Annotated in this window: 105 protein-coding genes and 1 tRNA gene (2 of these 106 cut by a window edge); 73 read left to right on the top strand and 33 right to left on the bottom strand. The window is 70.2% G+C overall.

Annotated features, from left to right (window positions below):
- Both OG780_RS14200 and OG780_RS14195 read left to right on the top strand, forming a co-directional pair.
- A protein-coding gene (locus tag OG780_RS14200) for a helix-turn-helix domain-containing protein (protein WP_328448187.1) crosses the window boundary here: on the top strand, positions 1-956 show its 3' portion. 280 nt of this gene lie to the left of the window's left edge; only the last 956 of its 1,236 coding nucleotides appear in the window; the start codon falls outside the window, past its left edge; the stop codon is at positions 954-956.
- Complete coding sequence (locus tag OG780_RS14195; RefSeq protein WP_328448185.1) at positions 953-1,516, top strand: flavoprotein; 564 nt, start codon at positions 953-955, stop codon at positions 1,514-1,516. Before OG780_RS14200 ends, OG780_RS14195 begins: the two co-directional genes overlap by 4 nt.
- 217 nt (positions 1,517-1,733) lie before the next feature.
- On the opposite strand, the gene OG780_RS14190 is transcribed toward OG780_RS14195, so the two are convergent.
- The gene (locus OG780_RS14190) at positions 1,734-2,129 is read right to left on the bottom strand and encodes a winged helix-turn-helix domain-containing protein (RefSeq protein WP_328448183.1); all 396 of its coding nucleotides are present in this window, start codon (positions 2,127-2,129) and stop codon (positions 1,734-1,736) included.
- A gap of 161 nt (positions 2,130-2,290) precedes the next feature.
- Here OG780_RS14190 and OG780_RS14185 point away from each other — a divergent pair, with 161 nt between their 5' ends.
- The 14 genes from OG780_RS14185 to OG780_RS14120 all read left to right on the top strand — a co-directional run bounded on the left by OG780_RS14185 (position 2,291) and on the right by OG780_RS14120 (position 13,491).
- Positions 2,291-2,581, top strand: a complete 291-nt coding sequence (locus OG780_RS14185; RefSeq protein ID WP_328448181.1) for a hypothetical protein — start codon at positions 2,291-2,293, stop codon at positions 2,579-2,581.
- Positions 2,578-2,724 carry a hypothetical protein gene (locus OG780_RS14180; RefSeq protein ID WP_328448179.1) on the top strand — a complete coding sequence of 49 codons (147 nt, stop codon included), beginning with the start codon at positions 2,578-2,580 and terminating at the stop codon, positions 2,722-2,724. The genes OG780_RS14185 and OG780_RS14180 overlap by 4 nt, the downstream gene beginning before the upstream one ends.
- Entirely contained in the window at positions 2,721-3,701 is a 981-nt protein-coding gene (locus OG780_RS14175; RefSeq protein ID WP_328448177.1) for a DUF2637 domain-containing protein, read from the top strand. Before OG780_RS14180 ends, OG780_RS14175 begins: the two co-directional genes overlap by 4 nt.
- A complete protein-coding gene (locus OG780_RS14170) occupies positions 3,698-4,348 on the top strand; it encodes a GGDEF domain-containing protein (RefSeq protein WP_328448175.1) in 651 nt (216 codons plus the stop codon). Before OG780_RS14175 ends, OG780_RS14170 begins: the two co-directional genes overlap by 4 nt.
- Positions 4,348-4,734: an RRQRL motif-containing zinc-binding protein gene (locus OG780_RS14165; RefSeq protein ID WP_328448173.1), complete on the top strand. Its 387-nt coding sequence runs from the start codon at positions 4,348-4,350 to the stop codon at positions 4,732-4,734. The genes OG780_RS14170 and OG780_RS14165 overlap by 1 nt, the downstream gene beginning before the upstream one ends.
- Before the next feature lie 80 nt (positions 4,735-4,814).
- A complete protein-coding gene (locus OG780_RS14160; protein ID WP_328448171.1) occupies positions 4,815-7,055 on the top strand; it encodes a cell division protein FtsK in 2,241 nt (746 codons plus the stop codon).
- Positions 7,056-7,195: 140 nt separating this feature from the next.
- Positions 7,196-7,447, top strand: a complete 252-nt coding sequence (locus OG780_RS14155) for a hypothetical protein (protein ID WP_328448170.1) — start codon at positions 7,196-7,198, stop codon at positions 7,445-7,447.
- 164 nt (positions 7,448-7,611) lie between these two features.
- Entirely contained in the window at positions 7,612-7,800 is a 189-nt protein-coding gene (locus OG780_RS14150; RefSeq protein WP_328448168.1) for a hypothetical protein, read from the top strand.
- 13 nt (positions 7,801-7,813) lie between these two features.
- On the top strand, positions 7,814-8,428 hold the full coding sequence (locus OG780_RS14145) for a hypothetical protein (protein ID WP_328448166.1): 615 nt from the start codon (positions 7,814-7,816) through the stop codon (positions 8,426-8,428).
- Positions 8,425-9,699, top strand: coding sequence for a DNA cytosine methyltransferase (locus OG780_RS14140; protein WP_328448164.1), 1,275 nt, complete (start codon positions 8,425-8,427; stop codon positions 9,697-9,699). The genes OG780_RS14145 and OG780_RS14140 overlap by 4 nt, the downstream gene beginning before the upstream one ends.
- An 87-nt stretch (positions 9,700-9,786) precedes the next feature.
- Positions 9,787-10,686, top strand: coding sequence for a bifunctional DNA primase/polymerase (locus OG780_RS14135; RefSeq protein WP_328448161.1), 900 nt, complete (start codon positions 9,787-9,789; stop codon positions 10,684-10,686).
- Positions 10,683-11,840 (top strand): AAA family ATPase, encoded by a 1,158-nt coding sequence (locus OG780_RS14130; protein ID WP_328448159.1) that lies wholly within the window; start codon positions 10,683-10,685, stop codon positions 11,838-11,840. Before OG780_RS14135 ends, OG780_RS14130 begins: the two co-directional genes overlap by 4 nt.
- Positions 11,837-12,031, top strand: a complete 195-nt coding sequence (locus tag OG780_RS14125) for a helix-turn-helix transcriptional regulator (RefSeq protein WP_328448157.1) — start codon at positions 11,837-11,839, stop codon at positions 12,029-12,031. The genes OG780_RS14130 and OG780_RS14125 overlap by 4 nt, the downstream gene beginning before the upstream one ends.
- The gene (locus tag OG780_RS14120) at positions 12,028-13,491 is read left to right on the top strand and encodes a tyrosine-type recombinase/integrase (protein WP_328448155.1); all 1,464 of its coding nucleotides are present in this window, start codon (positions 12,028-12,030) and stop codon (positions 13,489-13,491) included. The genes OG780_RS14125 and OG780_RS14120 overlap by 4 nt, the downstream gene beginning before the upstream one ends.
- A gap of 152 nt (positions 13,492-13,643) precedes the next feature.
- On the opposite strand, the gene OG780_RS14115 is transcribed toward OG780_RS14120, so the two are convergent.
- The 3 genes from OG780_RS14115 to OG780_RS14105 form a co-directional block, all read right to left on the bottom strand.
- Positions 13,644-14,075, bottom strand: coding sequence for a hypothetical protein (locus tag OG780_RS14115; RefSeq protein WP_328448153.1), 432 nt, complete (start codon positions 14,073-14,075; stop codon positions 13,644-13,646).
- Positions 14,076-14,762: 687 nt separating this feature from the next.
- Positions 14,763-15,104, bottom strand: coding sequence for a hypothetical protein (locus OG780_RS14110; RefSeq protein WP_328448151.1), 342 nt, complete (start codon positions 15,102-15,104; stop codon positions 14,763-14,765).
- Between the two features lie 717 nt (positions 15,105-15,821).
- A tRNA-Arg gene (locus tag OG780_RS14105) sits at positions 15,822-15,893 on the bottom strand.
- A 176-nt stretch (positions 15,894-16,069) separates the two neighbouring features.
- On the opposite strand from OG780_RS14105, the gene OG780_RS14100 reads away from it, so the two are divergent.
- The 27 genes from OG780_RS14100 to OG780_RS13970 all read left to right on the top strand — a co-directional run bounded on the left by OG780_RS14100 (position 16,070) and on the right by OG780_RS13970 (position 45,277).
- A complete protein-coding gene (locus tag OG780_RS14100; RefSeq protein ID WP_326785504.1) occupies positions 16,070-16,558 on the top strand; it encodes a response regulator in 489 nt (162 codons plus the stop codon).
- 608 nt (positions 16,559-17,166) lie between these two features.
- Positions 17,167-18,378 (top strand): ArgS-related anticodon-binding protein NrtL, encoded by a 1,212-nt coding sequence (nrtL, locus tag OG780_RS14095; protein WP_328448148.1) that lies wholly within the window; start codon positions 17,167-17,169, stop codon positions 18,376-18,378.
- A 42-nt stretch (positions 18,379-18,420) separates the two neighbouring features.
- Positions 18,421-19,812 (top strand): diaminopimelate decarboxylase, encoded by a 1,392-nt coding sequence (gene lysA, locus OG780_RS14090; protein WP_328448146.1) that lies wholly within the window; start codon positions 18,421-18,423, stop codon positions 19,810-19,812.
- 248 nt (positions 19,813-20,060) lie between these two features.
- Positions 20,061-21,353 carry a homoserine dehydrogenase gene (locus tag OG780_RS14085; protein WP_328448144.1) on the top strand — a complete coding sequence of 431 codons (1,293 nt, stop codon included), beginning with the start codon at positions 20,061-20,063 and terminating at the stop codon, positions 21,351-21,353.
- Between the two features lie 6 nt (positions 21,354-21,359).
- Positions 21,360-22,418, top strand: coding sequence for a threonine synthase (thrC, locus tag OG780_RS14080; RefSeq protein ID WP_326785500.1), 1,059 nt, complete (start codon positions 21,360-21,362; stop codon positions 22,416-22,418).
- Positions 22,419-23,042: 624 nt separating this feature from the next.
- Positions 23,043-23,972, top strand: a complete 930-nt coding sequence (gene thrB, locus OG780_RS14075) for a homoserine kinase (protein WP_328448141.1) — start codon at positions 23,043-23,045, stop codon at positions 23,970-23,972.
- A gap of 388 nt (positions 23,973-24,360) precedes the next feature.
- Positions 24,361-26,415, top strand: coding sequence for a transcription termination factor Rho (gene rho, locus OG780_RS14070; RefSeq protein ID WP_328448139.1), 2,055 nt, complete (start codon positions 24,361-24,363; stop codon positions 26,413-26,415).
- Positions 26,416-26,592: 177 nt separating this feature from the next.
- On the top strand, positions 26,593-28,407 hold the full coding sequence (locus tag OG780_RS14065) for a trypsin-like serine protease (RefSeq protein WP_328448137.1): 1,815 nt from the start codon (positions 26,593-26,595) through the stop codon (positions 28,405-28,407).
- Between the two features lie 218 nt (positions 28,408-28,625).
- A complete protein-coding gene (locus OG780_RS14060) occupies positions 28,626-29,762 on the top strand; it encodes an LCP family glycopolymer transferase (protein WP_328448135.1) in 1,137 nt (378 codons plus the stop codon).
- A 181-nt stretch (positions 29,763-29,943) separates the two neighbouring features.
- Complete coding sequence (rpmE, locus tag OG780_RS14055) at positions 29,944-30,165, top strand: 50S ribosomal protein L31 (RefSeq protein WP_100595864.1); 222 nt, start codon at positions 29,944-29,946, stop codon at positions 30,163-30,165.
- A 170-nt stretch (positions 30,166-30,335) separates the two neighbouring features.
- Positions 30,336-31,412, top strand: a complete 1,077-nt coding sequence (gene prfA, locus OG780_RS14050) for a peptide chain release factor 1 (RefSeq protein WP_326785496.1) — start codon at positions 30,336-30,338, stop codon at positions 31,410-31,412.
- Between the two features lie 78 nt (positions 31,413-31,490).
- Positions 31,491-32,330: a peptide chain release factor N(5)-glutamine methyltransferase gene (gene prmC / locus OG780_RS14045; RefSeq protein ID WP_326785495.1), complete on the top strand. Its 840-nt coding sequence runs from the start codon at positions 31,491-31,493 to the stop codon at positions 32,328-32,330.
- Positions 32,327-32,449 carry a hypothetical protein gene (locus tag OG780_RS14040; protein WP_326785494.1) on the top strand — a complete coding sequence of 41 codons (123 nt, stop codon included), beginning with the start codon at positions 32,327-32,329 and terminating at the stop codon, positions 32,447-32,449. Before prmC ends, OG780_RS14040 begins: the two co-directional genes overlap by 4 nt.
- A complete protein-coding gene (locus tag OG780_RS14035; RefSeq protein WP_103550972.1) occupies positions 32,450-33,097 on the top strand; it encodes an L-threonylcarbamoyladenylate synthase in 648 nt (215 codons plus the stop codon).
- Positions 33,098-33,149: 52 nt separating this feature from the next.
- On the top strand, positions 33,150-33,797 hold the full coding sequence (locus OG780_RS14030) for an arsenate reductase/protein-tyrosine-phosphatase family protein (RefSeq protein ID WP_326785492.1): 648 nt from the start codon (positions 33,150-33,152) through the stop codon (positions 33,795-33,797).
- A 71-nt stretch (positions 33,798-33,868) separates the two neighbouring features.
- Positions 33,869-35,107: a serine hydroxymethyltransferase gene (gene glyA / locus OG780_RS14025; protein ID WP_328448128.1), complete on the top strand. Its 1,239-nt coding sequence runs from the start codon at positions 33,869-33,871 to the stop codon at positions 35,105-35,107.
- Positions 35,108-35,236: 129 nt separating this feature from the next.
- Positions 35,237-36,592 (top strand): MraY family glycosyltransferase, encoded by a 1,356-nt coding sequence (locus tag OG780_RS14020; protein ID WP_328448126.1) that lies wholly within the window; start codon positions 35,237-35,239, stop codon positions 36,590-36,592.
- Positions 36,593-36,886: 294 nt separating this feature from the next.
- Positions 36,887-37,324: a hypothetical protein gene (locus OG780_RS14015; protein ID WP_328448125.1), complete on the top strand. Its 438-nt coding sequence runs from the start codon at positions 36,887-36,889 to the stop codon at positions 37,322-37,324.
- 225 nt (positions 37,325-37,549) lie between these two features.
- On the top strand, positions 37,550-38,371 hold the full coding sequence (atpB, locus tag OG780_RS14010; RefSeq protein WP_328448124.1) for a F0F1 ATP synthase subunit A: 822 nt from the start codon (positions 37,550-37,552) through the stop codon (positions 38,369-38,371).
- A 73-nt stretch (positions 38,372-38,444) separates the two neighbouring features.
- Positions 38,445-38,675 carry an ATP synthase F0 subunit C gene (gene atpE, locus OG780_RS14005; protein ID WP_024884520.1) on the top strand — a complete coding sequence of 77 codons (231 nt, stop codon included), beginning with the start codon at positions 38,445-38,447 and terminating at the stop codon, positions 38,673-38,675.
- A gap of 41 nt (positions 38,676-38,716) precedes the next feature.
- A complete protein-coding gene (locus tag OG780_RS14000) occupies positions 38,717-39,262 on the top strand; it encodes a F0F1 ATP synthase subunit B (protein ID WP_328448121.1) in 546 nt (181 codons plus the stop codon).
- Positions 39,259-40,080 (top strand): F0F1 ATP synthase subunit delta, encoded by an 822-nt coding sequence (locus OG780_RS13995; protein ID WP_328448119.1) that lies wholly within the window; start codon positions 39,259-39,261, stop codon positions 40,078-40,080. The genes OG780_RS14000 and OG780_RS13995 overlap by 4 nt, the downstream gene beginning before the upstream one ends.
- A 126-nt stretch (positions 40,081-40,206) precedes the next feature.
- Positions 40,207-41,796, top strand: coding sequence for a F0F1 ATP synthase subunit alpha (gene atpA, locus OG780_RS13990; RefSeq protein WP_328448117.1), 1,590 nt, complete (start codon positions 40,207-40,209; stop codon positions 41,794-41,796).
- A 21-nt stretch (positions 41,797-41,817) separates the two neighbouring features.
- The gene (locus OG780_RS13985; protein WP_328448115.1) at positions 41,818-42,732 is read left to right on the top strand and encodes a F0F1 ATP synthase subunit gamma; all 915 of its coding nucleotides are present in this window, start codon (positions 41,818-41,820) and stop codon (positions 42,730-42,732) included.
- Positions 42,732-44,168: a F0F1 ATP synthase subunit beta gene (gene atpD / locus OG780_RS13980; RefSeq protein ID WP_328448113.1), complete on the top strand. Its 1,437-nt coding sequence runs from the start codon at positions 42,732-42,734 to the stop codon at positions 44,166-44,168. Before OG780_RS13985 ends, atpD begins: the two co-directional genes overlap by 1 nt.
- A gap of 127 nt (positions 44,169-44,295) precedes the next feature.
- Positions 44,296-44,670, top strand: a complete 375-nt coding sequence (locus tag OG780_RS13975; protein WP_328448111.1) for a F0F1 ATP synthase subunit epsilon — start codon at positions 44,296-44,298, stop codon at positions 44,668-44,670.
- A gap of 160 nt (positions 44,671-44,830) precedes the next feature.
- On the top strand, positions 44,831-45,277 hold the full coding sequence (locus tag OG780_RS13970; protein ID WP_328448109.1) for a DUF2550 domain-containing protein: 447 nt from the start codon (positions 44,831-44,833) through the stop codon (positions 45,275-45,277).
- A 117-nt stretch (positions 45,278-45,394) separates the two neighbouring features.
- On the opposite strand, the gene OG780_RS13965 is transcribed toward OG780_RS13970, so the two are convergent.
- Together OG780_RS13965 and OG780_RS13960 are read right to left on the bottom strand one after the other, a co-directional pair.
- Positions 45,395-47,224 (bottom strand): glycoside hydrolase family 18 chitinase, encoded by a 1,830-nt coding sequence (locus OG780_RS13965; RefSeq protein ID WP_328448107.1) that lies wholly within the window; start codon positions 47,222-47,224, stop codon positions 45,395-45,397.
- 370 nt (positions 47,225-47,594) lie between these two features.
- Positions 47,595-48,167, bottom strand: a complete 573-nt coding sequence (locus OG780_RS13960) for a cob(I)yrinic acid a,c-diamide adenosyltransferase (protein ID WP_328448105.1) — start codon at positions 48,165-48,167, stop codon at positions 47,595-47,597.
- 206 nt (positions 48,168-48,373) lie between these two features.
- Between OG780_RS13960 and OG780_RS13955 the strand changes: the two genes are divergently transcribed.
- The 4 genes from OG780_RS13955 to OG780_RS13940 all read left to right on the top strand — a co-directional run bounded on the left by OG780_RS13955 (position 48,374) and on the right by OG780_RS13940 (position 52,868).
- The gene (locus tag OG780_RS13955; protein ID WP_328448103.1) at positions 48,374-48,526 is read left to right on the top strand and encodes a hypothetical protein; all 153 of its coding nucleotides are present in this window, start codon (positions 48,374-48,376) and stop codon (positions 48,524-48,526) included.
- A gap of 150 nt (positions 48,527-48,676) precedes the next feature.
- Positions 48,677-49,525, top strand: coding sequence for a 3-hydroxyacyl-CoA dehydrogenase family protein (locus OG780_RS13950; protein WP_328448101.1), 849 nt, complete (start codon positions 48,677-48,679; stop codon positions 49,523-49,525).
- Between the two features lie 215 nt (positions 49,526-49,740).
- Positions 49,741-50,064 carry an STAS domain-containing protein gene (locus tag OG780_RS13945; protein ID WP_261707178.1) on the top strand — a complete coding sequence of 108 codons (324 nt, stop codon included), beginning with the start codon at positions 49,741-49,743 and terminating at the stop codon, positions 50,062-50,064.
- Positions 50,065-50,333: 269 nt separating this feature from the next.
- Positions 50,334-52,868 (top strand): ATP-binding protein, encoded by a 2,535-nt coding sequence (locus OG780_RS13940; RefSeq protein ID WP_328448099.1) that lies wholly within the window; start codon positions 50,334-50,336, stop codon positions 52,866-52,868.
- A 94-nt stretch (positions 52,869-52,962) separates the two neighbouring features.
- On the opposite strand, the gene nucS is transcribed toward OG780_RS13940, so the two are convergent.
- Complete coding sequence (nucS, locus tag OG780_RS13935; protein WP_328448097.1) at positions 52,963-53,634, bottom strand: endonuclease NucS; 672 nt, start codon at positions 53,632-53,634, stop codon at positions 52,963-52,965.
- 364 nt (positions 53,635-53,998) lie between these two features.
- Here nucS and OG780_RS13930 point away from each other — a divergent pair, with 364 nt between their 5' ends.
- A complete protein-coding gene (locus OG780_RS13930; protein ID WP_037624912.1) occupies positions 53,999-54,391 on the top strand; it encodes an SCO5389 family protein in 393 nt (130 codons plus the stop codon).
- A gap of 104 nt (positions 54,392-54,495) precedes the next feature.
- On the opposite strand, the gene OG780_RS13925 is transcribed toward OG780_RS13930, so the two are convergent.
- Positions 54,496-55,524 carry an LLM class flavin-dependent oxidoreductase gene (locus tag OG780_RS13925; RefSeq protein WP_328448094.1) on the bottom strand — a complete coding sequence of 343 codons (1,029 nt, stop codon included), beginning with the start codon at positions 55,522-55,524 and terminating at the stop codon, positions 54,496-54,498.
- 243 nt (positions 55,525-55,767) lie between these two features.
- Between OG780_RS13925 and OG780_RS13920 the strand changes: the two genes are divergently transcribed.
- On the top strand, positions 55,768-56,100 hold the full coding sequence (locus tag OG780_RS13920; protein ID WP_328448092.1) for an ATP/GTP-binding protein: 333 nt from the start codon (positions 55,768-55,770) through the stop codon (positions 56,098-56,100).
- A 55-nt stretch (positions 56,101-56,155) separates the two neighbouring features.
- On the opposite strand, the gene OG780_RS13915 is transcribed toward OG780_RS13920, so the two are convergent.
- From OG780_RS13915 to OG780_RS13905, 3 genes are all read right to left on the bottom strand, one after another.
- Complete coding sequence (locus OG780_RS13915; protein WP_328448090.1) at positions 56,156-57,013, bottom strand: ABC transporter permease; 858 nt, start codon at positions 57,011-57,013, stop codon at positions 56,156-56,158.
- The gene (locus OG780_RS13910; RefSeq protein WP_328448088.1) at positions 57,010-58,278 is read right to left on the bottom strand and encodes an ATP-binding cassette domain-containing protein; all 1,269 of its coding nucleotides are present in this window, start codon (positions 58,276-58,278) and stop codon (positions 57,010-57,012) included. The genes OG780_RS13915 and OG780_RS13910 overlap by 4 nt, the downstream gene beginning before the upstream one ends.
- 227 nt (positions 58,279-58,505) lie before the next feature.
- Complete coding sequence (locus tag OG780_RS13905) at positions 58,506-59,429, bottom strand: hypothetical protein (protein ID WP_328448086.1); 924 nt, start codon at positions 59,427-59,429, stop codon at positions 58,506-58,508.
- A gap of 236 nt (positions 59,430-59,665) precedes the next feature.
- On the opposite strand from OG780_RS13905, the gene OG780_RS13900 reads away from it, so the two are divergent.
- Positions 59,666-60,610, top strand: a complete 945-nt coding sequence (locus tag OG780_RS13900; protein WP_328448084.1) for a hypothetical protein — start codon at positions 59,666-59,668, stop codon at positions 60,608-60,610.
- Here OG780_RS13900 and OG780_RS13895 read toward each other — a convergent pair.
- The 5 genes from OG780_RS13895 to mce form a co-directional block, all read right to left on the bottom strand.
- On the bottom strand, positions 60,591-61,358 hold the full coding sequence (locus tag OG780_RS13895; protein WP_328448082.1) for an ABC transporter permease: 768 nt from the start codon (positions 61,356-61,358) through the stop codon (positions 60,591-60,593). The two genes, OG780_RS13900 and OG780_RS13895, sit on opposite strands and share 20 nt — an antisense overlap.
- 5 nt (positions 61,359-61,363) lie before the next feature.
- Entirely contained in the window at positions 61,364-62,368 is a 1,005-nt protein-coding gene (locus OG780_RS13890; RefSeq protein ID WP_328448080.1) for an ABC transporter ATP-binding protein, read from the bottom strand.
- A 95-nt stretch (positions 62,369-62,463) separates the two neighbouring features.
- A complete protein-coding gene (locus OG780_RS13885) occupies positions 62,464-63,399 on the bottom strand; it encodes a cellulose-binding protein (protein WP_328448078.1) in 936 nt (311 codons plus the stop codon).
- A gap of 268 nt (positions 63,400-63,667) precedes the next feature.
- Positions 63,668-67,516, bottom strand: coding sequence for a polarized growth protein Scy (scy, locus tag OG780_RS13880; protein WP_328448076.1), 3,849 nt, complete (start codon positions 67,514-67,516; stop codon positions 63,668-63,670).
- Between the two features lie 243 nt (positions 67,517-67,759).
- The gene (gene mce, locus OG780_RS13875; protein ID WP_328448074.1) at positions 67,760-68,200 is read right to left on the bottom strand and encodes a methylmalonyl-CoA epimerase; all 441 of its coding nucleotides are present in this window, start codon (positions 68,198-68,200) and stop codon (positions 67,760-67,762) included.
- 147 nt (positions 68,201-68,347) lie between these two features.
- On the opposite strand from mce, the gene OG780_RS13870 reads away from it, so the two are divergent.
- The 3 genes from OG780_RS13870 to OG780_RS13860 all read left to right on the top strand — a co-directional run bounded on the left by OG780_RS13870 (position 68,348) and on the right by OG780_RS13860 (position 71,175).
- Positions 68,348-69,550, top strand: coding sequence for an acetyl-CoA C-acetyltransferase (locus tag OG780_RS13870; RefSeq protein ID WP_328448072.1), 1,203 nt, complete (start codon positions 68,348-68,350; stop codon positions 69,548-69,550).
- A gap of 40 nt (positions 69,551-69,590) precedes the next feature.
- Complete coding sequence (meaB, locus tag OG780_RS13865) at positions 69,591-70,547, top strand: methylmalonyl Co-A mutase-associated GTPase MeaB (protein WP_328448070.1); 957 nt, start codon at positions 69,591-69,593, stop codon at positions 70,545-70,547.
- Between the two features lie 370 nt (positions 70,548-70,917).
- A complete protein-coding gene (locus OG780_RS13860; RefSeq protein WP_328448068.1) occupies positions 70,918-71,175 on the top strand; it encodes a hypothetical protein in 258 nt (85 codons plus the stop codon).
- A 349-nt stretch (positions 71,176-71,524) separates the two neighbouring features.
- Here OG780_RS13860 and OG780_RS13855 read toward each other — a convergent pair whose 3' ends face one another.
- The 4 genes from OG780_RS13855 to OG780_RS13840 all read right to left on the bottom strand — a co-directional run bounded on the left by OG780_RS13855 (position 71,525) and on the right by OG780_RS13840 (position 74,187).
- On the bottom strand, positions 71,525-72,001 hold the full coding sequence (locus OG780_RS13855; protein ID WP_328448066.1) for a MarR family winged helix-turn-helix transcriptional regulator: 477 nt from the start codon (positions 71,999-72,001) through the stop codon (positions 71,525-71,527).
- Between the two features lie 104 nt (positions 72,002-72,105).
- Positions 72,106-72,906 carry an AIM24 family protein gene (locus OG780_RS13850; protein ID WP_328448064.1) on the bottom strand — a complete coding sequence of 267 codons (801 nt, stop codon included), beginning with the start codon at positions 72,904-72,906 and terminating at the stop codon, positions 72,106-72,108.
- Positions 72,903-73,553 carry an AIM24 family protein gene (locus OG780_RS13845; RefSeq protein WP_326785458.1) on the bottom strand — a complete coding sequence of 217 codons (651 nt, stop codon included), beginning with the start codon at positions 73,551-73,553 and terminating at the stop codon, positions 72,903-72,905. The genes OG780_RS13850 and OG780_RS13845 overlap by 4 nt, the downstream gene beginning before the upstream one ends.
- A gap of 1 nt (position 73,554) precedes the next feature.
- Positions 73,555-74,187, bottom strand: coding sequence for an AIM24 family protein (locus OG780_RS13840; RefSeq protein ID WP_328458109.1), 633 nt, complete (start codon positions 74,185-74,187; stop codon positions 73,555-73,557).
- A 213-nt stretch (positions 74,188-74,400) separates the two neighbouring features.
- Here OG780_RS13840 and OG780_RS13835 point away from each other — a divergent pair, with 213 nt between their 5' ends.
- The 4 genes from OG780_RS13835 (at position 74,401) to OG780_RS13820 (ending at position 79,034) form a co-directional block, all read left to right on the top strand.
- Positions 74,401-74,745, top strand: coding sequence for a DUF3817 domain-containing protein (locus tag OG780_RS13835; protein ID WP_328448062.1), 345 nt, complete (start codon positions 74,401-74,403; stop codon positions 74,743-74,745).
- Entirely contained in the window at positions 74,742-75,035 is a 294-nt protein-coding gene (locus OG780_RS13830) for an MTH1187 family thiamine-binding protein (protein ID WP_326785456.1), read from the top strand. Before OG780_RS13835 ends, OG780_RS13830 begins: the two co-directional genes overlap by 4 nt.
- A 192-nt stretch (positions 75,036-75,227) precedes the next feature.
- On the top strand, positions 75,228-77,042 hold the full coding sequence (locus OG780_RS13825; RefSeq protein ID WP_328448056.1) for a glycosyltransferase family 2 protein: 1,815 nt from the start codon (positions 75,228-75,230) through the stop codon (positions 77,040-77,042).
- Between the two features lie 3 nt (positions 77,043-77,045).
- On the top strand, positions 77,046-79,034 hold the full coding sequence (locus tag OG780_RS13820) for a kelch motif-containing protein (protein ID WP_328448054.1): 1,989 nt from the start codon (positions 77,046-77,048) through the stop codon (positions 79,032-79,034).
- 27 nt (positions 79,035-79,061) lie between these two features.
- Here the strand turns inward: OG780_RS13820 and OG780_RS13815 are convergent, their stop codons facing one another.
- Both OG780_RS13815 and OG780_RS13810 read right to left on the bottom strand, forming a co-directional pair.
- Positions 79,062-80,060 carry a glycoside hydrolase family 6 protein gene (locus OG780_RS13815; RefSeq protein WP_328448052.1) on the bottom strand — a complete coding sequence of 333 codons (999 nt, stop codon included), beginning with the start codon at positions 80,058-80,060 and terminating at the stop codon, positions 79,062-79,064.
- Between the two features lie 108 nt (positions 80,061-80,168).
- Positions 80,169-81,152 (bottom strand): ArsR/SmtB family transcription factor, encoded by a 984-nt coding sequence (locus OG780_RS13810; RefSeq protein WP_328448050.1) that lies wholly within the window; start codon positions 81,150-81,152, stop codon positions 80,169-80,171.
- A gap of 73 nt (positions 81,153-81,225) precedes the next feature.
- Here OG780_RS13810 and OG780_RS13805 point away from each other — a divergent pair, with 73 nt between their 5' ends.
- The 4 genes from OG780_RS13805 to OG780_RS13790 all read left to right on the top strand — a co-directional run bounded on the left by OG780_RS13805 (position 81,226) and on the right by OG780_RS13790 (position 85,618).
- Positions 81,226-82,683, top strand: coding sequence for an MFS transporter (locus OG780_RS13805; protein WP_328448048.1), 1,458 nt, complete (start codon positions 81,226-81,228; stop codon positions 82,681-82,683).
- A gap of 199 nt (positions 82,684-82,882) precedes the next feature.
- On the top strand, positions 82,883-83,392 hold the full coding sequence (locus OG780_RS13800; protein ID WP_328448046.1) for a MarR family winged helix-turn-helix transcriptional regulator: 510 nt from the start codon (positions 82,883-82,885) through the stop codon (positions 83,390-83,392).
- A gap of 111 nt (positions 83,393-83,503) precedes the next feature.
- Positions 83,504-83,842, top strand: coding sequence for a DUF3817 domain-containing protein (locus tag OG780_RS13795; RefSeq protein WP_328448044.1), 339 nt, complete (start codon positions 83,504-83,506; stop codon positions 83,840-83,842).
- A 75-nt stretch (positions 83,843-83,917) separates the two neighbouring features.
- The gene (locus OG780_RS13790; protein ID WP_328448042.1) at positions 83,918-85,618 is read left to right on the top strand and encodes an acyl-CoA mutase large subunit family protein; all 1,701 of its coding nucleotides are present in this window, start codon (positions 83,918-83,920) and stop codon (positions 85,616-85,618) included.
- Positions 85,619-86,023: 405 nt separating this feature from the next.
- Here the strand turns inward: OG780_RS13790 and OG780_RS13785 are convergent, their stop codons facing one another.
- The gene (locus OG780_RS13785; protein WP_328448040.1) at positions 86,024-86,686 is read right to left on the bottom strand and encodes a TetR/AcrR family transcriptional regulator; all 663 of its coding nucleotides are present in this window, start codon (positions 86,684-86,686) and stop codon (positions 86,024-86,026) included.
- 245 nt (positions 86,687-86,931) lie between these two features.
- Between OG780_RS13785 and OG780_RS13780 the strand changes: the two genes are divergently transcribed.
- The 4 genes from OG780_RS13780 to OG780_RS13765 all read left to right on the top strand — a co-directional run bounded on the left by OG780_RS13780 (position 86,932) and on the right by OG780_RS13765 (position 91,150).
- Positions 86,932-87,906: a tetratricopeptide repeat protein gene (locus OG780_RS13780; RefSeq protein ID WP_328448038.1), complete on the top strand. Its 975-nt coding sequence runs from the start codon at positions 86,932-86,934 to the stop codon at positions 87,904-87,906.
- Positions 87,907-88,526: 620 nt separating this feature from the next.
- Positions 88,527-89,162 carry a DUF6230 family protein gene (locus OG780_RS13775; protein ID WP_328448036.1) on the top strand — a complete coding sequence of 212 codons (636 nt, stop codon included), beginning with the start codon at positions 88,527-88,529 and terminating at the stop codon, positions 89,160-89,162.
- A gap of 121 nt (positions 89,163-89,283) precedes the next feature.
- Positions 89,284-89,859: a DUF6114 domain-containing protein gene (locus tag OG780_RS13770; RefSeq protein ID WP_328448034.1), complete on the top strand. Its 576-nt coding sequence runs from the start codon at positions 89,284-89,286 to the stop codon at positions 89,857-89,859.
- Positions 89,849-91,150, top strand: a complete 1,302-nt coding sequence (locus OG780_RS13765; protein ID WP_328448032.1) for a hypothetical protein — start codon at positions 89,849-89,851, stop codon at positions 91,148-91,150. The genes OG780_RS13770 and OG780_RS13765 overlap by 11 nt, the downstream gene beginning before the upstream one ends.
- Before the next feature lie 91 nt (positions 91,151-91,241).
- Here the strand turns inward: OG780_RS13765 and pyk are convergent, their stop codons facing one another.
- The 3 genes from pyk to pta form a co-directional block, all read right to left on the bottom strand.
- Positions 91,242-92,672, bottom strand: coding sequence for a pyruvate kinase (gene pyk / locus OG780_RS13760; RefSeq protein WP_328448030.1), 1,431 nt, complete (start codon positions 92,670-92,672; stop codon positions 91,242-91,244).
- Positions 92,673-92,768: 96 nt separating this feature from the next.
- The gene (locus OG780_RS13755; RefSeq protein WP_443062316.1) at positions 92,769-93,971 is read right to left on the bottom strand and encodes an acetate kinase; all 1,203 of its coding nucleotides are present in this window, start codon (positions 93,969-93,971) and stop codon (positions 92,769-92,771) included.
- Between the two features lie 56 nt (positions 93,972-94,027).
- Positions 94,028-96,118, bottom strand: a complete 2,091-nt coding sequence (pta, locus tag OG780_RS13750) for a phosphate acetyltransferase (RefSeq protein WP_328448026.1) — start codon at positions 96,116-96,118, stop codon at positions 94,028-94,030.
- A 250-nt stretch (positions 96,119-96,368) separates the two neighbouring features.
- Here pta and OG780_RS13745 point away from each other — a divergent pair, with 250 nt between their 5' ends.
- Positions 96,369-97,394 carry an ATP-dependent 6-phosphofructokinase gene (locus OG780_RS13745; RefSeq protein ID WP_328448024.1) on the top strand — a complete coding sequence of 342 codons (1,026 nt, stop codon included), beginning with the start codon at positions 96,369-96,371 and terminating at the stop codon, positions 97,392-97,394.
- Positions 97,395-97,571: 177 nt separating this feature from the next.
- On the opposite strand, the gene OG780_RS13740 is transcribed toward OG780_RS13745, so the two are convergent.
- From OG780_RS13740 to OG780_RS13730, 3 genes are all read right to left on the bottom strand, one after another.
- On the bottom strand, positions 97,572-98,285 hold the full coding sequence (locus OG780_RS13740) for a helix-turn-helix domain-containing protein (protein WP_443062315.1): 714 nt from the start codon (positions 98,283-98,285) through the stop codon (positions 97,572-97,574).
- A 197-nt stretch (positions 98,286-98,482) separates the two neighbouring features.
- Positions 98,483-99,160, bottom strand: a complete 678-nt coding sequence (locus OG780_RS13735; protein ID WP_328448022.1) for a response regulator — start codon at positions 99,158-99,160, stop codon at positions 98,483-98,485.
- Complete coding sequence (locus OG780_RS13730) at positions 99,157-100,959, bottom strand: sensor histidine kinase (protein ID WP_328448020.1); 1,803 nt, start codon at positions 100,957-100,959, stop codon at positions 99,157-99,159. Before OG780_RS13730 ends, OG780_RS13735 begins: the two co-directional genes overlap by 4 nt.
- Positions 100,960-101,188: 229 nt before the next feature.
- Between OG780_RS13730 and OG780_RS13725 the strand changes: the two genes are divergently transcribed.
- Positions 101,189-102,601, top strand: a complete 1,413-nt coding sequence (locus OG780_RS13725; RefSeq protein ID WP_328448018.1) for a cation:dicarboxylate symporter family transporter — start codon at positions 101,189-101,191, stop codon at positions 102,599-102,601.
- Between the two features lie 153 nt (positions 102,602-102,754).
- Here OG780_RS13725 and OG780_RS13720 read toward each other — a convergent pair whose 3' ends face one another.
- A complete protein-coding gene (locus tag OG780_RS13720) occupies positions 102,755-103,372 on the bottom strand; it encodes a TetR/AcrR family transcriptional regulator (RefSeq protein ID WP_326790790.1) in 618 nt (205 codons plus the stop codon).
- Between the two features lie 177 nt (positions 103,373-103,549).
- Here OG780_RS13720 and OG780_RS13715 point away from each other — a divergent pair, with 177 nt between their 5' ends.
- The gene (locus tag OG780_RS13715; RefSeq protein ID WP_328448016.1) at positions 103,550-105,412 is read left to right on the top strand and encodes an MFS transporter; all 1,863 of its coding nucleotides are present in this window, start codon (positions 103,550-103,552) and stop codon (positions 105,410-105,412) included.
- 70 nt (positions 105,413-105,482) lie between these two features.
- Entirely contained in the window at positions 105,483-106,247 is a 765-nt protein-coding gene (locus OG780_RS13710) for a DUF2127 domain-containing protein (RefSeq protein WP_328448014.1), read from the top strand.
- 84 nt (positions 106,248-106,331) lie between these two features.
- On the opposite strand, the gene OG780_RS13705 is transcribed toward OG780_RS13710, so the two are convergent.
- Positions 106,332-107,231 carry an aldo/keto reductase gene (locus OG780_RS13705; RefSeq protein ID WP_328448012.1) on the bottom strand — a complete coding sequence of 300 codons (900 nt, stop codon included), beginning with the start codon at positions 107,229-107,231 and terminating at the stop codon, positions 106,332-106,334.
- Between the two features lies 1 nt (position 107,232).
- Positions 107,233-108,171, bottom strand: coding sequence for an NAD-dependent epimerase/dehydratase family protein (locus OG780_RS13700; RefSeq protein ID WP_328448010.1), 939 nt, complete (start codon positions 108,169-108,171; stop codon positions 107,233-107,235).
- Positions 108,172-108,282: 111 nt separating this feature from the next.
- Here OG780_RS13700 and OG780_RS13695 point away from each other — a divergent pair, with 111 nt between their 5' ends.
- The 4 genes from OG780_RS13695 to OG780_RS13680 all read left to right on the top strand — a co-directional run bounded on the left by OG780_RS13695 (position 108,283) and on the right by OG780_RS13680 (position 112,098).
- Positions 108,283-108,804 (top strand): Lrp/AsnC family transcriptional regulator, encoded by a 522-nt coding sequence (locus OG780_RS13695; RefSeq protein ID WP_328448008.1) that lies wholly within the window; start codon positions 108,283-108,285, stop codon positions 108,802-108,804.
- Between the two features lie 65 nt (positions 108,805-108,869).
- The gene (locus OG780_RS13690; protein ID WP_328448005.1) at positions 108,870-109,298 is read left to right on the top strand and encodes a MerR family transcriptional regulator; all 429 of its coding nucleotides are present in this window, start codon (positions 108,870-108,872) and stop codon (positions 109,296-109,298) included.
- Between the two features lie 14 nt (positions 109,299-109,312).
- A complete protein-coding gene (locus tag OG780_RS13685; RefSeq protein ID WP_328458104.1) occupies positions 109,313-109,627 on the top strand; it encodes a thioredoxin family protein in 315 nt (104 codons plus the stop codon).
- Between the two features lie 143 nt (positions 109,628-109,770).
- Complete coding sequence (locus OG780_RS13680) at positions 109,771-112,098, top strand: HelD family protein (protein ID WP_328458102.1); 2,328 nt, start codon at positions 109,771-109,773, stop codon at positions 112,096-112,098.
- A gap of 57 nt (positions 112,099-112,155) precedes the next feature.
- Here OG780_RS13680 and glgB read toward each other — a convergent pair whose 3' ends face one another.
- Positions 112,156-114,227 carry the 3' portion of a 1,4-alpha-glucan branching enzyme gene (glgB, locus tag OG780_RS13675; RefSeq protein WP_328448003.1) on the bottom strand. Its footprint extends 352 nt past the window's final position, so the window shows 2,072 of its 2,424 coding nt (coding positions 353-2,424); its start codon lies beyond the right edge, outside the window — the gene reads right to left on this strand; it ends in the stop codon at positions 112,156-112,158.

Genomic DNA, 114,227 nt, shown 5'->3' with positions numbered 1-114,227 from the left:
GCCCGCGTCGCCTCTCACGCCTGCTGTTCGGTCCCGACGCTGAGGCTCAGCTCCCGATTCCCGCTCCTGTGGCCGTACGCGTGGAACAGGCGTGGAACGACTACCAGGGCGGACGGCTCGGCACTGTTGTCGCTGCGCTTCCTGCACTGCTCCAGACGGCGCAGGAGTTGGAAGAGCGAGCCGCGCGGCACGGCGAAGAGCGCGGCGACTGCTGGGCAGTGTCGGCCCGTACGCATCATCTCGCGGCTACAACACTGGCAAAGATCGGAGAGTCGGACGTCTCATGGCTCGCTGCCGAGCGGGCGATGCGAGCCGCTGACGAGTCGGACGACCCGCTCGTGCTGGCGTCCGCAGCACGGTCCGGCACCCATGCCCTACTCGCCAACGGGCGCTACGACGATGCCCTCGAACTGGGCAACGCGGCCGCAGCCTGGCTGGCGTCCCAAGTGTCCGTGCACGATCCAGCGGCGCTCAGCCTGCTTGGGATGATCCATCTCCGAGCGGCTGTCGCCGCAGCACGGCATCAAGACCGGCCGACGGCTACGGGCCTGTTAGATCGTGCCGAAGAACTAGCAGGCGATCTCGGGTCGGATGAGAACTACTGGCAGACCGGCTTCGGGCCGACGAATGTCCTGCTCCATCGCTTGTCCATTGAGCTGGATCTTGACAATGTCTCGTACGTTGTGGAGCACGGCCGAATCAACGTCGACCACCTGCCGCAGGAGCGCAGCGTCTCGCACCGCATCGACTACGCGCGCGCCCTGTCCCTCGCCGGCCAGGGTGACGAAGCATTCACTGCGCTACGTATGGCCGAGCGCACTTCGCCGCAGCTCGTGCGCAACAATCCGAGAGTGCGCGAGACGCTCAGGGACCTGATCAAGCAGTCCCCCGTGACCAGTGGATCGCGTTCATCCGAGGTGCTCGTGATGGCTCAGCGGTGCAGGGCGGTGCAATGAGTTCAGGCAGGCGCGGGGTGCTCGGCGTGGTCGGATCGGCGGCTGGAGGTGTAGAGGCCCTGCGTACTGGCCTTGTCGAGCCGGCGATGGCGCGAGGTTGGCAGGTGGCTGTCACCCTGACGCCGACTGCTGGTCAGTGGCTGCGGATGAGCGGCGAGGTTGACCGGCTGGAAAAGCTCACCGGTCTGCCTGTGCGTGACGAACCGCGTCTGCCTGGTGAGGCTCGATCACATCCAGCGGTCGACTGTTACGCGGTCGCTCCTGCTTCGGCCAACATGGTTGCCAAGCTCGCGGTCGGCCTGATGGACAACCAGGCTCTGACCCAGGTTGGTGAGGCTATCGGCACCCTCGGTCTACCGGTTGTCGTCTTCCCGCGCGTGAACGCGGCGCATGCTCGCCATCCCGCGTGGCAGGGCCACGTGGATGTTCTCGTTGCCGGGGGAGTTCGTATCGTCCATGGCCCCGATGTCTGGCCGTTGTACGAGCCAAGGGAAGCGCCGGCCGGACGCGACCTGCCGTGGGCGGCCGTGCTGGACGCCGTGGATGCGGCCACTCTATGACGCCTCGTCAACCTTCTTGACCTGCATGAAAAAGAGGACCCGGACACTCTGTCCGGGTCCTCGCTTGTTGAGGGCCACATGCTCGTTGGCATGTCAGGGATCAATGATCGGATCGGCGAGTTAGGAGGCTTAACTCCTACGGAACTTGCCGTGATCGAAGCGAGTTTGAGCAAGGCGCGCGCCACGGCAGAGCAGTTGGTGAGGCGTGCGGATGAACTCACTGCGAGGGTGGAGTCTCGTCGCCGACAAGGTGTTCCAGGCGGTCCAGCCGCTCACCGAGCAGGCGAAGTGCATCATGAATCGAGCTGAGTTCTGCCGCGAGGGCGGTGAACGCCGGACTACTGCCTGGCTCCGTTCCGAGCGGGAGCGATGGGTTACGGACGAACGTTCCGCGGCCCTGTTGAGTGAGAACCAGCCCCTCGTCGCGGAGTTGGCCATACGCGCTCTGCACAGTCATGAGCTGTACGCCGAGGTCTTTGGCAAGTTTGCGAGCGGCGGGAAGCTGATCTCCCGGGTCGTACCCGGGGCGCGGTCCCGTGATCTTTTCGCGGAACTCCGCAGCGATCTCCTTGGCCGTGGGTGCCTGCCTGCGCGCGTCTGGGCTCTGCTCCATAGGTCCGAGAGTAGCTGGACCTAGGTCAATCTCCGGTTCTCGGCCCGACCCTGTTGACAGCCAGATTGACATAGGTCAATCTGAAATTGCGACGCGGGACTCCCCAGCAAGGTCGCCCGACGTCGCGGCTCTCCCTGCTCCTTCGACTCTGGAGAACGTCCATGCGCACATACGTAGGCCATCAACAGGCGGTTTCCGCTGATGACTTCGTAGAACTCGCCCTTGGCACCCCGGTTGAGCTGTGGCTTGGGGTGGAGGGCGAGACGGACGAAGAGCGCGCGGCTCGCTTGGATGCGGCGCACGACATCCTCGCCGACAACCCACATCTGCCCGACGACGTGAGCCGGATCGCCGCTGAGGCGATCGAGGCGTACGCGCCGGAGCTGTTCAACGTCATCCCGCTGGCCCGTCCCTCCGGCCGTCGGCCGACGCGTAAGGGGGCGGCGGCATGAGCGAGGACCCGAACTTCCAGGACCGCATGTTCCTGGGGAGCGAGGCCGTCTATCAGCGGATCATCGACGGCCAGGTCGGCGACGTGGAAGCCGAACTGATGGAGGCTCAGCTCCGGGCCTCGCAGGGTGGTGAGAGCGCATGAGCGCGCTGGAGAGCATCGAGCGTCCGGCTGTGCCGCCGCTGACGACGCCGGAACTGTGGCTGTTGGGCGCGGTCGCAGTCCTCGCGGCCGGGGTCGGCGGCCTGGGACTGGCGTCTTCCTTTGAGGCCGTGTCCGCAGCCGGGGCCCGCTGGGGCTTTGCTTCCCCGTGGATGCTGCCTGTTGGCATCGACACGGCCATCCCGGTGTTCACCGCGGCGTTCCTGCTGCTGATCCGTACGGACATGCCGTTGGGCTGGGTGCGGTTCGTGCCGTGGGCGCTGACCGGGGTGACGTGCTGGCTGAACATCGCGGCCGGACGCTCGCTGTCCGCGAAGCTCGCGCACGGCACGATGCCGCTGCTGTGGGTGGTGCTGTCCGAGGTGGCCGCGCACGTCTACGCCTCCCGGATCGGCGCCGTCACCGGCCGGCGGATGGAGAAGATCCGCCGCTCTCGCTGGCTGCTTGCCCCGCTGTCGACGTTCGCTCTGTGGCGGCGCATGACGCTGTGGGAGGTCACCTCTTACGCGGACGCGCTCGGCAGGGAGCGTGAGCGGCAGTTGGCCCGCGCGGAGCTGCGCGAGCGGTTCGGCCTGCGGTGGCGTTCCAAGACGCCGCGGCCGCAGCGGGTGCTGTTGAAGCTGGGTGAGCTGACCCCGGCCAGTGACGACCTGTCGCCTGTTCCGCCGCAGGATCCGGAGCCTCCGAAGCAGGAGACGCCCAAGCCGCCGCGCAAGCGCACCGCCAAGGCCAAGACCGGCAAGGCGCCGCGGACCCCTGCGGAGCTGCTCGCCGAAGTCCGCGAGGCCACGGCCGGTTGGGCGGATGACGCGATCAATGCGGAAGCGATCCGTACCACGCTGCACTGCTCGGCCGCGAACTCCCGCGTGCTGCGGGACCTGCTGCTCAGTGAGCGCGCGGACGGCCGGCGCCTGCACCCCATCGACAGCACCGACGACCGCGAGGGGGCGGCGGCATGAGCACCCCGGCCACCGTCCTGCTCTCCGCACTGGCCCCGGCCGTGGGCTGGGCTGTCCACGCCTGGAGGCTGTGGGCCCGCCTCGACACGGCACGGCGTGACCCGCTGACCGGCTTATGGACTCGGGACGGGTTCACCCGCCGTGCCACCGCTCTGCTCAGGGACCCGCGCGCGGTGGTGGTGCTGGCCGACGTGGACCGCTTCAAGCAGATCAACGACACGTTCGGGCATGCGGCCGGGGACGCGCTGTTGAAGGCGACCGCGGACCGGCTCACCCACCACGTCGGCTCTTCGGGTGTGGCCGGACGGCTCGGGGGAGATGAGTTCGCCGCGGTCGTCATCGACGACCACGGCACCGCGGGCGACCTGCTCGCCGTCCTGCACGGCGTGCTTGCCCGCCCGGTCGACAGCCTGGACCCGGCCGTGCGGACCACGGTCTCGCTCGGCTGGGTGCGTGCCGCTGACTTCCCCGGCGATGACCTGTCGGGGCTGCTGCGGCGGGCGGATGAGGCGATGTACGCGGCCAAGCAGGCCCGTGCCGGAATGTGTCGTGCCGGGCTGGGTCGGCTGTTCGCCACCGTCACCGGTCGCCGTGCCGGCCGGAACGGCGCCCGCACCGACGCGCCGATTGTCGGGGTGGCTGCCTGATGTCCACGGCGTTCAGTAAGTGCTACGACCCCGACGGCACCCGATTCGGCGTTCCCACCTTTCCGTGGCGTTTCGCCCCGGACGGCTATGCCACCCGTCGCCAACTCCGGGGCCGCGGGCTGCGGCCCGGCGGACAGCCGATCGCGGCGCAGGTGATGCGTCGGCACCGGGGCCGGAAGTCCGGGGTGCAGGTCGCTTACCTCTACCGCGTCGACCGCGCGCGCCCGGTGCGGCCGATGACCTCCCGCAAGTGGGGCGCGCTCGCCCTGGCGATGCTCGCTCGCCGCACCTGCCCGCAGTGCCAGTTGGACGCCGGATACGTCATCCCGACCTCGCTCGGAACGTGCGTGTCCTGTGCCTATCCCGAGGAACAGCGCGCCGCATGACCAGTACGGCGGGCCCGACCGCCCACCTCCTACAGCGACGGCCGGGCCCGCCCTTTCCCTCCCGAGAGAAGGAACTGTCAGTGAAACATCCCGACGACGACAGCGAACTCTTCAACCGTCTCGAAGCCGAACTGACCAGCCCCGGCGCCCCGTCTGGGGGTGAGGTGGTCGACCTCGGCAAGGCCCGCACCGCGCGCGGCGAGTCGGCCGATCCGAGCCCCGACCCGTCGGCCGACTCCGGTCCGTCGAAGTCGGCCGACCCGGAGCCGACCGAGTCGGCCGACGGACGGCCGACCCTGGTCGACAGTACGGTGCCGACCGTGTCCGGACCCGGCGTCATCGACCGGATCAAGAACTCCAAGCGGCTGGACGTCTTCCCGGCCTGGCTCAAGTCGGCCGCGGAGTTCAAGGAAGCGCTCGGCTGGCTGGCCGGGCACGCCTGGCACACCGTCGCCTTCCACGCGGTCCGCGTCCCGTTCGTATACCTGCCCAAACTGGCCTGGCGCTCCCCGCGCGGCGCGCTCAACACCCTGGGCAAGGTGGGCCGCTGGTCGGTGGACGCCGAGGGTGAGGCGCTGCGCCAGTACACGGCCACGAACGAGCAGGTGGACGAGTATTTGAAGCTCTCCCGGCAGCGGGACCGCCGCGTACGCCTGCGGATGATCCTCACCGTCATCGGCGCCGTCTTCACCCTGGGCATGGCCCTGTTCCTGGTCTACGGCGCCGAGCCGATGACGCAGGTCATCGCCACCACGGTGGCCGTGCTCGGCTTCGGCCTGGCCGGAGCGCCGGCGGATGCGCCGCTGACGACGCGGGCGGTCATCAAGACCGAGGTGCAGAAGCTGACCAGCGACATTGTGGTCAAGGCCATGGCTTCCATCGGCATCGGCCAGATCGCCAGTGCCGTGGCCAAGGGCAAGGACGGCATCCAGTTCGCCGCTCCCATCACCCGCGAGGGCCCCGGCTGGCGCGCGGACATCGACCTGCCGCTCGGCGTCACGGTCGCGGACGTGGCCGACCGGCGGGCCCGACTCGCCTCCGGCCTGCGCCGCCCGCTCGGCTGCGTGTGGCCGGACGCCGACCCCAACGAGCACGAGGGACGCCTGATCCTGTGGGTGGGGGACCGGGATTTGTCCAAGACCGGCATCGTCAAGTGGCAGCTCGCAGGCGCCCGCAGGCACGACATCTTCAAGGGCATCCCGTTCGGCCTGGATCCGCGCGGCCGTGGCCAGTCGGTGCCGATGATCCAGCACAACGTGCTGATCGGCTCCCAGCCCGGCCAGGGCAAGACCGCCTCCGTCCGCGTGCTGGCCTGCGGGGCGGCACTGGACCCGTCGGTGGAAATGTGGCTGCACGAGCTGAAAGGCACCGGCGACGTGGACGCCCTCGCCTGCACCTGCCACCGGTTCGTGTCCGGCATCGACGACGACTCCATCAAGTACGCCGCCGACTCCCTCACCCTGCTGCGCGCCGAGGTCATGCGACGCGCGGCCGCGATCAAGAAGCTGCCGCGGGACCTGTGCCCGGACAAGCGGATCACCCGCGCCATCGCCGACAAGCGCTCGCTCAAGCTGTGGCCGCTGCTCGCGGTGTTCGACGAGTGCCAGAACCTGTTCGCCCACCCCAAGTACGGCAAACAGGCAGGTGAGGACGCCGAGTTCATCATCAAGCTCGGTCGCGCCCTCGGGGTGATCCTGATCCTGGCCACCCAGCGCCCCGACAAGGACTCACTGCCCACGGGGATCAGCGGCAACGTGTCCATCCGCTTCTGCCTCCGCGTCGCCGGTCAGGTCGAGAACGACATGATCCTCGGCACGAGCGCGTACCGGAACGGCGTGCGCGCCACCGCGTTCCGCCCGGAGATCGACGCAGGTAACGGCTACCTCGCCGGTGCCGGCCCCCTGCCGAGCGTGGTCCGCACCGCCTACCTCGACGACCCGGCCACCAACACCATCGCCCAGCGCGCCCTCGCCCTGCGCAAGGCCGAAGGCACCCTGTCCGGCCACGCGCTCGGTGAGGACGCCGAAAGCACCTCGGGTCCGTCCTACGACCTGCTCGCCGACGTGGCCGCGGTCGTGCCGGCCTCGGAGAAGCGGGTGTGGAACGAGCGGATCGCCGCCCGGCTCACCGAGCTGCGGCCGGAGGTCTACGGCGGCTGGAAGGGCGAGAACGTCACCTCCGCCCTCAAGCCGCACGGCATCAAGACCACCGGCATCGCCGGCACCACCGACGACGGCGAGCGCACCACCCGCCGCGGAATCGTCCGCGACGACCTCACCACCGCGATTGCGGAGCGTGACGGAAACCGGGGCGCCGCCTAGCCCCGCACCACCGCTACCGGTAGCGGGCCCACCTGCTACCGGTAGCACCCCCGCTAGCACCCCAAACAGCACCCCACCTGTGATCTAGCGGATAGCACCCTACCTGCGAAAACCCCGGAAAACGGCTCGGAGGGACCCCGATGACCCCCATAGCCCTCGCTGTGGCATGCCTGCTCGTCATTGCACTCTGTTACGGCGCTCTGTGTGCGGGGAGCCCGTTCGGCACCTGCCGCAAGTGCAACGGCTTCGGCTTCGCCACCACCACCGACCGCAAGGGACGCCCCAAGCGCGGCAAGCACTGCCGCCGCTGCAAGGGCCGTGGCAAACGCGTCCGCGTCGGCCGATGGATCTACAACCGCGCCTCACGGATCTACCGCGCAGGAACGCACTGACAGCGGACGCGAGACGGCCGACGGTGCCCGTCATGAGACGTACCCCGCTCTTTGCAGGAGCTAGGCGGGCGCAACCGTCGGCCAGCCGCCGAGGGCTGCCAGCACTCCGGGGCCAGACGCATCCAACCAACCTTCCCAGCGAACCGTCAAAGGAGATTCCCGCCGTGGCCGTCACCGTCTCCCTCGTGGCCCTGTTCGTACTCGTCCTGTTCTTCCTGCTGCGCTCCAAGTCCCTCGGCTACGGCGCCGCGTTCACCGCCGCCGGGTTCGGCTTCTTCCTCGCCTCCACCGGCGCCGCCGGACCCATCAACGAACTCACCCGCGCCGTCATCAACGCCATCCCCGACCTGTGACAGGAGACCGGCCGTGAACGAACAGATCATCGCCCGGCACTGGCTCGCCCTCATTGCCCCCAAGGCCGCGCCCGCACTCGCCACATCCACCGTGCTGATCCTGGCCCGCATCTGGAACGCCAACGGCGCCCAACACTCCATCGGCAACGCCGTGCTCATGACCGCGCTCTCGCTCGCCGCCGCGACGGCCGGCGTGTGCGCGAGCATCGGCCGCGCCGGAGACCCCGTGATCGCCGGGACCGCGTTCGCCGCCTCCGGCGGACTCGCCCTCGCGGGAGTTGCCGGATACGCCGACGGCGCCTCGCTGCCGCTCCTGCTGTGGGTGCTGATCACCGCCGTCGCGTACGGGCTCGCCGCGCGGTACTGGCGTACCGACCGCCGCGAGCGCGTCGCGTACGAGCGGCACGTGAGCGACCGGCGTGAGGAACGCGCCCACATCGAGCGCGTCGAGACCATCCGCGGCACCACACAGATCGAGGTGGCCCGCACCGGTGCCGCCTACGCCGAACAGCTTGCAAAGGCTCTCGTCACCCGTGCCGCCCTGCCCGGCTTCGACCCCACGGCCCTCGAAGCGGTGGGCCTGCCCCAACTCCCCTCCACCGAGAGCAGTAAGGAGAACCGCTCATGACTTATCCCGTCGCGCCGTTGGAGGGCGGCAACATCAGTCTGTGCACTGGCTCCGGTGCGCTGGACCAGGCCGTGGAAGCCGTCACCGGCCTGCCCACGGTCCTGGTCGGCGAGAAGGACCCGGCCGCGTCCCGGCTGCTCGCCGTCCGCCTGCCCGGCGCCCGCAACCTGGGGGACATCACCGCCGTGGACTTCGCGGAGCTGGCCGCCACTGTGGCTCGGCCGGCGGCGCTGACCGCCGGGTTTCCCTGCCAGGACATCTCCAACGCCGGACCTCGGGGAGGGATCGCTGGTGACCGCTCAGGACTGTGGAAAACCATCGCCCACGCCATTCGCCACCTTCGACCCCGCCTCGTCTTCCTGGAGAACGTCGCCGCCATCCGCTCCCGGGGACTCGATGTCGTCGCCGCCGACCTGGCCGCGCTCAGGTACGACGCGCGGTGGATGTGCCTACGCGCTGGAGATCCCGAAGTCGGCGCCTGCCACCGCCGCGACCGCTGGTTCGCCGTCGCCTATCCCGCTGCTGAAGACCCCCACCTCCCAGTTGGGACGCAATGGCGGACCGCAGCACCCGGACAAGCGCAAGGCGGGCGGGCACGGGCCCACGCTGGAGGACGAAGTGGTCTTCTTACTGCCCCCGACGGACAGTTGAGGCTGCTGCCTACCCCCGCCGCGGCCGACGGCACCGGCGGACCCGGAACCTCCCCCAAGCGCCGTGGCGGGATGAACCTGCGCACCGCCGTGACCCTGCTGCCCACCCCGGCGGCACGCGACTGGAAGTCCGGTGCCTCCAACCTGCTCGGGACCAACTCCCGCCCGCTGAACGAGGTGGTGGTCAACCTACTGCCCACCCCCAAGGCGTCCGACGGACCGCACGGCGGACCCAACCAGCGCGACACGGCCGGGAACTACTACCTGCCCGGCCAGCCCGTCCGCCTGGACGGGCGGTGGGTGGCCACCAACGGCACCGATTACGGACCCGCCATCCGCCGCTGGGAGCAAGTCCTGGGACGCCCCGCGCCCGAGCCGACCGAAGCGGGCACCAAGGGAAACCGGCGCCTGTCCCCGGCGTTCGTGGAATGGATGATGGGCGCCGATCCCGGCTGGGTCACCGGCACGGACCTGGACCTGTCCCGCTCCGACCAGCTCAAGATCCTCGGCAACGGCGTCGTCATCTACCAGGCGTTCCTCGCCTACTGTGCGCTGCTCGCCGCCACCGCGAGCGAGGCCGCAGAGTCTGCACCGGCCCAGCTCACCCTGGATATCGCCTAGCTACGCCGCGGCGGCGGGACTCCCCAGCAAGGTCGCCCGCCGCCGCGGTTCTCCCTGTCCACCCGAAAGAGAACAGGAACCTTCAGCATGCCGCACAAGGACGGCTCTGCCCAGCTCACCTCAGCGCTCGACGCAGCGTCACGAGGCTGGCACGTCTTTCCCTTGATCCCCGGAGACAAGCGCCCCGCCCTCACCGACTGGGAGCCCCGCGCCACCACCGACCCGGACCGCATCACCGTCACGTGGTGCGTCGGCGCCTTCAACCTCGGCATCGCCACAGGACCCTCGAACCTGGTCGTGATCGACCTGGACCGGCCCAAGCACCCTGCCGACACCCCGCCAGCGCACTGGGCCGAACACGGCGTCACCGACGGCGCCGACGTCCTCGCCGTGCTCTGCGAACGCCATAGCCAGCCCTTCCCCGCCGACACGTACACGGTCCGCACCTGGAGCGGCGGTACCCACCTCTACTTCACCGCCCCCGAGGGCGAGCCCCTGCGCAACACGGCCGGGGACAGCGCCCGCGGGCTCGGCTGGAAGGTCGACACCCGCGCCGCCGGCGGACTCGTCGTCGGCGCGGGCAGCACCTTCAACGGACGCCCCTACGAGGTTGCCCACGACGCTCCCGCAGCGCCGTTGCCGGGCTGGCTCGCCGAACTCCTGCGCCCGGCCCCGCTGCCCCCACAAAAGCCGATCAGGGTTGCCCTGTCCGGTCGCGGCCGTCGTACCGGGTTCCTGCGGGCCGCGGTCAAGGGAGAAGTGGAGCGGGTTGCAACCTCCGGCGAAGACCAGCACAACAGCGCCCTCTACATCGCCTCCGTTGCCCTCGGACAGCTTGTCGCCGGGGGCGAACTGGGCGAAGCCGACGTGACCGGCTGGCTTCTGACCGCCGCCCTTCAGGTCGGCCAGGGCGAGCGCGAGGCACGCCGCACCATCGCTTCCGGCCTGCGGGCCGGAGCCCGCCGACCCCGGACGGTCGCGGCATGAGCACCAACCCGATCCCGCCCCTGCACCTGTACTCCGTGCCCAGCGACACCGAGGCGGTCCCCGTCCCGCCGCCGAAGCGGGAGCGTCCGCGGACCGCATGGACGGCCGATCAGCTCATGGCCGCCAACTTCCCTGAGCCGAAATGGGCCGTGCCCGGCATCCTGGCCGAGGGCGTCAGCCTGCTGGCCGGACCGCCTAAGGTCGGCAAGTCCTGGCTCTCCCTCGGGCTGGCGCTCGCGGTCGCCGCCGGAGGCCAGGCGTTCGACTCCGTGCCCGTCCAGGGCGGACCGGTGCTTTACCTCGCGCTGGAGGACACACCGCGCCGCCTTCAGACCCGGATGGGCAAGCTCTTGGGCGGACAGCCGGCACCCGCCGGGGTGACCCTGGTCACCGAATGCCCGCCCTTCCCCCAGGGCGGCACCGAGGCCATCGCACAGTGGCTGGACCGCAACCCTGACGCCCGCATGGTCGTCATCGACGTGTTCGCCAAGATGCGCGGACAGGCACCGCAAGGCGTGTCGGCGTACGACGCGGACTATGTCTCCGTCGGCTACGCGAAGCGCCTCGCGGATCACTACGGCATCGCGGTCGTCCTGGTCCACCACGTCCGCAAGGCAGGCTCGGACGACTTCCTGACGGAAGTCTCCGGCACCAACGGCATCGCGGGCGCCGCGGACGCAACGCTCGTACTGAAGCGGGCCCGCGGACAGGCGGACGGCATCCTGCACGTCACCGGCCGCGATGTAGACGAAGCCGAGTACGCCCTCAGCTTCCAACCCGCCTCCGGAGCCTGGCACTTGCTGGATGGCCCGGCCACCGACCACACCGTCGGAGACACCCGAGCCACGATCCTCCGGTACGTCCGTGCCCATCCCGGTGCGAAGCCCAAGGACATGGCAGGCGAGCTGCCGCACGTCGACCTGGACACGATCCGCCGGACCTGCGCCCGCATGGCTGAGGCGGGACAGCTCACCAGGGACGCCGGCGGCCGGTACTACCCGGACACCGAGACCCGGACACAGGGCGCCCCAGAGGTGTCCGGGCTGTCCGGCTGTCCGGTTAACCCCCCTGAGCTGCAAGAACGACCCGGACAGTCGGAATTGGAGCTGTCCGGGCTGTCCGGGTCGACCGAAGCCGAAGGGACGGCGGTATGAGCGCCCGTGCGCTGGACGAGAAGTTGACCGTCGCCGAGGTCATCACTGATCTGAAGGTGGCTCCGTCGACCTTCTACCGGTGGCGCCAACTCGGGAAGGGGCCCCGCGCGATCAAGCTGCCGAACGGCGACGTGCGGATCCGGCGGTCGGAGTACGAGCGCTGGCTTGCGGAGCGGGAGGACGCTGCGTGAGCGTGAATGAAGGCACCCCGGCTCGACGCCCGCACGGGGAGGCCCGGCCGGGGTACTCCCTAGACGTCCGGCTGTGGAAGGTCACGAAGGTCGACCGGAAGGCGCGTCCGTACCAACTCCGCTGGGTCGTGGGCGGGAAGGTGAGCAGCGCGACGTTCGCCACGTCGGCACTTGCCGAGAGCCGACGCTCGGAGCTCCGGCAGGCTATGCGCCGGGGTGAAGCGTTCGAGATCGCGAGCGGACAGCCCGAGTCGGAAGTCCGTGCGGCGGCGGAAGCGGCGGCAACGGCGGCTGAGGTCGAGCCGTCGTTGCGGTGGTTCGAGTTCTGCCGGAAGTACGTCGCCGGGCGGTGGCGCATGAGTGCCGCGAAGACGCGTGAAGGCATGGCGGACGCGCTCGCGGCCGTGGCGCTGGCCATGGTGAAGCGCGGGGACGAGGCGCCTGACGACAAGTACCTGCGGCTGGCATTCCGGTGGGGGATCGTCCCCGCGAACGCGGGGGAGGATCCGCCGGCCGAGCTGAAAGCCGCGTACGAGTGGCTCACGACGCAGGACAGGCCGGTTGTCGACCTGGTGGACGTCGAAGTGTTCGAGGACGTGGTGTACCGCCTCAGCTATCGGCTGGACGGCACCCCGGCGGCGGGGGAGACGCACAGACGGCGGCGGCGCGCCTTGAACACGGCCCTCGAACACGCAGCCGCAGCCAAGGAACTCCCCGAGAACCCGCTCCAACGAGCCCGCGGGAAACGCGTGGGCTCCGCTGGGGTGGTGGACCGTCGCGTGCTCGTGAACGCCGTACAGGGGCGCCAGCTGCTCACCGCCGTCTCCTACGTCGGCTCGTGGGACCGCAGCCGCGGGCGGCGCCTGGTGGCGTTCTACGGGGTCCTGTACTACGCGGGGCTCAGGCCCGCTGAGGCGGTCGGGCTGAGGATCTCGGACTGCCACCTGCCGGAGAAGGGCTGGGGCACGTTGACGCTGCGGGAGACGCGTCCCGTATCGGGCAAGCAGTGGACCGATTCCGGGGAGCGGCACGACCGCCGGGGCCTGAAGGCTCGTGAGTCCGACACCGACCGCCCGGTGCCCATCCCGCCTGTCTTGGTTGCCATCCTTCGGGCCCACCTGAAGGAGTTCGGGACCGCCAAGGAAGGGCGCGTGTTCGGGAATGAGCGCGGGGGAGTCGTCGGCTCATCCACGTACTGGCGCGTGTGGGAGGAGGCGCGATCGTTCGCCCTCCCACCGGACCGCGTCGACTCGCCGCTCGCTGGGCGCCCGTACGACCTGCGGCACACGTGCATCACGCGGTGGCTGAATGCCGGGGTTCCGATCGCTGAGGTAGCCCGACGGGTTGGCAACTCTCCGGAGGTAATCCACCGTCGGTATCACGGGTGCGTGGACGGACATGAGGAAGCTGCCAACCTGAAGATTGCAAAGGCGCTTGAGGAGGAGGGCGACACGGCCTAGCCCTGTTGCGCGCATGCAGGTGAGTGATCACTGCCGCAGCAGCAGCATTTCATATGCTGCGGGTGACGCATCGGGATCGGGCAGCTGACGGGCTTCAGATGCTCTCTACCTGCGCCGGCGGACCTGGACGCTCGATCAGGATACCGACGGTTTCAGCAGCCGTGTTCGGCAAGGAAGTGTCGGCTGGGCCCGTCGGCAGGGGACAGCGTGCCCTTCGATGCGTGCAGTAGGTGCAGCTTGGGCTGATCACGATCGCTGGGCGTAGCCGTGATGACGTCCTCGTCCCCGACCTTGAGGTGAACACGCGAGCTGGCGTAGGCGGTATCGGCCAGGCACTGCCCCGTGCCCCCGTAGGAGCGCGCGTAGCGGCCCTCGGGAATGGAGTAAGCCCAGGTGTACAACGCTCCCGAAGCCATCACTACGGCAATTACCATGATGCCGAGCACTGCCGGTACCTGCGCCGCGGCGTTCAGTCGGGAACGCACGCCCCATGCCCCCCAGGCCGTCCCGCCGGCACCTATCGCGAGACAGGTCAGACTCAGCGCAATGTAGTCGGACAGGCCGTGCGCGTGGTTCAGCGACAACACCCAAATGTAAGCGGCCGCTGTAACCAGGGCGCCAGCAACCACGCAAGTGATAATTCGAGTAGTTGAAAACATAATCCTAGGTCCAAGGCGTGCGGTACGGAGACTGACCTTCCTGCAGTCACCCTATCCGACTTGTCATGTCCGGACGGCCGTGAGGCTGGCGGTGCACCCGAACCTCGGGTGCACCGCCAGCCTCACAGCTACCTGACGCAGTAGTCAGCACGCATGATTCTTGCCAATGGGGGCCTGTTTTCGGCCACATCCTATGGGTGAAGAGAGCCGCCCGCTTGAGACTGACTTCGAAGCACTTGGCGGCAGGGGGCTAGTCTTGGATAACCGAACCCACGCGAAGAAGATAGCTCGAATTTGGACACTTCTTGGATGATGTCCGGTCGTTTGCTACCCACGAGCCGTAGAAGGTGGCCTCGATGCCGCGTGTATCGGTGCAGACGACCTTGACACGGTGAGCGCCCAGGTGCCCCAGTCCGGAACAGTGGGCATATCCTGTCTCCCCGCTGGACCATGTGTTGCAGTCGGCGGATTGTGGGCCGGATTCGCTCGCGGAAGCGGTCGGAGCGAGAACTCCGAGGCCGATGAATATTCCAGCAGCGATGGTGCCGAGTTTCTTGATTGTGCTCACCTCTCTGTCTACTACGCCCAGTTGGGGTTTGGTGGGGGGCTGAGTCAGGCGAGCTCTACCTCGTAGCCGGCCTTGTAGAAGAAGGAGTTCACCGGGCAGGTAAAGCTCGACCATTCGCCGCTGTGGCCCCCCCTCCAGGGGCCGTGGAACACGGACTTGATCCCTCGTGAGTCGGTGCAGGTCACCTTGGCGCGGTAGCTGTCAATACGCGAGAGATCGACGCATTTTGCTGAGCCGGTGTTCCCGCTGTGGCTCGACGTGCAGGTGTACTCCTCGAGCGGGGTCTTGGAGGGTCCTTCATCCGCAAATGCGGATGGCGCGGCAAGAAAGCCGACGGTGGCGATGACGGAAGCCGTCATCAGAGCTGATGCAAGCCTGTTCTTCATGGTCCCCCTTCAGGAAGTCGAAAGTTGAACGGCCTTGCGGATTTTCCATTTCCATCCGCTCTGCCGTTCGATATCGACCCTATGAATTGAGCCCTCGGCTCTGCAAGCAATTTTGCGCCAATGAATCACTCGAGAGTCCGCGCATATCAGGTGGTTGATTTCATAGATATCTTCTTTTGCGTCAATGATTCATTTTCGAATGGCTGGACACGCCAGGAAGCCCAACCTCTAGGGGGCATGCCAGGAGTGACGTAGAATGCATTGTCCCGATATGGGGTATTCGCGCTGAATAATGCGTTCGTCTCGGAGGCTTAACCGGCGGATATTCGACTCAGGCGCCAGGGCGTAGCTACCTGGAGCGGCGAGATGGAGCCAAAGGTGCGCGCCACGCGCCTGGAACACGTCAGCCGGGACTCTGAGCTACGCCCTGCGGTGCGGAAGGAACTTCGGGAAATTGCGCGTTGGGCTCAGATCGTGAAGGCGTCACGGACTCAGATCGAGGACTGCGAAGTGGCCGGCCGTGTCCTCATGCACTGCTGACTGCTGACACCCCGACCGTGCCCCGTCGCGTATCGGAGGTGCGTCGTGTGTATCGCAGATAGTGCGCGAACGGTGAGAGAGAACGAGAAAGAGCGGGAGTCAGTGAGACTGACTCCCGCTCTCTCGTCTAGGCATCCGCCCAGCTCAGCGCGTGATTCTTGCTGGCTGTTTGGCGAGTGCCCCCGGCAGGATTCGAACCTGCGCACACGGCTCCGGAGGCCGTTGCTCTATCCCCTGAGCTACGGGGGCGTGTCGGGCGCTTTGTGCGGCGACGGGTAGAACCCTACCAGCTCTTTCAGGGGTGATCGCCACGTGTTTTGGTCGGGGGCGGGTGGTGTTGCGGGAGTGGGGGAGGGGCGCGGGAAGGGTGTGATGGGTGGCTGGGGTGGGGCTGTGGGGGGTGGTGGGGGCCGCACGGGGTGGAAGTGGGGAAAACCCGGACGCGGCGGTGGGCGCGGACCTACTCTCGAGTTGTGCCAGGCGTGTCCGGTCGGGTGCTTGTTGTGGACGACAACAAGGTCATCCGGCAGCTGATCAGGGTCAACCTCGAGCTGGAGGGTCTCGAGGTCGTGACCGCGGCTGACGGTGCCGAGTGTCTGGACGTCGTCCATCAGGTTCGGCCCGATGTCGTCACCCTCGACGTCGTGATGCCCCGGCTCGACGGTCTGCGTACCGCTGCTCGGCTGCGTGCCGATCCCCGGACCCGGAACCTGCCCCTCGCCATCGTCAGCGCCTGTACGCAGTACGAGGTCGAGAGCGGGCTCGACGTCGGTGTCGACGCCTTTCTCGCCAAACCTTTCGAGCCGTCCGAACTCGTGGACCTTGTAAGGCGGTTGATGGAGCGGCGTGAAGTGGGCGGTGTCGCGGACGCCACCGTTGAGGAGACCGAGCGCGCGGGGCGCAGTGGTCATTGAGGCGTGTGGGCGTCGGGGTGTAGGGGTGTAGTACAGCCGTATCGGGTGGGGTGGGGTGTCCGTTGAGCTCCCGGGGCTAGGGCACCGGGTCCTTCTTCGATGGTCGGCCGACAGGCTGTGTGTTGAGCACCCGTTCCGGTCGCCGCCTGCGTACGTCGGCCCCGCCGTCGATCACCGGGTCTCGCTCGTTTCCCTCCCGCGGTCACCCCCTTGCCCCCTCGCCTGCTCGCGCCAGGTTCACGGACCCCGGCTCGAAGGACGAACCCGGCTCAGCTACACCGATCCGGCTTCGCACCCAGTCTCGGCGGCGGCCGGCTTCGACGGCGTCCGTCTGCGCCTCTGGCCTCGACGGCGAGACTCGCCTCCCCGGTCCAGTACCTCCGCCGGCGACGGCACCCCCGGCATCAGCCCTCAACAACCGCGCCCCCGCCGACCGCCCCCACTCCACGGTCATGCCCCCTCGGCGACTCCCCTCGGTCACCCCCCTCGGCGTCACCCCTTCCCACCGACCGCCCCCACCGTCCTCCTCCCTCCCTCCCCGTCCACATCCCGGACCATCACCCAAACCGGCTCGCTTTCCCACCCCCCCTCTCCCCTAGGCTTGTGCCGTGACTCCCGTCGAGCTCTCCCGTACCGTGCTGCGCGCGGTGCGTTGTGCTGTCGACGTGGGGGAACTGAGCGCCTCCGTGCCCGCGAGTGCGGTGGTCACCCCGCCGGGGCCGGGTGGGTGCGGGGACTACGCGACGAACATCGCGTTGCGGCTCGCCGGTCCGGCCGGGCGGCCGGCTCCTGAGGTCGCCGAGATCCTGCGGCCGTACATCGCGCGTGATCCCGGTGTCACCGACGTGACGGTCACCGGACCCGGTTTCCTCAACATCACCCTCGCGGGTGGCGCCCTCGCCGACCTGGTGGAGGTGGTTCTGGAGCAGGGGACGCGGTACGGGTACGGCGACACCCTCGCCGGGCAGGTCGTCGAGCTGCGCGTGCCCTACGACACCCGGGCCGAGGTCGTCGCCGACGCCCTCGTACGGATCGTCGCCACCCAGGGCGGACGTGTCGAGGTCCGCCACCTCGAGCCGGTGAACCTCCGGCCCGTGCCCGCGCCCGAGGACCCCGCCCCCCTCGGCCACGACGCCGCCCGCTGGGCGCTGCTCCACCCCGCGCCGCACGACCGGCCCCGGATCAGCGCCGACCATCTTCTCCAGCGCGAGAGCAACCCTCTCTTCCGCGTCCGTTACGCCCACGCCCGTACCCGCGCCCTGCGCCGCAACGCCGCCACCCTCGGCTACACCGGCGCCCCCTTCCGGGAAGTACGTCCCGCGGACCGTTCCGGTGTTCTCGCCGGTGCCGGTGCCGGTGCCGGTGCCGGTACAGCCACCAGTGTGGGCGCGGGTTCGGGTGCGGGGCTGGGTGTCGGGGGCCCCGGTGACGCCCGTCGTGCGGGTGTCCCGTCCCGGACAGCCGGCTCCGCCCTCGTCGGACCCGCCTCCGTCGAGTCCGGTCTCGACGTCGGCCCCACCCCCGCCGAAGTCGATCGCCTCCTCGGCCCCACCTCCGCCGAGTCCGATCTCCTCACCGCCCTGGCCGAATATCCGCACGCCCTGCGTCTCGCCGCGCGGCATCGGGCGCCCGACCGGCTGGCGCGGCATCTTGTCGTGACCGCTGACGCTGTTCTCGGTTTTCAGCACGTCGTGCTGCCGCTCGGCGACGAGAAACCCTCGGCCGCCCACCGTGCCCGGCTCGCGCTCGCCGAAGCCGCCGGGACGGTGCTGGCCGGTGGCCTGTCCCTGCTCGGCATCAGCGCACCCGAACATCTCTGATCAGCAGATGACTCAGATGACACAGCAGAAAGCCCAACAGACATGAGCCGTTCCGCACACCCCGCCGGGCCCCGTCACGCCGACGTCCTCACCGAGGGCCACTACAGCGCCCCGCCCGCCGACCTCAACGCCCTCGACCCGAAGGTGTGGTCGCACACCGTGAGCCGTACGGAGGACGGTGTCGTGACCGTCGGCGGGCTCGAAGTCACCGCGCTGGCCGAGGAGTTCGGCACTCCGGCGTACTTCCTCGACGAGAGCGACTTCCGCGAGCGGGCGCGTGCCTGGCGCACCGCGTTCGGGCACGACGCCGATGTCTTCTACGCGGGCAAGGCCTTCCTCTCGCGTGCCGTCGTGCGGTGGCTGCACGAGGAGGGGCTCAACCTGGACGTGTGTTCCGGGGGTGAGCTGGCGACCGCCCTGTCCGCCGGGATGCCCGCCGACCGCATCGCCTTCCACGGCAACAACAAGTCCGTGAACGAGATCCGTACGGCCATCGAGGCCGGTGTCGGGCGGATCGTGCTCGACTCCTTCCAGGAGATCGTGCGGGTCGCCCACATCGCGCAGTCCCTGGGCAAGCGGCAGCGGGTGCAGATCCGGGTGACCGTGGGCGTCGAAGCGCACACGCACGAGTTCATCGCCACGGCGCACGAGGACCAGAAGTTCGGGATCGCGCTCGCCGACGGGCAGGCCGCCGAGGCCGTGCGGCGGGCGCTGGCGCTCGACGCGCTCGAACTCGTCGGGATCCACTCGCACATCGGCTCGCAGATCTTCGACATGGCCGGCTTCGAGGTCGCCGCCCGACGGGTCGTGGCGCTGCTGGCCGCCGTGCGCGACGAGCACGGCGTCGAGCTGCCCGAGATCGACCTCGGCGGCGGTCTCGGCATCGCGTACACCAGCGACGACGACCCCCGCGAGCCGCACGAGATCGCCAAGGCGCTGAGCGAGATCGTGACGCGTGAGTGCGAGGCGGCGAAGCTGCGCACGCCGCGCATCTCCGTCGAGCCCGGGCGGGCCGTCGTCGGGCCGACGGCCTTCACGCTGTACGAGGTCGGCACCGTCAAGCCGCTCGACGGGCTGCGGACGTACGTCTCCGTCGACGGCGGCATGTCCGACAACATCCGGACCGCGCTGTACGACGCCGAGTACAGCGTCGCCCTCGTCTCGCGCACCTCCGACGCCGAGCCGATGCTGGTGCGCGTCGTCGGCAAGCACTGCGAGAGCGGGGACATCGTGGTCAAGGACGCCTTCCTGCCGGCCGACCTCGCACCGGGTGACCTGATCGCCGTGCCGGCCACCGGCGCGTACTGCCGGTCCATGGCCAGCAACTACAACCACGCCCTCCGCCCGCCGGTCGTCGCCGTGAAGGACGGCGCGGCACGGGTGATCGTCCGCCGTGAGACGGAGGAGGACCTCCTGCGTCTCGATGTCGGGTGAGTGGGAGAGCGTGGGAGCAGGAGCGACGGCGTGTCCCCGATCGTTCAGGGATGACGTCAAGTGACAGGAGGTGACTTCAGGTGGTCGGATGGACCGGATCGGCCGGGTGCGGACCGGGACGGAAGATCTCCCGTCGTCACCTACCAGAAAAATGAAATGGACGTCTCACGATCCGGACGAAGGGTAGAAACTCCCGTCCGGTGAGTGAGACTGGTCCAACCGAAGACGGTATGAGGAAACGAGGTCGGATGATGCGTACGCGTCCGCTGAAGGTGGCGCTGCTGGGCTGCGGGGTTGTCGGCTCAGAGGTGGCGCGCATCATGACGACGCACGCCGACGACCTCGCGGCCAGGATCGGAGCCCCCGTCGAGCTGGCGGGCGTGGCCGTCCGCCGGCCCTCCCGGGTGCGCGAGGGCATCGACGCCGATCTCGTCACCACCGACGCCACCGCCCTCGTCAAACGCGGGGACATCGACGTGGTCGTCGAGGTCATCGGCGGCATCGAGCCCGCCCGTACGCTGATCACCACCGCGTTCGAGCACGGCGCCTCCGTCGTCTCCGCGAACAAGGCGCTGCTCGCCCAGGACGGTGCCGCCCTGCACGCGGCGGCCGACGAGCACGGCAGGGACCTCTACTACGAGGCCGCCGTCGCCGGTGCCATCCCGCTGATCCGGCCGCTGCGCGAGTCCCTCGCCGGCGACAAGATCAACCGGGTGATGGGAATCGTCAACGGGACCACCAACTTCATCCTCGACAAGATGGACTCCACGGGGGCGGGTTACCAGGAGGCCCTCGACGAGGCCACCGCGCTCGGGTACGCCGAGGCCGACCCCACCGCCGACGTCGAGGCCTTCGACGCCGCCGCCAAGGCCGCCATCCTCGCCGGGATCGCCTTCCACACGCGGGTGCGCCTCGACGACGTCTACCGCGAGGGCATGACCGAGGTCACCGCCGCCGACTTCGCCTCGGCGCGGGGGATGGGCTGCACCATCAAGCTGCTCGCCATCTGCGAGCGCGCCGCCGACGGGGGCTCGGTGACGGCGCGCGTCCATCCCGCGATGATTCCGCTGACCCACCCCCTCGCCTCCGTGCGCGGCGCGTACAACGCCGTGTTCGTCGAGGCGGAGGCCGCCGGTCAGCTCATGTTCTACGGGCCGGGCGCCGGCGGCGCCCCGACCGCCTCCGCCGTCCTCGGCGACCTGGTGGCCGTCTGCCGCAACAAGCTCGGCGGTGCCACCGGCCCCGGCGACTCCGCGTACACCCAGCTTCCCGTCTCGCCCATGGGCGATGTCGTCACGCGGTACCACATCAGCCTCGACGTGGCCGACAAGCCCGGTGTCCTCGCCCAGGTCGCCACGGTCTTCGCCGAGCACGGGGTGTCCATCGACACCGTGCGTCAGTCGGGCAAGGACGGCGAGGCCTCCCTCGTCGTCGTCACCCATCGTGCGTCCGACGCGTCCCTCGCCGGGACCGTCGAGGCGTTGCGCAGCCTCGACACCGTGCGGGGTGTCGCCAGCATCATGCGGGTTGAAGGAGAGTAACCAGCAATGACCCACCAGTGGCGCGGAATCATCGAGGAGTACCGGGACCGGCTTCCGGTGTCCGACAGCACGCCGGTCGTGTCGCTCCGCGAGGGCGGCACGCCGCTCGTACCCGCGCAGGTGCTCTCGGAGCGCACGGGATGCGAGGTCCACCTCAAGGTGGAGGGCGCCAACCCGACCGGTTCCTTCAAGGACCGCGGTATGACCATGGCGATCACGCGGGCGAAGGAGGAGGGCGCGAAGGCCGTCATCTGCGCCTCCACCGGCAACACGTCGGCGAGCGCCGCGGCGTACGCCGTGCGCGCCGGGATGGTCTGCGCCGTCCTCGTGCCGCAGGGCAAGATCGCGCTCGGCAAGATGGGCCAGGCCCTCATCCACGGCGCCAAGATCCTCCAGGTCGACGGCAACTTCGACGACTGTCTGACGCTGGCGCGCTCACTGTCCGACAACTACCCGGTGGCGCTGGTCAATTCGGTCAACCCGGTGCGTATCGAGGGCCAGAAGACCGCCGCCTTCGAGATCGTGGACATGCTCGGCGACGCGCCCGACATCCATGTCCTTCCGGTGGGCAACGCGGGCAACATCACCGCGTACTGGAAGGGGTACACGGAGTACGCCGCCGACGGCATCGCCGGACGGACCCCGCGCATGTGGGGGTTCCAGGCCTCCGGCTCCGCGCCCATCGTGCGCGGCGAGGTGGTCAAGGACCCGTCGACCATCGCCACCGCGATCCGGATCGGCAACCCGGCCTCGTGGCAGTTCGCGCTGGCCGCGCGGGACGAGTCGGGCGGCCTCATCGACGAAGTGACGGACCGTGAGATCCTGCGCGCCTACCGGCTGTTGGCGGCGCAGGAGGGTGTCTTCGTCGAGCCCGCGTCCGCCGCGTCCGTCGCCGGTCTGCTGAAGGCTGCCGAGCAGGGCAAGGTCGACCCGGGGCAGCGCATCGTCTGCACCGTCACCGGCAACGGTCTCAAGGACCCCGACTGGGCCGTCGCCGGCGCTCCCCAGCCGGTCACGGTCCCGGTGGACGCGGCGACGGCGGCGGAGCGGCTCGGCCTGGCGTAGTCCCGGGCCCGGTCCGGCCGAGGTTCAGGACCGGTCCGCCGGTCGAGGGTTCAGGACCGGGCCGGTTCCGCTGTGAGGGCAGGGCAGGGCAGGGCAGGGCAGGGTCGGTCCGGCCTGAAGTCGCTCCCGATCCGGGGTGACGTCATGACCGGTCCGGCGTGAAGTCAGGCCCGGATTGGCGGGAAGTCGGCCTCGGATTGGCGTGAAGTCAGGCCTTGTCCGGCGTGAATCCGCCGGTGACGACACGCCGGGCGCGAACCCGGAGCGCGGGCCGGGCGGACTTTTCTTGAGCCGTCCGGCCGGGGGAACTCGCTGTGAACGGGCGGGAAACCGTCCGAAAGCCGACGGAAACCGCCCGCTCGCGGGGGGTATCCCCATGCCGACCCGACGGGGGGTGCACGAGGGGCTTACGACACGCATCGTGCGCCTCCTGTGCGCCCTATGTCGCCACAGAACCTTCCTTCGATAGGCTGTACCGAACCCGCCCGCCGCATATGCCGCGGCGCCGCGCGGTCTTTGCGGACTCCGGGTCCTGGTGCCCGTCCGTCGCAGTTCATCTCGTGGTTCATCTCGCAGTTCTCAAAAATCTCGTACATCACGCAGCTCAAGGAGAGTCATCGAGCGATGGCCGGTCCAGCGTTCCGCGCCGCCGCCGTCCGGGTGCGCGTCCCCGCCACCAGTGCCAACCTCGGCCCGGGTTTCGACGCCTTCGGCCTGTCACTGGGGCTCTACGACGACGTGGTCGTCCGGGTGGCCGACTCAGGACTGCACATCGACATCGCGGGTGAGGGCAGCGAGACGCTGCCGCGCGACGAGAAGCATCTCCTCGTACGTTCCCTGCGCACCGCTTTCGACCTGCTCGGCGGACAGCCGCGCGGCCTCGAGATCGTCTGCGCCAACCGCATCCCGCACGGCCGGGGTCTCGGCTCCTCGTCGGCCGCCATCTGCGCCGGCATCGTCGCCGCCCGCGCGGTGACGATAGGCGGGGACAGCAGGCTCGACGACACCGCGCTCCTGGAGCTCGCCACCGAGATCGAGGGGCATCCCGACAACGTCGCGGCCTGTCTGCTCGGCGGATTCACGCTCTCCTGGATGGAGTCCGGTGCCGCGCGGGCCATCAGGATGGACCCCGCCGACTCCATCGTCCCGGTGGTCTTCGTACCCGGAAAGCCCGTGCTCACCGAGACCGCGCGCGGCCTGCTGCCGCGCACCGTCCCGCACGTCGACGCCGCCGCCAACGCGGGCCGCGCCGCACTGCTCGTCGAGGCGCTGACCCGGCGTCCCGAGCTGCTGCTGCCCGCGACCGAGGACCGGCTGCACCAGGAGTACCGCGCCCCGGCGATGCCGGAGAGCGCCGCCCTCGTGGAGCGCCTGCGCGCCGACGGCATCCCGGCGGTGATCTCCGGCGCGGGACCCACGGTCCTCGCGCTGGCGGACCGCGCGTCGGCCGACAAGGTGGCTGATCTCGCAGGTCAGAGCTGGGCCGCCAACCGTCTGGACCTCGACGCACAGGGGGCGTGCGTGCTGCCCCTCGCACCCGTCGAGGTCGATTGACGACGCACGGTCGCCGGATTTGGAGAGGGGGAATGTTTGTTGGATCCGGTAGTGTTAACCTCAAGTCTGCACCCGACCCCACCATGGCGAGGTGCTTCGCGTCCCTGTCCGGGACACCCATTCTTCCGGGAGCCTCCCAAACTGCTACGTGCCTTGCATTGGGTGCTATGCGCTGAGCAGTGCTGAGCACGCTCCGGAACCGGCGTGACCGAGCCGATGACACCGAACCTCAGTGCCACGGCTCCGTAATCGTCATCACCAGCAATGTCTTCCGCCGCTTTGGCGGACCACCGCCCCGGCACGGTCCACACAGCAAGGACCAATGCCGGACAGCACAACCGGTCGCCGAGCCAGACAGGCCGACGTCCGCTCCAGGGAAGGACCCTTCGTGAGCGACACCACCGATCTGATGGGCGCACGTGTCGAGGAGACCGCTGCCGCGCCCGCCACGGACGCCTCCGCGCCTGCCACCGGTGCCGGCTCCAGGCGACGCCGCGGTACCGGCCTCGAAGGCATGGTGCTGGCCGAGCTGCAGCAGGTCGCATCCGGCCTCGGAATCAGGGGCACCGCGCGGATGCGCAAGAGCCAGCTGATCGAGGTCATCAAGGAGGCGCAGGCCGGAGCGGGCGCTCCGGCCAAGACGGCGTCCGACGCCGCCGCCGAGACCAAGCCGAAGCGCCGGACCGCCTCGAAGGCCCGTACGGGTGACGAGGCCGCCGCGCCGGCCGAGGCCAAGGCCGAGAAGGCCGCCGAGAAGGCCGTGGCCCAGCAGCAGATCGAGATCCCCGGCCAGCCGGCCGGCGGTCCCTCCCGCCCGAGCGAGGCCGACCGCGGGGGAGACGACGCCCCCGCCGAGCGCCGCCGTCGCCGTGCCACCGCCGAGGCGGGCAGCCCCGAGACGGTCACCGCCGAGGCGAGGACCGAGACGCAGGGCGACGCCGAGGGCGCCGAGGGCCGTCGTGAGCGCCGTGACCGCCGTGACCGCGACCGGGGCGGCCGTGACCGCGACCGCCGTCCGGTCAAGGGCGACGAGCAGCAGGGCGGCCAGGGTGCCGGCCAGCAGCGCCCGGACCGTCAGGAGCGCCAGGACCGTCCGGACCGTCAGCAGCAGGGCGGCGGCCGTCAGGACCGTCAGCAGCAGCCGCGTGACAGCGGTCCCCGTGACAACGGCCCCCGCGACAACGGCCCGCAGGACGACGACGACTTCGAGGGCGGCCGCCGCGGCCGGCGCGGCCGTTACCGTGACCGCCGCGGGCGTCGTGGACGCGACGAGATCGCCGAGCCGCAGGTCGCCGACGACGACGTGCTGATCCCCGTCGCGGGCATCCTCGACATCCTCGACAACTACGCGTTCATCCGTACGTCGGGCTACCTGCCGGGTCCCAACGACGTGTACGTCTCCCTCGCCCAGGTCCGCAAGAACGGTCTGCGCAAGGGTGACCACGTCACCGGCGCGGTCCGTCAGCCCAAGGACGGCGAGCGCCGCGAGAAGTTCAACGCGCTCGTGCGCCTGGACTCGACCAACGGCATGGCCCCCGACTCCGGTCGCGGCCGGCCGGAGTTCAACAAGCTCACGCCGCTCTACCCGCAGGACCGGCTCCGCCTGGAGACCGACCCGGGTGTGCTGACGACCCGCATCATCGACCTCGTCGCGCCGATCGGCAAGGGCCAGCGCGGTCTGATCGTGGCCCCGCCGAAGACCGGCAAGACCATGATCATGCAGGCGATCGCGAACGCGATCACGCACAACAACCCCGAGTGCCACCTGATGGTCGTCCTGGTCGACGAGCGTCCGGAAGAGGTCACCGACATGCAGCGGTCGGTCAAGGGCGAGGTCATCTCCTCGACCTTCGACCGTCCGGCGGAGGACCACACCACGGTCGCCGAGCTCGCCATCGAGCGTGCCAAGCGTCTGGTGGAGCTGGGCCACGACGTGGTCGTGCTGCTCGACTCGATCACGCGTCTGGGCCGTGCGTACAACCTCGCCGCCCCGGCCTCCGGCCGCATCCTGTCCGGTGGTGTCGACTCGACCGCGCTGTACCCGCCGAAGCGCTTCTTCGGTGCCGCGCGCAACATCGAGGACGGCGGCTCGCTGACCATTCTGGCCACCGCGCTCGTCGACACCGGCTCGCGCATGGACGAGGTCATCTTCGAGGAGTTCAAGGGCACCGGCAACGCCGAGCTCAAGCTCGACCGGAAGCTCGCCGACAAGCGCGTCTTCCCGGCGGTGGACGTGGACGCGTCCGGTACCCGTAAGGAAGAGCTCCTGCTCGGCAGCGACGAGCTCGCCATCACCTGGAAGCTGCGTCGCGTGCTCCACGCGCTCGACCAGCAGCAGGCGATCGAGCTGCTGCTCGACAAGATGAAGCAGACGAAGTCGAACGCCGAGTTCCTGCTCCAGATCCAGAAGACGACGCCGTCGCCGGGCAACAACAACGACTGACGTCTTCGCGACCGAGGTCGTTCGCGACCGGAGTTCGCAGGGCAGAAATCGCAAAGGCCGCCCCCGTCACCCAGGTGACGGGGGCGGCCCTTTGCGCTGTTCGGGACACGTGTACGATCGCGCCCTTGAACTTCTGCTGAAGCAGATCTGAACTCTTATCTCTGAGGGGGGACTTGAGTGGATACGTCCACGCCCGGGGGCGGTAGGCACAGACGCCGCATACGGATCGCCGTTCCGGTCGCCGCGGCGGGCCTCGCCGCCGCCGTCGCCGGTGCGCTCCTGGTGTCGTCCGCGAACGCCACGCCCAGCCCGACGCTGCCCACGCCCACCGTGCGGCTCGCCAACGCCGCGCCGTCCCAGGCCGCGCTGGAGAAGCGCGTCGCGGGTGCTCTCGCCGGTGACGACACCGCGGGCCGGACGACCCAGAAGGCGTCCCTGAGCGCCGCCACGAACACGGCACGCGTCGACCCGAAGATCATCGGCGGTACCACGACCGCCATCTCCACGGCCCCGTGGATGGCGCAGCTCTGGTACTACGACGACAAGGGCACCACCAGCGAGGCCGACGACCTCGGCTTCTTCTGCGGTGGCTCCGTCGTGTCGCCGACGAAGATCCTCACCGCCGCGCACTGCGTCAAGGGCTACGACTGGAAGGCCAACGGCGCCGTCATCACCGGCACCGCCCAGCTGCCGACCAGCGACTCGGCGGGCAACACCAACCTGCACGGCGGTACGGTCACTGCCGCCTGGCGGCAGTGGAACCACTCGTCGTACAGCTCGACGACCATCAACAACGACATCGCGGTCATCACGCTGGCGAGGCCCGTCACGGCCAAGCCGATCCGCATGACGACGTCCGGTGACACCACCTCGTACACGTCCAAGGATGCGAAGCTCTACGGCTGGGGCCGCACCACGTCCACCACGCAGGACATCTCCGAGACGCTGAAGACGGCCACGCTGCCGATCAACTCGGACGCCACCTGCAAGGCCGCGTACGGCACCGACTTCGTCGCGGGCCACATGGTCTGCGCGGGCACCAAGGCGACCGGCACCGACGCCGGCACCACCACGGCCTGCAACGGCGACTCGGGTGGTCCGCTGATCGTGGGCGGCCGCATCGTCGGTGTCGTGTCCTGGGGTGTCGAGGACTGCGTCGCGAAGGGCGCGTACAGCGTCTTCTCGAAGGTCAGCACCTACGTCGGCGCCGCCTGGCCGCGCGTCGAGGACGCCAACCTGAACGACGACCACAAGGCCGACCTGTGGGTCCGTAACTCGTCGACGAAGACGGGCTACGAGAAGGACTCCAACGGCACCTCGTTCGGCGCGCGTCAGTCGTGGGGCTCGTGGGACGGCGTGAACGTCGTGCTCCAGGCCGACCTCAACCGGGACGGCTACCAGGACTTCGTCGTGCGCGAGAGCGCCACCGGTGACGTCCACTGGATGCACTGGCTGCCGTCCACCGAGAAGTGGGCCAACGACAGGATCTTCACCAACTGGAAGGCCCGCACCCGGATCATCGCCCCCGGCGACCTCACCGGCGACGGCCTGCCCGACATGCTCTCCGTCGACTCCACCGGAGCGATGTGGGAGTACCCGGGCAAGGGCAACGGCACCTTCTCGGCGCGGGTCCAGGTCAGCACCGGCTGGAGCCAGTACAACTCCGTGCGCGCGCACGGCGACTTCACCGGCGACGGCAAGGCCGACCTCATCGCGCGCAGCAAGACCGGCTCGTACATCTACCTGTACAAGGGCACGGGCAAGACCGGCAGCGGTGCCTTCTCCACTCGCATCAAGGTGCGCACCTGGGCGGACTACAACGCCTTCGACGCTCCCGGTGACGTGACCGGCGACGGCAAGGCCGACTTCCTGGCCCGCACCCCCGGCGGCACGCTCTACCTGTACCCCGGGACCGGAAAGGCCACCTCCGAGATCTTTGCCACAAGGATCTCGGTGGGTACCGATTTCAAGCAGTACGACATCTTCGGCTGACATTGCAGGTGAGCGGTTTCTTCCCGCTCCGGCCGAGCACACAGGGTGCCCACCGCGTCACGCGGTGGGCACTTTGCGTCGTGCAACCCTTTCCCGGGTTTCCCCGTCTGACCGTACGGAGTGACCATGGAGCGGTACGCCTCGTCACGACCGGATGGGCCTGGCCCTGAAAGCAGGGGGTAACCGACCGTAAACGTAAAGAGGAAGCCGAGGAACACATGCCCGCCGAGAGCACGCCGGAGCCCGCCATACCGGGCGAGCCCGGCGACAGCGCCCCGCCCCGCCCGAAGGGCAGCCGCCGTAAGGCCCGCAGCCCGCGCAGCAAGGCCCTGCTCGTCACGGCCTGGACCGCGGCGGGTGTCGTGGCGCTCGGCGGCGCCGGAGCCGGGTATCTGTTCTTCAAGCTCAACGGCAACCTCAAGAGCGTCGACATCAACCAGGCGCTCGGCAGCGACCGGCCCCTGAAGGTCGACAACGGCTCGGAGAACATCCTGGTCCTGGGCTCCGACACCCGCTCCGGCACCAACAGGAAGCTCGGCGGCGGCACCGACGACGGCAGCGCCCGCTCCGACACCGCGATGATCGTCCACGTGTACAAGGGCCACAAGCGGGCCAGCGTGGTCTCCGTCCCCCGTGACACGCTCGTCGAGCGGCCCTCCTGCACCGACTCCGAGGGCACCGTCCACGGCGCGGTCTCCGGCGCGATGTTCAACTCCGCCTACTCCACCGGCGGCGCCGCCTGCGCGGTGAAGACCGTCGAGTCCATGACCGGCATCCGCATGGACCACTACATCGAGATCGACTTCAGCGGCTTCCAGAAGCTGATCGACGACCTCGGCGGCGTCACGATCACCACGACCAAGGCCATCTCGGACCACGAGAGCCATCTGCACCTGACGGCCGGGTCCCACGAGCTCGACGGCAAGCAGGCGCTCGGCCTGGTCCGTACCCGGCACGGTGTCGGCGACGGCTCCGACCTCGGCCGCATCCAGCTCCAGCAGGCGTTCATGAAGGCCCTGGTCGACCAGGTCAAGCACATCGGGCTCCTGTCCAACCCGAAAAAGCTGTACGACCTCGCCGACACCGCGACCAAGACGGTGACCACCGACTCCGACCTCGGCAGCGTCACCGACCTCGCCTCCTTCGCGGGCGGCCTCAAGGGCATCGGCTCGTCCCACATGACCATGGTGACGATGCCGGTCCAGTACGACCCGGCCGACGCCAACCGCGTCCTGGTCGACAAGACCAAGTCCGAGCTGATGTGGAAGGCGCTGAAGGCCGACCGGCCGATCCCGAAGGCGGCCACCGAGGGAACCGCCACCGGCACCGCGAAGGGCGTCGTCAGCCCCGGCTGAGCCCCCGCTGAGCCCCGGCCGAGTCCGTGCGGTCCGGGCGCGGGCCGCACGGGGAATAGATCGCCGCGTCCCTCCGTTTTGGGGGATACGGCCAGTGCTGGCAGACTGGTACGTCGGCCCCGGTTCACGCATCCGCATCCAGCGGCGGCGACCCGGTGCCCTCCCGAAACTAGGAGACACCTTGAAGCGCGACATCCACCCCGAGTACGTCGAGACGCAGGTCAGCTGTACCTGTGGCGCGTCGTTCACCACCCGCAGCACGATCTCCAGCGGCACCGTCCGCGCCGAGGTCTGCTCCGAGTGCCACCCGTTCTACACGGGCAAGCAGAAGATCCTCGACACCGGTGGCCGCGTGGCCCGCTTCGAGGCCCGCTTCGGCAAGGCTGCCGCTGCCAACAAGTAGCGAGCCCACAGCGCCGGTCTTCGGAGTCTCCCGCACGGGGACGCCGGGACCGGCGCTTTGCGGTCCAGCCCCCTCCCCGGGCTCTCGACGCGTTCGAGCAGGGGAACCCCACGCCGTACCTACGTCCTCACGCTCTGCACAGAGCCGGGGACAGTCCATTGGAGCCGGAGATGTTCGAGGCGGTCGAGGAACTGATCGGCGAGCACGCCGATCTGGAGAAGAAGCTCGCTGACCCGTCGGTGCACGCCGACCAGGCCAACGCGCGCAAGCTCAACAAGCGCTACGCCGAGCTGACCCCGATCGTCGCGACGTACCGCTCCTGGAAGCAGACCGGGGACGACATCGGCACGGCCAAGGAGTTCGCCGCCGACGATCCCGACTTCGCCGCCGAGGTCAAGGACCTGGAGAAGCAGAAGGAGGAGCTCACCGAGAAGCTCCGCCTGCTGCTTGTCCCGCGCGACCCGAGCGACGACAAGGACGTCATCCTGGAGATCAAGGCGGGCGCCGGCGGCGACGAGTCCGCCCTGTTCGCCGGTGACCTGCTGCGCATGTACCTGCGCTACGCCGAGCGCGTCGGCTGGAAGACCGAGCTCATCGACGCCACCGAGTCCGAGCTCGGCGGCTACAAGGACGTCCAGGTCGCCGTGAAGACCAAGGGCGGCCAGGGTGCCACCGAGCCCGGGCAGGGCGTCTGGGCCCGGATGAAGTACGAGGGCGGCGTGCACCGGGTGCAGCGCGTGCCCTCGACCGAGTCGCAGGGCCGTATTCACACGTCGGCCGCCGGTGTCCTCGTCACGCCCGAGGCCGAGGAGGTCGACGTCGAGATCCTCGCGAACGATCTCCGTATCGACGTCTACCGCTCCTCGGGCCCCGGCGGCCAGTCCGTCAACACGACCGACTCCGCGGTGCGCATCACGCACATTCCCACCGGAGTCGTCGCTTCCTGCCAGAACGAGAAGAGCCAGCTGCAGAACAAGGAGCAGGCGATGCGTATCCTGCGCTCCAGGCTCCTCGCGGCGGCGCAGGAGGAGGCGGAGCGGGAAGCCTCCGACGTCCGCCGCAGCCAGGTCCGCACGGTCGACCGCTCCGAGAAGATCCGTACGTACAACTTCCCGGAGAATCGCATCTCGGACCACCGCGTCGGCTTCAAGGCGTACAACTTGGACCAGGTGTTGGACGGCGAGCTCGACGCGGTCATCCAGGCCTGCGTCGACGCGGACTCGGCCGCCAAGCTCGCCAACGCGTAACAGCAAACGACAACAGCTCAGCCCCGGAGGACCAGCGTGCAGCAACATTTTGGGGGTCGATCCCCAAACCCCCGCAGCGTGCTGCTCGCGGAAGTGGCCCAGGCCACCCAGCGGCTGGCCGACGCCGGCGTGCCCTCGCCGCGCAACGACGCGGAGGAGCTCGCCGCCTTCGTGCACGGCGTGAAGCGGGGCGAGCTGCACAGCGTCAAGGACGCGGACTTCGACGCCCGCTACTGGGAGGTGACCGCGCGCCGCGAGGCCCGCGAGCCGCTCCAGCACATCACCGGGCGCGCCTACTTCCGCTACCTCGAACTCCAGGTGGGGCCCGGCGTCTTCGTCCCCCGCCCGGAGACCGAGTCGGTCGTCGGCTGGGCCATAGACGCCGTCCGCGCGATGGACGTCGTCGAACCGATGATCGTCGACCTGTGCACCGGCTCGGGAGCCATCGCTCTCGCGCTCGCCCAGGAGGTCCCGCGCTCCCGTGTGCACGCCGTGGAGCTGTCCGAGGACGCCCTCCGGTGGACGCGCAAGAACGTCGAGGGGTCCAGGGTCGACCTGCGCCAGGGAGACGCCCTCACGTCGTTCCCGGACCTCGACGGCCAGGTCGACCTGGTGATCTCCAACCCTCCGTACATCCCGCTCACCGAATGGGAGTACGTGCAGCCGGAGGCCCGGGACCACGACCCGGAGCTCGCCCTGTTCTCCGGCGAGGACGGACTCGACCTCATCCGCGGCATCGAGCGCACCGCGCACCGGCTGCTGCGGCCCGGCGGCGTCGTCGTCATCGAGCACGCCGACACCCAGGGCGGACAGGTGCCGTGGATCTTCACCGAGGAGCGGGGCTGGGCCGACGCGGCCGACCACCCGGATCTCAACAACCGGCCGCGGTTCGCGACCGCCCGCAAGGCGATGCCGTGAGCGCGGCTCACCCGGTCCCGGCGCGCGGCGGCGCCGTGGTGCGCCGGCGCGTCGCCTTCGACCGCATCGCGTTTCTTCGCACCCCCAGCCAGCAGTACGTGTATGAGGAGGCCCGCTAAATGGCACGGCGATACGACACCAACGACGCGACCGACCGCACCACAGGTCTGCGTGAGGCGGCGTCCGCCGTCCGCCGTGGCGAACTGGTGGTCCTCCCCACCGACACCGTCTACGGCATCGGCGCCGACGCGTTCACCTCGGAGGCCGTCGCCGACCTGCTCGACGCCAAGGGCCGGGGCCGCAACATGCCCACCCCTGTCCTCATCGGCTCCCCGAACACCCTGCACGGCCTCGTCACGGACTTCTCCGAGATGGCCTGGGAGCTCGTCGACGCGTTCTGGCCGGGCGCCCTGACCCTCGTCGCCAAGCACCAGCCGTCGCTCCAGTGGGACCTGGGGGACACCCGGGGCACGGTGGCGATCCGTATGCCGCTGCACCCCGTCGCCATCGAACTCCTCACGGAGGTCGGTCCGATGGCCGTCTCCTCCGCCAACCTCACCGGCCACCCCGCGCCGGAGGACTGCGACGCCGCCCAGGGCATGCTCGGCGACTCCGTCTCGGTCTACCTGGACGGCGGCCCGACCCCGGGCAACGTGCCCTCCTCGATCGTCGACGTCACCGGCAAGGTCCCCGTCCTGCTGCGCGCGGGCGCCCTGTCGGCGGAGGAGCTCCGCAAGGTCGTACCCGACCTCGAGGTGGCGAATTGACAGCCCCCGAGTCCCCCGGGCTCCCGGCTCGGCCGGAGCAGGGAGCAGTCCCATGCGTGGCATAGGCGCGGGGTTCACCGGGACCGGCGGATCCCCGAGCGGGTCCTTCCGCATCCTCCACGTCAGCACCGGCAACGTGTGCCGCTCGCCGATCACCGAGCGGTTGACCCGGCATGCCCTGGCGGACCGGCTGGGAGACCCCCTGTGGGGCGGCCTCATCGTGGAGAGCGCCGGCACCTGGGGCCACGAGGGCGCGCCCATGGAGGCCAACGCCGCGACCGTCCTGACCGACTTCGGCGCGGACCCCTCCGGCTTCGTCGGGCGCGAGCTCCTCGACGACCACGTCATCCGCGCCGACCTGGTCCTGACGGCCACCCGCGACCACCGCGCCCAGGTCATCTCCATGGGCCACTCCGCCGGCCTGCGCACCTTCACGCTGAAGGAGTTCACCCGGCTGGTGCGCGCCATAGACAGCTCGACGCTGCCGCCCCTCCAGGACGGCGTGGTCGAGCGCGCCGTCGCGCTGGTACGGGCCGCCGCCGCGCTGCGCGGCTGGCTGCTGGCCCCGACCGCGGAGGCCGACGAGGTGTTCGACCCCTACGGGGCGCCGCTGCCGTTCTTCCGGTCCATCGGGGACGAGATCAACGAGGCGCTGGACCCGGTCGTCACCGCTCTGACGGGGGTACCCGCGCGGACGTGACACCGGGCGTGCGACCGGTCCCGGTTCTACATTGGACATAAGCGTCCCCCCGCAGATGTCCGGAGTCCACCATGCCGGTCGCCACCATGCCCGAAGCGGATGTCCTGAGCCGCCAGGATCCCGAGCTCGCCGAGATCCTGCGCGGTGAGCTGGACCGGCAGTCGACCACGCTGCAGCTCATCGCGGCGGAGAACTTCACCTCGCCGGCCGTGCTGGCCGCGCTCGGCTCGCCGCTGGCGAACAAGTACGCCGAGGGGTATCCCGGCGCCCGTCACCACGGCGGCTGCGAGATCGTCGACGTCGCCGAGCGGATCGCCGTCGACCGCGCCAAGGCCCTCTTCGGCGCCGATCACGCCAACGTCCAGTCCCACTCCGGGAGTTCGGCCGTCCTGGCCGCGTACGCCGCCCTGCTGCGCCCCGGGGACACCGTGCTGGCGATGGGCCTGCCCTTCGGCGGTCATCTGACCCACGGGTCGCCCGCGAACTTCTCCGGCCGCTGGTTCGACTTCGTCGGCTACGGGGTCGAGGCGGAGTCGGGACTGATCGACTACGAGCAGGTGCGCACCCTGGCCCGTGCCCGCCGTCCCAAGGCCATCGTCTGCGGATCGATCTCGTATCCCCGGCACATCGACTACGCGCTCTTCCGGGAGATCGCCGACGAGGCCGGCGCCTATCTCATCGCGGACGCCGCCCACCCCATCGGGCTCGTCGCGGGGGGAGCGGCGCCGAACCCGGTGCCGTACGCCGATGTCGTGTGCGCCACCACGCACAAGGTGCTCCGGGGGCCGCGCGGCGGCATGCTCCTGTGCGGTGGCGAACTGGCGGAGCGGGTCGACCGGGCCGTCTTCCCGTTCACCCAGGGCGGTGCGCAGATGAACACCATCGCGGCCAAGGCCGTCGCGTTCGGCGAGGCGGCGACCCCGGCCTTCACGGCGTACGTCCATCAGGTGACCGCCAACGCCCGGGTGCTGGCCGCGGGTCTCGAGGCGGAGGGGCTCGCGGTCACCACGGGCGGCACCGACACCCATCTGCTGGTCGCGGATCCGGTACCGCTCGGCGTCGACGGGCGTACCGCGCGCGGCCGGCTGGCCGCCGCCGGTATGGTCCTCGACACCTGTGCGCTGCCTCACGGCGACGCCCGGGGTCTGCGGCTCGGCACCGCGGCGCTGACCACCCAGGGGATGGGCGAGCCGGAGATGGCACGGGTCGCGGCACTGTTCGCGGGGGTGCTCCGGGACGAGATCGAGGGCCGGGCGGCACGCGAGGAAGTGCGGGAACTGACCGGAAGATTTCCGCCTTATACGGACTGACCGGGGGTACGCGTACCGAACCGCACAGCCACACGTGCAACCATCGTCGCTACCCGAAAGTCCTCAACCGTATGCGTGCATCGCTAGGGTGTGGGGCTGTGATGGCCAGCGAGACCTGTGGGGAAGCCCGTGCGTGAATACCTGCTGACGCTCTGCATCACGGCCGCGGTGACGTACCTGCTGACAGGGCCGGTACGGAAATTCGCGATCGTGGCCGGAGCCATGCCGGAAATCCGGGCGCGTGACGTGCACCGTGAACCCACGCCGAGGCTCGGCGGCATCGCGATGTTCTTCGGTCTGTGCGCCGGCCTGCTGGTCGCGGACCATCTGACGAACCTCAACGAGGTCTTCGCCAACTCGAACGAACCGCGTGCCCTTCTCTCCGGCGCCGCGCTGATCTGGCTGATCGGTGTGCTGGACGACAAGTTCGAGATCGACGCCCTGATCAAGCTCGGCGGCCAGATGATCGCCGCCGGTGTGATGGTCATGCAGGGTCTGACGATCCTGTGGCTGCCGATCCCCGGGGTCGGCCTGGTCGCGCTGACCCAGTGGCAGGGCACGCTGCTGACGGTGGCGCTCGTCGTCATCACCATCAACGCGGTCAACTTCGTGGACGGCCTCGACGGACTGGCCGCCGGCATGGTGTGCATCGCGTCCGCCGCGTTCTTCCTGTACGCCTACCGGATCTGGTACTCGTACGGCATCGAGGCGGCCGCCCCGGCGACGCTGTTCGCGGCGATCCTGATGGGCATGTGCCTGGGCTTCCTGCCGCACAACATGCATCCCGCGCGGATCTTCATGGGCGACTCCGGGTCGATGCTCATCGGTCTGGTGCTGGCCGCCGGCGCGATCTCCATCACCGGGCAGATCGACCCCGACGTGATGAACCTCTTCACCGGTTCCCCGCGCAACACCGTGCACCAGACGGTGCCCGTGTTCATCCCGCTGCTGCTGCCGCTGACGATCATCGCCATCCCGGCCGCCGACCTGGTGCTCGCCATCGTGCGGCGCACCTGGCGCGGGCAGTCGCCGTTCGCCGCCGACCGGGGCCACCTGCACCACCGCCTCCTGGAGGTCGGCCACTCGCACAGCCGGGCCGTCCTGATCATGTACTTCTGGTCGGCGCTGATCTCCTTCGGCGCCCTCGCCTACTCGGTCAACTCCGGGGCCATGTGGAGCGTGCTCGTCATCGCGGCGCTCAGCGCGGTCGGTCTCGTGCTGCTCCTGCTGCCCCGCTTCACACCGCGCGCCCCGCGCTGGGCCGAACACCTCCTGCCGCCGCGCTACCGCCGCCGCAGGGCCGCCGCGGCCGCTGCCCGGGACATGGCGCCCGTGACCCACGAGGCGGCGCCCGAGAGCGAGCCGGACGAGGCGCGCGAGCACCGTGCTCCGGTGGTCGCCGGAGTCGCGGGAGTCAATGGAGCGACGGCGATCGGGACCCGTGCGCGACTTCTGGACCGGCGCGAGGCCGAGTCCTCGCGCTGAGTCGAAGGTAAGAATCTGACTAACGCGTGACCAAATCGTGGGGAAGCAAAGCGCCTCAATATCAGACAAATGGGCGCTTGAAATGCACAGACGCGCAGCTTCACTCTCATGTGTGACAGTCAGCACACCAACCAGGTAAAGACCTCATCAAATAGTTTGTGATACGGTTCACGAGAACCCAGGGCAGAGCCGAAAGACCCCAGCACGACGGTCCTTTGGCGTGAGGTTCTCTCTCAGCCCGGGACTACGCTCGTCCATGACGACACGCCCCCCTTAGCAAGCGGAGTTGCCGCCATGCCGTCCAATGACGTCCGGATCCTCCTTCAGGCCGCTGTACCCACAGCTGCCGCCGGCGCGATTGCCGCCGTCGTCAGCGGTGTGGTCGCCGGCGGCAAGGGAGCGCTCGGGGCGGTCGTCGCGACGCTGGTGGTCGTTCTCTTCATGGGGCTGGGCCTCTACGTCCTGCAGCGCACCGCCAAATCGCTTCCGCACTTGTTCCAGGCGATGGGTCTCCTGCTCTACACGGCGCAGATTCTTCTGCTGTTCATCTTTGTCGCCGCGTTCAAGAACACATCGCTGTTCAACCCCAAGTCCTTCGCGCTCACCCTGGTCGTCACCACCCTCGTGTGGATCGGCGCACAGGCACGTGCCCATATGAAGGCCAAGATCCTCTACGTCGAACCCGACTCCTCGAAGGCCGAAAAGCCCGAGAACAAGGGTCATTCGTCGTGAGGGGTAGGGCCGGGATAAGTGCACGCAGGAGATCCTGCTATCGTCCGGTGCCAACTGCGGCATCGCGGGCGCGGGCATCTGAGCTGACGCCTGTTCGATCGCGAGGCTTGATGCCCCACTGCCGCCCCCACATCCGTAACACCAGTCCAGTGCCGAACCGCGGCTGCGCGCCGCGCCGACACAACGAGGATGCCGTACCTATGCGCCACGCTGAAGGAGCCCGCGGTGAGTGCTGACCCGACGCAGGTGCTCGCCTTCGAGACCGACTGCCACATCTTCGACGGTTGTGGCTTCCCGGCACCCGGCCTGCACTCGTTCCTGTTCGAGCCCATCTGGGGCGACGGGGACAGCAACCTGTACTTCAACAAGACGATGCTCCTGGCGCTGCTGGGCTCGCTTGTCATCGTCGGCTTCTTCTGGGCCGCGTTCCGCAAGCCGAAGGTCGTCCCGGGCAAGCTGCAGATGGTCGCCGAGGCCGGCTACGACTTCGTCCGTCGTGGCGTCGTCTACGAGACGATCGGCAAGAAGGAGGGCGAGAAGTACGTCCCTCTGATCGTCTCGCTGTTCTTCTTCGTCTGGATGATGAACCTCTGGTCGATCATTCCGCTCGCCCAGTTCCCGGTCACCGCGATCATCTCGTACCCGCTGGTGCTGGCCCTGATCGTCTACGTTCTGTGGGTCTCGCTGACCTTCAAGCGCCACGGCTTCGTGGGCTTCTTCAAGAACGTCACGGGCTACGACAAGTCGCTCGGCCCGGTTCTCCCGCTCGCGATGCTCATCGAGTTCTTCTCGAACCTGCTGGTCCGTCCGTTCACGCACGCCGTGCGACTCTTCGCGAACATGTTCGCGGGTCACACGCTGCTGCTGCTGTTCACGATCGCCAGCTGGTACCTGCTCAACGGCGTCGGCATCGCCTACGCGGGCGTCTCGTTCATCATGACCATCGTGATGACGGCCTTCGAGCTCTTCATCCAGGCCCTGCAGGCGTACGTGTTCGTGCTGCTGACCTGCACCTACATCCAGGGCGCACTGGCCGAGAACCACTGAGCGCCCCTCCCTCGACCCCGCAGTCGTCCGGTGGCCAACCCCCACCGGTCCGTAAAGAAAAGGAAGAACTGGCATGTCCCAGACCCTTGCCGCTGTCTCCGGCTCGCTCGGCTCGATCGGTTACGGCCTCGCGGCCATCGGCCCCGGCGTCGGCGTCGGCATCATCTTCGGTAACGGCACCCAGGCCCTCGCCCGTCAGCCCGAGGCCGCCGGTCTGATCCGCGCCAACCAGATCCTCGGCTTCGCCTTCTGTGAGGCGCTCGCCCTCATCGGTCTGGTCATGCCGTTCGTCTACGGCAAGTGATCTTCGGATCCACGACAGCCCACTAGACGAAAGGCACTGACATGAGCCAGCTGCTCATTCTGGCGGCCGAGGAGACCGAAAACCCCCTCGTCCCGCCGATCCCCGAGCTTGTCATCGGCCTGCTCGCCTTCGTCATCGTCTTCGGTTTCCTGGCCTGGAAGCTTCTCCCGAACATCAACAAGGTTCTGGAGCAGCGTCGCGAGGCCATCGAGGGCGGTATCGAGAAGGCCGAGGCCGCGCAGACCGAGGCCCAGAGCGTTCTTGAGCAGTACAAGGCTCAGCTCGCCGAAGCCCGGCACGAGGCCGCGCGCCTGCGCCAGGAAGCCACGGAGCAGGGCGCCACGCTCATCGCCGAGATGCGCGCGGAAGGCCAGCGGCAGCGCGACGAGATCGTCGCCGCCGGTCACACGCAGATCGACGCCGACCGCAAGGCCGCCGCTCAGTCGCTGCGCCAGGACGTCGGCACGCTTGCCACCGACCTGGCCGGCAAGCTCGTCGGCGAGTCCCTCGAGGACCACGCCCGCCAGAGCCGCGTCATCGACCGTTTCCTCTCCGAGCTTGAGGAGAAGGCCGAGGCGGCTCGATGACCGCACACGGAGCGAGCCGCGAGGCAACCGCAGCCGCACGTGAGCGTCTCGACGCGCTGACGGACTCGACGTCCGTGGACGCGGCCCAGCTCTCCGACGAGCTGGCCGCGGTCACCGCGCTGCTCCACCGCGAGGTGTCGCTGCGTCGGGTCCTCACCGACCCGGCGCAGCCCGGCGAGGCCAAGGCCGAGCTGGTCCAGCGCCTGCTGGGCACCCAGGTGGGCGGCAGCGCCGCCGACCTGGTCTCCGGCATGGTGCGTTCCCGCTGGTCGCAGCCCCGCGACCTGGTGGACGCCCTCGAGGAGCTCACCACCACCGCCGACCTCACGGCGGCGCAGCGGACGGGCGCGCTCGACAACGTCGAGGACGAGCTGTTCCGCTTCGGCCGGATCGTCGCCTCGAACACCGAGCTGCGCGCCGCGCTGACCGACCGGGCCGCCACCACGGCGGCCAAGAGCGAGCTGCTGCGCAGCCTGCTCGGCGGCCGGGCCGACGTGACGACCGAGCGTCTGGTGACGCGCCTCGTAACCGCGCCCCGCGGACGTAGCCTGGAAGCGGGACTCGAGTCCCTGTCCAGGCTCGCCGCCGAGCGCCGTGACCGCATGGTCGCCGTGGTCACCTCGGCGGTGCCGCTGAGCGACGGACAGAAGCGGCGCCTCGGCGCCTCTCTGGCCAAGCTCTACGGCCGCCCGATGCACCTCAACCTCGACGTGGACCCCGATGTCCTCGGCGGGATCCGGGTGCAGGTCGGCGACGAGGTCATCAACGGTTCCATCGCGGACCGTCTCGAGGACGCCGCCCGCCGCATGGCGAGCTAGTAACCACATAAGCAGTACGCAATTACGGCCCTGGTTGGGCCGTGCAGAGGATTCACCTCTCATCGGGGGGAGTCCCCATCCCCCCAAGTGAAACTTCGGGCCCAACAAGGAGAGCAGGGAACCCAGATGGCGGAGCTCACGATCCGGCCGGAGGAGATCCGGGACGCACTGGAGAACTTTGTCCAGTCGTACCAGCCGGACGCGGCCTCGCGCGAGGAGGTCGGTACGGTCACCGTCGCCGGCGACGGTATCGCCAAGATCGAGGGTCTTCCCTCGGCCATGGCGAACGAGCTGCTGAAGTTCGAGGACGGAACCCTCGGCCTCGCGCTGAACCTGGAAGAGCGCGAGATCGGTGCGGTCGTCCTCGGCGAGTTCAGCGGTATCGAAGAAGGTCAGCCGGTGCAGCGCACCGGTGAGGTGCTGTCCGTCGCCGTGGGCGAGGGCTACCTCGGCCGCGTCGTCGACCCGCTCGGCAACCCGATCGACGGCCTCGGCGAGATCGAGACGTCCGGCCGCCGCGCCCTCGAGCTGCAGGCTCCGGGCGTCATGGTCCGCAAGTCGGTGCACGAGCCGATGGAGACGGGCTACAAGGCCGTCGACGCGATGACCCCGATCGGCCGTGGCCAGCGTCAGCTGATCATCGGCGACCGTCAGACCGGCAAGACCGCGCTGGCCGTCGACACGATCATCAACCAGCGCGACAACTGGCGCTCGGGCGACACCAAGAAGCAGGTCCGCTGCATCTACGTCGCCATCGGCCAGAAGGGTTCGACCATCGCCTCCGTGCGTGGCGCCCTCGAAGAGGCCGGCGCGCTGGAGTACACGACCATCGTCGCCGCCCCGGCGTCCGACCCGGCCGGCTTCAAGTACCTTGCGCCGTACACCGGTTCGGCCATCGGTCAGCAGTGGATGTACGAGGGCAAGCACGTCCTCATCATCTTCGACGACCTCTCGAAGCAGGCCGACGCCTACCGCGCCGTGTCCCTCCTGCTCCGCCGTCCGCCGGGCCGCGAGGCCTACCCCGGTGACGTCTTCTACCTGCACTCCCGTCTGCTGGAGCGCTGCGCGAAGCTCTCCGACGACCTGGGCGCCGGTTCGATGACGGGTCTGCCGATCGTCGAGACCAAGGCGAACGACGTGTCGGCGTTCATCCCGACCAACGTCATCTCCATCACCGACGGCCAGTGCTTCCTTGAGTCCGACCTGTTCAACGCCGGCCAGCGTCCGGCCCTGAACGTCGGTATCTCGGTCTCCCGCGTCGGTGGCTCGGCCCAGCACAAGGCGATGAAGCAGGTCTCCGGCCGTCTTCGCCTCGACCTGGCCCAGTACCGCGAGCTGGAGGCGTTCGCCGCCTTCGGTTCCGACCTGGACGCCGCGTCGAAGGCGCAGCTGGAGCGCGGTCAGCGCCTGGTCGAGCTGCTCAAGCAGGCTCAGTACCAGCCGATGCCGACCGAGGACCAGGTCGTCTCCGTGTGGTCCGCCACCACGGGCAAGATGGACGACGTACCGGTCGCCGACATCCGCCGCTTCGAGAAGGAGCTCCTGGAGTACCTGCACCGCAAGGAGCAGGGCCTCATGACCTCCATCAAGGAGGGCGGCAAGATGTCGGACGACACGCTCACCGCCATCGCCGACGGCATCACGGAGTTCAAGAAGCAGTTCGAGACCTCGGACGGGAAGCTTCTCGGCGAGGACGCTCCGGCCGCCGCCAAGTGACGTAAGGAAGGGACCTGACTCATGGGAGCCCAGCTCCGGGTCTACAAGCGTCGCATCCGATCCGTCACCGCGACCAAGAAGATCACCAAGGCGATGGAGATGATCGCCGCCTCGCGCGTCGTCAAGGCGCAGCGCAAGGTGGCGGCCTCCACGCCGTACGCGACCGAGCTCACCCGCGCGGTCACGGCGGTCGGCACCGGCTCGAACACCAAGCACCCGCTGACCACGGAGGCGGAGACGGCGACCCGTTCCGCGGTGCTGCTCCTCACGAGCGACCGCGGTCTGGCCGGCGCCTTCAACTCCAACGCCATCAAGGCGGCGGAGCTGCTGACCGCCCGTCTCGAGGCCGAGGGCAAGACGGTCGACACGTACATCGTCGGCCGCCGTGGTCTGGCCCACTACAACTTCCGCGAGCGCAAGGTCGTGGAGTCGTGGTCGGGTTTCACCGACGAGCCCACGTACGCGGACGCGAAGAAGGTCGCGGGTCCGCTGATCGAGGCCATCGAGAAGGACACGGCGGACGGCGGCGTGGATGAACTCCACATCGTCTACACCGAGTTCGTCTCGATGATGACGCAGTCGGCCATCGACGGCCGTCTGCTGCCGCTTCGCCTCGAAGAGGTCGCGGAGGAGACGCCGAAGGGCGAGATCCTCCCGCTGTTCGAGTTCGAGCCGTCGGCGGAGGACGTCCTCGACGCCCTGCTGCCGCGCTACGTCGAGAGCCGTATCTACAACGCGCTGCTCCAGTCGGCTGCTTCCAAGCACGCCGCCACGCGCCGCGCGATGAAGTCGGCGACCGACAACGCGGGAGACCTGATCACCACGCTCTCCCGACTTGCCAATGCGGCCCGCCAGGCCGAAATCACCCAGGAAATCAGCGAGATCGTCGGCGGCTCCGCAGCCCTTGCCGACGCGACCGCGGGGAGTGACAAGTAATGACGACGACTTCTGAGACGGCCGTTGCCACGGGCCGCGTCGCCCGGGTCATCGGCCCGGTCGTCGACGTGGAGTTCCCCGTCGACGCGATGCCGGAGATTTACAACGCCCTTCACGTCGAGGTGGCCGACCCGGCCAACGCCGGCGAGCTGAAGACGCTGACCCTGGAAGTCGCCCAGCACCTGGGTGACGGCCTGGTCCGTACGATCTCCATGCAGCCCACCGACGGTCTGGTCCGCCAGGCCGTGGTCACCGACACCGGAACGGGCATCAGCGTCCCGGTCGGCGACTTCACCAAGGGCAAGGTGTTCAACACCCTCGGTGAGGTGCTGAACTCGGACGAGACGTACTCGGGCGAGCGCTGGACCATCCACCGCAAGGCCCCGCGCTTCGACGAGCTCGAGTCGAAGACCGAGATGTTCGAGACCGGCGTCAAGGTCATCGACCTTCTCACCCCGTACGTCAAGGGTGGAAAGATCGGTCTGTTCGGTGGTGCCGGCGTCGGCAAGACGGTGCTCATCCAGGAGATGATCTACCGCGTCGCCAACAACCACGACGGTGTCTCCGTGTTCGCCGGTGTCGGTGAGCGCACGCGTGAGGGCAACGACCTCATCGCGGAGATGTCCGAGTCGGGCGTCATCGACAAGACGGCGCTCGTCTTCGGCCAGATGGACGAGCCCCCGGGCACCCGTCTGCGCGTGGCCCTCGCGGGTCTGACCATGGCGGAGTACTTCCGCGATGTGCAGAAGCAGGACGTGCTGTTCTTCATCGACAACATCTTCCGCTTCACGCAGGCCGGTTCCGAGGTCTCGACCCTGCTCGGCCGTATGCCCTCCGCGGTGGGTTACCAGCCGAACCTGGCCGACGAGATGGGTCTCCTCCAGGAGCGCATCACCTCGACCCGTGGTCACTCGATCACCTCGATGCAGGCGATCTACGTCCCCGCGGACGACCTGACCGACCCGGCCCCGGCCACCACGTTCGCCCACCTCGACGCGACGACGGTTCTCTCCCGTCCGATCTCCGAGAAGGGCATCTACCCGGCCGTGGACCCGCTGGACTCCACGTCCCGCATCCTGGACCCCCGCTACATCGCGGCGGACCACTACGCGGCCGCGATGCGCGTCAAGTCGGTTCTTCAGAAGTACAAGGACCTTCAGGACATCATCGCGATCCTCGGTATCGACGAGCTGGGCGAGGAGGACAAGCTCACCGTCCACCGCGCCCGTCGCGTGGAGCGCTTCCTGTCCCAGAACACCCACGTCGCCAAGCAGTTCACCGGCGTCGACGGGTCGGACGTCCCGCTGGACGAGTCGATCGCGGCCTTCAACGCGATCATCGACGGTGAGTACGACCACTTCCCGGAGCAGGCGTTCTTCCTCTGCGGTGGCATTGAGGACCTCAAGGCCAACGCCAAGGAGCTCGGCGTCTCCTGAACCTCGTGTTCTGAGTGAGGGGGCGGGACCGCGCCTCGCGGGGTGCGGTCCTTCCCCCTCCGTACGCCTACTAGACTTTGACCCAACACCCGGCAGCAACGCCGGGTGGTGACCCGAGGAGCCCACCTTGGCTACTGAGCTGCACGTCGAGCTCGTCGCCGCGGACCGCAGTGTCTGGTCCGGCGAGGCCACCCTGGTCGTCGCGCGTACCGCGTCCGGCGACATCGGCGTCATGCCCGGTCACCAGCCGCTTCTCGGTGTGCTGGAGTCGGGCCCGGTGACCATTCGTACGAGTGATGGTGGAACGGTCATCGCCGCGGTGCACGGCGGTTTCATCTCGTTCGCCGACAACAAGCTGTCGCTGCTGGCCGAGATCGCCGAGCTTTCGGACGAGATCGACGTCCAGCGTGCGGAGCGGGCGCTCGAGCGCGCGAAGTCGGACGCCGACGCGTCCGCCGAGCGTCGCGCGGACGTCCGCCTGCGTGCGGTGGCGACCCGCTGACCATCGGTGCGACCCCGGCACCGCAGGCGCTGGGGGAGCACTGTGCAAGGCTTTGACTCAGCCGCGGCTGGGACCGGATCACTCCGGCCCTGGCCGCGGCTGAGGCGAATCCGGAAGTTTTTTCTTTTCCGTTACCTAGGAGACGAGGAGGTCGGTGTCGATGGTCCTCGCTCTGACTGTGTGCGGAGTGGTAGTGGGGCTCGTGGTGGTGGGGCTGTTCGTCTTCGGCCTCCGCCGCCGGCTCATCCAGCGTTCCGGCGGAACGTTCGACTGCAGCCTGCGCTGGGACGTCCCCGAGAAGGGTGACCCCAGCGGCAAGGGCTGGAGCTACGGAGTGGCCCGCTACAACAGCGACCGGATCGAGTGGTACCGCGTCTTCTCCTACGCCCCCCGCCCGCGCCGCGTCCTCGAACGCTCGGCGATCGAGGTGGACGGCCGTCGCGCCGCCGCGGGCGAGGAGGAGCTCGCGTTGCTCTCGGACGCGATCATCCTGGCCTGCCTCCATCGCGGGACGCGTCTCGAGCTGGCGATGAGCGAGGACGCGCTGACGGGATTCCTCGCCTGGCTGGAGGCGGCCCCGCCCGGACAAAGGGTGAACGTCGCGTAGCGGCGTTCAGGGCCCCGTTGGATGCCCCCCCTACAGCGAACCGCGGGCAGACCATGAGGTCTGCCCGCGGTTCTTTTTGTGGTGCGGGGTGGATCGGTGTTCGGTCAGGGCCTGCGATCAGCTCAGGCCGCTGTTGATGGCGCTGACCAGTTCACCGTTGCTGGTGTCACCGCTGAACTCCCAGAAGAAGGCGCCGCCCAGGCCCTGGCTCTTGGCCCACGACATCTTCGTCCCGATGGTGGCCGGGGTGTCGTAGGACCACCAGTTGTTGCCGCAGTAGGCGTACGCCGTACCGGCGACGAGGCCGGTGGAGGGGCAGGACGTCTTGAGGACCTTGTAGTCCTCGATGCCCTGCTCGTACGTACCGGCGGCCGGGCCGGTCGCGGTGCCGCCGGGCGCGGACTGGGTGACCCCGGTCCAGCCGCGGCCGTAGAAGCCGATGCCGATGAGCAGCTTGCTCGCGGGCACGCCCTTCGACTTGAACTTGGCGATCGCGTCGGCCGTGGTGAAGCCCGGCGTCGGGATGCCGCTGTACGAGGTGAGCGGGGAGTGCGGGGCGGTCGGGCCCTGTGCGGCGAACGCCCCGAAGAAGTCGTACGACATCACGTTGTACCAGTCGACGTACTGCGAGGCGCCGCCGTAGTCCGCGGCGTCGATCTTGCCGCCGGAGGTGCCGTCGGCCGTGGTGGCCGCGGTGACCAGGTTGTTCGAGCCGAACTTGGCGCGCAGGGCCTGCATCAGGTTCTTGTAGGCCGCGGCACCACTGGTGTCACAGGACAGACCGCAGGAGTTCGGGTACTCCCAGTCGATGTCGATGCCGTCGAAGACATCGGCCCAGCGCGGGTCCTCGACCAGGTTGTAGCAGGACTGCGCGAACGCGGCCGGGTTGGCGGCGGCCTGGGCGAAGCCGCCGGACCAGGTCCAGCCGCCGAAGGACCACAGGATCTTGATGTTCGGGTACTTGGCCTTCAGCTCGCGCAGCTGGTTGAAGTTGCCGCGCAGCGGCTGGTCCCAGGTGTCGGCGACGCCGCTGACCGACTGGTCGGCGGTGAAGGCCTTGTCGTAGTCGGCGTAGGAGTCGCCGATCGCGCACTGGCCGTTGGTGACGTTGCCGAACGCGTAGTTGATGTGCGTGATCTTGGCGGCCGAGCCGGACGTCACCAGGTTCTTGACGTTGTAGTTGCGGCCGTAGATGCCCCACTCGGTGAAGTAGCCGAGCTTGACGTTCTTGCCGGTGGGCGGCGGGTCGGTGGTGCCGCCGCCGGTGGTGTGGACCGCGACCGCGCCGCTGACCGGACCGGTCTGGTCGGCGGTGTCACGGGCCTGCACGGTGTACGAGTAGTCGGTGCCGGCGGTCAGGCCGGTGTCCGTGTACGAGGTCGTCGTGACCGTCGCGACCTTGCTGCCGCCGCGCAGGACGTCGTAGTTCTTGACGCCCTTGTCGTCGGTGGCCGCGCTCCAGGAGAGCTTCACCGAGGTGTCGGTGACCGAGGACGCGGTGGGGGTGCCCGCCGCGGAGGGCGGGTTGTCGCCGGGGACGGTGGTGCCGCCGTCACAACTGCCGCCGTTGAGCGTGCAGTTGGACGGGGAGCCGGAGCCCGCCCCGTTGAAGCCGAAGGAGACGGATGCGCCCGCGGCGAGGGTGCCGTTCCAGGACTTGTTCTTGGCGGTCCAGTGGTTGCCCGAGCTGGTGACGTCCGCGTCCCAGGCCGAGGTGACGGAGGTGCCGGAGGGGAAGTCCCACTGGATCGTCCACGAACTGATCGCGGTGGTACCGGTGTTCTTGACGGTCCACTTGCCTTCGAAGCCCGTACCCCAGTCCTGGGTCTTGGAGTACGTGGCGGTGGCGCTGTCGGCGGCCTGCGCCGGACTCGCGAGACCGACCAGGCCTGCCAGGGGGAGCAGCAGGGTGGCGAGCCCTGCCGTCGCTCGTTGTCTGAAGCGCATTCCGCGCCTCCTCGGGGGAGTTGGGGGAGGGAGGGGCGTGACTGAGCCTTCACACCCACGGTGCCCGTGAGGATAGGAAGGTCTGGACCACAGGTCAATAGGTCTGGACCACTGTTTCGCTGTCGCCCTTGATCCCCAACTCCCGTGCGGGTGTTGCCCCTTGGTGAACGACTGTGCGGTCCTGACGGTCCGGCAGGCGGCTGACGTGGGCCTTCGCGGTTCTGTGCGAGGTGGTCCTGAGCCCTGTGCGAGGCCGTCCGGAGTCACTGGCGGGGACGACGAAGGGCGCCCGCGGCAGCGGGCTCGAAGCGGCCTTCGAGCCCGGCGCGGACGCCCTTCGTCCGGTCCGGCGGGTACGGCCGGGAGTCGCTCAGCGCTCCCCGCCCGGGACCCACAGCACGTCGCCGGTGTCCTTGTTCGCCGTGCGGGCCAGGATGAACAGGAGGTCCGAGAGCCGGTTGAGGTAGGTGGCGGTCAGCGGGTTCATCGCCTCGCCGTGGACCTCCAGGGCCGCCCAGGTCGAGCGCTCGGCCCGGCGCACGACCGTGCAGGCCTGGTGCAGGAGCGCCGCCCCGGCGGTGCCGCCGGGCAGGATGAAGGAGCGGAGCTTCTCCAGGCGCTCGTTGAACAGGTCGCAGTCGGCCTCCAGCTTGTCGATGTAGAACTGCTCGACCCGCAGCGGCGGGAACTTCGGGTCCTCGACCACCGGCGTCGACAGATCCGCGCCCACGTCGAACAGGTCGTTCTGGACGCGGGTGAGGACCTGGACGACCTCGTCCTCCAGGCCGCCCAGGGTGATCGCCGTTCCGATCACCGCGTTCGCCTCGTTGGCGTCGGCGTACGCCGAGATCCGCAGATCGGTTTTGGCGACCCTGCTCATGTCGCCGAGGGCGGTGGTGCCCTGGTCGCCGGTCCTGGTGTAGATGCGCGTCAGATTGACCATGAGGTCAGCCTAGTTACGCCCCGGCTCGGCCCGGCGGCGGGTGTCGCCCGCTTCATGCAGGTCGTCGACGAAGCCCCCGCGCTCCGCTCGCGGCTCTGGGCGATCGGCCAGGAGGCCCTGGGGAACCTGGAGGAAGCCCCGCGCGAGGAGACCGGCGCGCCGCCCGGGGACCCCTGCCGGGCCCCGTCGTCGGCCGGATCGACCGGGTGCACCGGACCGTCACGACGGCCATCGGCCGCGAGATGGGGGCGGGCCGTGCTCCGGACGAGGTGTCGCGCGAGATCCTCGTGCTCCTCGACGGCATGGAGGAGCTCCTGAGCCCGGAGGTCCTCGGCTGCGCCGTACGGGCCGACGGATGATCCGAGGCCCGGTGACGCTCCCGGACCGGACGTGACGGGTGTCTCACGCCCTGAGACCGTGACACGCGTTACTTACGGGTTTCCCACCCCCTTCCGAACGCTACTCTCCGCCGAAGAGGCATACACAAGCAGCGTGTTAAGGGAGTACGAGTGGCTGGGAAGCTCGCCGTCATCGGAGCCGGACTCATGGGGTCCGGCATCGCCCAGGTCTCCGCGCAGGCGGGCTGGGACGTCGTTCTGCGCGATGTCACCGACGAGGCGCTGAACCGCGGCCTCGACGGCATCAGGGCCTCGTACGACAAGTTCGTGAGCAAGGGCAAGCTGGAGGCCGCCGACGCGGACGCCGCGCTCGCGCGGATCACGGCGACCACCGACCTGGACGCGGCCGCCGACGCCGACATCGTCGTCGAGGCGGTCTTCGAGAAGCTCGAGGTCAAGCACGAGATCTTCCAGGCCCTGGACAAGATCGTCCGCCCTGACACCGTGCTCGCCTCCAACACCTCCGCGATCCCGATCACCAAGATCGCGGCGGCCACGGAGCGCCCGGAGCGGGTCGTGGGCGTGCACTTCTTCTCGCCGGTGCCGATGATGCAGCTCGTCGAGCTGGTCCGCGGCTACAAGACCAGCGACGAAACGCTCGCCACCGCGCGGGAGTTCAGCGAGTCCGTCGGCAAGACCTGCATCGTCGTCAACCGCGACGTCGCCGGCTTCGTGACCACCCGCCTCATCTCGGCCCTCGTAGTCGAGGCGACGAAGCTGTACGAGTCGGGCGTGGCCACCGCCGAGGACATCGACCTCGCCTGCCGGCTGGGCTTCGGCCACGCCATGGGCCCCCTGGCCACCGCCGACCTCACGGGCGTCGACATCCTGCTGCACGCCACCGGCAACATCTACACCGAGACCCAGGACGAGAAGTTCGCCCCGCCGGAGCTGATGCGCCGGATGGTTGACGCCGGTGACATCGGGCGCAAGAGCGGGCAGGGCTTCTACAAGCACTGAACGATCATGCGGCGACCGGGACCCGGTCGCCGCATGTGCCGCGGAAGCCGTGCACGCCTCTCGGATGTCACTCCATGAGGTGAATTCGGTATCGGTTCGCTTACAGACGGCAACCTTCGCGGCCCTCAGACAGTCAGACCATGCACAACATGCAGACGCGAAGACGCGGAAACAGACACACGCGGAGTTACGAGACGCATTCTCGGGGAGCGCATATGTACATCAGGGGCGACCACGCCGAGCTGGTCGTCGGGGGCCGCCTCGACGTACGCAGCGCGGCGGACGCCCGTACGGTCCTGCACTCGGCCGTCGACGACGGTGCCGGCGACCTCGTGCTGGATCTGTCCGAGCTGGATTCCTGGGACGCCACCGGGCTGGGCGTCATCATGGGGGCCCACCGACGCGCCGGGCGGTGCGGCCGACGGCTCGTGCTGCGCGGTGTACCGCCGCAGATGCAGCGCCTGCTGGTGGCCACCCGACTGCACCGGATCCTGGCGATCGAGGGTGGCATCGGGGTCGAGTCCCTGCCCCGGGTGTGACCTGAGCGCGCCCCGTCACCCCTTCGCGTGCGCGACGGCGTACGCGCCCCTGCCGTCGCACCGGGCGCACCGCGTGCACAATCCTCACGAAGCTGTGATGCTTCGGGCGGCGCGGTACCCCGCCTGTTCATAGATACTGTGCGAAGGTTTAGGGTTCGGCTGCCCGCCGACCGAAACCCTACGAGCGGGCACCGGACCAGAAGCGACGAAGCGGTGTGCAGCCAGGCCGGGAGGGCATCGGCACACGACGCTTTTGGGGGGCTTGGAACATGGACCCGATCAACCGGGGAGCCGAAGAGCACGGCCATGACGACGACGGTCAGGTGACTCGCCCGCGCCCGCCGCGCGACCCGCTCGCAGCCGACCTCGGCCAGCACAAGCCCGTGCCCGTCCGCACGGTCAGACTCGTCACGGGCGAATTCGCGCTCACGGTCAACCCCGTCGACGGCAGTGAGATAGAGAACTGCCCGCCGCACGAGCGGCCGGCGACGCCGGCCAGGCACGGCGCCGCGAAACGCGCCGAACTGGCCCGCGCGGCCCAGCCGCCCGTTCCGCCCGGCCCGGCACAGCCCCGGCTGCCGCTCCTCGAACGCCACGAGGAGCGCGAGCAGGTCGTACGCCTCCTCGCGCGCGGCCGCTCGGTACGGCTCACCGGCCCCTCGGGATCGGGCCGCACCGTCCTGCTGGACGCCGTCGCCGAGGACTGCGCGGACCTCGCCCCCGACGGCGTCGTCCGCCTGTCCGGCCTCGGGCGCACCGCGAGCGACGTGCTGTACGACCTCTTCGCCGCCGTCTACGAAGCCCCCCTGTACCGCCCGGACCACGAGGAACTGCACCGGCTCGTCCGCGAGATCGGGGCGGTCGTCATCGTCGACGACGCGGAGATCGGCGGCAGCGCCCTCGACGTGCTGCTCGACGCCACCCCCGAGTGCGCCTTCGTGATCGCCGCCACCCCCGACATACCGGCCCCGTCCGTCCAGGCCCAGCTCGACGAGGTCCTCCTCGGCGGTCTCGACCGCAGCGGCGGCCTCGAACTGCTGGAGCGCTCCGTCGGACGCGTCCTGAGCGAGGACGAGTCGAACTGGGCGGGCGACCTCTGGTTCGAGTCCGAGGGACTGCCGCTGCGCTTCATACAGGCCGGAGCGCTGCTGCGGCAGCGCGACCGGATGCAGGCCAGCGAAGAGGCCTTCGACGACTACGGCGTCTTCCAGGAAGCCCCGGCCGACGCGCCTTTCGGGACCGGCGACGGCACCGACGTACCGCTGCCCTCGCTCGCCGAGGGCGCCGCGCCCGCCGCGCTGCTCGCCTCCCGGCTCAGCGAGTCGGCGCGCGCCACTCTGCGCTTCGCCGTCGCGCTCGGCGGCGAGGTGCCCCATCAGGCCCATCTGCCCGCACTCGTGGGCGACACCCACGCGGACGCCGCGCTCGCCGAACTCGCGGCCTCCGCGCTGGTCTCCCCGGTCGGCTCCCGCTACCGGCTCGCCGCCGGGGTGCAGGCCCAGCTGGAGGCCTCCGGATACGCGGACACCCTCCAGGAGAGTGCGCTGGCCGCCGCGCGGCACTACACCTGGTGGGCCGGGCACCCCTCGGTCACCCCGGAGCGGGTCTGCGCCGAGGCCGACGCGCTGCTGGCCGCCCTGGACGTGCTCGTCCCGGTCACCACCGTCCCGCAGGACGAGGACGAGGAGAGCGTCTCCGTCCAGCTCGCCCGCACGGCCGCGCCCGCCTTCGCGGCGGGGCTGCACTGGAGCGCCTGGGAGCGCGTCCTGCGGTTCGGCGTCGAGGCCTCCGAGCTGGCCGACGACCTCGGTGAACAGGCCTACTTCCACCACGAGTTGGGTGTACTCGCGCTCTGCGGCCACCAGCTCGACCGGTCCCGCGCCGAGCTGGAGGCCTCCGTCGCCATGCGCGGCGAACTCGCCGACAAGCGGGGCACCACCGCCGGCCGCCGCGCCCTCGCGCTGGTCACCGACCGCTCCGGAACCCTTCAGCTGACCGGCGGGCGCACCGCGGCGGGCGAAGAGGTGCCCGAAGCGCGTCACGAGGAGTCGGTGTCGCCTCCCGGAGGTGTACCGGCCGCCTTCCCCCGCACCGACCCGTCGGGCGACACCCTGACGGTGCTCGCCCACCCGGGCAGCCCCGGCATTCCACCGGCCGGGCCGCGGAGCGTCGCGGGGCGGCTGGTCATCGGCACCCGGCGCAATCTGGTGGCCGCGGGCGCGGGCGCGCTCCTCGTCGCCGTCCTCGGGACCGTGGTGACCCTCGGAGCGACCTCGGAGCACAACAACGAGACGCCGTCCGAGAAGGTCGGCGTCAACCCGTCGGCCACGCAGGACAGCCAGGAGGACAGCCTGGGCGCGGACACGCCGAAGAAGGGCGACGACTCCTCTTCCGGCGCGGTGGCCACCCCTACCGACCCGGGCCCCGACGGCACGTACGGCACCTCGGACGACCCGACCCCCACCGCCACGGCGAGCCGGCAGCCGTCCGGTGAACCGAGCGGGACGCGCACCGGCACGAGCAAGCCCTCGAAGTCGTCGTCCGCGTCGTCGTCGAAGCCGCCCACGCACAGGCCCTCCCCGTCCCCCTCGAAGTCGTCGAGCGCCTCGCCGTCGGCGTCCTCCACGAAGCCGTCGAGCCCTTCGCCGTCCACGTCTCCGTCGGCCAGTACGTCGACGACCCCGGCCACCACCGACTCCGCGAGCGGCCCCGTGCCGAGCGGCGCGCCGGCGCAGACGTCGGCGGGCAGCGGGTCGGCGGGAACCGGCTTCGCCACGACGTCGCCGAGCGGCACGGTGATCTGACCGTGGGGTCCGGACGTACCGGACCGTCTGGACAAAGGAGAGGGCCGGGTCCGATGGCGGACCCGGCCCTCTGCCGTATACGAACCCGGGGGGCTCAGAACAGTCGCAGCTTGTCGTCCTCGATGCCGCGCAGGGCGTCGTAGTCCAGGACCGCGCACCCGATGCCGCGGTCGGTGGCGAGGACGCGGGCCTGCGGCTTGATCTCCTGGGCGGCGAAGATGCCGCGGACCGGCGCGAGGTGTGGGTCGCGGTTCAACAGCTCCAGATAGCGCGTGAGTTGCTCCACGCCGTCGATCTCGCCGCGGCGCTTGATCTCCACGGCGACGGTCTGCCCCTCGGCGTCCCGGCACAGGATGTCGACCGGGCCGATGGCCGTCATGTACTCGCGGCGGATGAGCGAGTAGCCCTCGCCGAGGGTCTCGATGCGGTCGGCGAGCAGCTCCTGGAGGTGCGCTTCCACGCCGTCCTTGATCAGGCCGGGGTCCACGCCGAGTTCGTGCGAGGAGTCGTGGAGGATCTCCTCCATCGTGATGATGAGCTTCTCGCCCGCCTTGTTGATGACGGTCCAGGTGCCTTCGTCGTCGCCGGACCCCTCCTTCAGTGTGCAGGGCGGAGACATCCAGTTGAGGGGCTTGTAGGCCCGGTCGTCCGCGTGGATCGAGACGCTGCCGTCCGCCTTCACGAGGATCAGGCGGGGAGCCGACGGGAGATGGGCGGTGAGCCGGCCCGCGTAGTCCACGGAACAGCGGGCAATGACGAGACGCATGGTCGGCAACGCTACTCGACCGGCGGCGGTGCACGCGATTCTCGCGCCCGTCCCGCACCCGCCTCCCGTGCCCGGCCCCGAGGAGGAACTCATGGTTCGCCCCATTTGTTCCCACGGCTTCCGTCGCCCGGCCCGGCCGGCGTTCTCGCGGGTCACCCCATTGATCCTGAAGATTCCCTGTTCCTCCGTGGCCGATTGTCGGCCTACTCGCGGTTCGCTATGTGCCCATTCTCCTGGTGCCGTTACCTGCCGATGCTTACCGTATGAACGGGAGGTCGCGATACATGTACTCAGCGTGTTCGGTATCGCGGTCCCCGTCCCTGTCCGGCAACCCCCGATGTGTGGGGGTGCGAGAGGAGTACCCATGTCGCTCGACGTCTCACCGGCCCTACTCCAACAGGCCGAGCGAGGCGAGGTCGATGAAGCTGAATTCGTCGACTGCGTCCGGACCTCCCTGCCCTACGCGTGGGAGATGATCAGCTCCCTGGTGGCCCAGCTGAAGGTGGACGGCGGCAAGTTCGCCGACAACCAGACGCCCCCGCCGGACGAGCAGGCACGTGGCCAGCTGCTGCGTGCGCTCGCGAGTGACGCGATACGCGGCGCGCTGCAGCGGCACTTCGGAGTGCGGCTGGCCTTCCAGAACTGCCACCGGGTGGCGGTGTTCCCACTGGACGACTCGGTGGACGACACACTGGCACGCTTCACCTCGGTCCGCAGTCAGCTGCTCAACCAGTCCCCGGAGTTCAGGGACTGCTGACGCACTGATGCCGCATTGCTTGCCGCTCCGTACGCGGGAGGTGCATTGGTACTGGGGCGGCAAGCTCCCCGCGTGTCCGGCCCGTCGGGCCGGACCCCGTGCGGTCACCTGAGCTGGGGCAGTACCTCGGCCCCGAGCCGCCGTACGTTCTCCTCGGTCGCCGCCAGGTCGCCCGAACCCTCGACGAGCAGGGCGAACCGCGCGATGCCGGTCCGCTCCGAGGTCGCCGCGAGCCGGTCGGCGCACAGTCGCGGGGTGCCCACCGGGTGCAGTCCGCAGAGCAGTTCGGTGTACGCCACCGGGTCCCGCATCGAGCGGGCACGGCCGTCGACCGTCACGTGGGCGTCCAGTCCCTGCCTCAGCCAGCCCGGCATCGCCTTGACGAGCGTCTCGACGGCGTCGGTCCTGCGGTCCGCGATCTGGCAGACGCCGGCGGAGACATGGGCGGCCGTGAGGATCTCGTCCGACGGACGGCCCGCCGCGCGCGCGTGCCGCCTCCACAGCGCGACCATTTCGGCCTTCTCCTCGTCCCCGACGTGCATGCCGAGAAGCATCGGCAGCCCGCGTTCGGCGGCGAGGCGAATGCTCGCGGGCGAGGTGCACGCCACGACGACCTCGGGACCCGGAGCGCCGCTCAGTGCCTCCGACGGGCGCGGTACGACGGGGACTTCACGGAACGGGAACCGTTCGGAGGTGCCGGCGACGGACGGCTCGCGCAGCCAGCGGAGCAGCAGATCGAGTGACTCCGGGAACCCGTGTTCGTACGCCGCGAGGCCCGCGCCGAAGACCTCCAGGTCGACCCAGGGGCCGCCGCGGCCTACTCCCAGCGAGAACCGCCCCCCGGACGTCAGGTGCAGCAGGGCGGCCTGCTCGCCGAGCGCCACGGGATGGACGGTGGGCAGCACGCTGACCGCCGTGCCGATCCGGATCCGGTCGGTGCGGCCGAGCAGATACGCGGCGAGTGTGACGGCCGACGGGCATGTCCCGTACGGCACGAAGTGGTGTTCGGCCAGCCAGACCGCGTCGAGCCCGGCCTCCTCGGCGACCTCGGCCGACCGCACCGCGCGGTGCAGGGCCTCTCCCTGGCCCTGCCCAGGGAACTGGGCGGCCAGTACAAAACTTCCAACGTGCATCGAACTTCCTGCTTCCTCGGCTCCGACACGGAGCTCCCCCACCCGGCATAACCGCCTGACACGTGCCGAAGACACGGCCTTGCGGGGAGATTTGCGGATTGTCTGGGAATTGGGCTGTCCGAAGACCGTCCGAGGACTGTCCGAGGGGGGATCTGAGCGGGTTGGCGGAGTACGCGTACCCGTGTGCCTCCCGCGTAGGCTGGTGTCGGCCCCTGCTCCCTGTATAGCTCCGTGAGGTGTCCCTTGTCCCCGCGTCGCAACCGTCCGAAGGACACCGGCTCGTCCGGCAGGAGCCCGGAGGAGGACTCGTCGGACCGTTACGGCGGCTGGCAGTCCACGGAGAGCTGGCAGGGCGAGGAGTGGAGCGTGCGCCATGTGGCGGGCGCGAGCGCGCAGGGCAAGACCTACCGCTGCCCCGGCTGCGACCAGCTGATCCCCTCCGGGGTGCCGCACGTGGTGGCCTGGCCGGAGCACTCGGGCGTCGACGAGCGGCGGCACTGGCACAAGGCCTGCTGGAACGCGAAGGACCGCCGCACCTCGCGGGTGCAGCGGTCCCGTAACGCGCCCAGGTTCTAGGGCCTGTTGTCCGGTTCAGGTGGCGCCGAGGCGTGGTGTGCCGTCGGCCGGGCCGTCACACGTCCCGGCGCTCCAGGAGGACGAAGGCGCCGACGACCGCCGCCGCCGTCACCCCGGCGAGCAGACCGAGCTGCGCACCGCCGTTGCCGCTCTCCGAGTCGAGCCGGAAGACATGGGCGAGGGCGTTCGGGGCGTTGTACTCCTGCATCTTCTCGCCGATCGTGCGCAAGCTCTCGGACATCATCAGGAACGCGGGCATGATCGCGGGCAGGAGCACGACACCGAGCATCGTGGTGATCGCGCCCGCCGAGTGACGCAGCATCGAGCCCACCGCGAGCGCGAGCACGCCGAGCAGGGAGACGTACAGCGCGCCCATCACGACGGTGCCGCCCCAGGCGATGTCGGAGGCTTCGCCGGAGGCGTCGCCGTGCATCCCCTCGGTGAACAGGCCGACGAGACCGATCGAGAACGCCGAGACGCCGAACGCCACCGCGAAGAAGATGACCAGTTTGGCGGCGAGCACCCGGTAACGCTGCGGCGAGGCCGTGAACGTCGTACGGATCATGCCCGTGCCGTACTCGGAGGAGACCACCAGCACGCCCAGCGTGATCAGGCAGATCTGTCCGAGCATCAGGCCGAAGAACGCCGGGATCGTGTACGGCACGTCGCGGAAGTCCTCGTTCGTGGTCTGTGCGGCGACCAGGAAGCCGATGCCGACCACCAGGAGCAGGAAGATCCCGAGCGTCCACATCGTGGAGCGCACCGACTTGATCTTCGTCCACTCGGAGTTGAGCGCGTGCCCGAGGTGGGTGCGGGTGACGGGGATCGGCGAGGTGTACGAATTGCCGGGCGCCGCCTGCCAGTCGGGGGCAGCGGCGGCCTGCTGCGGCATCGGGGGCTGGGGCGTGCTCATCGGGCGTCCTCGGGCTTGGTCAGGTCGGCGGCGGGCGCGGTCGTGGGTGCGGACTCGGGCGCGGGCGCCGGAGCGGGCGCGGCGGCGGGCGGGGTCGCGGGGCCCTGGGAGTACGGGTTGACGTCCGTGGCGCCGGGGGCCGCCGGAGCGCCGTACGGGCCCGGAGCGCCCGTGCCGGGGGCCGCGGGGGCGCCGTAGGGCCCGGTCTGCGGCATGGCGAAGGGCTGCCCGCCCTGCTGGGGCGGCAGCGGCGCGTACCAGCCGGGCTGGCCCTGGCCCGCCACCGGCATCTGCGGCGGCGGCATGGCGCCCGGCGGCAGCTGCTGCTGGAGCCCGACCTTCTGGTCGACGGTCGAGCGGTAGTCGACGGCGCCCTGCGTCATCCGCATGTACGCCTCCTCCAGCGAGGCCTGGTGCGGCGACAGCTCCCACAGGCGGACGTCGGCGGAGTGCGCGAGGTCGCTGATGCGGGGGAGCGGCAGTCCGGTGATGCGCAGCGCGCCGTCCTGCTCGGGCAGCACCTGGCCGCCGGCCTCGGTCAGCGCGGCGGTCAGCTTCTCGCGCTGCTGCGGCTCGGTGTCGGGGGTGCGCACCCGGGCGAAGTCGGCCGAGTTGTGGGAGATGAACTCCTTGATGCTCTGGTCGGCGAGGAGCTGGCCGCGGCCGATCACGATGAGGTGGTCGGCGGTCAGCGCCATCTCGCTCATGAGGTGCGAGGAGACGAAGACCGTACGGCCCTCCGCCGCGAGGGACTTCATCAGGTTGCGCACCCAGAGGATGCCCTCGGGGTCGAGGCCGTTGACCGGCTCGTCGAAGAGCAGCACCTGGGGGTCGCCGAGGAGCGCGGCGGCGATGCCGAGGCGCTGGCCCATACCGAGCGAGAAGCCCTTGGAGCGTTTTCGGGCCACGTCCTGGAGACCGACGACGCCGAGCACCTCGTCCACGCGGCGGGCCGGGATGCCCGAGAGCTGGGCCAGGCTCAGCAGGTGGTTGCGGGCGCTCCGGCCGCCGTGGACGGCCTTGGCGTCGAGGAGCGCGCCGACCTGGCGGGGCGCGTTCGGCAGCCTGCGGTAGGGGAAGCCACCGATCGTCACCTGCCCGGAGGTCGGGTTGTCGAGGCCCAGGATCATGCGCATCGTCGTCGACTTGCCCGAGCCGTTGGGCCCGAGGAACCCGGTGACGGCACCCGGCCGGACCTGGAAGGAAAGGTTGTACACGGCTGTCTTGGCGCCGTAGCGCTTCGTCAGGCCGACTGCCTCGATCATTCTCCGCACCCATCGAAAGGTTCAGGACGTCGGGGCGCACGCCCCCGTAAGGGTTAGGAGGATATCCGGGCCCCGGCGGTTCCACTCAAGGGCAGGTAAAGTCCCGCCCATCGGCCGGTGAAAGATCCAGGAGAGGGCGAGATTTCGTACGACCGTTCTGTCAGGTACTCGTCTTTCCTGGTGGGACGGGAAAAGAGAATGCGCGCCGGCCCGGCGGCGGGGAAATCTCAGACGCGCTTCGGCAGGGAATCGTCCAGCGGCGGAAGATCGTCGTACAGTCGCAGCTCGGCCGATTCGTCGAGGTAGGGCAGGAAGTCGGTCTGCGGCAATACCCAGCCCTCCTCACCGAAGACCAGCGTGCCCGCCTCGCGCAGCGACGGGTCGGCACCCGCCCGGCGCACCCAGGTCGCGGGGTCGGGCCCGAGCAGGTCGCGCAGGCGCTCGGAGCCGGCCAGCAGGGCCGCGAGCAGCTCGGACTGGTCACCCCCGCCCGCGCGGGGCCTCCCGGTCTCCGGCTCGGCGAGCACACCGTGCGCGCTGAAGTAGATGTACGCGCCGCCGAGCCGTTCCCCGGAGGGCATCGTCATCGTGAACGCGTCGCCGGGGAGTATCGCCCGCCGGTAGTCGGGGAACTCGGTGTCGTCGACGGCCTTGAGCTGCGTCGAGTCCAGCCAGGTCACCACGAGCGTCGTCTCGGCCCCCCGGTCCACGTACGGCGTCCCGGCCACGTAACCCGCCGGACTGATGTGTCCGGAGCAGCCCACGCCGATTCCACGCACCCGCACCGGAACCATCGGCACCGCCGCCGGGATGCCCAGCCGGGTCAGCTTGTGGGAGACCTGCCCGGGGGAGGCGTTCGAACCGACGGCGATGACCGGGTGGCGCAGCCCGGTGCCCACCTGCCCCAGGTCGGCGAGGGCCTCGTCCAGCCGTTGCTGCGCCTGGCGCTCCTCCACGTACCACTCGCCGAGCCGCAGCGGCCGTACGTCGAGCTGGAGCAGCTCGCCGCCGGTCAGCAGGGACGGCTCGGTGGTGGGCCGGCCGGGATACGTCAGGGGCTTCTGCGCGGGTACGTCGCTCAGGCCCAGCGCCTCGAGGCTTCGGTCCTTCGTCGTCACGGTGACGCCCTCCGGGGGTGGTGTCGCACGCATGCGGCCACAGCCTTTCACGCGAGATGAACCTGGGCCTTCATCCGAGGTGTACCCGTCGTGGGACCCGGTCTCCCCGGCTGAACGCGGTTGGCCTGAACCGGCGCCGGGAATCATGTCGCCCCTATTGTATGGGTCGGGGTGAAATCGGTTGCGGGGGAAGCGAGTTGAGGCTCATGAGGCAGGGGCTGGGGCGAGTGGGACGATCGGGGCGGGGACCGGCGCATCCGCGCTATCGCATGTCCGTTCGCTGGTGGATCGCGGGACGCACCGTCCACGCACTGCTGCTGATGACTCTGGGCGCGCTGGCCGGACTCTCGGTCGTCGTGGCGGCGGCGTGGACGCTGACCGAGGACTCGCCGCGCTCGATGACGGAACGGTTCTCGGACGGGGAGCGGCTGCTCGACCTCAGCCTGGGGGTGCTGCGGGCCTGCGTCGGCACCGACAGCCTCGACCCCGAACCGGACAGCACCGCCCACCAGCTGCTCGCCACGCTCGCCTCCGTGACCGGAGCGCTGGTGCCGGCGGTGCTGCTCGGCATCGTCCTCATCAAGCTGTTCGCGCTGCGGCCCTTCGTCTGGCGGCGGCGGGCCAGCGTCTCGCACGCCTGGACCGCCGACTTCCCGGGCTACTCGCGACGCCACGCGGACAGCGACGACGCCATCATCGCCGTCCGCTTCTACAACCGTTTCGACAACCTGTCGGTCGTGGACCTGCGGGCCCGCGCCCATCTGCGCTACCTGGAGGACTCCCCGCACGACGGCAGTCTCGTCATCTACAAGCAGTGGCTGAAGGTCCTGGACGCGCAGGGCGAGCCGGCCGACGAGCGGAGCTGGCTCGCGGTCGAACGAGGGGCCCCCTTCACGGTCTGGATACCGGTCGAGGCGCCGGTGGCCGAACTGCCGTTCCGCCGGATTCAGGGCAAGGACCTGTCCCGCTCGTCCGGGGTGAAGCTGCTCGTCCGGCTGACCGCACGGACCGTCGGACTCGGCACCGAGGTCGCCGACGAGCGCTGGTTCGACCTGGAGGCCGGGGACTTCGAACTCGGCCGTTTCGTACCGCTCCAGCCGGACCTCGACAAGGACGTGTGGCAGTGGGAGGGGTGGTCCGACTTCGACGGACTGACCCACCCCGGCCTGGACGGTGACGAGCCGCCCGGACGTCCTACGCGTCCCGTTTCTTGAGCAGGGCGTAGCCGCCGGCCAGGGCCACGGCCACCCACAGCACCATGATGCCGAGGCCGCCCCAGGGACCGTAGGGGGTGTCGTCGATGGGTGTCACCACCCGCAGGATCCTGCTGCCGGCCTGGTCGGGGAGGTAGCGGCCGACCTTCTTGGTCGCGGAGACCGCGCCCAGGATGTTGGAGATCAGGAAGAAGAACGGCATCAGGATGCCGAGCGAGAGCATCGGAGAGCGCAGCATCGCCGCGACACCCATCGAGAAGACCGCGATGAGCGTCATGTAGAGCCCCCCGCCGATCACCGCGCGCAGCACCCCCGTATCACTGATCGACGCCTTGTGCGTGCCGAGCGCCGCCTGGCCCACGAAGAACGTGATGAAGCTGGTGATCATCCCGACGGCCAGGGCGAGGCCGGCCGCCACCGCGACCTTGCTGAACAGGAAGGTGCCGCGCTGGGGGACCGCCGAGAGCGAGGTGCGGATCATGCCGGTGCTGTACTCGTTGCCGACGACGAGCACCCCGAACACGATCATCGCGAGCTGGCCGAGGGTCATGCCCGCGAAACTGATGAACGTCGGGTCGAAGGTCAGCCGGTCCTGTCGGCTCATGTTGTCGAACTCGTTGTTGGAGAGGATCGAGATGAGCAGGCCCAGTGCGATCGTGACGATCGCCGCGAGGCTCAGCGTCCACACCGTGGACGACACGGAACGGATCTTGGTCCACTCGGACCTGAGGACCTGGGTCGCCGCCATCCCGCTCAGCCCTTCTTCCAGCCGCTGCCCCACTGCGGGCCAGGGGCGGGGGCGGGGGCGGGGGGCGTGCCCGGCGGGCTCGACGCGAGCTCCTGCCCCGGCGCGTCCGTGTGCGCGTGGTACTCGACCGACTCCGCGGTCAGCCGCATGAACGCCTCCTCCAGCGAAGCCTGCTGCGGGCTCAGCTCGTGCAGCACGAGCTGGTGCTGCGCGGCCAGTTCCCCGATGTGCTCCGGTTTCCCGTCGTCCACCTCCAGCGCCCCGCTGCCCGTCTGGACGACGGTGATCCCCGCGCTCCTCAGCACGTCCAGCAGCCGCTCGCGCTGCGGGGAGCGGACCCGGACGTAACTGCGCGAGTTCTGCCGGATGAAGTCCGCCATCGAGGTGTCGGCGAGCAGCCTGCCCTGGCCGATGACGACGAGATGGTCGGCGGTCAGTGCCATCTCGCTCATGAGGTGGGAGGAGACGAAGACCGTACGGCCCTGGGAGGCGAGGGATTTCATCAGGTTGCGGATCCAGTGGATGCCCTCGGGGTCGAGGCCGTTGACCGGCTCGTCGAACATCAGGATCCGCGGGTCGCCCAGCAGCGCGCCCGCGATGCCGAGCCGCTGGCCCATGCCCAGCGAGAACCCCTTCGCCTTCTTCCGCGCGACCGCGGTGAGGCCGACGGTGTCGAGGACCTCGTGCACCCGCGCCCTCGGGATGCCGTTGCTCTGGGCGAGGCACAGCAGATGGTTGAACGCGCTGCGGCCGCCGTGCATGGCCTGGGCGTCCAGCAGGGCGCCGATGTACTTCAGAGGGTCCTTCAGCCGGTCGTAGTGCTGCCCGTCGATCCGTACGTCGCCGGCCGTGGGACGGTCGAGCCCGAGCATCATCCGCATCGTCGTGGACTTCCCGGCGCCGTTGGGACCGAGGAAGCCGGTCACGATGCCCGGTCTGACGGTGAAGGTGAGGTTGTTGACCGCCACCTTCTCGCCGTACCGCTTCGTCAGCCCCTCGAGCTCGATCATGCGGCCACGCTAAGACGGCCCCCGGGGGCCTGCCACCCGACGACAAGGCCCGCGCCCTCGGCAGAGGGAGCGGGCCCTGGTGTCGTGCTGTGCGGTTACCGGGACTGCTGTGCCGGAACCCCGCGGGAGATCGGCTCGTCCTCCGCCGGGCCGGTGGCGGCGGCCACCGCGGCGCCCGTGAGCGTCGCGAGCATCTCGCGGACGTTCGTGAGCTGCGCGTTGATCGAGTCGCGGCGGTTGGTGAGGGCGGCCAGCTCGCGCTCGGATTCCGAACGGATCCGGTCGGCCTTGGCGTTGGCGTCGGCCACGATGTCCTCGGCCTGGCGCTGAGCCGTCTCCACCGTCTGGCGGGCGCGGCGCTCGGCGTCCGTGCGCAGCTTCTCGGCCTCCAGGCGGAGCTGCTCCGCGCGGTGCTCGATCTCCGCGAGGCGCTTCTCGGCCTTGGCCTGACGCGAGGCCAGGTCGCGCTCGGACTGCTCGCGGCGCTTGGCGAGGTTCGTCTCGAAATCGGCGGCGGCCTGGGCGGCCTTGGCGCGGGTCTCCTCGAAGAGGGCGTCCGCCTCCTCACGCTTGGACGCGGCGTCCTTCTGCGCATCGGAGCGCAGCTGCGAGGCCTCGCTCTTGGCCTTCTCGACGATCCGGACGCCCTCGTCCTCCGCCTTGGACTTGCGGTCCGCGGCGAACGACTCGGCGTCGTTGCGCACCTGCTGAGCCGCCGACTCGGCGAGCTCGCGGTGCTGCTCGGACGCGCGACGGGCCTCCTCGCGCAGGTCCTTGGCCTCCTCCTCGGCGAGGCGGAGGATCTTCTCGACGCGTGCGCCGAGACCGGCGTACGACGGCTCGGCGTCGCTCACCTGCGCCTGGGCGTTCTGCGTTTCGAGATGGAGTTCCTCGATGCGCTTTTCAAGGGCGGTGATACGGGCCAGAGCGCTGTCACGGTCGGAGACGAGCTTCGAGATGCGTTCGTCCACCTGAGCGCGGTCGTATCCACGCCGCACAAGCTCGAAGCCGTAGGGGGAAGTGTCGCTCATGGGGTTCCTGTCGAATGAGACCGGTGAGGTGATAGGTGGAATCCTAGGGGGCAATGCGGTGTGTCATCGAGCGGATACGTGTTTGATCTGGAGAATGACACCCCTTTTGGGTGGCCGGCCGCCGGAAGGCTTGCCAGAACCTGTGACAAACGTCCTACTAAGCACGTAATCCGCGCTTCCGTCCAGCTCTCCGATGCCCTGCCATCCGACCGACCGCCGTCCAGCTCTCCGTCGCCCTGCCCTGCCCTGCCATCCGACCGACCGTCGGCTAGCTCTCCGACGCCTTGCCGCCCGACCGTGTCGCTCCCGCGGCCGCACCCGCCTTCATCCCGCCGTCCTTGCCGGCCGTAGGAGCCTCGAAGGACTCCAACGCTTCCAGGACGTCCTGGACACGGGAGATCTCCGTGTTGATGTCCTCACGCCGGCGGACCAGGACCTCCAGGTCGCGCTTGCCCTCCTCGACGGCGGCCTTCGCCTCCTGAATGGCCTCGGACCTGATCTTCTCCGCCTCGGTGACGAGCGAGGACTTCTTCTGCTCGGCCTCCTTGAGGAGCCCCTCGGCCTTGCGCACGGCGGCGATCCGGACCTTGCTCGCCTCGGAGTTCGCCTCCGCCACCAGGTCCTTGGCCTTCGCCTCGGCCTCGGCGAGCTGGTCCTCGGCGGCCTTGATGAGCGCGTCGCACCGGTCGCCCGCGTTCTTCATCGCCTCGGACGACTCGCGGCGCGCCCGCTCGTGCAGATCCTCGATCTCGGACGTGACACGGTCGCGCAGTTCCTCGGCGCGCTCCCGGATCGCCGTGGCGTCCCGGCGAGCGCCGATCAGCAGCTCGTCCGCGTCCGCACGGGCCCGCTCCACACGGGTGTTGCCCTCGACGGTCGCCTCCGAGACGAGCCGTTCGGCCTCGCCGCGCGCCACACCGACCATCGTGTCGGCCTGCGATTCGGCGTCCGCCGTCGTCTTCTGCGCGCTCTGCTGCGCCTCCGAGAGCAGCTTGTCCGCCTCGGACGCCGTCTCGGTGATGAGCGTGTCGACCTGCTCGGCCGCCTCGGAGCGCTTCTTGTTGGCCTCCTGGCGTGCCTCGTCCAGTAGGCGCTCGGACTCCTCGCGCGCCGCCGCCGTACGCCGCTCGCCCTCCTCCGTCGCCCGTACCTTGAAGCGCTCGGCCTCGGTGCGGATCCGCTCGGAGTGCTGCTGGGCGGAACCGACCGCCTCGGAGGCCTCGGCGCGCAGCCGCTCCGCGTCACCGGTCGCGTCAGAGATGAGCTTCTCGGCCTTGGCCACGGCCTCGGCGCGTACCCGCTCGGCCTCGGCCGCGGTCTCGGTCGCGAGCCGCTCGGCCTCCGCCGTCGCCTCGGTGATGAGGGTGTCCACCTGCGCGGCCGCGTCCGAACGGATCCGGTTCGCGTCCTCCCGGGCGTCCGCACGGGTGCGCGCGGCGTCCTGGTCGGCGTTCGCGATGGAGTCCGACACCTCGGTGCGCACCCGCTGGGCGTGGTCGGAGGCGTCCGAACGCATCCGCTCCGCCTCGGCGATCGCCTCCGCGACGGTGCGCTCCGCGAGCGCGCTCGCGGCCTCCCGCTCCTCGTTCGCCTCGCGCCGCAGCCGCGCCGCGTCCTCGGAGGCCCGCTCGCGCTCGGCGTACGCGTCGGCGCGGACGCGGTCCGCCTCCTCCTGCGCCTCGGTCCGCGTACGGTCCGCCACGTGCTCGGCGGCCGAGCGCAGCCCGGTGATCTCCTCCTGGGCCTGCTCGTGCAGCCCCGCCACCGAGTCCCGCACCTGCTGCGCGGTCTGCTCGGCGTTGGAGACCATCTCGGTCGCGCGCCGGTCGGCCTCCTCGACGAGACGTACGGCCTCGGCCTGTGCCTCCTCGACGCGCTTGCGCGCGGAAGCCAGCAGTTCCTCGCTCTGCTCGCGGGCCCGCTCGCGCTCCTGGTCGGCTTCCTGGCGCGCCGAACCGAGGGTCTCCTCGGCCTCGCGGCGGCGCCGGGCGGCCTCCTCCTGGGCGGCGGCCAGCGTCTCGGCACCTTCGGTCGCCAGGCGCTCGGCCGCGGCCTGTGCCTCGCTCCGCACCCGGTCGGCGCTGTCCTGTGCCTCCGACTTGAGCCGCTCGGCCTCCGCTACGGCGTCCGAACGCAGCCGTACGGCGATGGACTCGCCCTCGGCACGGGACGCCGACGCGTCCGCCGCGGCCTCGTCGCGCAGCCGGTCGGCCTCCGTCTCGGCCTGAGCCTGGAGCGTACGGATCCGCTCGGCGGACTCCGAACGCAGCCGGTCGATCTCCTCGGAGGCCTCGCGGCGGATCCGCTCGGCCTCCGCACGCGCGTCGGTCAGCGCCTGCTCGGCGGCGGCCAGACGTTCCTCGGTCTCCGTGTGCAGCCGGGTCAGCCCCTCGGCGGCCTCGGCCTGGCGGGCCTCTATGGCCCGCTCGGTCTCCTCGCGCTGCCGCTCGGCGGCCCGCTCCGCGTCGGCCGCGATCGTCTCGGCCTGCTCGACGGCGTCCGCGCGGTTCCGCTCAACCTCCGCGCGGGTGCGCTCCAGCGTCTCCTCGGCCTGCCGGCGCAGCGTCGTGGCGCGCTCGATGGCCTCGGTGCGGACCTTCTCGCTGTCCGCCGTGGCGGCCTGGCGCAGCTCGTCCGCGTCCGCCTTCGCCTTGGCGAGGACTTCCTCGGCGGTCCGAGCGCCCTCCTCGATCTGCTGGACGGCCTCGCGCCGGGCCTCGGCGCGGATGCGCTCACCCTCGGCGACCGCGTCCGAACGCAGCTGCTCCGCGTCCCCGCGCAGCCGCCGCGCCTCCTCCTGGAGCTCGACCGTCTTGGCGCGGTACTCCTTGGTGTCGTCCTTCGCCGTGCCCTTGAGCTGCTCGGCGATGTCGTGCGCCTCGGCGCGCAGCCGGTCGGCCTCGGTCTCCGCCTCGGTGCGGATCCGCTCGGCCTCCTCGGACGCCGCCTTCGTGGTCCGCTTGGCCTCCTCGGACGCCTTGTTCAGCACGTCCTCGGCGGTCCGGGCCGCCTTGGCGAGCTGGGAGGCGGTCTCCTCGGCGGTGAGGCTGCGCGCGCTCTCCTCGGCCTCCGCGACGATCGTCTCGGCCTTGCTGCGGGCGTCCGCGACGATCTGCTCGGCCTCGGACTTGGTGGTCTCGGCCTCCTGGCTGGCCTCGCTGACCAGCCGGGCGACCTGCTCCTTCGCCGTCCGGGTGCGCTGTTCGTTGACCGACTCGGCGCTCGCGATCGTCTTCGAGGCGGCTTCCTTGGCCTCGTTCAGGACCTTGTCCGCCTCGGCCTGCGCCTCGCGCAGTGCCGTCTCGGCGGCGCTCATGCGCTGCTCGGCGGCCCGGCTCAGCTCGGTGGCCTGACGGCGGGCGTTGTCCGACTCGTTCGCCGTGGAGCTGCGCAGCTGCTCGGCGTGGTCGGTGGCCTCCTGGGCCTGCGTCGAGGCGGCGTTCAGCAGCCGCTCGGCGTCCGTGCGGGCACGGCGCAGCAGCGCCTCGGCCTCCGCGCGGGCCGCCTCGGCGTCGGTGGTGAGCCGCTGGCGCGCCTCGGCGGCGACCCGCTCGGCCTCGGCGCGGGCCGCGGCGAGCGCCTGCTCGGCCTCGGCGCGCGACTCGTCCAGCAGACGGCGGGCCTGGGACTCGGAGCGGGCGCGGAGCTGCTCCGCCCACGCCACGTTCTCGTTGACGTGCGACTCGACGGTCTGACGGCGTTCCGCCAGCTCCTGGTCGAGCTGCTGACGCCGGGTGACGGCCTCCTGGTGCAGCTCCGCCTGGAGCCGGGCCGAATGCTCGGCGTGCTCCTGGAGGAGACGCTGGGTCTGCGCCCGTGCCTGGCTGATCTCCCGCTCGGCGTCGACGCGCAGCTGGTCGGCCTGCATCTGGGCATTGCGGAGCATCTGCTCGGCCTGATAGCCGATGTCGGCCCCGTCGTAGGCAGGACGGGTCGCCAGACTGCGGCGTGCCTCGTGCAGCTTGGCACGCAGCACCTCGACCTGATAGCCGCGGTCCTCGGCGTGCTGGACGGCCTTCTCCCGCTCGGTCTTCAGCCGTTCCATCTCGGCCTCGAACCGAGAGAGGTGGTCGACGTCAGCCGCCGGCTCTCGCTCCTGGCGTTCGTAGCCCCGCACTGCGCGGTCCCATCCGTCCCCTGGTCGCAAGTAATTCCGAACGAGCACCGTTCTTCCGCCGAACGGGGCCCCCGGGGAATGGTGTCAGATCAACGGCTGAGCACGGGCTGCTGCCCCGACGCTCGCCCCCCGAAACCTGGACCCCGGCCCTTGGTCCCGCTCGCCGGAAGGCGCCAGGACCGCGGCCGTCCCCCGTGAAAGGCGACGGCCGACCCCAACCCTACCGGCCCAGATATACGGAGGTCAGTGCTCAGGTGACTCAACCGCCGCCGAAGTGACCAGTTCTGTCAGTACTCCGTGGCAATCCTTGGGGTGCAGGAACGTGATCCGGGACCCCATGGACCCGGTCCGGGGCTCGTCGTAGAGCACCCGGACGCCCTTGCCGCGGACGTCGGCGGCGTCACCGTCGACGTCCGCGGTGCCGAAGGCGATGTGGTGCACGCCCTCGCCGTTCTTGGCCAGCCACTTGCCCACGGCGGAGTCCTCGCGGGTGGGTTCCAGCAGCTGGAGGTAGGAGGCGCCGCCGTCGGACGTCTCGTTGATCTTGAGCATGGCCTCGCGGACGCCCTGCTCCTCATTGATCTCGGAGTGGAAGACTTCGAAGCCGTACGTCGCACGGTAGAACTCGACAGTGGCGTCGAGGTCGAAACAGGCGATCCCGATGTGGTCGATTCGCGTCAGCATGGAGTCAGTGCAGCGCTCCCGGCGTGGTTACGCAACGTGCGCGCGATCACACTGCGGGCCGGATGACGGGTGGCCTACCGCTCAGTACATTCTCAGTAAACCCTCGTTCACTCCTCGGCTGTGCAGCCGGTAAGGGGATCGCACCTCATGTCTGGAACGAACAGCAGTACCTCGGTGATCGTCGCGGGCGCCCGTACGCCCATGGGACGGTTGCTGGGCTCGCTGAAGTCCTTCTCCGGGGCCGACCTCGGTGGCTTCGCGATCAAGGCCGCCCTCGACCGCGCGGGCATCGGCGGCGACCAGGTGCAGTACGTGATCATGGGCCAGGTGCTCCAGGCCGGGGCAGGGCAGATCCCGGCACGCCAGGCCGCCGTCAAGGCGGGCATCCCCATGAACGTCCCGGCTCTCACCATCAACAAGGTGTGCCTCTCCGGCCTCGACGCCATCGCCCTCGCGGACCAGCTGATCCGCGCCGGCGAGTTCGACATCGTGGTCGCCGGCGGCCAGGAGTCGATGACGAACGCCCCGCACCTGCTCCCGAAGTCCCGCGAGGGCTTCAAGTACGGCGCCATCGAGATGCTCGACGCGATGGCGTACGACGGTCTGACGGACGCCTTCGAGAACATCGCCATGGGCGAGTCGACGGAGAAGCACAACACCCGTCTCGGGATCCAGCGTCCGGCGCAGGACGAGATCGCCGCCCTGTCCCACCAGCGCGCGGCCGCCGCCCAGAAGAACGGCCTCTTCGAGGCGGAGATCACACCGATCGAGATCCCGCAGCGCAAGGGCGAGCCGGTCGTCTTCAGCAAGGACGAGGGCATCCGCGCCGAGACGACCGCCGAGTCGCTCGGCAAGCTGCGCCCCGCGTTCGCCAAGGACGGCACCATCACCGCGGGCAGCGCCTCCCAGATCTCGGACGGCGCGGCCGCCGTGGTCGTGATGAGCAAGGCCAAGGCGCTGGAGCTCGGTCTGGAGTGGATCGCGGAGATCGGCGCCCACGGCAACGTGGCCGGCCCGGACAACTCGCTGCAGTCGCAGCCCTCGAACGCGATCCTGCACGCCCTGAAGAAGGAGGGCCTGGAGGTCGGGGACCTCGACCTGATCGAGATCAACGAGGCCTTCGCGGCCGTCGCGGTCCAGTCAATGAAGGACCTCGGGGTGTCCACGGAAAAGGTGAACGTCAACGGCGGCGCCATCGCCCTCGGCCACCCGATCGGCATGTCCGGCGCCCGGCTCGTGCTGCACCTGGCCCTCGAACTGAAGCGGCGCGGCGGCGGTGTGGGCGCGGCCGCCCTGTGCGGCGGCGGCGGTCAGGGCGACGCGCTGATCGTGCGGGTGGCCAAGGCCTGACCCGCGTTCGACCGACCGACCCCTCGTGAACGGAGCTGTGATGCAGGACGTCTCCTCGCTGGTGACCCAGGCCAGGGAAGGACGGCCGCGGGCGGTGGCCCGGCTGATCTCCCTCGTGGAGGGAGCGGCACCACAGCTCCGTGAGGTCATGGCCGCGCTGGCCCCGCTCACCGGCAACGCGTACGTGGTGGGGCTCACCGGCTCGCCCGGCGTCGGCAAGTCGACGTCGACGTCGGCGCTGGTGACGGCCTACCGCCGGCAGGGCAAGCGGGTCGGCGTACTGGCCGTCGACCCGTCCTCGCCGTTCTCCGGCGGCGCGCTGCTCGGCGACCGCGTCCGGATGTCCGACCACGCCTCGGACCCGGGCGTCTACATCCGCTCGATGGCGACGCGCGGCCACCTGGGCGGACTGGCCTGGTCGGCCCCCCAGGCCATCCGTGTCCTGGACGCGGCGGGCTGCGACGTGATCCTGGTGGAGACGGTGGGCGTCGGCCAGTCGGAGGTGGAGATCGCCTCCCAGGCCGACACCTCCGTCGTCCTCCTCGCCCCCGGCATGGGCGACGGCATCCAGGCCGCCAAGGCGGGAATCCTGGAGATCGGCGACGTGTACGTCGTCAACAAGGCCGACCGCGACGGCGCCGACGCCACCGCCCGCGAGCTGAACCACATGCTCAGCCTCGGCGAGTCCCGGGGTCCGGGGGACTGGCGCCCGCCGATCGTCAAGACCGTGGCCGCGCGCGCGGAGGGCATCGACGAGGTCGTCGAGGCCCTGGAGAAGCACCGGGCGTGGATGGAGGAGCGCGGCGTCCTGGCCGAGCGCCGGCTCGCCCGGGCGTCCCAGGAGGTCGAGACGATCGCCGTCACCGCGCTGCGCCGGCGCATCGGCGACCTCCACGGCGACCGCCGTCTCAGCGCCCTCGCCGAGCGCATCGTCGCGGGCGAACTGGACCCCTACGAAGCCGCCGACACCCTGATCCAGGGCCTGACGGAGAGCTGAACCGGACCGGCGCGAGGCCGGGCACACGCTCCGAGCCGACCCGCACCCTCCCGTGCCGGGTCGGCTCGACGCGCCCTGGCACGGGAGGGTGCGGGTCGGCACGTCACACCCCCTGTGGGAGCGGCACGGCACGGTGCGCCGGGACCCTCGCGGGAGCCGCGCCGGGGACGACGCCACGCCGCACCGCCCACCGGGGCGGAGCACTCGTGACCCGTCCGGGGTGCGACGACACGGGCGGGTGCGCTCGCGGGGCGAGCGCCGGACAGGCGCCAGCTTCACGCCGGTGCCCCGTGGGGCGCTTCGGGGCACGGCGGCACGCACGGGTGCGCCGGCATACGCGGGTGCGCCGCCGGGACGAACGCCGGAGGCGGTGCCCGTCGTCGTGGCGCTGGGCGTGGGTCTCTCGCTCGGCGCGGTCGGCCTTCTGGTCATGGCGTTCGCCGAGCGGCATCACCACGGTGCGGGCGTGGTGGCCCGGGTGCTTGCCGCGCTGTCGCTGGGCAGCGCGCCGGGCGGTCTGCTGAACGGCGCGGTCGACTGGCGCACGGCCCCCGGCGTACGGCTGCCGGCCGGCGCGCTGGGCCTCACGCTGCTCGCCGCGGGCTCGCCCCCGGCCTCGGGGGGCTGACCGTGGCCGTCGCCTGCGCCGGTTTCCTCGTCGCCCCGGCCCTGACGACGTCCTGTCTGACGGCCGACGCGGCCGCCCCGCCCGGCTTCCGCACCCAGGCCGACGCCTGGGTTCAACACCGCTGTGAACGACGGGAGTTCAGGGGAGACGCCGCCGGAGCGGGTCTGCCGGCGGGCCGGCTGCCGCTGGGGCTGTGCTTCACGTTCTCGGGGACACCGGCGCCGACGGCGGCCACCCTCGTCTGCGCAGGGAACGCGAGGACCCCGCGTCCGGACGCGGACGCGGGGCACTGTGCGGGCGGGGCAGCGGGCCCGCCGAGGCGGACGGCGCGCGACTGTCCGCCTGAGTCCTAAGGCTTGCCGCGCTGTCCCAGCAGGTGTTCGGCGATCGGGCGCAGCGACTTGTGCAGGTCCTCGAGCGCCTCGGGTGACAGCAGGTCGATGAAGTGCCGCCGCACGGACGACACATGATGAGGCGAGACCTTCTGCATCGTCTCCATGCCGTGCTCGGTGAGGACCGCGTACAGCCCTCGCCGGTCGGACTCGCAGTTCTCCCGGCGCACCAGATCCGCGTTCTCCATGCGCGTGATCTGGTGCGAGAGCCGACTCTTGGACTGGAGGGTGGCGGACGCCAGATCGCTCATCCGCATGCGTACGCCCTCCGACTCGGAGAGGTTCACCAGGATCTCGTAGTCGTTCATGGTCAGCCCGAACGGCTGGAGGTCCCTCTCAAGCTGGTACGTCAACAGCCTGTTGACCTCCAGGTGGGTGCGCCAGGCGCACTGCTCCGCATCGGTCAGCCAGCGCGTGGCCGTCTCGGTCTCCATAAATGAAGTCTACCTAAAATGTTGAAATGCGAACTAGTGAGGGGTTGTGTGACGGTGCGCACGTGTTCGACGCGCGTTCGATGTCACACTCCGCAGACTACCGCTCACAGCCCGAAGCGACGCTGGAGGTCCCCCAGCTGTCCGGGAAGGCGCGGTGCGCCGGCTTGCCCCCCGTGCTGACCGGGCACCCCTCCCGCTCCGGGCACCCCGGCCTGCTGCGGGACCGCCCCCGTGGCCTGCTCGGCCATCAGGATCTCGGTGGACTGGAGCAGCACCGTGCCCGCCCCCACGAACTCGAACTGGTGCTCCTCGCCGGAGGCCCCTCCGAGGCCCGTCATCGCACGTAGACCGCCCATCACGCCTGTCATGTACGCATGGTCGTAGTGATGGCAGGGGGAGGGGCAGTCCGCCCATCCGACGAGGGCCTGCGGGTCCACCCGGATCGGGGGTTCCATGAACACCACCGGACCGTTGGACGCGGCCACGAACTTGCCGGTTCCGATCAGTGTCAGAAAGCCCGGCACGATCGACTGCTTGAGCGCGAGACTTGGCTGAAAAGCGAGCAAGTTGCCGGAGCGAATGGTCAGGTTGCCGTCGTCGAGGTCGTACGAATTCACGTCGAAGGCCCGGTCGGCGAGCAGCATCTTGCCCGAGCCCTGCGCCACGACCCAGTCGCTCGCGTGCAGTGGCGAATGGAATGACGTACGGACAAGACGGTCAAGTCGACCGTGCCCGATGCCGTTGAACTCCATCGATCCGTAGTAGGCGATCATCTTGCCCTTCTGCAGGAACCACTGGCTCCCCTTGAGCTCCACGCAGAAGGTGTACTTGTTGACGTTGTCGTCGACCGGCAGTGACATCGGATCGTGGATCACCGGACCGCCGGGGGTTCCGTACCCGCTCACAGCTTCTCCTCCGAGGCCTGGACGTACACCGAACCGCTGCCGCTCAGCTCCAGCTGGAACGCCTCGCCCGAACCGCGTCCCACCATGTCGCGCCAGCCCAGCGCCGTGGACAGCTTGTTGCGCACGTCGCCGTGGTGCGCCACATACGCCTGCGGGTCGACGTGCACCGCGCGCTGCGGGGTGATCGGGATCTCGAAGACACCGCCGTGCGCCATGACGGCCACCGCCCCGTGACCCTTGAGCGTGGTCGTGAAGAGCCCCTGACCCGTCACCTGGCCCCGCACCATGCCCATGACGCCGCCCTGCGAGCCCAGGAACATCGTGCCCTGCTGGAGCGTCCCGTCGAAGGCCAGCAGCCGGTCCGCCTCGACGTACAGCGTGTCGCCGGTGAGGCTGATCACCTGGACATGGTGGCCGCCGTGCCCGAAGAGGACCGTGCCCGAACCCTCCACGGTCATGAGGGGAGTCGCCTCGTTGGCCAGGCGGCGGCCGATCATCGACATCACCCCGCCCTGCCCGCCCTGGATGTTGGGGGTGAACGACACCTCGCCCTTGTAGGCGAGCATCGCGCCGCGCTGACTGAACAGCCGCTGCCCCGGCACCACCGTCGCCTCGACGACCTTCGAGTTCACCTCGCGGAACGCCATCTCACACATCCCCCGCGATCGTGTTGCGCTCACTGGGCTGGACGTAGACCAGCCCGTCGCCCTCGAAACGCATCTGGAACGCCTCGCCGCCGCCCTCGCCGATCAGCGTGCGGAACGTCACACCGGACTGCAACGACTGCCGCACGTTGCCCTGGTGCGCGATGTACGCGCCCGGATCGACCGTCAGCGGGTACTGGGAACTGACCCGCAGCACCACCGCCGGCCCGTCCGACATGATCGCCGCCTGGCCGTGGCCCTCGACGGTCGTCGTGAACAGACCGTTGCCCTGCGAGGCGCCGCGCAGCCCCGTGAACGTGGTGCCCGTGCGCAGGCCCGTGTCCGTGGCGAGCAGATTGCTCGACTCCACGTACAGCTTGTCCCCCTGAAGGGTCACCAGGTTGATCTCCGAGGCCCGGTCCGCGAACCAGCAGGTGCCGTGCCCCTTCACCTCCATCACCGTCATCTGCTCGCCGGTGAGGCGCCGGGTCACCATTCCCCGGAGCCCCTCACCGCCCCCGCTGAGCTTCTTGAAGGCCATCTGGCCGTCGTACGCGACCATGGAGCCGTTCTTCGCTTTCACGGCGTCCCCGGTCATGTCGACGGCGAGCACCTTGCTGCCCTGAAGTCGAAACATCGCCACGGTGTGAAGGTAGCCGCAGCGCGGGACGGCGGACAGAGCCCACGGGTGGATCCCGTCCCTGATCCGCCCCCTAGGGGTGTCCTCCGGTGCCGTCCGGGCCCCCGGGCCCGGGATCCCGCCCGCCGGATGCCACAATGTCCGGGACGCTTGTGCTTGCGTTCACAAGGGCAGCGTTCCCCCGACAGCGAATCCCACCGAAGGTGACCCGTGGACATAAAGACCGCCACCGCACTCCGCCGGCTCCGTCTGGTCTCGGCCCCCGAAGCCGTTTCCTTCCTGCTGCTGCTCGTCTGCTCGGTGCTGAAGCGGACCACGGACTTCAACGCCGTGCCCGTCATGGGCGCGGTCCACGGTGTCCTCTTCGTCCTGTACGCGATCTTCTGGGTGTTCGCCTGGTACCGCGCCCGGTGGAGCTTCGGCATCGCCGCCTTCTACTTCGTCCTGTCGGTGCTGCCCACCGGCGGCTTCTTCGCCGAGCGCAAGCTCAAGCGCGAGGCCGAGGAAGCGGTCGTCGCCTCCCGCGCGTTCTCGGAAGGCGTCGTGAACGCATGATCGTCGCCTTCTCCGTGACACCGCTCGGCGTCGGCGAGGACGTGGGGGAGTACGTCGCCGACGCCGTCCGCGTGGTCCGCGAGTCGGGGCTGCCCAACCGCACCGACGCGATGTTCACCTCGATCGAAGGTGAGTGGGACGAGGTGATGGCCGTCGTCAAGCGTGCCGTCGCCGCCGTCGAGGCTCGCGCGCCCCGCGTCTCGGTCGTCCTCAAGGCGGACATCCGTCCCGGCGTGACGGACGGCCTCACCTCGAAGGTGGAGACGGTGGAGCGACACCTGTCGGAGTGACCCCGGGGCGCGGCCCCCGTACCCGGAACCCCGGTCCCTCGGACCGGGGTTCTTTCGTACCCGCGCGGTGACGGTGACGGAGGTGACGGAACCTCAGGGACGAAAGACCACCCGCCCGCACGCCCCCGTACCCCTTCGGACCCGCCCCGTTCGACATGTCACGGAAACTCCACTTATGTGTGGTTACCAGTCATGACGATCACCGGACTCGTCGAACCACGGGAGGGCGATGTGCGGCCCGCGGGCTACGACTACGACACCTACAGCCGACTCGCCGGACCCCTGACCCGGCCGTCCGGCACCGGCTACCGGGTGCAGTACACCAAGCTCCTGTCGCGCGAGCCGCGCCGAATAGGCGCCATCCTGCTGACGACCCTCGCCCCGGTCCTCACCGGCGCGCTCCTCGTGTACCTCGTGTGGCCCACCCACTGGGTGCAACGCGAGGGCGGCGAGCCATGGCGGAACGCCCTCGACACCACGATGCTCGTCGTCATCGGCCTGATCGAACTCTTCACGGTCGTCAACGTCATGAGCATCGCCCACGCGACGCTGGTCGCCCGCGACCCCGTACCCGTCCTTCCCGCGCAGGGCACCCGGGTCGCCTTCCTCACCACCTACGTCCCGGGAAAGGAACCCCTCGCCACGGTCCGCGCCACCCTCGAAGGCGCGGTCCGGCTCACGCACTGCGGCCCCCTCGACGTCTGGCTGCTCGACGAGGGCGACGACGAGCAGGCCAGAGCCCTGTGCGCCGAGCTCGGCGTCCGGCACTTCACCCGGTTCGGCGTGCCCGAGTGGAACAGACCGGAGGGAAGCCACAAGGCCCGTACCAAACACGGCAACTACAACGCGTGGCTCGCCCTGTACGGGCACGCGTACGACTTCTTCGCCTCCGTCGACACCGACCATGTCCCGCTGCCCGGATTCCTCGAGCGCATGATGGGCTACTTCCGGGACCCCGACGTCGCGTTCGTCGTCGGCCCCCAGGTGTACGGGAACTACGAGAACCCCGTCACCAAGGCCGCCGAGTCCCAGCAGTTCCTCTTCCACGCCCTCATCCAGCGCGCCGGAAACCGCTACGGCTCGCCCATGTTCGTCGGCACCAACAACGTCGTCCGGATCGCGGCCCTCAAGCAGATCGGCGGGCTGTACGACTCCATCACCGAGGACATGGCCACCGGGTTCGAACTGCACCGGCACCGCAACCCCCGGACGGGCCGGCACTGGCGGTCCGTCTACACGCCGGACGTGCTCGCCGTCGGCGAGGGGCCCTCCTCCTGGACCGACTTCTTCACCCAGCAGATGCGCTGGTCGCGCGGCACCTACGAGACCCTGATCAAGCAGTACGGGAAGGCGCTGGTCACCATGCCTCCCGGCCGGCTCCTGTCGTACACGCTGATGCTCCTCTACTACCCGATGACCGCCGTCAACTGGCTCCTGGGCATCGTCAGCTGCTTCCTGTTCCTGTGGTTCGGGGCATCCGGGACGCAGGTCTCCGCGTCCATGTGGCTGATGCTCTACAGCGACGCCGCCGCCCTCCAGATCTGTCTGTACCTGTGGAACCGGCGGCACAACGTCTCACCGCACGAACCCGAGGGATCCGGCGGCCTGGCCGGCATGGCGATGTCGGCCCTGTCGGCCCCCATCTACCTGAAGGCGCTGAGCGAGGCGGTCGTCCGGCGCCCCAGCCGTTTCGTCGTCACCCCGAAGGGCCACGACGCGAGCCCCGACCGGCTGTGGACCTTCCGTGTCCATCTCGGCTGGGCCGCGCTGCTCGCCGTCTCGCTCGGAGCCTCGGCCGTCCTCGGCCACACCCACGCGGCCATGCGGGCCTGGGCGCTGCTGGCCATGGGGATCTCCCTCGCCCCGGTCGCGGTCTGGATCCGCACCCTCGCCGGGGAGCGCGGGAACCGGCTCGTGGCGCCCGCTCCCGTCCGCCTTCCCGACAGCCGGGAATCGCCGGCGGCCACCCCCGTCACGGTCACCGGCTCCACGACAGGAGGCACCTAGTCCATGGCCCACCGGCCCTCGAAGACAACGAATGCGACGAATACGACGAATACGAAGAAGGCGAAGAAGACGCTGCTCGGCATCACGGGCCTCGCCGTCCTCGCGGGGCTCAACGCCCCGGCCGCGCTCGGCTTCGCCGGTGAGACGTACCACGAGTACAAGATCTCCCGGCCCGCCTACACGGCGAAGTACGGCTCCTGGAGCAGCGTCGAGATTCCCGCGGAGTACCGCACCAACGCGATCCACGCGGCCCTGCTGCACACCGGGAAGGTGCTCATCGTCGCCGGTTCGGGCAACGAGCAGAAGAAGTTCGATCAGGGGTCCTTCGACACGGTCCTGTGGGATCCGAGGACGGACACCTTCAAGAAGATCCCCACACCGGACGACTTCTTCTGCTCCGGACACGCCCAGCTCCCCGACGGCAGGATGCTCGTGGCCGGCGGCACCGCCCGCTACGAGAAGCTGGACGGCGAGGTCGTCCGGGCCGGCGGCGGCATGCGCGTGAAGAACGAGAACCCCGACAAAACCGTCGTCCTCAAGAAGGGCACCGTCTTCCGCTCGCCCGCCGGCGTCGACTACGTCAGCAGGGTCGACGTGACGGTCCCCAGGGCGAAGCGGAACCAGATCATCACCTACGACCGCAACGGCGCCATGCAGCCCTGGAGGACCGAGGTCACCGCCGGAGAGGCCCGCGTCTTCGTGGAGGCGGAGGAGAAGGGACCGGGGTCGGTCACCGACCGGCAGGCCCAGTACGAGATCGTCGGCCTGCGCGGCGAGGACGCCTACAACACGTACGGCCTCTCGGAGAAGATCACCCTGGAGAAGCAGGACTTCCAGGGCATCAGGGCCGCCTACGAGTTCGACCCGAGGGCCGAGCGGTACATCCCCGTCGACCCGATGGACAAGGCCCGCTGGTACCCGACCCTCGTGGGACTCGACGACGGACGCGTCCTCGCCGTCTCCGGGCTCGACGACGTCGGGGTCATCGACCCGGGCGACACCGAGATCTACGACCCGGTGACGAAGCGGTGGAGCCCCGGGCCCCACCGCTACTTCCCCACCTACCCGGCCCTCTTCCTCACCAAGGGCGGCAAACTCTTCTACCCGGCCTCCAACGCCGGGTACGGACCCGCCGACCAGGGCCGCGATCCGGGCCTGTGGGACCCGCGGACCAACACCTTCCAGAAGGTCCCCGGCCTGCGGGACGCCGACCGGACGGAGACCTCCGCGTCGGTCCTGCTCCCGCCCGCTCAGGAGCAGAAGGTGATGATCCTCGGCGGCGGAGGCGTCGGCGAGTCCAGGAAGTCCACCGCCCGCACCGCCATCGTCGACCTCAAGAAGGACAGCCCGGCCTTCGAGGACGGCCCCGACCTTCCCCAGGGCACGCGCTATCTGAACAGCGTGATCATGCCGGACGACACCGTGTTCACCACGAACGGCTCCCGGGACTACCGCGGCCGCGGCGCCAGCAACATCCTCAAGGCGCAGTTCTACGATCCCCGGACCAACGCCTTCCACGAGGCCGCGTCTCCCCGCGTGGGCCGCAACTACCACTCCGAGGCGCTGCTCCTGCCCGACGGCCGTGTCGTCACCTTCGGTTCGGACCCGCTCTTCGACGATCAGCGGAACACCAAACTGGGCCACTTCGAACAGCGCATGGAGGTCTTCACCCCGCCCGCCCTGCACCGCAACCGCGCGAACCGCCCGGTGCTGGGCGCCGGCCCGGAGGAGCTCGACGCGAACCACCGGGCGACGTTCGTCACCGGCCACCCGGAACGGGTCGCCAAGGCCCGGCTGATGCGGCCGAGCGCCGTCACCCACACCACGGACGTCGAGCAGCGGTCGATCGAGCTGGGGCTGACGAGGACGGCGGACTCGGTCACCGTGGACGTACCGAGGGACCCGGCGCTGGTGCCGCCCGGCTGGTACATGCTGTTCGTGACCGACGCACAGGGCACACCGTCCGAGGCGAAGTGGATCCACGTCAGGTGACGCCGCACGCGGAGGCGTGGGCGACCGTCAGCCGGTGGGATCGCGCGTCAGCTCCAGGGCGTACTCCGGCCACCACCGGCCGGCCGCCGGTCCGCCCCCGCACTCTCCGTCCGACTCGCCGGGCCGTTTGATCCACAGGTAGGCGTCGAGGGCGGGTTCGCCGGTGGCCGTGGTCGGCGGGGTGCCCAGCGCCCGGCCCGGCGGGTTGCACCAGACCCCCTCCAGCGGGCCGTTGCCGTTGCGGCTGGTGTCGACGACGAAGTGCTTGCCGCCGAGTCTGCCGGAGAGGCGGACGCCGTACTCCTTGCTGACCGTGTCCGTCTGGAAGTTGGCGACGTTGAGCGAGAACCCGTCGGCGTGCGCGACGCCCGCGCGTTCCAGGGGCCCGACCAGCTTCTCCGGGTCGGGGATCCAGGAGGGGTTTCCGGCGTCCAGGTACACCGTGGTGCGCGGCTGGCGCTTCAGCCGGACGATCGCCTCGCTCAGCAGCCGTTCGCGCTCGTCGTGGTACTCGCCCGGCGTACAGCCGTCCACGATGTGGGCGACCGCGTCCGGTTCCAGGATCACCAGGGCCCGGCCGTCGCCGAGGGCGTCGGCGAACCTGCCGATCCACCGCCGGTAGGCGTCCGCGTCCGCCGCCCCGCCCGCCGAGTGCTGGCCGCAGTCCCGGTGCGGGATGTCGTACGCCACGAAGAGCGCCGTCCGCCCCTCGCGGGCCGCGGACACGGTCGCCGACCGGACCGCCGGACCCGGGTCGAGCTCACCGGCCGGCCACAGGGCGACGGGCTCGTCCGCGATCCGTTTCAGCAGCGCGGCGTCCCCGGCCCGGCCCTGCCGGCGCCACAGCTCGATCTGCCGGGCCGCCGGGCCCCGAGGGTCGACCCAGAAGGGCGAGCGGGCGGCGGGACCCGCCTGCTTCGAGGCGCCACCGGCGACCGGGGCCCGGCCCGTCCCGGGCGAGGGCGCGCAGCCCGCCGTGAGCCCGAGCACCGCGAGCGCCGCGAGGGCGCGGATCAGCCGGGGCATGCTGCTCCCTTGTACGAGGGTGACAACCGGTCACCAATCGTGGCACAAGAGGGCATTGCGGCGGCATTTACGCGGGGGAGCGGCATGGCGCGGTGGGGCGCCCCGCGGTCAGCCGCCGCCCGACACCAGCGCGATCCCGAGTGGCGTCCGCTCGTAGAGCACCTGGTGCCCGTACCGGCGCGAGACGAGCAATCCCGCGTCGCGCAGGGCGGTGAGATGCGCGGAGACCGACGACGGCGCCAGGCGCAGCCGGTGCGCGAGGGCCGTCGTGCCGGCCGGTTCGTCGAGGGCGGTGAGCACGGCGGCCCGGCCGCGCCCGAGGAGCCGCACGAGTACGTCGGGGGTGCGGTCCGTCGGCTCGGCCCACAGGCCGCCGATGCCGCGCGCCGGATAGACGAGTGTCGGCTGCCAGGGCGGTTCGAAGCCGCTGATCACGTCCGGCCACGAGAACACGCTCGGCATGAGGACCAGGCCCTGCCCGGCCAAGTGCCGTTCGTGCCGGCCCGCGACCTCGACGGTCAGGGTGTGGGAGCGCCAGCCGAACCGCCGGTCGATCTCCGGGAGGAGTCCGCCGAGGCCGACCTCGGCGAGCCGCCGCGAGTGGAAGGCGACGTCGGCCTCCAGCAGGGCGCGCAGCCGTGGCCAGTCCGGTTCGACGAGGGTGTGCCAGGCCTGTTCCAGCAGGCCGGTCAGTTCGCGCACCATGCGGGCCGGGTCGGCCAGCAGGGCCCGGCCACGCGCCGAGGCCAGGGCGCCGGGAGTGTCGGCGAGTGAACGCGCGCTCTCCTCGCGGGCCACGTCCGGGTCGGCTGTGCGGACCGCGGCGATCTCCTCCTCGAAGCTCGCCGCGGGGCCCAGTGGTGGCGGGCCGAGCCAGTCGGGGGAGTAGCCGCGCTGCGGCATCAGCAGCCACAGCGGGGTGAGGTCGAGTCCGGCGGCCGCCGCGCGCATACGGCGCAGCCAGTGTGCGTGGTAGCCGTGCCGCGCGGGCCGGTTGAGCGTGCGTACCGCCTCCTGCGTCTCCCACAGCGGCGACACCGCGAACCGGCAGTTGAGGAGGTCGTCCTCCCCGAAGTGCAGCAGCGACGGCATGAAACGACCCCACAATATTCGTCTGACACCGAAACTCTACGGGGCCGGAGCGCGGCCGGGCACGCTGTCGCCCATGCCGGAAGCAGAGACGAAGGGCGCGACGACGGTGCCCACCGCAGGGCGGGCCGCCAAGGGAAACACCGTGCTGCCCGCCACGGGGAAACCGACCACGCCGACGGAGGATGCCGCGGAGAAGTCCGCCGGGCCCGCCTCGGAGGGCGCCGTCGGGCCGGTGACGCCCCCAGCGGAGAGTGACCCGGAGGCCGTCCCCGCGCGGACCGGGTACGGTCCCGTGTTCGCCGTGCCCGAGTTCCGTGCCGTCTTCGCGGCGCACGCGTTCTCGCTGCTCGGGCTCGTCGTCAGCGAGATCGCGCTCTCCGTCCTCGTCTACGGTCTGACGGGCTCCCCGCTGCTGAGCGCCCTGACGTTCGCGCTCGGCTTTCTGCCCTACCTGATCGGCGGGACCCTGCTCGCGGGCGTCGCGGACCGTTTCCCGGCCCGCCGGGTCCTGGTGGTGTGCGATCTGGTGTGCGCGGGCTGCGTGGCCGTGATGGTGCTGCCGGGCGCGCCCGTCGCGGTGCTGCTCGTGATGCGGGCCGCGCTCGCCCTGGTCGCACCGGTGTTCCAGGGGACGCGGACGGCGACCCTCTCGGACGTCCTCGGCGACGGGGAACTGTTCGTGCTCGGCCGGTCCCTGCTGCGGATCCTGTCGCAGAGCGCGCTGCTCGCCGGTTTCGGGACGGGCGGCCTGCTGCTCACCGTCGTCTCCCCGCGCCACGCGCTCCTCGTCACGGTCTGCACCTTCCTCGCCTCCGCGGCGCTGCTGCGCTTCGGCACCCGGCGGCGGCCCGCGCGGGCGCACCGGGGGCAGCCGCTCGTGCGCGACTCCCTGCGCGGGGCCCGTCGGGTGCTGGCCGACCGGCGGATCCTCGTGCTGCTCCTGCTGTTCTGGCTCCCGCCGATGTTCGTCGTCGCGCCGGAGGCGCTGGCGGCGCCGTACGCCGAGGGGCTCGGGGCCGGTACGGCCGGGCTCGGCCTGCTGATGTGCGCGCTGCCCGTCGGCACGATCGCGGGGGAGCTGTTCGCGGGTTCGCGGCTGCGGCCGGTGACCCGGGGCCGGATCACGCTCCCGCTGGTCTGCGTCACCTTGCTGCCCTACGCCGCGTACGCGCTGCGGCCCGGACTCGGCTGGACGCTGGTCCTGCTGGTGCTCGCGGGCGCCGGATCGGCGTACACCCTCGGCCTGGACCAGTGGTTCGTGCGGGCGGTGCCGGACGAACTGCTCGGGCGGGCCATGACGTTGAACACGGCCGGGCTGATGACCGTTCAGGGCGTGGGGATGGCCCTGTCGGGCGCGGTGGCGGAGTTCGCCGGGGTGAGGGCGACGGTCGTGGGCGCGGGCGTCCTCGGGACCGTGGTCTGTGTGGCCCTGGCGGTGGCGGCCCGGCGTGCCGGACACGGCACGGAACCGGGCGAGGAGAACGGACACGACGTCGGACAGGACGACGACTGGGACGACGGGGAGCGGTGAACGGAACGGGGAGCGGAGGGGACCCCTAGGCGCGTGGAACCGCCGGTCGAACCGGCCCCGGACCCACCTCCCGGACCCACCTCCCGGACCCTGTCGTCGCGGGGGCCCGGGACCGTCCCGGAGCCCGTTTCCGCGGGGGCGGATACCGAAAAGCGAGACGGGGCTGACCACGATGTGACCGGCCGGTAAGGTCGTTGGCGTGCCGAAGCCGCTCAGTCTTGCCTTCGATCCCATCGCCCGTGCCGACGAACACTGGCGCGAGCGCTGGGGCGCCGTGCCGTCCATGTCCGCGATCACCTCGATCATGCGCGCGCACCAGATCCTGCTCGCCGAGGTGGACGCGGTCGTCAAGCCGTACGGACTGACCTTCGCGCGCTACGAGGCGCTGGTGCTCCTCACGTTCTCCAAGGCGGGCGAGCTGCCGATGTCCAAGATCGGCGAGCGGCTCATGGTGCACCCGACGTCCGTCACGAACACGGTGGACCGGCTGGTGCGGTCCGGGCTCGTCGACAAGCGGCCGAACCCGAACGACGGCCGGGGCACCCTCGCCTCCATCACGGACAAGGGCCGTGAGGTCTGCGACGCGGCCACCCGCGATCTGATGGCGATGGACTTCGGTCTCGGGGTCTACGACGCCGAGGAGTGCGCGGAGATCTTCGCCATGCTGCGGCCCCTGCGGGTCGCCGCGCACGACTTCGACGAGGTCTGAGCACCGGCGAGCCGGGGGGCGGGGCGCGGTGACGGGCGTGTCCTGGGAGCCCGGGCGGCGTGGCGTGGGGGCGCGTGAAGATCGGCCGAAAAGGGTGGCTACCCTCGTGCCATGAAGAAGAGCGTGTTGACCCGCTACCGCGTCATGGCCTACGTCACCGGCGTCCTGCTGGTTCTGCTGTGCCTCAGCATGATCGCCAAGTACGGCATGGGCCTGGACGGAGCCGCGGACTTCACCCGTGTCGTCGCCATCGCGCACGGCTGGCTGTACGTCGTCTACCTGATTTTCGCCTTCGACCTGGGCTCCAAGGCGAAGTGGCCGGTCGGCAAGCAGCTCTGGGTGCTGCTGGCGGGCACGATTCCGACGGCCGCCTTCTTCGTGGAGCGCAGCATCAGCCGCGAGCTGGAATCCAAGGTCGCGGAGGGTGTTCCCGCGGTCGCCAAGGTCTGACCCACGACCGCCGTGCGGCATCGCACGGCGGTTTGCCATCGACATTTACTAGGACGTCCTAGTAAATTCGAGGGTATGGACGCTCACGCCATCGAGGAAGGCCGCCGACGCTGGCAGGCCCGTTACGACGCTTCGCGCAAGCGCGAGGCCGACTTCACCACGCTCTCGGGTGATTCCGTGGAGCCGGTGTACGGTCCCCGGCCCGGGGACAACTACGAGGGCTTCGAGCAGATCGGCTGGCCCGGGGAGTACCCCTTCACGCGCGGGCTGTACGCGACCGGCTACCGGGGGCGTACGTGGACCATCCGGCAGTTCGCCGGGTTCGGCAACGCCGAGCAGACCAACGAGCGCTACAAGAAGATCCTCGCCAACGGCGGCGGCGGCCTCTCCGTGGCCTTCGACATGCCCACGCTGATGGGCCGCGACTCGGACGACGCCCGTGCGCTCGGCGAGGTCGGGCACTGCGGTGTCGCGATCGACTCGGCGGCCGACATGGAGGTCCTCTTCCAGGACATCCCGCTCGGTGACGTCACCACGTCGATGACGATCAGCGGTCCCGCCGTGCCGGTCTTCTGCATGTACCTGGTCGCCGCCGAGCGCCAGGGCATCGACCCCGCCGTGCTGAACGGCACGCTCCAGACCGACATCTTCAAGGAGTACATCGCGCAGAAGGAGTGGCTCTTCCAGCCCGAGCCGCACCTGCGCCTCATCGGCGACCTGATGGAGCACTGCGCCGAGAAGATCCCCGCGTACAAGCCGCTGTCCGTCTCCGGGTACCACATCCGGGAGGCCGGCTCCACGGCCGCGCAGGAGCTCGCCTACACGCTGGCGGACGGCTTCGGCTATGTGGAACTGGGCCTGTCCCGCGGGCTCGACGTGAACGTCTTCGCCCCCGGCCTCTCGTTCTTCTTCGACGCGCACGTCGACTTCTTCGAGGAGATCGCCAAGTTCCGCGCGGCCCGCCGGATCTGGGCCCGCTGGATGCGGGACGTGTACGGCGCCACCTCCGAGAAGGCGCAGTGGCTGCGCTTCCACACGCAGACCGCCGGCGTCTCGCTGACGGCCCAGCAGCCGTACAACAACGTCGTGCGCACGGCCGTGGAGGCGCTCGCGGCGGTCCTCGGCGGCACGAACTCGCTGCACACCAACGCGCTGGACGAGACCCTCGCCCTGCCCTCCGAGCAGGCCGCGGAGATCGCGCTGCGGACGCAGCAGGTGCTCATGGAGGAGACCGGCGTCGCCAACGTCGCCGACCCGCTGGGCGGTTCCTGGTACGTCGAGCAGCTCACCGACCGGATCGAGGCCGACGCGGAGAAGATCTTCGAGCAGATCAAGGAGCGCGGACTGCGGGCGCACCCGGACGGGAAGCACCCCATCGGTCCCATCACCTCCGGCATCCTGCGCGGGATCGAGGACGGCTGGTTCACCGGCGAGATCGCCGAGTCGGCGTTCCAGTACCAGCGCTCGGTCGAGAAGGGCGACAAGCGGGTCGTCGGCGTCAACGTCCACCACGGGTCGGTGACCGGCGACCTGGAGATCCTCCGGGTCAGCCACGAGGTGGAGCGTGAGCAGGTGCGGGTGCTGGCCTCGCGCAAGGGAGACCGTGACGAGGCGGCGGTGCGCGGTGCGCTGGACGCCATGCTCGCCGCCGCGCGCGACGGTTCCAACATGATCGCCCCCATGCTGGAGGCGGTCCGCGCCGAGGCGACGCTGGGCGAGATCTGCGGTGTCCTGCGCGACGAGTGGGGCGTGTACACGGAGCCGGCGGGCTTCTGAACGGCCCCGGGCAGCCCGGCGCCCCTGCCTGCCCGGCATCCGGGCCGGGCCCGGGGCTCCGGGCCCTCGCTCCGCCACCGAGGCCTGCCCGGCGCCAGGTGCCATTTTCGCCCCCGCCCGCCCCTACCCGTCCCGTACCCGGGGGGCTCCGCCCCGGACCCCCGGACCCCCGGACCCCCGCTCCTCAATCGCCGGAGGGGCTGGATTTCCCTGGCCGGGGCTGAAACTTGCCGCGACCGGGCTGAAATGTGGCGCGGCCACCACGATGCACCCGCAGTCGGCATCCGGTGCGAGGGGACGTGCCGGTACATCGATGCCCGTCGCCACCGACGGTCACGCCTCGTCCGACAGCGACGGGCTGATGCACCGGCGCGGCCCCGACCCACGACGTTCCCGCCGGCCCTGTCAGACCCCGGCCGGGCCCTCCGTCGAGGGAGACGCCGGGTCGTCGGCTGCCGCTCCGGTCAGGCCGAAGAGCAGGACCCGGGTGAACGAGCGCACCCATTCCTCGTCCGCGGGTTCCGCGCTGACCAGGGTGCGATGGACGACTGCCCCGGCGACCACGTCGAAGATCAGGGCGGCGGTGCGGTCGGCGGCGGCCGGGTCCGGCTCCGGGGGGAGTTCGCCGCGCTCCTGGGCGCGGGCGCGGCCCTCCATGACCAGGCGCTTCTGCCGGTCGACGATGGACGTGCGGATGCGCTCGCGCAGCGGCTCGTCACGGGTGGACTCCGCGACCACGGCCATCAGCGCCGTCTTCGCCTCCGGGCGGTCCAGGATCGCCGCGAACTGGAGCACCACGCCCTCGATATCGGCGGCCAGACTGCCCCGGTCGGGGAGCTCCAGCTCGTCGAAGAGCTCGGCCACCGCGTCGACGACCAGTTCGTTCTTGCCCGCCCAGCGCCGGTAGAGGGTCGTCTTGGCGACTCCGGCGAGGGTCGCCACGTACCCCAACGTCAGTTTGGACCAGCCGAGTTCGACCAGCGCCGTGCGAGTCGCCTCCAGGATCGCGGCGTCGGCGGCGGCGCTGCGGGGGCGGCCCGTCCGGGCGGCCTGGGAGCGACATTGCATGTCAGTGACCATATCCGGCCGCATCACCGTCGATATCCGGCGGTTGTGTGAAGCCGTGAGGGAGATCACCGGAAGACGGTACGCGGGCATGTCCCGGTGCAGTTACGCTACGACTCGTAGCGAAAGCTCGACCGCGGCGACAACCGCACAGGCGCCAGGTGGGGACCCGGCGCCGAACAGGCCTGACACAGCCTGGCTTTCACGACGCTTTTCACACGTGCGCGAGGAAGGGGGAGGATGTACTCATGCAGCCACGGAACATGTCCATGAGCGGAGTCGTCGACCTCGCCGCGGTGAAGGCGGCCCAGGAGGCCAAGTCGAAGGCGGAGCAGGCGCGAGCCGAAACCGCCAGGCAGGGCGGAGGCGGGGCCGTGACTCCCGCGAGCCTCGTCATCGACGTCGACGAGGCCGGATTCGAGCAGGATGTCCTGCAGCGCTCCACCGAGGTGCCCGTCGTCATCGACTTCTGGGCCGAGTGGTGCGAGCCCTGCAAGCAGCTGAGCCCGCTCCTGGAGCGGCTGGCCGTCGAGTACAACGGGCGCTTCGTGCTCGCCAAGATCGACGTCGACGCCAATCAGATGCTGATGCAGCAGTTCGGGGTCCAGGGGATCCCGGCCGTTTTCGCGGTGGTGGCCGGACAGGCCCTGCCGCTCTTCCAGGGGGCCGCCGCCGAGGCGCAGATCCGCGGGACCCTCGACCAGCTCGTCCAGGTGGCCGAGCAGCGCTTCGGCCTGACCGGCCTGACGGTCGACGCCGACGCCGGGCCGGGCGAGTCCCCCGCGGTACGGGAGGTGCCGGCCGGACCGTACGACGCTCTGCTGGAGGCCGCCGTACAGGCGCTGGACGCGGGCGACTTCGGCGGTGCCGTCCAGGCGTACAAGAACGTGCTGGCCGACGACCCGGGCAACACGGAGGCCAAACTGGGCCTGGCCCAGGCCGAGTTGCTCCAGCGGGTGCAGAGTCTCGACCCGCAGCGGGTGCGCCGGGACGCCGCCGAGAAGCCCGGTGACGTGGCGGCGCAGATCGCGGGGGCCGACCTGGACCTCGTCGGCGGCCATGTGGAGGACGCCTTCGGGCGGCTCATCGACACCGTGCGCGTCACGGCGGGCGACGACCGGGACGCCGTACGCGTGCGGCTGTTGGAGCTCTTCGAGGTCGTCGGTGCCGACGACCCCCGTGTGGTGGCCGCGCGCAGGGCCCTTGCCAGGGCGCTGTTCTGACCAGTCCGTAAACGCCAGGGCTTGTGATGCCCGGGTGAAAGATTGGCCGACAGGGACGCATGTGGCCGCGCTTTACCAAAACTTGGTAAACGCGGCCACTGTTACTCGTAGTAAGTCGCGAGCGCTGAACTGTCTGATTCCGTCCGGAATTTGACCGCTGTGTCACCCCGGGTGGAACCACCCTGAGTCGCCACCCGATACCGACGGGTCGTTCTTCGGTTATCCCGCCGTTACTAGCCAGTAACGAACCCCCTTGTGCCCACGGCGAGAATGCACCACGATCGGCGACGCTCGGTCCATTCCCGCACCCCGACAGCCAATCGGGTCGGCGGACTTTCTGGGTCCCCACCGAGTAGGGCCGACAGCCAGTGCGGTCGGTTCTTGGGCAGGGGGGTCTTTGCCGTTCGGCAGAGCCTGTCCAGCAGGTTGTGCGTGATGTGTTCAGGCGCGACCAGTGGTTGTCGCTCGGGGGTGATCGCCGGTGATTCGGGTGCAATAGCACCTCCGGGTACAGGCGCTCTCCTTCCCGAGGACGTAGCACTTCTCCCATCCCTGCCCGGCTGAGCCGCCGCAACGTGGCAGTCAGGGCCAGGAGATGTACGTCCGAGAAGGAGGAAAATATGATGTCCCAGGTGCGTGGCGGGACCAGATGGAAGCGGTTCGCCGTCGTCATGGTGCCCAGCGTGGCAGCCACGGCAGCGATAGGTGTCGCCCTCGCGCAGGGTGCCCTCGCCGCATCGTTCAGTGTCTCCGGTCAGTCCTTCAAGGTGACCGCGGACAAGCTTGAGGGAACGGGCTTCTCGCAGTACGGGGCCCTGGACCAGGGCACGGGCCTCGACGGCAAGGCTGCGCTGCACCCCGTCGCGGTGTCGGCGTTCAAGAGCGCCGACATCACGAGCATGTGCCAGTCCGTCGTCACCCCGAACATTCCGGTGCTCGGTTCCGTCAGCCTCGTGCTGAAGGCCGGTGGCGGCAGCACGCCGGTTCACGCCGACAACCTCTACATCGATGTCGAGGACCTCGGCGCCGACGCGACGTTCACGAACATCGACATCGGTGTTGCCGCCAAGGACGCCAGCAAGGGTCCGGGCATGAAGGGCGGCGGCGAGCAGGCCAACCCCTACGGGTTCGCCCAGCAGGCCGAGAAGGCCGTGCTGACCGATGTGAAGCAGACGGCGTGGGCGACCACCGCCGGCACGTTCAAGCTCAGCGGTCTGAAGATGTCGGTGTCCGCGGGCACCCACGAGTGCTACTGAGCACCCCCAGGGGTGGGCGAGGAGGCTCAGGCCGCTTCGCCCGCCCCGCCGCTCCGCCCGTCGTACGCGGAGCACTCAACGCGTACTTCTCATAGCAATGCCGTTCCAGGGAGCTGTTTCCATGAGCGCCGAGACCCCTGCCGCGCCCGGCCAGCACGATGAGCACTACCTTCAGGTGTTCCGGCGGAACTTCCGTAACTGGAGGGGCGATCGCCCGTTCTGGGCGGGTCTGTACATCGTTTTCGGCGGTTTCCCCATCGCCTACTTCCCGTACGCGCACCTTCACCTCGGCCATCTGACACTGGCGATGTCCACCACCGCCGGTGCCGGGTCCCTGATCATCGGCGTACTCCTCGTCGTGCTCGGGATCAGCCTCTGGTTCCAGAAGCACGTACGGACGTTCGCGGGTGTCGCCGCGATCCTCCTCGCCCTGGTGTCCATCCCGGTGGCCAACCTGGGCGGCTTCCTGATCGGCTTCCTGTTCGCCCTGCTCGGCGGCGCCATGGCGGTCTCCTGGGTTCCCGGAGAGCCCGAGGAGGGCTACGTCGCGTCGGGCTCCCTCGCCAAGCAGGACACGCCGGACGGTTCTGCGGCCGAGCCCATCGGGCACGAGGCGGAGCACGGTGCGGGCGACCCGAACGATCTGTCAGGAACGAGCCCGACCAACGGGGCGAACGGGAGGCACAGTGCCGGCTGACGAGGTGACCCATGGGACCGATGTGGAGGAGTCCCGTGTGAGAACCGGGCCGCGCCACGCGGCCCCGAGGAAGCCGCTGTTCACCAGGTTCCAGATGCCCGCCGGCAAGGTGATAGCCATAGCGGCGATGCCGACGGCGGTGCTCATGGGCATGGGGTTCACCCCGACGCTCGCCCAGGCCGACGACCACTCCACCTCCAAGAGCCTCACGGCCGAGGAGTACCAGGCGTGCGTCGAGGCCGTCACCGGTGAGGAGGCGTCGGACACGGCGTCGCCCTCCGCCTCGGCGAGCGCGAGCGCGTCCTCGGACCAGGCCACGCCGAGCCCCTCCGCGTCGTCGGACTCGACGGACAAGGACACGACCTCTTCGTCGGATTCAGGTTCCGACGACAAGGCCGAGCCCACCGCGTCCCCGTCGGCCTCCGCGAGCACGCAGGAGAAGGCGGCGGACAGCGCCGCCTCCACACCGGCCCCCTCGGCGACCGAGAGCAGCAAGAACCCTCTCGACCCGCTGGGCGTCGGCGACGCCATCAAGGACATCCTCACGCCCGACGAGACGGCGAGCTCCACTCCGGCGCCGTCCGCCTCGGCGAGCGCGAGCGCGACCTCCGGCTCGGACACGTCGGACGGCAAGGGCGCCGCGGACACCGTCAAGGACACGACCGACAAGGTCACCGAGACGGTCGAGGACACCACCGACAAGGTCACCGACACGGCGTCGAAGGCCGCGTCGGACACCACCGGGACGGTCGAGGACAAGGCCGCCGAGGCCACCGCGACGCCCAGCCCCTCCGCGAGCGCCACCACGGACGCCGCGGACTGCCCCGTCGCCACCGACGACGAGGGCGGCGTGGACAACCAGGTCGCCCTGCCGACCGATCCCTGGTACCTCAACGCCAGTTCGCTGCTGCTCAAGGGCGCCGACTACCAGGGCATAGTCAAGGTGAGGACCGCCGACGGCACCGTCAAGAAGGTGCTGAAGTACGTCATATCCGACGGCACCGACATCGGCGATCTGCACCAGACCGTGAACGACAAGCAGTCGGGCAAGACCTACCACGTGCAGGCCGCCTCGGGTTCGACGTCCACCATCCGTGACGGCAAGACGATCATGTACACGGAGAGCATCTCCGGGAACCTGCTCGGGCTCATCCCGGTCACGTTCGACCCGGACAACCCTCCGCCGCTGAACATCCCGCTGATCTACTTCACCAAGGTGAAGGTCGTTCAGGCCGGCCAGTTCGGCGGCACCCTGCACGTCCCCGGACTCCACCAGTACACGACCGGCTGAGTCGTCCAGAGCCCGTCCGGGAGCCGCACAAAACGCTGAGGGCGCCCCCTGTTCGCAGGGGGCGCCCTCAGCGGCGTACGGCGGGCGGGGATCAGGCGCGGTCGGCCTCGCCCAGGTGGTGAACCCGGACCATGTTGGTGGTGCCGGGGACGCCGGGGGGCGAACCGGCGGTCATCACGACGACGTCGCCCTCGTTGAACCGCTTGAGCTTCTGCAGCTCGCGGTCGACCAGCTCGACCATCTCGTCGGTGCTGTTCACGAACGGCACGACGTGAGACTCGACGCCCCAGCTCAGCGTGAGCTGGTTGCGGGTGCCCTCGTCCGTGGTGAAGGCCAGGATCGGCTGGGCCGCGCGGTAGCGCGAGAGCCGGCGGGCGGTGTCACCGGACTTGGTGAAGGCCACCAGGCCCTTGCCGCCGAGGAAGTCGGCGATCTCGCAGGCGGCGCGGGCGACCGAACCACCCTGCGTGCGCGGCTTCTTGCCCGGGACCAGCGGCTGCAGGCCCTTGGAGAGGAGCTCCTCCTCCGCCGCGGTGACGATCTTCGACATCGTCTTCACGGTCTCGACCGGGTACGCGCCCACGCTGGACTCGGCCGACAGCATGACCGCGTCCGCGCCGTCCAGGATCGCGTTGGCCACGTCGGAGGCCTCGGCGCGCGTCGGACGGGAGTTGGTGATCATCGACTCCATCATCTGGGTCGCCACGATCACCGGCTTGGCGTTGCGGCGGCACAGCTCCACGAGGCGCTTCTGCACCATCGGGACCCGCTCCAGCGGGTACTCGACGGCCAGGTCGCCACGGGCCACCATGACGGCGTCGAACGCCGCGACGACGCCCTCCATGTTGTCGACCGCCTGCGGCTTCTCCACCTTGGCGATGACGGGGACGCGGCGGCCCTCCTCGTCCATCACCTTGTGGACGTCGTTCACGTCGTTGGCGTCGCGCACGAAGGACAGGGCGACCATGTCGCAGCCCATCCGCAGGGCGAAGCGCAGGTCCTCGATGTCCTTCTCCGACAGCGCGGGCACGTTCACGGCCGCGCCGGGCAGGTTGATGCCCTTGTGGTCGGAGATCACGCCGCCCTCGATGACGACCGTCTTGACCCGGGGGCCGTCGATCTCGACGACGCGCAGCTCCACGTTGCCGTCGTTGATGAGGATCTGGTCGCCGTGGGAGACGTCGCCGGGCAGGCCCTTGTAGGTCGTGCCGCAGATGTGCTTGTCACCCGGCACGTCCTCGGCCGTGATGACGAACTCGTCGCCACGCTCCAGCTCGACGGGGCCTTCGGCGAAGGTCTCCAGGCGGATCTTCGGACCCTGCAGGTCGGCGAGCACGCCGATGGCGACACCGGTCTCGGCCGAGGCGGCCCGGACACGGTCGTACCGGCCCTGGTGCTCGGCGTGGGATCCGTGGCTGAAGTTGAAACGGGCCACATTCATTCCGGCCTGGATCAGCTCGACCAGCTTCTCGTGGGAGTCGACCGCGGGGCCGAGAGTACAGACGATTTTCGAACGGCGCATGGGGCGATCCTATCGGTTTGTTTCGCATCGGAATATTCCGTCTGGCGGAAGATACAAATGGGCGGGCGGGTGCTCAGGCGTGGCTTTCCGGCCCGCTCAGGCATCGCCCTTTCCGACCAGCGCGTACGTCTGTGTGGCGATTTCCAGTTCCTCGTCCGTCGGCACGACGGCGACCGCGACGCGCGCGTACGGCGGGGAGATGAGCCGGGGCTCCTCACCGCGCACGGCGTTCAGTTCGCCGTCGACCGCGAGCCCCAGTTCCTCCAGTCCTCTGATCGCGGCCTCGCGCACCGGGGCGGCGTTCTCACCCACTCCGGCGGTGAAGGCGACGGCGTCCACCCGGCCGAGGACCGCGTAGTAGGCGCCGATGTATTTCTTCAGCCGGTGGATGTAGATGTCGAAGGCGAGCCGGGCCTGTTCGTCCCCCTCGTCGACACGGCGGCGGATCTCCCGCATGTCGTTGTCGCCGCACAGACCGATCAGACCGCTCTTCTTGTTGAGAAGAGTGTCGATCTCGTCCGTGGACATGCCGCCAACGCGCTCCAAATGGAAGATGACGGCCGGGTCCACGTCGCCGGACCGCGTTCCCATCACCAGCCCCTCCAGAGGGGTGAGCCCCATCGAGGTATCCACGCACCGCCCGCCCCTGACCGCGGACGCCGAGGCCCCGTTGCCCAGGTGCAGCACGATGACGTTGACCTCCTCGGGCGCCTTGCCGAGCAGTTCGGCGGTCGTCCGGGAGACGTAGGCGTGCGAGGTGCCGTGGAAGCCGTACCGGCGGATGCGGTGCTCGTCGGCGGTCGCCACGTCGATCGCGTAGCGCGCGGCCGCCTCCGGCATCGTCGTGTGGAACGCGGTGTCGAAGACGGCGACCTGGGGGAGGTCCGGGCGCAGTGCCATCGCGGTGCGGATGCCGGTGAGGTTCGCCGGGTTGTGCAGCGGAGCGACCGGGATCAGCCGCTCGATCTCGGCGAGCACCGCGTCGTCGATGACCGTCGGTTCGGTGAACGCCTGTCCGCCGTGCACCACCCGGTGTCCGATGGCGGCCAGTTCGGGGGAGTCCAGGCCGAGTCCGTCCACCGCCAGTTCCTCCGCCATCGCCTTCAGTGCGGCATCGTGGTCGGCGAACGTGTCGGCCCTCTCGCGGGTCTCGCCCGTCGTTCGCGTGGTGTGCCGCAGCAGGGAGGTTCCCTCGCCGATGCGCTCCACCAGGCCGACGGCCAGCCGGGTGCCGTCGCGCATGTCGAGCAACTGGTACTTCACCGACGACGAGCCGGAGTTGAGGACGAGGACCCGCACGGCCGGCGAGGCGGCGGGCTCCTCCGGCGCGGCGGCCGAGGGGGACGGGTGGGCGCTCACGGACGGGCAGCCTTCTGGTCGGGGGTCTGGGACTGGATCGCCGTGATGGCGACCGTGTTGACGATGTCCTGGACGAGCGCGCCGCGGGACAGGTCGTTGACGGGCTTGCGCAGACCCTGGAGCACCGGGCCGACGGCGATCGCGCCGGCCGAACGCTGCACGGCCTTGTAGGTGTTGTTGCCGGTGTTGAGGTCGGGGAAGATCAGCACGGACGCCTGTCCGGCGACCTTCGAGCCCGGCAGCTTGGTCGCCGCGACCGACGGCTCGACGGCGGCGTCGTACTGGATCGGCCCCTCGATCCGCAGGTCGCCCCGGCGCGCGCGCACCAGCTCGGTCGCCTCGCGCACCTTGTCGACGTCGGCGCCCGAACCCGAGGTGCCCGTGGAGTACGACAGCATCGCGATCCGCGGCTCGACACCGAACTGCCGCGCGGTGGCGGCCGAGGAGATGGCGATGTCGCAGAGCTGCTCGGCGTTCGGGTCGGGGTTCACCGCGCAGTCGCCGTAGACCAGGACCTTGTCGGCCAGGCACATGAAGAAGACGGACGAGACGATCCGCGACTCCGGCCTGGTCTTGATGATCTCGAACGCGGGCCGGATCGTCGCCGCCGTCGAGTGCACGGCCCCCGACACCATCCCGTCGGCGAGGCCCTCCTGCACCATGAGCGTGCCGAAGTAGTTCACGTCGGCGACGACGTCGTAGGCCAGCTCGACCGTGACCCCCTTGTGGGCGCGCAGTTCGGCGTACTTCTCGGCGAACGAGTCCCGCAGCGGTGACGTCTGCGGGTCGACGATCTGGGTGGCGCTGATGTCGATGCCGAGATCGGCGGCCTTCTTGCGGATCTGGTCGACCGGGCCGAGCAGGGTCAGATCGCAGACACCCCGGCGCAGCAGCACCTCGGTGGCGTGCAGGACGCGCTCCTCGGTGCCCTCGGGCAGCACGACGCGACGCCGGTCGGAGCGGGCCTGCTCCAGGAGCTGGTGCTCGAACATCATCGGGGTGAGCCGGTCGCTGCTGGGCGCGGAGACCCGCTTCAGCAGGTCGGCGGTGTCCACATGCCGCTCGAACAGGCCGAGCGCGGTTTCCGCCTTGCGGGGCGTGGCCGCGTTCAGTTTGCCCTCCATGGCGAAGAGCGCCTCCGCGGTGGGGAAGGAGTTGCCGGCCACCGACACGACCGGGGTGCCGGGCGCGAGGCGGGCCGCGAGCGTGAGGATCTCGCTGCCGGGCCGCTCGTCCAGGGTGAGCAGGATGCCGGCTATGGGCGGGGTGCCGGCGCTGTGCGCGGCCAGCGTGCCGATCACCAGGTCGGCCCGGTCCCCCGGCGTGACCACGAGGCATCCCGGGGTCAGCGCCTTGAGGAAGTTCGGCAGCATCGCTCCGCCGAAGATGAAGCCGAGCGCGTCACGGGCGAGCCCCGCGTCGTCGCCGAGGAGCACCGTGCCGCCGAGCGCGTGGGTGATCTGCGCGACCGTGGGGGCGGAGAGCGCGGGTTCGTCCGGAAGGACGTAACAGGGCACCGGGAGCCGGGAGTCGAGCCGTTCCACGATCGCCGTGCGGTCCTCGGGGGCCACCCGGTTCACCACCATGGCGAGGACGTCGCACCCGAGCCCGTCGTACGCGCGGTAGGCGTTGCGGGTCTCGGCGCGCACCGACTCGGCGCTCTGGCCCCGGCCGCCGACGACCGGGATCACGGACGCGGCGAACTCGTTGGCCAGACGGGCGTTGAGCGCCAGCTCGTCGGGCACCTGGGTGCCGGCGAAGTCGGTGCCGAGGACGAGGACGACGTCGTAGTCGCGGGCGACCAGGTGGAACCGGTCGACGAGCGTGGACACCAGCTCGTCGGTGCCCTGCTCGGCCTGGAGCGCGGACGCCTCGTGGTAGTCCATGCCGTAGACCGTCGCCGGGTCCTGCGCGAGCCGGTAGCGGGCCCGCAGCAGCTCGAAGAGCCGGTCCGGACCGTCGTGCACGAGCGGACGGAACACCCCCACCCGGTCGACCTGGCGGGTCAGCAGTTCCATGACTCCCAGTTCGACGACCTGACGGCCGTCACCCCGGTCGATCCCGGTCACGTACACGCTGCGCGTCACGCGTGCTCTCCATCCGTTTCGTCGCCAGGCCGTGTCTGGGCTCGGAAAAAGGGCCCACCAACGTGAGCAGAACCCTCTTGACAATACCTCTGGCGCTGGCTAGGACGCCCGCCAGGAGAAACGTGCCGGTCAGCCGTGGGCGGCCTCCGGGTCGCGCGGGTGGCGGCGGACGGAATCGGCGGGTCACCCCGGGCCGTGAAACAATCGAACCGGCTCACACGAATCAGCAGGGAGCAGGAGACACAGCACGATGCGCATCGGAGTTCTCACCGCAGGCGGCGACTGCCCTGGCCTGAACGCAGTGATCCGGTCGGTCGTGCACCGAGCGGTCACCAACTTCGGGGACGAGGTCATCGGCTTCGAGGACGGCTACGCCGGGCTCCTCGACAGCCATTACCGCAACCTCGACCTGAACGCCGTCAGCGGCATCCTCGCCCGCGGCGGAACCATCCTCGGCTCCTCCCGGCTCCAGCGCGACCGGCTCCGCGAGGCCTGCGACAACGCCCAGGACATGGCCCGCGAGTTCGGTATCGACGCGCTCATCCCGATCGGCGGCGAGGGCACGCTCACGGCGGCCCGGATGCTGTCGGACGCGGGTCTGCCCGTGGTCGGCGTGCCGAAGACCATCGACAACGACATCTCCGCGACGGACCGCACCTTCGGCTTCGACACCGCCGTCGGCGTCGCCACGGAGGCCATGGACCGTCTGAAGACGACGGCCGAGTCCCACCAGCGTGTGATGGTCGTCGAGGTCATGGGTCGGCACGCGGGCTGGATCGCCCTGGAGTCCGGCATGGCGGCCGGCGCCCACGGCATCTGCCTGCCCGAGCGCGCCTTCGACCCGGCCGACCTGGTCGCGATGGTCGAGGAGCGCTTCGCGCGCGGCAAGCGGTTCGCCGTCATCTGTGTCGCCGAGGGCGCCCACCCCGCCGAGGGCACCATGGACTACGGCCACGGCGAGATCGACCAGTTCGGCCACGAGCGCTTCCAGGGCATCGGCACGGCCCTCGCGTACGAGCTGGAGCGCCGCCTCGGCAAGGAGGCCAAGCCGGTCATCCTCGGCCACGTCCAGCGCGGCGGCTCGCCGACCGCGTACGACCGCGTCCTCGCCACCCGTTTCGGCTGGCACGCCGTCGAGGCCGCGCACCGCGGCGACTTCGGCAGGATGACCGCGCTGCGCGGTACGGACATCGAGATGGTGCCGCTCGCTGACGCGACCACCGAACTGAAGACCGTGCCGAAGGACCGGATGGACGAGGCGGAGTCGGTCTTCTAGGCCCCGGGACGCGGACTTCCGGCTCCCTGGACCTGGACTTCCAGGGTCTCGGGACCCGGACTTCCAGGCCTGGGGACCCGGATGTGGAAGGTCGGTCCGGCGCCCGGCCGGGTGTCGGACCACGGCCCCGTCTGCGGCTTCCGCCCGGGGCCGTGGTCCCCCCATGGGTCCGGGATGTCAGTACGCGCTCGCGCGGACAGCTGTCCAGAAATGGTCGACGATCCGGTCGAGGAAGTCCTGGCCGGACTCGCCGGAGCCGGTGGCGGCCGGACCGCCGCCCCAGTTCAGTGTGGCGGTCATCCGCCCCTGGTAGTCGGTGTGCAGCTCCTGGAGCACGACCTCCAGGACGTCGCGCTCCAGCGGCACCACCTTCGCGACCGGGCGCACAGAGGCCTGCCACCGCGTCGTCACGGCGCTGCGCAGCAGGTCGGCGAGCCGGCCGTCGCGGCCCGTCACCGTGATGAAGTCGGGCAGCGAGAGGTCGAGTGCCTTGGCCAACGCGGTCGACTGCCGCTCGTTTCCGCGCCAGGTGCCGGACTCCTCCATCCGTTCGTAGGCGAGGAGTTCGATCCCGACGGCGTGTGCCACGTCCTCCGGGGCGAGATCACGGGCGACGCGGTGTTCGCGCAACGTACGCGGCGCGCCTATGAGTTCACTTGCGGAACACCACAACACGCCCGCGAGAGCCGTGAGTTCGGGACTGCTCGGCGCGGCGATGCCGCGCTCCCAGGCGATGACCAGATCGGGTGTGGCGTACGGCAGCCCGTACGAGGCTCTCAGGCCGTACGCGACGTGCTCGGGCCCCATTCCGAGTGCTGCCCGCAGTCTTCGGGCGGCCGGGGCGTTGAAGGGCGGGGTGGGCTGTTGGGCTTGCGGTCGGTGCACGCGCACAAGGTATGGGCCGGGGGCAGCGGTGACTACGGTCTGTTCGGCCACAATCACAGATTGTAGGAACATACGGTTTCGGCCGCGGCCCTGAATTCGCCGTGCCGTCGGGGGCGTTCCGCCCCGAAAGCCGGCGGGGGGCGACCGGGCCCTCCGCCGAGGGTGCCCGCGCCGGATCCGTCCGCTGGGAACCGGCCCGACGGTCAGCCCTTGATCCAGCGGTACTGGAGCTCCGGCCGTCCGACCGTCCCGTACTGCGGGGCGCGTGCCGCCCGGCCCCCCTCCACCAGGTGTTCCAGATAGCGCCGGGCCGTGATCCGGGAGATGCCGACGGCCTCGGCGGCCTTGGCCGCCGTCAGGCCCTCCGCGTGGTCCCTGAGGGTGACGCTCACGCGTTCCAGGGTCGGCGCGCTCAGGCCCTTGGGCAGCGCGGCCGGGCCGGGAACCCGCAGGACGGCCAGCGCGCGGTCCACCTCGGCCTGGCCGCTCGCCTCGCCGGCCGCCGCGCGGAACTCCGCGTACCGGATCAGCCGGTCGCGCAGGGTGGCGAAGGTGAACGGCTTCAGCACGTACTGGACGACGCCGAGCGACACCCCCTCCCGTACGACCGCCAGGTCCCGCGCGGAGGTCACCGCGATGACGTCGGCGCGATGGCCGGCGGCGCGCAGCGAGCGTGCGAGCTGAAGGCCGTGGGTGTCCGGCAGATGCAGGTCGAGCAGCAGCAGGTCCACGGGCGTACGGTCCAGCGCGCGGCGCGCCTGCGCACCTGTGTGGACCTTGCCCACCGCCGTGAAGCCGGGCACCCGGCCGACGTACATGACGTGCGCGTCGGCGGCCACCGGATCGTCCTCGACGACGAGCACGCGGATCGGATCGCTCATGCGCCACCTCCGGGCGGAACGGTCTCGGACGACAGCGCGCCGGACCGCGTGCGCTGGGCGGGGCACGCCTGCGGGTCCGAGCCGGGGCCGGGGTCGGGGTCCCGGTCCGAGGCGGGGCCGGTGCCCGGGGCCCGGGCCGGGTGGGGGTCGAGGGTCGGGGTGTCGTCCGGGGGCTGGGTTTGGGTCGGGGCCGGGGCGGCGGGTGTGGTGGGGAGCGGCAGGCGTACCTCGAACTCCGCTCCGCCGTCCGTTCCTTCGCACACGTTCAGCGTGCCCGCGTGCCGGCTCACCGTCTGGCGGGCCAGGGCCAGGCCGAGACCACGGCCGCCGGGGCCCGCCGGTTTCGTGGACCAGCCGCGCCGGAAGACCTGCTCGGCGTGGGCGGGGTCCACCCCGGTGCCGGTGTCGGCGACCCGCAGCACCAGTGCCGACTCCTCGGTGAACGCCGTCACCGTGACGCGGGCGCCCGCCGTCCCCTGCGCCGCGTCCATCGCGTTGTCGATCAGGTTGCCGAGCACGGTGACCAGGTCGCGCGGGGTGAGCGAGGCCGGGAGCAGTCCGTCGTCGATGCCACTGTCCTCGGAGACCACGAGCTCCACTCCGCGCTCGTTCGCCTGTGCCGCCTTGCCCAGCAGCAGTGCGGCGAGGACCGGTTCGCTGACCGCGGAGATCACCTCGTCGGTGAGCGCCTGCGCCAGCTCCAGTTCGGCGGTGGCGAAGTCGACGGCCTCCTCGGCGCGGCCCAGTTCGATGAGGGAGACCACCGTGTGCAGACGGTTCGCCGCCTCGTGCGCCTGCGAGCGCAGCGCCTGGGTGAAGCCGCGTTCCGAGTCCAGTTCTCCCGTCAGCGACTGGAGTTCGGTCACGTCGCGCAGGGTGACCACCGTGCCGCGGCGTTCGCCGCCGGACACCGGGGAGGTGTTCACGACCAGCACCCGCGTGTCCGTCAGATGGACCTCGTCCACGCGGGGCTCCGCCGACAGCAGCGCGCCCGTCAGCGGCGCGGGCAGCCCGAGTTCGGCCACCGAACGGCCGACCACGTCGTTCGTGGTGCCGAGCAGCTCCCGTCCGCCGTCGTTCATCAGTGCCACCCGGAACTGCCCGTCCAGCATCAGCAGCCCCTCGCGTACGGCGTGCAGCGCGGCCTGGTGGTAGTCGTGCATCCGGCTCAGCTCGGCCGCGTTCATGCCGTGGGTGGAGCGTCGCAGCCGGGCGTTGATGACGTACGCGCCGACGGCGCCCAGCAGCAACGCGCCGGTCGCGACCCCGATCAGGGGCGTGATCTGGTTCTGGACGCGTCTGGTGATCGCCTCGACCTTGATGCCGGCGCTGACCAGGCCGATGGTCCGGCCGTCGACCCGGATCGGGGTGACGGCGCGCACGGAGGGGCCGAGGTTGCCGGTGTACGTCTCGGTGAAGGAGTCGCCCCTCAGCGCGGGGCCGATCGTCCCGAGGAAGTGCTTGCCTATCTGCTTCTCCTCGGGGTGCGTCCAGCGGATGCCGCGCGGATCCATGATGGTCACGAAGTCGACGCGGGTGTCCCGCTGCACGCGCAGGGAGTACGGCTGGAGCTCCGCGGTGGGGTTCGCCGTGCCGATGGCCGCGTGGACGGACGGGGAGTCCGCGACCGAGCGTGCGACCGCCATCGCCTGACGGCCCGCGGCCTCCTCGGCCTGGCTGCGGTCGCCGACGTAGGTGAACAGCGCGTATCCGGCGACGAGGACCGCGATGAGCACGGCCTGCATGCCGAAGAGCTGGCCGGCCAGGCTGCGCGGTCGCGGGACACGGGGAAGACGCATGCCGTTCAGTGTGCCTCGCCCGACCGGGTGCGCCTCCGGCCGTACGGACTCGGCGTACGGACTCGGCCGGGTGGTTCCGGTGGGGCCTGTGAACTCAATGAACGGAAGGGTGACCGCCCTCACACGCCGGGAGATAGTCCCCTCAGTCCGGGAGCGAAGCCTTCCGGATCCCCGGACGTGAGCCGCACGCCGGGTCCGCCGGACGTGAGCCGCACGCCGGATGATGCCGATGACGTCGTCAAGGAGGGCAGCCGTGGCCAGTACGCCGCAAACGGCACCTGCCGCACCCGCCGCCAAGCGGGACCGCACGCACTATCTGTACATCGCCGTGATCGGCGCCGTGGCCCTCGGGATCGCGGTGGGGCTGATCGCCCCCGACTTCGCCGTCGAACTCAAGCCCATCGGTACGGGCTTCGTGAACCTGATCAAGATGATGATCTCCCCGATCATCTTCTGCACGATCGTGCTGGGCATCGGCTCGGTCCGCAAGGCCGCCAAGGTCGGCGCCGTCGGCGGTATCGCGCTCGGCTACTTCCTGGTCATGTCGCTGGTCGCGCTGGCCATCGGTCTGGTCGTCGGCAACATCCTGGAGCCGGGCAGCAGCCTGGCGATGACCGACGCGGTCAAGGAGGCCGGCCAGGGCCAGGTGTCGGCGGAGGCGCTGCCGCCGGTCGACTTCGTGCTCTCGATCATCCCGACCACGATGGTCTCGGCGTTCACCGAGGGCCAGGTCCTGCAGACCCTGCTCGTCGCGCTCCTGACCGGGTTCGCCCTCCAGGCCATGGGAGCGGCCGGGCAGCCGGTCCTGCGCGGGGTGGAGCACATCCAGCGGCTCGTCTTCCGGATCCTCGCCATGGTCATGTGGGCCGCCCCGCTCGGTGCCTTCGGCGCCATCGCCGCCGTCACCGGTTCCGCGGGCCTGGACGCGCTCAAGAGTCTCGCCGTGCTGATGCTCGGCTTCTACGTCACCTGTTTCCTGTTCGTCTTCATCGTGCTCGGCACGCTGCTGCGGGTGGTGACGGGCCTGAACATCCTCACGTTCTTCAAGTACCTGGGCCGTGAGTTCCTGCTGATCCTGTCCACCTCCTCCTCCGAGTCCGCCCTGCCGCGGCTCATCGCGAAGATGGAGCACCTGGGCGTCGGCAAGCCGGTCGTCGGCATCACCGTCCCGACCGGCTACTCCTTCAACCTCGACGGCACGATGATCTACATGACCATGGCCTCGCTCTACATCGCCGACGCGATGGGCACGCCCATGTCGATCGGGGAACAGATCCCGCTCCTGCTCTTCCTCCTGGTCGCGTCCAAGGGCGCGGCCGGCGTCAGCGGGGCGGGCCTGGCCACGCTGGCCGGCGGTCTCCAGTCGCACAAGCCCGCCCTGGTGGACGGCGTCGGCCTCATCGTCGGCATCGACCGTTTCATGAGCGAGGCACGCGCGCTGACGAACTTCGCCGGCAACGCCGTGGCCACGGTCCTGATCGGAACCTGGACGAAGGAGATCGACAAGGAGCGGGTGTCCCGGGTCCTCGCCGGACAGCTTCCCTTCGACGAGAAGACCCTGCTGGACGACGCCGACGCCTCCGCCGACGTCCACGCGGACGTGCCGGAGCAGGGCGGAGAGAAGGAGCCGGCCACGGCGTAGGGCGCGTGCCAGGAACTCCCGGGGCCTGTCCGGCACTCCCCGTCCGACGGGCCCCGGGATGCCGGGCGGCAGGGCACCCCCCACGGGCCCGGCCGCCCGGTGCACGGCTGGGAACGGCCTGGTCCCCGGAGGTCCCTGACCGCCTCCGGGGACTCAGCCGCTCAGTTTCGCCACCAGTTCGGTGGCGCGTGAGGCGGGTACGCCCGCCGCGGTCAGCATGGTGACCGTGGCGGAGCCGCCCGCCTCCTCCGCTGCCAGGAGACCGTCGTTCACCGCCTCCATGAGGGCGAACAGGGTCTGCTCGTGCACGTACGCCAGCGCGTACGGAGGCAGCGGCGAGGCGAACACGCCCTGCTCCAGGCCGCGCCGGAGAATCTCCGCGCAGGCCTCGCGGACCGGCGTCAGACGTTCACGGATTCCCTGCATGGTGACGCTGCGCTGGGCGAGGGCGACCAGCAGTCGGTAGCGGTCGGCGATCTCCCAGACGGCCAGGGTCGAGCGGGCCAGCGATTCGGCCGGGTCCGCGACCCCTTCGCGGCCCGCCGCGTGCGCCGCCGCGACCGCCGCCACGGCCTCGTCGGTCAGGGTGCCGACCAGCGCCTCGCGGCTGGGGAAATGCCCGTAGACCGTGCGCCGTACGACCCCCGCCGCCCGCGCGATCTGGTCCATGGACGCGTCGGGGTCACGCAGCAGTTCGGCGAGCGCGACGTCCAGGATGCGGCGGCGGTTCACATCGGCGCGGCTCGGGTTACCCGTGGTCATGGCTGCCATTCTGCCCGCCCGTCGCCGGGCGGCCGCCTGTTCTGTGATCACGGCCTCGACCTCCTCCATTTGCACAGCGCTGTGCAATCTCGTATCTTGCACATAGTTGTGCAGTTGCACTCCACTGTGCAAGTTCTGGCGCGGACGATCTCCGTGCCCGTCGACGAAGGAAGGGCGACCGTAGCCATGCGTCTCGTCATGAACGAACCGGTCGAGGGGATGGACCGGCCCTACGCCAGGCGGTGGTGGGCGCTGCTGGTGCTCTGCCTGAGCCTGCTGATCATCGTGATGGCGAACACCGCCCTCACGGTCGCGGCACCCGACATGACCCGGGACCTCGGGCTGTCCAGTGCCGACCTGCAATGGGTCATCGACGGCTACACCGTCCCGTACGCCGCCCTGATGCTGCTGCTCGGCGCCATCGGGGACAAGTACAGCCGCCGTGGCGCGCTCGTTCTCGGGCTCGTCGTCTTCGGCGGCGGCGCGATCGCCGGTTCGCTCGTCGGCAGTTCCACCGGGGTCATCGCGGCCCGTGCCGTCATGGGCGTCGGCGCCGCGCTGATCATGCCCGCCACGCTCTCCCTGCTCGCCGCGACCTTCCCGCGCGCCGAGCGGGCCAAGGCGATCGTCCTGTGGACCGCCACCGCCGGACTCGCCATCGCGGCCGGTCCGCTGGTCGCCGGCGCCCTGCTGGAGAACCACGGCTGGTCGTCCACGTTCCTGATCAACGTGCCGGTCGCCGCCCTCGCCATCATCGGCGCCCTCGTCCTCGTACCGCCGTCCAGGGCCGCGCACCACAACCGCATCGACTACGTCGGCGGGCTGCTCTCGGTCGTCTGGATCGGCTCGCTCGTCTACATGATCATCGAGGGTCCGCACTTCGGGTGGGGCGTCAAGGCCGTGACCGCCGCCGTGGTCGCGGGGGCCGGACTGGTCCTCTTCGTGCTGTGGGAGCTGCGCCACCCGCGCCCGGTCGTCGACGTACGACGCTTCGCCAACCGTCGCTTCGCCGGCTCGAACCTCGCCGTCGCCCTCTTCTTCCTGGCCGTCTTCGGCGCCTTCTACTACCTCACCCAGCACCTTCAGTTCGTCCTCGGCTACGACGCCCTGGACACCGGCGTGCGGATGCTGCCGCTCGCCGGCGCCGTCTTCGTGGGCTCGGCGCTCACCGGATACCTCACTCCGCGCATCGGCATGAAGTTCACGGTCACCGCGGGCATGGTCGGCGGCACCGTGGCGCTGGCCCTGCTCACCCAGGTGGACGCCTCCTCGGCGTACGGCGACCTCGTGCTGCCCCTCGTCATGCTCGGCCTCGCCATCGGGCTGGCGCTCTCGCCCTGCACGGACGCCATCATGGGTGCGTTCCCCGAGGCCGAACTGGGCGTCGGCGGCGCGGTCAACGACACCTCGCTGGAGCTCGGCGGCTCGCTCGGTATCGCCATCCTCGGCTCGGTGCTGGCCAGTTCGTACTCCTCGCACCTCGCCGACGCGACCGCGGGCAGCAAGCTCCCGGCGGGCGCCCTGACCACGGCGCAGGACTCGGTGGGCGCGGGGTACGCCGTGGCCCAGGGCATCGGCGACAAGGCCCGCGCGCTCGGCGAGCAGGCCGCGCAGTCCGCGAACGCGGAGCAGGCGGCCCAGTTGAAGGCTCAGGCCGGGCAACTCGCCGACGGCGCCCGGCAGATGGCGGACGCCGTCAGCTCGTCCTTCTCGGACGCGGTGGCGCACACCAGCCTCGTCGGAGCGGTGATCCTGGGCGTGGGCACGGTGCTGGTGGCGGTACTGCTCCCGCGCAAGGCCCGCACGGAGGGTGAGGCGGAGGCTCCGCTCGCAGCCACAGCCGTAGCCGCAACCGAGGCCGAGGCTCAGCCCGAAGCCGAAGCCGAAGCCGAAGCCCAGCCCGAAACCGAGGTCGAGGTCGAAGCCGAGGCCGATATCGACGCCGAGGCCGAGGCCGGGAAAGAGGGCGACTCGGCGGGTGGCGGTGGGGCCGAGGGGGCGAGTGGTGCTCCGGACGGAACCGTGACCCCCCGGGCCGCCGTCTCGTAGAACATGCATGACCGTGCCGTGCCGGACCGACCGGCGCGGCACGGAACGTTTTTCGCGGAGGACACCGAGCATGAAGATCGACTGGGACCGGCGTACCTGTGCGCGGCGCGGCCACGTGACGTACGCGCCCGACGAGCGCGTGCTGCGGGAGCGGCTGCGCGCCGAGACGGGGCTCGGCGAGGCCTGGCGCTGCCTGCGCTGCGGCGACTTCGCGCTCGGCGATCCGCACGGCTCGGGCCCCGCGGACGAGGCGCCGCTCGTGCCGCGCGGCAAGGTGCTCCGCGACCTGTTCGTCCTGCGCTTCCTGGCCATCGAGCGGGCCGTGCGCGGGGTGTTCATCGTGCTGGTCGCGGTCGCCGTGTGGAAGTTCAGCAACAGCCAGGACGCGGTGCGCCGGCTCTTCGACGAGTACCTCGACGTCCTCAGGCCGGTCTTCCGGCACTTCCACTACGACCTCGACCACTCGCCCGTCGTCGGCACCATCCAGAAGACCTTCGGCTACAAGCACTCCACGCTGCTGCTGGTCGCGGTCCTGCTGCTGGCGTACGCGCTGATCGAGCTCGTCGAGGCCTTCGGGCTCTGGTACGCCAAGCGCTGGGCGGAGTACCTCACGGTCGTCGCCACCGCCGCCTTCCTCCCGCTGGAGATCTACGAGCTCACCGAGCACATCAGCTGGCTGAAGATCGCGACGCTGGTCATGAACATCCTCGCCGTCCTCTACATCGCCCTCACCAAGAGGCTGTTCGGCCTGCGCGGCGGACACAAGGCGTTCGAGGCGGAGCGGCAGAGCGCGTCGCTGCTGGAGGTGGAGGAGTCCGCCGGGGTCATGGTCTGACCACGGCCCCATGACCCCATGATCCCGGGGTCCGGACCCCGGGATCATGGGTGTCCGTCCGTCCGCCCGTCCGTCCGTCAGGGCTCATGGGCCGAGGAGGGCCAGGTCCTCCGCGCTCAGGACCAGGTCCGCGGCCCCCGCGGAGTCCCGGGCGGTCCGCGGGCGACTGGCGCCGGGGATCGGGATCACCGTGGGGGACCGCCGCGAGAGCCAGGCGAGACAGACCTGCTGAGGGCTCACGCCGTGCTCCCGGGCCACCGCGTGGAAGGCCCCGAACCGCTCCCGCGAACCGTCGCCGGTCCCGTCGCCGGAGGGACCGGCGGGGCCGTCCAGGGAGCTGCGGGAGATACCGCCCAGCGGGCTCCAGGGCAGGAAGGCGAGCCCCAGCTCGGCGCAGAGGCGCAGTTCGGGTTCGCTGTCGCGCACCGCGGGGGAGTACTGGTTCTGCACGCAGACCAGCCGGTCGCCGAGGATCGCGTGGGCCCGGCGGATCTGGCCCGCGGCGGTGTTGGAGATGCCGGCCAGCCGGATCGTGCCCGCGTCGAGCAGGTCGCGCAGGGCACCCACCGAGTCCTCGAACGGGACGGCGGGGTCGGGCTTGTGGAGCTGGTAGAGGCCGATCGCCTCCAGGCCCAGCCTCTTCAGGGAGGCCTCGGCCGCCGCCTTGAGATGACGCGGGGAGCCGTTCACCGTCCAGGAGCCGTCGGCAGGTCTGCCCCGCCCGCCCTTCGTGGCCACCAGGACGTCCGCGGTGTCGCCGCCGTACGTCGCCAGGGCGCGGGCCACGAGCCGTTCGTTGTGGCCGGGTCCGTCGCCGGGCAGGTGATACGAGTCCGCCGTGTCGAGGAGCGTGACGCCCGCGTCGAGGGCCGCGTGCACCGTCGCCAGGGCCCGCGCCTCGTCCGGCCGCCCCTCGATGGAGAGCGGCATCGTGCCGAGCCCCACGGCGCTCACCCGAAGTCCGCCCAGGGTGCGGTAGCGCATGTCAGGCGTCCTCTCCGAGCGTCTCGGCCACCGCGCGCGGCAGCCAGGCCCGCGCGTCGCCGAAGGAGAAACCGAGCCGGGCGGCCCGCGTGTTGTCCATGCCGTAGGAACGGCGGAAGGAGAAGGGGGAGACCTCGCCCACCTCGACGGCCTCCAGCACCGTCCTGCCGTCCGGCAGGCGCGCGCTGATCGCCTCGCACAGCTCCCGGGTGGTCAGCGGTCCGTCGGAGGCGGCGTTGACCGGGCCGGTGAAGTCCTCGCCCACCGTCCAGAACAGGAAGTCGGCGATCTCCTCGACGTGGATGTAGGTCGCCGGACGGTTCACGGCGGGCACGACGATCGTCCCGCCGGTGCGGATGCGGTCGGCGTAGTGCTCCAGCCGTCCGGTGAAGTCGTCGTCCCCGCCCAGCACATGGGCGACACGCACGGCCACGTACGGGAAGGCCGGACCGGCCGCGAAAACCGCCTCTGCCTGCCGCTTGCCCTCGCCGTAGTGCGCGTCGAGGAACTCCCTGTCGTCCCAGGGAAGGGCGAGATCGACGGCGACCTCACGCGGGTCCACGGCGTCCTCGGCGACCGGCTCCGCCGTGTCCTCGTACTCGTACACCTCGACGGTGGACGTCATCACGTACCGGCGTGTGCGCCCCGCGAAGACCCGGCGGGCGATCTCCGCCTGCCGCGGTGTGTAGCAGACCTGGTCGACGACGACGTCGAAGACCCGAGAGCCCAGCGCCTCCTCCAGGGCCTTCTCGTCGTCGCGGTCGGCGACCAGGTGCACCGTCCCGGCGGGCGGCACGGACGACCCGCGGTTGATGACGGTGACCCGGTCTCCCGCCGCCGTCAGCCGGGCTATGAGACGTTTTCCGAAATACCGGTTTCCGCCGATGACGCAGATCTCCCGCACGTCGCCCTCCCCTGTTTCCGCGCACCCGTGCCCCATGCACCCGTGCGTTTTGTTCCACGCGCCTCGCACCGATCGCCGGGCGTCCACGGCGCTTCGGCCTGTGGTCATAATTCTCCCGTCGCAGGGGGCGGGCCCGAAGGGGGAGACATGGGAGATCCGGCTGTCGCACCGAAGGAAACACGGCATCCGCGCGTCGCCTCCGGCGAAACGTCGGTGGGCTTCGACGCGCTCGACCGGCAGATCCTGGAACTGCTCCAGAGCGAGGGCCGCATCAAACTCAGCGAGCTGGGTCGCCGCGTCCGGCTGAGCCCGGCCGCGGTCGCGGAGCGGGTGCGCCGGCTGGAGGCGACCGGGGCGATCACCGGATACGGTGCCCAGGTGTCGGCGTCCCGCCTCGGCTACGGCATCCAGGCCTTCATCCGCGTCGATCCGCACGGCGGCTACACCCTCAGGCATCCCCGGACGCTGGAACTGCTGGCCCGTCCCGAGGTCACCGAGGCCCACCACGTCGTCGGCGAGGACTGCTGGATCCTCAAGGTCGCCGTCGAGGACACGATCCACCTGGAGGACGTCCTGGAACAGACCTCCGCGCTCGGGCGGACGACGACCTCGATCGTGCTGTCGTCCCCGGTGGACCGCAAACCCCTGCTCCCGCGCACCTCACGCTGACCTGCTCCGGGGCCGCCCCGGGGACGCTTGCCTTGACGTCGGCGTCAAGGACTACCGTCGGGGTCATGCGAATCGGCGAGCTGGCCGCACGGGCCGGGACGACCACGCGGACCCTGCGCTACTACGAGTCGCGGGGGCTGCTGCCCGCGCGGCGGGGCGAGAACGGGTACCGGACGTACGACGAGCACGATCTGCGGCTGCTCCGGCAGATCAGGACCCTTCAGGACTTCGGGTTCGACCTGGAGGAGACGCGGCCGTTCGTGGAGTGTCTGCGGGCCGGACACCCCGAGGGCGACTCGTGCCCGGCGTCGTTGGACGTCTACCGGCGCAAGCTCGGCGAGCTCGACGCGCTGATCGACGAGCTGAGGTCGGTGCGCGCGCAGGTCGGCGAGCAGCTCGCGCGGGCGGAGCGGGCCCGTGACGAGCTGGCGGCCGACGCGGAGGTTCCGGGCGGTCCGGAACCCGTATGCGAACTGGGAGGGCGGACGCGATGATCAGGGCGGCAGGCGTGGCCGAGGTGACGGACGCGGACTTCGGGGCGGAGGTGATCGGCTCGGATCTGCCCGTGCTGGTGGAGTTCACGGCCGACTGGTGTCCGCCGTGCCGGCAGATGGGACCGGTGCTCAGCGAGCTGGCCTTCGAAGAGGGCGACCGGTTCAAGGTGGTCCAGCTCGACGTCGACACCAATCCGGAGACGACGCTGGCGTACGGCGTGCTGTCGATGCCGACGTTCATGGTTTTCCGGGGCGGTGAGCCCGTGAAGTCGATGGTGGGTGCCCGGGCCAAGCGACGGCTTCTCCAGGAGCTGGCCGACGTGCTCTGATCACACCAGGCACACAGTCCGGCGGACAACCCGGCACACAAAAAATCCCCTGGGCAATTGCGCCCGGGGGATTTCGCTGCGTATATTCAATGATTCGCGACTTCGAGGAATCAAGTCGTGAAGAAGTTCAGTAGGCGCAGTATATCCGGGCGGGAGCGGAATTGTCAAACAAGGGATCTCACACAGAATTCCCCGACGATGAACTGCGAAGTGAGCAGGAATTCATCGACGGGTTGTACGCGCGTGTCGACGCCCTGCGCGGTGTCACCGAGGCCTCCGTCGGGGACGCGCTCGCCCAGGGCAACACGCCCATGCAGGCCCGGCTCGAACGGGACGTCCTGGTCGCCGAACGCTCGGGGCTGCTGGCCGCGCTGAACGCCGTGGACGGTTCGCTCTGCTTCGGCCGCATCGACCTGGCCCCGGTGGAGTCCCCCGGGGCAGGGGCGCCCCTCGCCGGCGTCACCCATCACATCGGCCGCATCGGCATCCGCGCCGACGACATCGAGCGCACCCCGATCCTCATCGACTGGCGGGCCCCGGTCGCCCGCCCCTTCTACCTGGCCACCGGGCACACCCCGATGGGCCTGCGCCGCCGCCGGCACATCGGCACCGCGGGCCGGCACGTCACCGACCTGCACGACGAGATCCTCGACCTCGGCGACCGGGAACGCACCGGCCACGAGGACCCGACCGGTGACGCCGTGCTGCTCGCCGCGCTCAACTCGGCCCGCACCGGCCGGATGAGCGACATCGTGCAGACCATCCAGGCCGAGCAGGACCGGATCATCCGCGCGCCGCACCGGGGCATCATGGTCGTCGAGGGCGGCCCCGGCACCGGCAAGACCGCCGTCGCCCTGCACCGCGCCGCGTATCTGCTGTACGAACACCGGGAACTGCTCGCCAAGCGGGCCGTCCTGATCGTCGGCCCGAACCCGGCCTTCCTCGGCTACATCGGTGAGGTGCTGCCCTCGCTCGGCGAGACCGGCGTGCTGCTCTCGACCGTCGGCGAACTCTTCCCCGGCGTCCACGCGACCGCCGTCGACACACCGGAGGCGGCCGCCGTGAAGGGCCGCGCCGAGATGGCCGACGTCCTCGCCGGAGTCGTCCGGGACCGCCAGGCCCTGCCCGACCCCGTGATCGCCATCGAGCACGACCGGGACGTCCTGATGCTCGACGCGGGCCTCGTCCAGGTCGCCCGGGAACGCACCCGCGCGGTCGGCCTGCCCCACAACGTGGCCCGCGAGCACTTCGAGGGCCACATCCTCAACACGCTCACCGACATGCTGGCCGAACGCATCGGCACGGACCCCTTCGACGGCTCCAACCTCCTCGACCCGAGCGACATCACCCAGATCCGCGACGAGCTCGCGGAGAACCCCGAGGTCTGGTCGGCCGTCGATCAGCTGTGGCCGAGGCTGACCCCGCAGCGCCTGGTGGCCGACTTCCTGGCCGACCCGTACGGCCATGTCCCGGACGAGGAGGCGGCGGCGATCCACCGCCCGCTGACCCGTCCCGCCGACTGGACCGCCGGGGACGTCCCCCTCCTCGACGAGGCCGCCGAACTCCTCGGCGAGGACGACCGGGTCGCCCGGGCGCTCGCCGACCAGGAACGCCGTACCCAGATCGCCTACGCGCAGGGCGTGCTGGACGTCTCCTACGCCTCGCGGACCTACGAGTTCGAGGACAAGGACGAGGAGGACTCCGAGATCCTGTCCGCGCACAACATCATCGACGCCGAGCGGATGGCGGAACGGCACGAGGAGGACGACCACCGCAGCGCCGCGGAGCGGGCCGCCGCCGACCGGACGTGGGCCTTCGGCCACATCATCGTGGACGAGGCGCAGGAGCTGTCGCCGATGGCGTGGCGGCTGCTGATGCGCCGCAGCCCCACGCGGTCGATGACACTCGTCGGCGATCCCGCGCAGACCGCGGAGGCGGCGGGGGTCGGATCGTGGGAGGAGATCCTCTCCCCGTACGTGGAGGACCGCTGGGAGCACACCCGGCTCGGCGTCAACTACCGCACCCCGTCCGAGATCATGGACGTCGCCGCCGGTGTGGTGCGGGCCGAACGCCCCGGTTTCGAGCCGCCGCGCTCCGTCCGGTCCACCGGGGTACGGCCCTGGGCGCGCGAGGCCGGGGACGACCTGCCCGGCGCGGTCGCCAAGGCCGTCGCCGAGCTGACCCCGGCCGAGGGCAGGCTCGCGGTGATCGCGCCGCGGGCCCTGCACCCCGCGCTCGCCGGCCGGCTGGACGGGGTGACGGCGGGCCGGGAGCCCGACCTCACCCGCACGGTGGTGCTTCTCGACCCCCGGCAGGCCAAGGGGCTGGAGTTCGACTCCGTCCTGGTGGTCGAGCCGGCGTCGTACGGGACGAGTGACCTGTACGTGGCACTGACCCGGGCCACCCAGACGCTGGGCGTGCTGTACACCGGCGAACTGCCCGCGTCGCTGCGGGGCACCGGCCTGGAGTGACGCTCCCGCCCGGTCCCCGGCGGCACTCCGCCGGGGACCGGGCGTGCGGGAGCGCCGCTACGCGGGCCGCAGCCACACCGTCGCGAGGGGCGGCAGCGTCAGCCGGATGCTGGCCGCGCGGCCGTGCCAGGGCGTGGATTCCGGTTTGACGGGGTCGGGGTTGGTGATGTCGCCGCCACCGTAGCGGGCGGTGTCGGTGTTGAGGATCTCGTGCCAGGCCGGGATGTCCTCGGGGACGCCGAGGCGGTAGCCGTGGCGGACGGCGGGGGAGAGGTGGGAGACGGCGAGGAGGGGAGTGCCGTCGGCGGCGTGGCGCAGGAAGGCGAACACGTTGTCGTCTGCCGAGTCACCGGTGATCCAGGCGAAGCCGGACGGGTCGGTGTCGCGTTCCCACAGCGCGGGTTCGTCGCGGTAGCGGGTGTTCAGGTCGCGGACGAGGTCCCGCACCCCGCGGTGGTCCGGTTCGGCGCCGTAGGCGGGGTCCAGCAGCCACCAGTCGGGGCCGTGGGCCTCGGACCACTCGGCGCCCTGGGCGAACTCCTGGCCCATGAAGAGGAGTTGCTTGCCGGGGTGGGCCCACATGAAGGCGAGGTAGGCGCGGAGGTTGGCGCGCTGCTGCCACCAGTCGCCGGGCATCTTGGAGACGAGCGAGCGTTTGCCGTGCACGACCTCGTCGTGGGAGATCGGCAGGACGTAGTTCTCGCTGTAGGCGTACACCATCGAGAAGGTCATCTCGTCGTGGTGGTACTTGCGGTGCACCGGGTCGTGGGACACGTAGTCCAGCGAGTCGTGCATCCACCCCATGTTCCACTTCAGCCCGAACCCCAGCCCGCCGAAGCCTCCGGGACCGATGTGGTGGGTGGCCCGGGTGACGCCGTCCCAGGCGGTGGACTCCTCGGCGACGGTGACCACGCCGGGGTTGCGGCGGTAGACGGTGGCGTTCATCTCCTGGAGGAAGGCCACCGCGTCCAGGTTCTCGCGGCCGCCGTGCTCGTTGGGGACCCACTGGCCGGGTTCGCGGGAGTAGTCGAGGTAGAGCATGGAGGCCACGGCGTCGACGCGCAGGCCGTCGATGTGGAACTCCTCGCACCAGTAGGTGGCGTTGGCGACGAGGAAGTTGCGGACCTCGCGGCGGCCGTAGTCGAACTCCAGGGTGCCCCAGTCGGGGTGGTCCGCCCGGAGCGGGTCGGCGTGCTCGTAGAGCGGACGGCCGTCGAACTCCGCGAGAGCCCATTCGTCGCGCGGGAAGTGGGCGGGTACCCAGTCCATGAGGACGCCGACACCGGCGCGGTGGAGGGCGTCGACGAGGAACTTGAAGTCGTCGGGGGTGCCCAGGCGGGCGGTGGGCGCGTAGAACCCGGTGACCTGGTAGCCCCAGGAACCGCCGAAGGGATGCTCGGCGACGGGCATCAGCTCGACATGCGTGAAGCCGAGGTCCGTGACGTAGGCGGGGAGCTGATCCGCGAGCTGACGATACGTCAGACCTGGTCGCCAGGAAGGCAGATGCACCTCGTACACCGAGAACGGCGCCTCGTGGACCGGCCGGTCGGCCCGCCTCGCCATCCACTCCGTGTCGTGCCACTCGTGGTGGGACGCGTGGACGACCGACGACGTGGCGGGCGGCACCTCGGTGCGGCGGGCCATCGGGTCCGCGCGCAGGGTGCGCGAGCCGTCCGGGCGGGCGATGTCGAACTTGTACAGTTCGCCCTCGCCGATCGCCGGAACGAACAGCTCCCACACCCCGGACGAGCCCAGCGACCGCATCGGATGTCCCGTGCCGTCCCAGAAGTTGAAGCCGCCGGCCAGCCGCACACCATGCGCGTTCGGGGCCCACACGGTGAACCGCGTTCCGGCGACGCCCTGATGCTCCATCGGCTCGGCGCCGAGCGCCCGCCACAGCTCCTCGTGACGGCCCTCGCCGATCAGATGCAGGTCCAGCTCACCGAGCGCGGGCAGGAACCGGTACGCGTCCTCGGTCTCCAGCACCGTCCCCTCGTAGGCCACGAGCAGCCGGTACGCGTCCGGGACCGCGCGCAGCGGCAGCAGTCCCGAGAAGAAGCCGTCCCCGTCGTCGCGCAGTTCCGCGCGCAGTTCGTCCGTGACGACGGTGACCCCGAGCGCGTACGGGC

The organism is Streptomyces sp. NBC_00386, assembly GCF_036063235.1.
In the GTDB taxonomy this organism is placed as follows: Bacteria; Actinomycetota; Actinomycetes; order Streptomycetales; family Streptomycetaceae; genus Streptomyces.
This window is presented reverse-complemented; position numbering and strand designations above follow the sequence as displayed.

What these genes read in the sequence shown, in the direction of transcription:
- OG780_RS13720 (WP_326790790.1), bottom strand. Translation starts at nt 103,372, where the DNA reads ATGGCAGCCATGACCACGGGTAACCCGAGCCGCGCCGATGTGAACCGC.
- OG780_RS13945 (WP_261707178.1), top strand. Translation starts at nt 49,741, where the DNA reads ATGTACATCAGGGGCGACCACGCCGAGCTGGTCGTCGGGGGCCGCCTC.
- OG780_RS13805 (WP_328448048.1), top strand. Translation starts at nt 81,226, where the DNA reads ATGCCGGAAGCAGAGACGAAGGGCGCGACGACGGTGCCCACCGCAGGG.
- OG780_RS13810 (WP_328448050.1), bottom strand. Translation starts at nt 81,152, where the DNA reads ATGCCGTCGCTGCTGCACTTCGGGGAGGACGACCTCCTCAACTGCCGG.
- OG780_RS13785 (WP_328448040.1), bottom strand. Translation starts at nt 86,686, where the DNA reads ATGCAATGTCGCTCCCAGGCCGCCCGGACGGGCCGCCCCCGCAGCGCC.
- OG780_RS13970 (WP_328448109.1), top strand. Translation starts at nt 44,831, where the DNA reads ATGGTCCTCGCTCTGACTGTGTGCGGAGTGGTAGTGGGGCTCGTGGTG.
- OG780_RS13830 (WP_326785456.1), top strand. Translation starts at nt 74,742, where the DNA reads ATGATCGTCGCCTTCTCCGTGACACCGCTCGGCGTCGGCGAGGACGTG.
- OG780_RS14175 (WP_328448177.1), top strand. Translation starts at nt 2,721, where the DNA reads ATGAGCGCGCTGGAGAGCATCGAGCGTCCGGCTGTGCCGCCGCTGACG.
- OG780_RS14130 (WP_328448159.1), top strand. Translation starts at nt 10,683, where the DNA reads ATGAGCACCAACCCGATCCCGCCCCTGCACCTGTACTCCGTGCCCAGC.
- OG780_RS14180 (WP_328448179.1), top strand. Translation starts at nt 2,578, where the DNA reads ATGAGCGAGGACCCGAACTTCCAGGACCGCATGTTCCTGGGGAGCGAG.
- OG780_RS13780 (WP_328448038.1), top strand. Translation starts at nt 86,932, where the DNA reads ATGCAGCCACGGAACATGTCCATGAGCGGAGTCGTCGACCTCGCCGCG.
- OG780_RS13725 (WP_328448018.1), top strand. Translation starts at nt 101,189, where the DNA reads ATGACGTCGTCAAGGAGGGCAGCCGTGGCCAGTACGCCGCAAACGGCA.
- OG780_RS14170 (WP_328448175.1), top strand. Translation starts at nt 3,698, where the DNA reads ATGAGCACCCCGGCCACCGTCCTGCTCTCCGCACTGGCCCCGGCCGTG.
- OG780_RS13825 (WP_328448056.1), top strand. Translation starts at nt 75,228, where the DNA reads ATGACGATCACCGGACTCGTCGAACCACGGGAGGGCGATGTGCGGCCC.
- atpE (WP_024884520.1), top strand. Translation starts at nt 38,445, where the DNA reads ATGTCCCAGACCCTTGCCGCTGTCTCCGGCTCGCTCGGCTCGATCGGT.
- OG780_RS13900 (WP_328448084.1), top strand. Translation starts at nt 59,666, where the DNA reads ATGTCCGTTCGCTGGTGGATCGCGGGACGCACCGTCCACGCACTGCTG.
- OG780_RS14000 (WP_328448121.1), top strand. Translation starts at nt 38,717, where the DNA reads ATGAGCCAGCTGCTCATTCTGGCGGCCGAGGAGACCGAAAACCCCCTC.
- OG780_RS13895 (WP_328448082.1), bottom strand. Translation starts at nt 61,358, where the DNA reads ATGGCGGCGACCCAGGTCCTCAGGTCCGAGTGGACCAAGATCCGTTCC.
- OG780_RS14125 (WP_328448157.1), top strand. Translation starts at nt 11,837, where the DNA reads ATGAGCGCCCGTGCGCTGGACGAGAAGTTGACCGTCGCCGAGGTCATC.
- OG780_RS13700 (WP_328448010.1), bottom strand. Translation starts at nt 108,171, where the DNA reads ATGGGGCACGGGTGCGCGGAAACAGGGGAGGGCGACGTGCGGGAGATC.
- OG780_RS14030 (WP_326785492.1), top strand. Translation starts at nt 33,150, where the DNA reads ATGCGTGGCATAGGCGCGGGGTTCACCGGGACCGGCGGATCCCCGAGC.
- OG780_RS13690 (WP_328448005.1), top strand. Translation starts at nt 108,870, where the DNA reads ATGCGAATCGGCGAGCTGGCCGCACGGGCCGGGACGACCACGCGGACC.
- OG780_RS13790 (WP_328448042.1), top strand. Translation starts at nt 83,918, where the DNA reads ATGGACGCTCACGCCATCGAGGAAGGCCGCCGACGCTGGCAGGCCCGT.
- OG780_RS14195 (WP_328448185.1), top strand. Translation starts at nt 953, where the DNA reads ATGAGTTCAGGCAGGCGCGGGGTGCTCGGCGTGGTCGGATCGGCGGCT.
- OG780_RS14165 (WP_328448173.1), top strand. Translation starts at nt 4,348, where the DNA reads ATGTCCACGGCGTTCAGTAAGTGCTACGACCCCGACGGCACCCGATTC.
- OG780_RS13985 (WP_328448115.1), top strand. Translation starts at nt 41,818, where the DNA reads ATGGGAGCCCAGCTCCGGGTCTACAAGCGTCGCATCCGATCCGTCACC.
- OG780_RS13845 (WP_326785458.1), bottom strand. Translation starts at nt 73,553, where the DNA reads ATGGCGTTCCGCGAGGTGAACTCGAAGGTCGTCGAGGCGACGGTGGTG.
- OG780_RS13775 (WP_328448036.1), top strand. Translation starts at nt 88,527, where the DNA reads ATGATGTCCCAGGTGCGTGGCGGGACCAGATGGAAGCGGTTCGCCGTC.
- OG780_RS13795 (WP_328448044.1), top strand. Translation starts at nt 83,504, where the DNA reads ATGAAGAAGAGCGTGTTGACCCGCTACCGCGTCATGGCCTACGTCACC.
- OG780_RS13695 (WP_328448008.1), top strand. Translation starts at nt 108,283, where the DNA reads ATGGGAGATCCGGCTGTCGCACCGAAGGAAACACGGCATCCGCGCGTC.
- glyA (WP_328448128.1), top strand. Translation starts at nt 33,869, where the DNA reads ATGCCGGTCGCCACCATGCCCGAAGCGGATGTCCTGAGCCGCCAGGAT.
- OG780_RS14060 (WP_328448135.1), top strand. Translation starts at nt 28,626, where the DNA reads ATGCCCGCCGAGAGCACGCCGGAGCCCGCCATACCGGGCGAGCCCGGC.
- OG780_RS13840 (WP_328458109.1), bottom strand. Translation starts at nt 74,187, where the DNA reads ATGTTTCGACTTCAGGGCAGCAAGGTGCTCGCCGTCGACATGACCGGG.
- thrB (WP_328448141.1), top strand. Translation starts at nt 23,043, where the DNA reads ATGGCCGGTCCAGCGTTCCGCGCCGCCGCCGTCCGGGTGCGCGTCCCC.
- pyk (WP_328448030.1), bottom strand. Translation starts at nt 92,672, where the DNA reads ATGCGCCGTTCGAAAATCGTCTGTACTCTCGGCCCCGCGGTCGACTCC.
- OG780_RS14035 (WP_103550972.1), top strand. Translation starts at nt 32,450, where the DNA reads ATGGCACGGCGATACGACACCAACGACGCGACCGACCGCACCACAGGT.
- atpD (WP_328448113.1), top strand. Translation starts at nt 42,732, where the DNA reads ATGACGACGACTTCTGAGACGGCCGTTGCCACGGGCCGCGTCGCCCGG.
- OG780_RS13995 (WP_328448119.1), top strand. Translation starts at nt 39,259, where the DNA reads ATGACCGCACACGGAGCGAGCCGCGAGGCAACCGCAGCCGCACGTGAG.
- OG780_RS14140 (WP_328448164.1), top strand. Translation starts at nt 8,425, where the DNA reads ATGACTTATCCCGTCGCGCCGTTGGAGGGCGGCAACATCAGTCTGTGC.
- OG780_RS13890 (WP_328448080.1), bottom strand. Translation starts at nt 62,368, where the DNA reads ATGATCGAGCTCGAGGGGCTGACGAAGCGGTACGGCGAGAAGGTGGCG.
- OG780_RS13820 (WP_328448054.1), top strand. Translation starts at nt 77,046, where the DNA reads ATGGCCCACCGGCCCTCGAAGACAACGAATGCGACGAATACGACGAAT.
- OG780_RS13855 (WP_328448066.1), bottom strand. Translation starts at nt 72,001, where the DNA reads ATGGAGACCGAGACGGCCACGCGCTGGCTGACCGATGCGGAGCAGTGC.
- OG780_RS13925 (WP_328448094.1), bottom strand. Translation starts at nt 55,524, where the DNA reads ATGCACGTTGGAAGTTTTGTACTGGCCGCCCAGTTCCCTGGGCAGGGC.
- OG780_RS13965 (WP_328448107.1), bottom strand. Translation starts at nt 47,224, where the DNA reads ATGCGCTTCAGACAACGAGCGACGGCAGGGCTCGCCACCCTGCTGCTC.
- atpA (WP_328448117.1), top strand. Translation starts at nt 40,207, where the DNA reads ATGGCGGAGCTCACGATCCGGCCGGAGGAGATCCGGGACGCACTGGAG.
- OG780_RS13815 (WP_328448052.1), bottom strand. Translation starts at nt 80,060, where the DNA reads ATGCCCCGGCTGATCCGCGCCCTCGCGGCGCTCGCGGTGCTCGGGCTC.
- lysA (WP_328448146.1), top strand. Translation starts at nt 18,421, where the DNA reads ATGAGCCGTTCCGCACACCCCGCCGGGCCCCGTCACGCCGACGTCCTC.
- OG780_RS14190 (WP_328448183.1), bottom strand. Translation starts at nt 2,129, where the DNA reads ATGGAGCAGAGCCCAGACGCGCGCAGGCAGGCACCCACGGCCAAGGAG.
- thrC (WP_326785500.1), top strand. Translation starts at nt 21,360, where the DNA reads ATGACCCACCAGTGGCGCGGAATCATCGAGGAGTACCGGGACCGGCTT.
- OG780_RS13940 (WP_328448099.1), top strand. Translation starts at nt 50,334, where the DNA reads ATGGACCCGATCAACCGGGGAGCCGAAGAGCACGGCCATGACGACGAC.
- prfA (WP_326785496.1), top strand. Translation starts at nt 30,336, where the DNA reads ATGTTCGAGGCGGTCGAGGAACTGATCGGCGAGCACGCCGATCTGGAG.
- OG780_RS13905 (WP_328448086.1), bottom strand. Translation starts at nt 59,429, where the DNA reads ATGCGTGCGACACCACCCCCGGAGGGCGTCACCGTGACGACGAAGGAC.
- OG780_RS13885 (WP_328448078.1), bottom strand. Translation starts at nt 63,399, where the DNA reads ATGAGCGACACTTCCCCCTACGGCTTCGAGCTTGTGCGGCGTGGATAC.
- OG780_RS13960 (WP_328448105.1), bottom strand. Translation starts at nt 48,167, where the DNA reads ATGGTCAATCTGACGCGCATCTACACCAGGACCGGCGACCAGGGCACC.
- OG780_RS13705 (WP_328448012.1), bottom strand. Translation starts at nt 107,231, where the DNA reads ATGCGCTACCGCACCCTGGGCGGACTTCGGGTGAGCGCCGTGGGGCTC.
- OG780_RS13915 (WP_328448090.1), bottom strand. Translation starts at nt 57,013, where the DNA reads ATGAGCACGCCCCAGCCCCCGATGCCGCAGCAGGCCGCCGCTGCCCCC.
- nucS (WP_328448097.1), bottom strand. Translation starts at nt 53,634, where the DNA reads ATGCGTCTCGTCATTGCCCGCTGTTCCGTGGACTACGCGGGCCGGCTC.
- OG780_RS14085 (WP_328448144.1), top strand. Translation starts at nt 20,061, where the DNA reads ATGATGCGTACGCGTCCGCTGAAGGTGGCGCTGCTGGGCTGCGGGGTT.
- mce (WP_328448074.1), bottom strand. Translation starts at nt 68,200, where the DNA reads ATGCTGACGCGAATCGACCACATCGGGATCGCCTGTTTCGACCTCGAC.
- OG780_RS13870 (WP_328448072.1), top strand. Translation starts at nt 68,348, where the DNA reads ATGTCTGGAACGAACAGCAGTACCTCGGTGATCGTCGCGGGCGCCCGT.
- OG780_RS13770 (WP_328448034.1), top strand. Translation starts at nt 89,284, where the DNA reads ATGAGCGCCGAGACCCCTGCCGCGCCCGGCCAGCACGATGAGCACTAC.
- OG780_RS13735 (WP_328448022.1), bottom strand. Translation starts at nt 99,160, where the DNA reads ATGAGCGATCCGATCCGCGTGCTCGTCGTCGAGGACGATCCGGTGGCC.
- OG780_RS13745 (WP_328448024.1), top strand. Translation starts at nt 96,369, where the DNA reads ATGCGCATCGGAGTTCTCACCGCAGGCGGCGACTGCCCTGGCCTGAAC.
- OG780_RS14155 (WP_328448170.1), top strand. Translation starts at nt 7,196, where the DNA reads ATGACCCCCATAGCCCTCGCTGTGGCATGCCTGCTCGTCATTGCACTC.
- OG780_RS14110 (WP_328448151.1), bottom strand. Translation starts at nt 15,104, where the DNA reads ATGAAGAACAGGCTTGCATCAGCTCTGATGACGGCTTCCGTCATCGCC.
- meaB (WP_328448070.1), top strand. Translation starts at nt 69,591, where the DNA reads ATGCAGGACGTCTCCTCGCTGGTGACCCAGGCCAGGGAAGGACGGCCG.
- OG780_RS13710 (WP_328448014.1), top strand. Translation starts at nt 105,483, where the DNA reads ATGAAGATCGACTGGGACCGGCGTACCTGTGCGCGGCGCGGCCACGTG.
- OG780_RS13730 (WP_328448020.1), bottom strand. Translation starts at nt 100,959, where the DNA reads ATGCGTCTTCCCCGTGTCCCGCGACCGCGCAGCCTGGCCGGCCAGCTC.
- OG780_RS13715 (WP_328448016.1), top strand. Translation starts at nt 103,550, where the DNA reads ATGCGTCTCGTCATGAACGAACCGGTCGAGGGGATGGACCGGCCCTAC.
- OG780_RS14185 (WP_328448181.1), top strand. Translation starts at nt 2,291, where the DNA reads ATGCGCACATACGTAGGCCATCAACAGGCGGTTTCCGCTGATGACTTC.
- OG780_RS14135 (WP_328448161.1), top strand. Translation starts at nt 9,787, where the DNA reads ATGCCGCACAAGGACGGCTCTGCCCAGCTCACCTCAGCGCTCGACGCA.
- OG780_RS14015 (WP_328448125.1), top strand. Translation starts at nt 36,887, where the DNA reads ATGCCGTCCAATGACGTCCGGATCCTCCTTCAGGCCGCTGTACCCACA.
- OG780_RS13910 (WP_328448088.1), bottom strand. Translation starts at nt 58,278, where the DNA reads ATGATCGAGGCAGTCGGCCTGACGAAGCGCTACGGCGCCAAGACAGCC.
- OG780_RS13930 (WP_037624912.1), top strand. Translation starts at nt 53,999, where the DNA reads ATGTCGCTCGACGTCTCACCGGCCCTACTCCAACAGGCCGAGCGAGGC.